The 115,343-nt window shown below is 47.2% G+C and carries 113 protein-coding genes, 1 tRNA gene, 1 other RNA gene, 1 pseudogene and 2 other annotated features; of the genes and pseudogenes, 19 read left to right on the top strand and 97 right to left on the bottom strand.

Annotated features, from left to right (window positions below; genetic code table 11):
- Window positions 1–48: 48 nt before the first annotated feature.
- From eno to gap, 4 genes are all read right to left on the bottom strand, one after another.
- Window positions 49–1,371 (bottom strand): phosphopyruvate hydratase, encoded by a 1,323-nt coding sequence (eno, locus tag ABC765_RS01835; RefSeq protein WP_033934339.1) that lies wholly within the window; start codon window positions 1,369–1,371, stop codon window positions 49–51.
- Between the two features lie 88 nt (window positions 1,372–1,459).
- The gene (gene tpiA, locus ABC765_RS01830) at window positions 1,460–2,209 is read right to left on the bottom strand and encodes a triose-phosphate isomerase (RefSeq protein ID WP_033934338.1); all 750 of its coding nucleotides are present in this window, start codon (window positions 2,207–2,209) and stop codon (window positions 1,460–1,462) included.
- A 94-nt stretch (window positions 2,210–2,303) separates the two neighbouring features.
- Window positions 2,304–3,512 (bottom strand): phosphoglycerate kinase, encoded by a 1,209-nt coding sequence (locus ABC765_RS01825; RefSeq protein ID WP_074504550.1) that lies wholly within the window; start codon window positions 3,510–3,512, stop codon window positions 2,304–2,306.
- Window positions 3,513–3,596: 84 nt separating this feature from the next.
- Window positions 3,597–4,610, bottom strand: a complete 1,014-nt coding sequence (gap, locus tag ABC765_RS01820; protein ID WP_347980586.1) for a type I glyceraldehyde-3-phosphate dehydrogenase — start codon at window positions 4,608–4,610, stop codon at window positions 3,597–3,599.
- Between the two features lie 307 nt (window positions 4,611–4,917).
- Here gap and ABC765_RS01815 point away from each other — a divergent pair.
- A tRNA-Arg gene (locus ABC765_RS01815) sits at window positions 4,918–4,989 on the top strand.
- Between the two features lie 133 nt (window positions 4,990–5,122).
- On the opposite strand, the gene ABC765_RS01810 is transcribed toward ABC765_RS01815, so the two are convergent.
- The gene (locus ABC765_RS01810; RefSeq protein ID WP_006500395.1) at window positions 5,123–5,254 is read right to left on the bottom strand and encodes a hypothetical protein; all 132 of its coding nucleotides are present in this window, start codon (window positions 5,252–5,254) and stop codon (window positions 5,123–5,125) included.
- A 401-nt stretch (window positions 5,255–5,655) separates the two neighbouring features.
- Here ABC765_RS01810 and ABC765_RS01805 point away from each other — a divergent pair, with 401 nt between their 5' ends.
- From ABC765_RS01805 to ABC765_RS01785, 5 genes are all read left to right on the top strand, one after another.
- Complete coding sequence (locus ABC765_RS01805; RefSeq protein WP_006500397.1) at window positions 5,656–5,781, top strand: hypothetical protein; 126 nt, start codon at window positions 5,656–5,658, stop codon at window positions 5,779–5,781.
- A gap of 175 nt (window positions 5,782–5,956) precedes the next feature.
- Window positions 5,957–6,541, top strand: coding sequence for an ATP-dependent Clp endopeptidase proteolytic subunit ClpP (gene clpP / locus ABC765_RS01800; protein ID WP_347980585.1), 585 nt, complete (start codon window positions 5,957–5,959; stop codon window positions 6,539–6,541).
- A 68-nt stretch (window positions 6,542–6,609) separates the two neighbouring features.
- Window positions 6,610–6,783 (top strand): hypothetical protein, encoded by a 174-nt coding sequence (locus ABC765_RS01795; RefSeq protein ID WP_303094221.1) that lies wholly within the window; start codon window positions 6,610–6,612, stop codon window positions 6,781–6,783.
- Entirely contained in the window at window positions 6,773–7,129 is a 357-nt protein-coding gene (tnpB, locus tag ABC765_RS01790) for an IS66 family insertion sequence element accessory protein TnpB (RefSeq protein WP_013437559.1), read from the top strand. Before ABC765_RS01795 ends, tnpB (ABC765_RS01790) begins: the two co-directional genes overlap by 11 nt.
- 73 nt (window positions 7,130–7,202) lie before the next feature.
- Window positions 7,203–8,738: an IS66 family transposase gene (locus ABC765_RS01785; protein WP_347952914.1), complete on the top strand. Its 1,536-nt coding sequence runs from the start codon at window positions 7,203–7,205 to the stop codon at window positions 8,736–8,738.
- Window positions 8,739–8,944: 206 nt separating this feature from the next.
- Here ABC765_RS01785 and whiA read toward each other — a convergent pair whose 3' ends face one another.
- The 5 genes from whiA to ABC765_RS01760 form a co-directional block, all read right to left on the bottom strand.
- Window positions 8,945–9,883, bottom strand: a complete 939-nt coding sequence (gene whiA / locus ABC765_RS01780) for a DNA-binding protein WhiA (RefSeq protein ID WP_347952742.1) — start codon at window positions 9,881–9,883, stop codon at window positions 8,945–8,947.
- Window positions 9,884–9,901: 18 nt separating this feature from the next.
- On the bottom strand, window positions 9,902–10,891 hold the full coding sequence (gene yvcK, locus ABC765_RS01775; RefSeq protein WP_006500400.1) for a uridine diphosphate-N-acetylglucosamine-binding protein YvcK: 990 nt from the start codon (window positions 10,889–10,891) through the stop codon (window positions 9,902–9,904).
- Window positions 10,892–10,903: 12 nt separating this feature from the next.
- Window positions 10,904–11,773, bottom strand: a complete 870-nt coding sequence (gene rapZ / locus ABC765_RS01770) for an RNase adapter RapZ (protein ID WP_347963299.1) — start codon at window positions 11,771–11,773, stop codon at window positions 10,904–10,906.
- Between the two features lie 139 nt (window positions 11,774–11,912).
- Window positions 11,913–12,665: a type I 3-dehydroquinate dehydratase gene (gene aroD, locus ABC765_RS01765; RefSeq protein ID WP_347980584.1), complete on the bottom strand. Its 753-nt coding sequence runs from the start codon at window positions 12,663–12,665 to the stop codon at window positions 11,913–11,915.
- The gene (locus ABC765_RS01760; protein WP_347980583.1) at window positions 12,666–13,571 is read right to left on the bottom strand and encodes a shikimate dehydrogenase; all 906 of its coding nucleotides are present in this window, start codon (window positions 13,569–13,571) and stop codon (window positions 12,666–12,668) included. It lies immediately after the preceding gene.
- A 254-nt stretch (window positions 13,572–13,825) separates the two neighbouring features.
- On the opposite strand from ABC765_RS01760, the gene ABC765_RS01755 reads away from it, so the two are divergent.
- The 3 genes from ABC765_RS01755 to ABC765_RS01745 all read left to right on the top strand — a co-directional run bounded on the left by ABC765_RS01755 (window position 13,826) and on the right by ABC765_RS01745 (window position 15,959).
- Entirely contained in the window at window positions 13,826–13,999 is a 174-nt protein-coding gene (locus ABC765_RS01755; protein WP_347963296.1) for a hypothetical protein, read from the top strand.
- Window positions 13,989–14,345 (top strand): IS66 family insertion sequence element accessory protein TnpB, encoded by a 357-nt coding sequence (gene tnpB / locus ABC765_RS01750; protein ID WP_347963295.1) that lies wholly within the window; start codon window positions 13,989–13,991, stop codon window positions 14,343–14,345. Before ABC765_RS01755 ends, tnpB (ABC765_RS01750) begins: the two co-directional genes overlap by 11 nt.
- Before the next feature lie 72 nt (window positions 14,346–14,417).
- A complete protein-coding gene (locus tag ABC765_RS01745; protein WP_347963294.1) occupies window positions 14,418–15,959 on the top strand; it encodes an IS66 family transposase in 1,542 nt (513 codons plus the stop codon).
- A 91-nt stretch (window positions 15,960–16,050) separates the two neighbouring features.
- Here the strand turns inward: ABC765_RS01745 and uvrA are convergent, their stop codons facing one another.
- The 8 genes from uvrA to ABC765_RS01705 form a co-directional block, all read right to left on the bottom strand.
- The gene (gene uvrA / locus ABC765_RS01740) at window positions 16,051–18,891 is read right to left on the bottom strand and encodes an excinuclease ABC subunit UvrA (RefSeq protein ID WP_347980582.1); all 2,841 of its coding nucleotides are present in this window, start codon (window positions 18,889–18,891) and stop codon (window positions 16,051–16,053) included.
- A gap of 18 nt (window positions 18,892–18,909) precedes the next feature.
- The gene (gene uvrB / locus ABC765_RS01735) at window positions 18,910–20,949 is read right to left on the bottom strand and encodes an excinuclease ABC subunit UvrB (RefSeq protein ID WP_347952737.1); all 2,040 of its coding nucleotides are present in this window, start codon (window positions 20,947–20,949) and stop codon (window positions 18,910–18,912) included.
- Between the two features lie 217 nt (window positions 20,950–21,166).
- Window positions 21,167–22,702: an IS66 family transposase gene (locus ABC765_RS01730; RefSeq protein WP_347952914.1), complete on the bottom strand. Its 1,536-nt coding sequence runs from the start codon at window positions 22,700–22,702 to the stop codon at window positions 21,167–21,169.
- Window positions 22,703–22,775: 73 nt separating this feature from the next.
- Window positions 22,776–23,132 carry an IS66 family insertion sequence element accessory protein TnpB gene (tnpB, locus tag ABC765_RS01725; protein ID WP_013437559.1) on the bottom strand — a complete coding sequence of 119 codons (357 nt, stop codon included), beginning with the start codon at window positions 23,130–23,132 and terminating at the stop codon, window positions 22,776–22,778.
- On the bottom strand, window positions 23,122–23,295 hold the full coding sequence (locus ABC765_RS01720) for a hypothetical protein (protein WP_303094221.1): 174 nt from the start codon (window positions 23,293–23,295) through the stop codon (window positions 23,122–23,124). Before ABC765_RS01720 ends, tnpB (ABC765_RS01725) begins: the two co-directional genes overlap by 11 nt.
- 149 nt (window positions 23,296–23,444) lie before the next feature.
- Window positions 23,445–24,140, bottom strand: a complete 696-nt coding sequence (locus ABC765_RS01715) for an HAD family hydrolase (RefSeq protein WP_347952736.1) — start codon at window positions 24,138–24,140, stop codon at window positions 23,445–23,447.
- A gap of 50 nt (window positions 24,141–24,190) precedes the next feature.
- The gene (locus tag ABC765_RS01710) at window positions 24,191–24,394 is read right to left on the bottom strand and encodes a hypothetical protein (protein ID WP_034541293.1); all 204 of its coding nucleotides are present in this window, start codon (window positions 24,392–24,394) and stop codon (window positions 24,191–24,193) included.
- A 213-nt stretch (window positions 24,395–24,607) separates the two neighbouring features.
- Window positions 24,608–25,864, bottom strand: coding sequence for a transposase (locus tag ABC765_RS01705; RefSeq protein ID WP_347963292.1), 1,257 nt, complete (start codon window positions 25,862–25,864; stop codon window positions 24,608–24,610).
- Between the two features lie 37 nt (window positions 25,865–25,901).
- Here ABC765_RS01705 and tnpA point away from each other — a divergent pair.
- From tnpA to ABC765_RS01690, 3 genes and pseudogenes are all read left to right on the top strand, one after another.
- A pseudogene (gene tnpA, locus ABC765_RS01700) lies at window positions 25,902–26,372 on the top strand (IS200/IS605 family transposase).
- Between the two features lie 155 nt (window positions 26,373–26,527).
- Window positions 26,528–27,319 carry a hypothetical protein gene (locus ABC765_RS01695; RefSeq protein WP_347952735.1) on the top strand — a complete coding sequence of 264 codons (792 nt, stop codon included), beginning with the start codon at window positions 26,528–26,530 and terminating at the stop codon, window positions 27,317–27,319.
- Between the two features lie 14 nt (window positions 27,320–27,333).
- Complete coding sequence (locus ABC765_RS01690; RefSeq protein ID WP_347952734.1) at window positions 27,334–28,107, top strand: hypothetical protein; 774 nt, start codon at window positions 27,334–27,336, stop codon at window positions 28,105–28,107.
- 35 nt (window positions 28,108–28,142) lie between these two features.
- Here ABC765_RS01690 and ABC765_RS01685 read toward each other — a convergent pair whose 3' ends face one another.
- From ABC765_RS01685 to ABC765_RS01675, 3 genes are all read right to left on the bottom strand, one after another.
- Window positions 28,143–28,781 carry an HD domain-containing protein gene (locus ABC765_RS01685; protein ID WP_347952733.1) on the bottom strand — a complete coding sequence of 213 codons (639 nt, stop codon included), beginning with the start codon at window positions 28,779–28,781 and terminating at the stop codon, window positions 28,143–28,145.
- A 75-nt stretch (window positions 28,782–28,856) separates the two neighbouring features.
- Window positions 28,857–30,581 carry a phospho-sugar mutase gene (locus tag ABC765_RS01680; RefSeq protein WP_347952732.1) on the bottom strand — a complete coding sequence of 575 codons (1,725 nt, stop codon included), beginning with the start codon at window positions 30,579–30,581 and terminating at the stop codon, window positions 28,857–28,859.
- A 57-nt stretch (window positions 30,582–30,638) separates the two neighbouring features.
- Window positions 30,639–31,439 carry an HAD family hydrolase gene (locus ABC765_RS01675; RefSeq protein ID WP_347952731.1) on the bottom strand — a complete coding sequence of 267 codons (801 nt, stop codon included), beginning with the start codon at window positions 31,437–31,439 and terminating at the stop codon, window positions 30,639–30,641.
- 177 nt (window positions 31,440–31,616) lie between these two features.
- On the opposite strand from ABC765_RS01675, the gene ABC765_RS01670 reads away from it, so the two are divergent.
- A complete protein-coding gene (locus ABC765_RS01670; protein ID WP_347952730.1) occupies window positions 31,617–32,558 on the top strand; it encodes an L-lactate dehydrogenase in 942 nt (313 codons plus the stop codon).
- Window positions 32,559–32,598: 40 nt separating this feature from the next.
- Here the strand turns inward: ABC765_RS01670 and trxB are convergent, their stop codons facing one another.
- From trxB to ABC765_RS01610, 12 genes are all read right to left on the bottom strand, one after another.
- The gene (trxB, locus tag ABC765_RS01665) at window positions 32,599–33,534 is read right to left on the bottom strand and encodes a thioredoxin-disulfide reductase (RefSeq protein WP_347963291.1); all 936 of its coding nucleotides are present in this window, start codon (window positions 33,532–33,534) and stop codon (window positions 32,599–32,601) included.
- Window positions 33,535–33,663: 129 nt separating this feature from the next.
- Window positions 33,664–34,569, bottom strand: coding sequence for a UTP--glucose-1-phosphate uridylyltransferase GalU (gene galU, locus ABC765_RS01660; protein WP_006500415.1), 906 nt, complete (start codon window positions 34,567–34,569; stop codon window positions 33,664–33,666).
- Between the two features lie 73 nt (window positions 34,570–34,642).
- On the bottom strand, window positions 34,643–35,659 hold the full coding sequence (locus ABC765_RS01655) for an NAD(P)H-dependent glycerol-3-phosphate dehydrogenase (RefSeq protein ID WP_033934327.1): 1,017 nt from the start codon (window positions 35,657–35,659) through the stop codon (window positions 34,643–34,645).
- A complete protein-coding gene (lgt, locus tag ABC765_RS01650) occupies window positions 35,660–36,487 on the bottom strand; it encodes a prolipoprotein diacylglyceryl transferase (protein WP_347963290.1) in 828 nt (275 codons plus the stop codon).
- Complete coding sequence (gene hprK / locus ABC765_RS01645) at window positions 36,480–37,454, bottom strand: HPr(Ser) kinase/phosphatase (protein ID WP_347952727.1); 975 nt, start codon at window positions 37,452–37,454, stop codon at window positions 36,480–36,482. The genes lgt and hprK overlap by 8 nt, the downstream gene beginning before the upstream one ends.
- Window positions 37,455–37,474: 20 nt before the next feature.
- Window positions 37,475–37,831, bottom strand: coding sequence for a phage holin family protein (locus tag ABC765_RS01640; RefSeq protein WP_347963289.1), 357 nt, complete (start codon window positions 37,829–37,831; stop codon window positions 37,475–37,477).
- Window positions 37,831–38,163: a PspC domain-containing protein gene (locus ABC765_RS01635; protein WP_347963288.1), complete on the bottom strand. Its 333-nt coding sequence runs from the start codon at window positions 38,161–38,163 to the stop codon at window positions 37,831–37,833. Before ABC765_RS01635 ends, ABC765_RS01640 begins: the two co-directional genes overlap by 1 nt.
- A gap of 59 nt (window positions 38,164–38,222) precedes the next feature.
- Window positions 38,223–39,339 (bottom strand): peptide chain release factor 2 gene (gene prfB / locus ABC765_RS01630; protein ID WP_270627997.1). Its coding sequence is split into 2 segments (ribosomal slippage): window positions 38,223–39,278 and window positions 39,280–39,339, totalling 1,116 coding nucleotides; the frame shifts between segments, so codons are not numbered across the junction.
- Window positions 39,340–39,416: 77 nt separating this feature from the next.
- Window positions 39,417–41,783, bottom strand: a complete 2,367-nt coding sequence (gene secA / locus ABC765_RS01625) for a preprotein translocase subunit SecA (protein WP_347963287.1) — start codon at window positions 41,781–41,783, stop codon at window positions 39,417–39,419.
- A 210-nt stretch (window positions 41,784–41,993) separates the two neighbouring features.
- A complete protein-coding gene (gene hpf, locus ABC765_RS01620; RefSeq protein ID WP_006500424.1) occupies window positions 41,994–42,536 on the bottom strand; it encodes a ribosome hibernation-promoting factor, HPF/YfiA family in 543 nt (180 codons plus the stop codon).
- A 359-nt stretch (window positions 42,537–42,895) separates the two neighbouring features.
- Window positions 42,896–43,576, bottom strand: a complete 681-nt coding sequence (locus tag ABC765_RS01615) for a phosphoribosyltransferase family protein (protein ID WP_347980581.1) — start codon at window positions 43,574–43,576, stop codon at window positions 42,896–42,898.
- A complete protein-coding gene (locus ABC765_RS01610) occupies window positions 43,542–44,891 on the bottom strand; it encodes a helicase-related protein (protein WP_347980580.1) in 1,350 nt (449 codons plus the stop codon). The genes ABC765_RS01615 and ABC765_RS01610 overlap by 35 nt, the downstream gene beginning before the upstream one ends.
- A 71-nt stretch (window positions 44,892–44,962) precedes the next feature.
- Between ABC765_RS01610 and ABC765_RS01605 the strand changes: the two genes are divergently transcribed.
- Entirely contained in the window at window positions 44,963–45,604 is a 642-nt protein-coding gene (locus tag ABC765_RS01605) for a YigZ family protein (RefSeq protein ID WP_347980579.1), read from the top strand.
- Window positions 45,605–45,670: 66 nt separating this feature from the next.
- Here ABC765_RS01605 and ABC765_RS01600 read toward each other — a convergent pair whose 3' ends face one another.
- The 8 genes from ABC765_RS01600 to ABC765_RS01565 form a co-directional block, all read right to left on the bottom strand.
- On the bottom strand, window positions 45,671–47,065 hold the full coding sequence (locus tag ABC765_RS01600) for an MFS transporter (protein WP_347980578.1): 1,395 nt from the start codon (window positions 47,063–47,065) through the stop codon (window positions 45,671–45,673).
- A complete protein-coding gene (locus ABC765_RS01595; RefSeq protein ID WP_347980577.1) occupies window positions 47,034–47,477 on the bottom strand; it encodes a MarR family transcriptional regulator in 444 nt (147 codons plus the stop codon). The genes ABC765_RS01600 and ABC765_RS01595 overlap by 32 nt, the downstream gene beginning before the upstream one ends.
- Window positions 47,478–47,604: 127 nt before the next feature.
- Window positions 47,605–47,877: a hypothetical protein gene (locus ABC765_RS01590; RefSeq protein WP_180305017.1), complete on the bottom strand. Its 273-nt coding sequence runs from the start codon at window positions 47,875–47,877 to the stop codon at window positions 47,605–47,607.
- Between the two features lie 23 nt (window positions 47,878–47,900).
- The gene (locus ABC765_RS01585) at window positions 47,901–49,739 is read right to left on the bottom strand and encodes an APC family permease (protein ID WP_039945966.1); all 1,839 of its coding nucleotides are present in this window, start codon (window positions 49,737–49,739) and stop codon (window positions 47,901–47,903) included.
- A 116-nt stretch (window positions 49,740–49,855) separates the two neighbouring features.
- Entirely contained in the window at window positions 49,856–51,457 is a 1,602-nt protein-coding gene (locus tag ABC765_RS01580; RefSeq protein WP_347980576.1) for an APC family permease, read from the bottom strand.
- Window positions 51,458–51,594: 137 nt separating this feature from the next.
- Entirely contained in the window at window positions 51,595–53,217 is a 1,623-nt protein-coding gene (gene groL, locus ABC765_RS01575) for a chaperonin GroEL (protein ID WP_048345414.1), read from the bottom strand.
- Window positions 53,218–53,266: 49 nt separating this feature from the next.
- The gene (groES, locus tag ABC765_RS01570; RefSeq protein WP_034541305.1) at window positions 53,267–53,551 is read right to left on the bottom strand and encodes a co-chaperone GroES; all 285 of its coding nucleotides are present in this window, start codon (window positions 53,549–53,551) and stop codon (window positions 53,267–53,269) included.
- A gap of 233 nt (window positions 53,552–53,784) precedes the next feature.
- Window positions 53,785–54,432: a redox-sensing transcriptional repressor Rex gene (locus tag ABC765_RS01565; RefSeq protein WP_033934316.1), complete on the bottom strand. Its 648-nt coding sequence runs from the start codon at window positions 54,430–54,432 to the stop codon at window positions 53,785–53,787.
- A 338-nt stretch (window positions 54,433–54,770) separates the two neighbouring features.
- Here ABC765_RS01565 and ABC765_RS01560 point away from each other — a divergent pair, with 338 nt between their 5' ends.
- Window positions 54,771–56,699 (top strand): ABC-F family ATP-binding cassette domain-containing protein, encoded by a 1,929-nt coding sequence (locus ABC765_RS01560; RefSeq protein ID WP_347980575.1) that lies wholly within the window; start codon window positions 54,771–54,773, stop codon window positions 56,697–56,699.
- A gap of 63 nt (window positions 56,700–56,762) precedes the next feature.
- On the opposite strand, the gene ABC765_RS01555 is transcribed toward ABC765_RS01560, so the two are convergent.
- The 38 genes from ABC765_RS01555 to tadA form a co-directional block, all read right to left on the bottom strand.
- On the bottom strand, window positions 56,763–57,725 hold the full coding sequence (locus ABC765_RS01555) for a ketopantoate reductase family protein (protein WP_034541345.1): 963 nt from the start codon (window positions 57,723–57,725) through the stop codon (window positions 56,763–56,765).
- 124 nt (window positions 57,726–57,849) lie between these two features.
- Window positions 57,850–58,146, bottom strand: coding sequence for a CHY zinc finger protein (locus ABC765_RS01550; RefSeq protein ID WP_347980574.1), 297 nt, complete (start codon window positions 58,144–58,146; stop codon window positions 57,850–57,852).
- Window positions 58,146–59,132: a biotin--[acetyl-CoA-carboxylase] ligase gene (locus tag ABC765_RS01545; protein ID WP_347980573.1), complete on the bottom strand. Its 987-nt coding sequence runs from the start codon at window positions 59,130–59,132 to the stop codon at window positions 58,146–58,148. The genes ABC765_RS01550 and ABC765_RS01545 overlap by 1 nt, the downstream gene beginning before the upstream one ends.
- A 15-nt stretch (window positions 59,133–59,147) precedes the next feature.
- Entirely contained in the window at window positions 59,148–59,699 is a 552-nt protein-coding gene (locus ABC765_RS01540) for a biotin transporter BioY (protein WP_347980572.1), read from the bottom strand.
- 108 nt (window positions 59,700–59,807) lie between these two features.
- Window positions 59,808–60,995, bottom strand: a complete 1,188-nt coding sequence (locus ABC765_RS01535; protein ID WP_347980571.1) for a pyridoxal phosphate-dependent aminotransferase — start codon at window positions 60,993–60,995, stop codon at window positions 59,808–59,810.
- A gap of 41 nt (window positions 60,996–61,036) precedes the next feature.
- Window positions 61,037–64,480 (bottom strand): pyruvate carboxylase, encoded by a 3,444-nt coding sequence (locus tag ABC765_RS01530; protein ID WP_347980570.1) that lies wholly within the window; start codon window positions 64,478–64,480, stop codon window positions 61,037–61,039.
- 212 nt (window positions 64,481–64,692) lie between these two features.
- Window positions 64,693–65,457: an enoyl-ACP reductase FabI gene (gene fabI, locus ABC765_RS01525; RefSeq protein ID WP_347980569.1), complete on the bottom strand. Its 765-nt coding sequence runs from the start codon at window positions 65,455–65,457 to the stop codon at window positions 64,693–64,695.
- A gap of 12 nt (window positions 65,458–65,469) precedes the next feature.
- Entirely contained in the window at window positions 65,470–66,243 is a 774-nt protein-coding gene (gene accA / locus ABC765_RS01520; protein WP_347980568.1) for a carboxyltransferase subunit alpha, read from the bottom strand.
- Window positions 66,236–67,087, bottom strand: a complete 852-nt coding sequence (locus ABC765_RS01515; protein ID WP_347980567.1) for an acetyl-CoA carboxylase carboxyltransferase subunit beta — start codon at window positions 67,085–67,087, stop codon at window positions 66,236–66,238. Before ABC765_RS01515 ends, accA begins: the two co-directional genes overlap by 8 nt.
- The gene (gene accC / locus ABC765_RS01510) at window positions 67,084–68,454 is read right to left on the bottom strand and encodes an acetyl-CoA carboxylase biotin carboxylase subunit (protein ID WP_006500447.1); all 1,371 of its coding nucleotides are present in this window, start codon (window positions 68,452–68,454) and stop codon (window positions 67,084–67,086) included. The genes ABC765_RS01515 and accC overlap by 4 nt, the downstream gene beginning before the upstream one ends.
- A gap of 9 nt (window positions 68,455–68,463) precedes the next feature.
- Entirely contained in the window at window positions 68,464–68,898 is a 435-nt protein-coding gene (fabZ, locus tag ABC765_RS01505) for a 3-hydroxyacyl-ACP dehydratase FabZ (RefSeq protein WP_006500448.1), read from the bottom strand.
- Between the two features lie 3 nt (window positions 68,899–68,901).
- The gene (locus tag ABC765_RS01500; protein ID WP_347980566.1) at window positions 68,902–69,324 is read right to left on the bottom strand and encodes a biotin/lipoyl-containing protein; all 423 of its coding nucleotides are present in this window, start codon (window positions 69,322–69,324) and stop codon (window positions 68,902–68,904) included.
- A 7-nt stretch (window positions 69,325–69,331) separates the two neighbouring features.
- Window positions 69,332–70,564 (bottom strand): beta-ketoacyl-ACP synthase II, encoded by a 1,233-nt coding sequence (fabF, locus tag ABC765_RS01495; RefSeq protein ID WP_347963269.1) that lies wholly within the window; start codon window positions 70,562–70,564, stop codon window positions 69,332–69,334.
- A gap of 9 nt (window positions 70,565–70,573) precedes the next feature.
- Complete coding sequence (gene fabG, locus ABC765_RS01490; protein ID WP_347980565.1) at window positions 70,574–71,305, bottom strand: 3-oxoacyl-[acyl-carrier-protein] reductase; 732 nt, start codon at window positions 71,303–71,305, stop codon at window positions 70,574–70,576.
- The gene (locus tag ABC765_RS01485; protein WP_347980564.1) at window positions 71,296–72,228 is read right to left on the bottom strand and encodes an ACP S-malonyltransferase; all 933 of its coding nucleotides are present in this window, start codon (window positions 72,226–72,228) and stop codon (window positions 71,296–71,298) included. The genes fabG and ABC765_RS01485 overlap by 10 nt, the downstream gene beginning before the upstream one ends.
- A 1-nt stretch (window position 72,229) precedes the next feature.
- Window positions 72,230–72,478, bottom strand: a complete 249-nt coding sequence (locus ABC765_RS01480) for an acyl carrier protein (RefSeq protein WP_034541312.1) — start codon at window positions 72,476–72,478, stop codon at window positions 72,230–72,232.
- Window positions 72,479–72,512: 34 nt separating this feature from the next.
- On the bottom strand, window positions 72,513–73,487 hold the full coding sequence (locus ABC765_RS01475) for a beta-ketoacyl-ACP synthase III (RefSeq protein ID WP_048345404.1): 975 nt from the start codon (window positions 73,485–73,487) through the stop codon (window positions 72,513–72,515).
- 16 nt (window positions 73,488–73,503) lie between these two features.
- Window positions 73,504–73,944 carry a MarR family winged helix-turn-helix transcriptional regulator gene (locus ABC765_RS01470; protein WP_006500455.1) on the bottom strand — a complete coding sequence of 147 codons (441 nt, stop codon included), beginning with the start codon at window positions 73,942–73,944 and terminating at the stop codon, window positions 73,504–73,506.
- 71 nt (window positions 73,945–74,015) lie between these two features.
- Entirely contained in the window at window positions 74,016–74,462 is a 447-nt protein-coding gene (fabZ, locus tag ABC765_RS01465) for a 3-hydroxyacyl-ACP dehydratase FabZ (protein ID WP_033934303.1), read from the bottom strand.
- Between the two features lie 306 nt (window positions 74,463–74,768).
- Entirely contained in the window at window positions 74,769–75,818 is a 1,050-nt protein-coding gene (tsaD, locus tag ABC765_RS01460) for a tRNA (adenosine(37)-N6)-threonylcarbamoyltransferase complex transferase subunit TsaD (RefSeq protein ID WP_347980563.1), read from the bottom strand.
- 6 nt (window positions 75,819–75,824) lie between these two features.
- On the bottom strand, window positions 75,825–76,385 hold the full coding sequence (gene rimI / locus ABC765_RS01455) for a ribosomal protein S18-alanine N-acetyltransferase (RefSeq protein WP_347952701.1): 561 nt from the start codon (window positions 76,383–76,385) through the stop codon (window positions 75,825–75,827).
- Complete coding sequence (gene tsaB / locus ABC765_RS01450) at window positions 76,369–77,094, bottom strand: tRNA (adenosine(37)-N6)-threonylcarbamoyltransferase complex dimerization subunit type 1 TsaB (RefSeq protein WP_347980562.1); 726 nt, start codon at window positions 77,092–77,094, stop codon at window positions 76,369–76,371. Before tsaB ends, rimI begins: the two co-directional genes overlap by 17 nt.
- Before the next feature lie 115 nt (window positions 77,095–77,209).
- On the bottom strand, window positions 77,210–78,208 hold the full coding sequence (galE, locus tag ABC765_RS01445) for a UDP-glucose 4-epimerase GalE (RefSeq protein WP_033934300.1): 999 nt from the start codon (window positions 78,206–78,208) through the stop codon (window positions 77,210–77,212).
- A 108-nt stretch (window positions 78,209–78,316) separates the two neighbouring features.
- Window positions 78,317–79,276, bottom strand: a complete 960-nt coding sequence (locus ABC765_RS01440; protein ID WP_347980561.1) for a Ppx/GppA family phosphatase — start codon at window positions 79,274–79,276, stop codon at window positions 78,317–78,319.
- A complete protein-coding gene (locus tag ABC765_RS01435; RefSeq protein WP_347980912.1) occupies window positions 79,269–81,518 on the bottom strand; it encodes an RNA degradosome polyphosphate kinase in 2,250 nt (749 codons plus the stop codon). The genes ABC765_RS01440 and ABC765_RS01435 overlap by 8 nt, the downstream gene beginning before the upstream one ends.
- A gap of 4 nt (window positions 81,519–81,522) precedes the next feature.
- Complete coding sequence (locus ABC765_RS01430; protein ID WP_347980560.1) at window positions 81,523–83,022, bottom strand: exopolyphosphatase; 1,500 nt, start codon at window positions 83,020–83,022, stop codon at window positions 81,523–81,525.
- Between the two features lie 213 nt (window positions 83,023–83,235).
- Entirely contained in the window at window positions 83,236–83,997 is a 762-nt protein-coding gene (locus ABC765_RS01425; protein WP_347980559.1) for an acyl-ACP thioesterase domain-containing protein, read from the bottom strand.
- A 14-nt stretch (window positions 83,998–84,011) separates the two neighbouring features.
- Entirely contained in the window at window positions 84,012–84,878 is an 867-nt protein-coding gene (gene rsmI / locus ABC765_RS01420) for a 16S rRNA (cytidine(1402)-2'-O)-methyltransferase (RefSeq protein ID WP_347980558.1), read from the bottom strand.
- 11 nt (window positions 84,879–84,889) lie between these two features.
- The gene (locus tag ABC765_RS01415) at window positions 84,890–85,240 is read right to left on the bottom strand and encodes a DNA replication initiation control protein YabA (protein WP_006500467.1); all 351 of its coding nucleotides are present in this window, start codon (window positions 85,238–85,240) and stop codon (window positions 84,890–84,892) included.
- Between the two features lie 18 nt (window positions 85,241–85,258).
- Window positions 85,259–86,275, bottom strand: a complete 1,017-nt coding sequence (gene holB / locus ABC765_RS01410) for a DNA polymerase III subunit delta' (RefSeq protein WP_347980557.1) — start codon at window positions 86,273–86,275, stop codon at window positions 85,259–85,261.
- A gap of 32 nt (window positions 86,276–86,307) precedes the next feature.
- Complete coding sequence (locus tag ABC765_RS01405) at window positions 86,308–86,628, bottom strand: cyclic-di-AMP receptor (RefSeq protein ID WP_006500469.1); 321 nt, start codon at window positions 86,626–86,628, stop codon at window positions 86,308–86,310.
- Between the two features lie 29 nt (window positions 86,629–86,657).
- Complete coding sequence (gene tmk / locus ABC765_RS01400; RefSeq protein ID WP_347952694.1) at window positions 86,658–87,299, bottom strand: dTMP kinase; 642 nt, start codon at window positions 87,297–87,299, stop codon at window positions 86,658–86,660.
- Window positions 87,300–87,312: 13 nt separating this feature from the next.
- Complete coding sequence (locus ABC765_RS01395; protein WP_039946025.1) at window positions 87,313–87,564, bottom strand: YaaL family protein; 252 nt, start codon at window positions 87,562–87,564, stop codon at window positions 87,313–87,315.
- Window positions 87,565–87,573: 9 nt separating this feature from the next.
- Window positions 87,574–88,173 carry a recombination mediator RecR gene (gene recR / locus ABC765_RS01390; protein ID WP_347952693.1) on the bottom strand — a complete coding sequence of 200 codons (600 nt, stop codon included), beginning with the start codon at window positions 88,171–88,173 and terminating at the stop codon, window positions 87,574–87,576.
- Window positions 88,174–88,185: 12 nt separating this feature from the next.
- Window positions 88,186–88,494, bottom strand: coding sequence for a YbaB/EbfC family nucleoid-associated protein (locus ABC765_RS01385; RefSeq protein ID WP_006500473.1), 309 nt, complete (start codon window positions 88,492–88,494; stop codon window positions 88,186–88,188).
- Between the two features lie 32 nt (window positions 88,495–88,526).
- The gene (gene dnaX, locus ABC765_RS01380) at window positions 88,527–90,263 is read right to left on the bottom strand and encodes a DNA polymerase III subunit gamma/tau (protein WP_347980556.1); all 1,737 of its coding nucleotides are present in this window, start codon (window positions 90,261–90,263) and stop codon (window positions 88,527–88,529) included.
- A gap of 131 nt (window positions 90,264–90,394) precedes the next feature.
- An RNA gene (gene ffs, locus ABC765_RS01375) (signal recognition particle sRNA small type) lies at window positions 90,395–90,491 on the bottom strand.
- Window positions 90,492–90,538: 47 nt separating this feature from the next.
- Complete coding sequence (gene tadA, locus ABC765_RS01370; RefSeq protein WP_347952691.1) at window positions 90,539–91,027, bottom strand: tRNA adenosine(34) deaminase TadA; 489 nt, start codon at window positions 91,025–91,027, stop codon at window positions 90,539–90,541.
- Window positions 91,028–91,293: 266 nt separating this feature from the next.
- Between tadA and nrdH the strand changes: the two genes are divergently transcribed.
- The 3 genes from nrdH to nrdF all read left to right on the top strand — a co-directional run bounded on the left by nrdH (window position 91,294) and on the right by nrdF (window position 94,836).
- Entirely contained in the window at window positions 91,294–91,515 is a 222-nt protein-coding gene (gene nrdH / locus ABC765_RS01365; protein ID WP_006500476.1) for a glutaredoxin-like protein NrdH, read from the top strand.
- Window positions 91,516–91,603: 88 nt separating this feature from the next.
- Window positions 91,604–93,775, top strand: a complete 2,172-nt coding sequence (nrdE, locus tag ABC765_RS01360) for a class 1b ribonucleoside-diphosphate reductase subunit alpha (protein WP_347980555.1) — start codon at window positions 91,604–91,606, stop codon at window positions 93,773–93,775.
- A gap of 41 nt (window positions 93,776–93,816) precedes the next feature.
- Entirely contained in the window at window positions 93,817–94,836 is a 1,020-nt protein-coding gene (gene nrdF / locus ABC765_RS01355; RefSeq protein ID WP_074504492.1) for a class 1b ribonucleoside-diphosphate reductase subunit beta, read from the top strand.
- Window positions 94,837–94,903: 67 nt separating this feature from the next.
- On the opposite strand, the gene brnQ is transcribed toward nrdF, so the two are convergent.
- From brnQ to rplJ, 5 genes are all read right to left on the bottom strand, one after another.
- Window positions 94,904–96,274 carry a branched-chain amino acid transport system II carrier protein gene (gene brnQ / locus ABC765_RS01350; RefSeq protein ID WP_347980554.1) on the bottom strand — a complete coding sequence of 457 codons (1,371 nt, stop codon included), beginning with the start codon at window positions 96,272–96,274 and terminating at the stop codon, window positions 94,904–94,906.
- A gap of 109 nt (window positions 96,275–96,383) precedes the next feature.
- Window positions 96,384–96,617 (bottom strand) — a binding site (T-box leader).
- A 171-nt stretch (window positions 96,618–96,788) separates the two neighbouring features.
- The gene (gene adhE / locus ABC765_RS01345; RefSeq protein WP_347980553.1) at window positions 96,789–99,428 is read right to left on the bottom strand and encodes a bifunctional acetaldehyde-CoA/alcohol dehydrogenase; all 2,640 of its coding nucleotides are present in this window, start codon (window positions 99,426–99,428) and stop codon (window positions 96,789–96,791) included.
- A 415-nt stretch (window positions 99,429–99,843) separates the two neighbouring features.
- Complete coding sequence (locus ABC765_RS01340; protein ID WP_347952686.1) at window positions 99,844–100,755, bottom strand: phosphatase PAP2 family protein; 912 nt, start codon at window positions 100,753–100,755, stop codon at window positions 99,844–99,846.
- Window positions 100,756–100,933: 178 nt separating this feature from the next.
- Window positions 100,934–101,299 carry a 50S ribosomal protein L7/L12 gene (rplL, locus tag ABC765_RS01335; protein WP_006500483.1) on the bottom strand — a complete coding sequence of 122 codons (366 nt, stop codon included), beginning with the start codon at window positions 101,297–101,299 and terminating at the stop codon, window positions 100,934–100,936.
- Window positions 101,300–101,373: 74 nt separating this feature from the next.
- Window positions 101,374–101,880 (bottom strand): 50S ribosomal protein L10, encoded by a 507-nt coding sequence (gene rplJ / locus ABC765_RS01330; protein ID WP_006500484.1) that lies wholly within the window; start codon window positions 101,878–101,880, stop codon window positions 101,374–101,376.
- Between the two features lie 28 nt (window positions 101,881–101,908).
- Window positions 101,909–102,028, bottom strand: a sequence feature (ribosomal protein L10 leader region).
- A 320-nt stretch (window positions 102,029–102,348) separates the two neighbouring features.
- Between rplJ and ABC765_RS01325 the strand changes: the two genes are divergently transcribed.
- Window positions 102,349–103,680, top strand: coding sequence for an amino acid permease (locus ABC765_RS01325; RefSeq protein ID WP_347980552.1), 1,332 nt, complete (start codon window positions 102,349–102,351; stop codon window positions 103,678–103,680).
- A gap of 660 nt (window positions 103,681–104,340) precedes the next feature.
- On the opposite strand, the gene rplA is transcribed toward ABC765_RS01325, so the two are convergent.
- From rplA to gltX, 13 genes are all read right to left on the bottom strand, one after another.
- Window positions 104,341–105,033 carry a 50S ribosomal protein L1 gene (gene rplA, locus ABC765_RS01320; RefSeq protein WP_006500486.1) on the bottom strand — a complete coding sequence of 231 codons (693 nt, stop codon included), beginning with the start codon at window positions 105,031–105,033 and terminating at the stop codon, window positions 104,341–104,343.
- A 94-nt stretch (window positions 105,034–105,127) separates the two neighbouring features.
- On the bottom strand, window positions 105,128–105,553 hold the full coding sequence (gene rplK, locus ABC765_RS01315; protein ID WP_033934284.1) for a 50S ribosomal protein L11: 426 nt from the start codon (window positions 105,551–105,553) through the stop codon (window positions 105,128–105,130).
- Between the two features lie 144 nt (window positions 105,554–105,697).
- On the bottom strand, window positions 105,698–106,249 hold the full coding sequence (gene nusG, locus ABC765_RS01310; RefSeq protein WP_033934283.1) for a transcription termination/antitermination protein NusG: 552 nt from the start codon (window positions 106,247–106,249) through the stop codon (window positions 105,698–105,700).
- A gap of 114 nt (window positions 106,250–106,363) precedes the next feature.
- Window positions 106,364–106,543: a preprotein translocase subunit SecE gene (secE, locus tag ABC765_RS01305; RefSeq protein ID WP_169461337.1), complete on the bottom strand. Its 180-nt coding sequence runs from the start codon at window positions 106,541–106,543 to the stop codon at window positions 106,364–106,366.
- 12 nt (window positions 106,544–106,555) lie between these two features.
- Window positions 106,556–106,705 (bottom strand): 50S ribosomal protein L33, encoded by a 150-nt coding sequence (gene rpmG / locus ABC765_RS01300; protein WP_074504486.1) that lies wholly within the window; start codon window positions 106,703–106,705, stop codon window positions 106,556–106,558.
- A gap of 60 nt (window positions 106,706–106,765) precedes the next feature.
- Entirely contained in the window at window positions 106,766–107,347 is a 582-nt protein-coding gene (locus ABC765_RS01295; protein WP_347952684.1) for a sigma-70 family RNA polymerase sigma factor, read from the bottom strand.
- A gap of 227 nt (window positions 107,348–107,574) precedes the next feature.
- Window positions 107,575–108,813 carry an MFS transporter gene (locus tag ABC765_RS01290; protein WP_347980551.1) on the bottom strand — a complete coding sequence of 413 codons (1,239 nt, stop codon included), beginning with the start codon at window positions 108,811–108,813 and terminating at the stop codon, window positions 107,575–107,577.
- Window positions 108,814–108,816: 3 nt separating this feature from the next.
- Window positions 108,817–110,112, bottom strand: coding sequence for an ectonucleotide pyrophosphatase/phosphodiesterase (locus ABC765_RS01285; RefSeq protein WP_347980550.1), 1,296 nt, complete (start codon window positions 110,110–110,112; stop codon window positions 108,817–108,819).
- Between the two features lie 66 nt (window positions 110,113–110,178).
- On the bottom strand, window positions 110,179–110,925 hold the full coding sequence (gene rlmB, locus ABC765_RS01280; RefSeq protein WP_006500494.1) for a 23S rRNA (guanosine(2251)-2'-O)-methyltransferase RlmB: 747 nt from the start codon (window positions 110,923–110,925) through the stop codon (window positions 110,179–110,181).
- Complete coding sequence (locus tag ABC765_RS01275) at window positions 110,915–111,328, bottom strand: Mini-ribonuclease 3 (RefSeq protein WP_347963257.1); 414 nt, start codon at window positions 111,326–111,328, stop codon at window positions 110,915–110,917. The genes rlmB and ABC765_RS01275 overlap by 11 nt, the downstream gene beginning before the upstream one ends.
- A gap of 1 nt (window position 111,329) precedes the next feature.
- A complete protein-coding gene (cysS, locus tag ABC765_RS01270; RefSeq protein WP_347952680.1) occupies window positions 111,330–112,742 on the bottom strand; it encodes a cysteine--tRNA ligase in 1,413 nt (470 codons plus the stop codon).
- A gap of 315 nt (window positions 112,743–113,057) precedes the next feature.
- Window positions 113,058–113,666 carry a phosphatase PAP2 family protein gene (locus ABC765_RS01265; protein ID WP_347980549.1) on the bottom strand — a complete coding sequence of 203 codons (609 nt, stop codon included), beginning with the start codon at window positions 113,664–113,666 and terminating at the stop codon, window positions 113,058–113,060.
- Window positions 113,667–113,810: 144 nt separating this feature from the next.
- Window positions 113,811–115,310 carry a glutamate--tRNA ligase gene (gene gltX / locus ABC765_RS01260; RefSeq protein WP_347952678.1) on the bottom strand — a complete coding sequence of 500 codons (1,500 nt, stop codon included), beginning with the start codon at window positions 115,308–115,310 and terminating at the stop codon, window positions 113,811–113,813.
- Between the last annotated feature and the right edge of the window lie 33 nt (window positions 115,311–115,343).

Raw genomic sequence — 115,343 nt, 5'->3', positions numbered from 1 at the left:
AAAGCGTTTGGAAAAATCCAAACGCTTTTAAAATCGTTAATTTAGATATTAACGGTTTTCGATGTCTTGACGAGCTTGTTCGCTCAGGTTGTAGAAGGAGTGAATCCCCTTGTATTGAGCAACATCGCCCAGGTTGTCTTCGATCCGCATCAGTTGGTTGTACTTAGCAAGACGGTCAGTCCGGCTCATGGAACCAGTCTTGATTTGGCCGGCGTTAGTAGCAACAACCAGGTCAGCAATCGTCGTGTCTTCGGTTTCACCAGAACGGTGGGAAACGATTGCCGTGTAGCCAGCTTCCTTAGCCATTTCGATCGCTTCAACCGTTTCCGTCAAGGTACCGATTTGGTTCAACTTGATCAGGATTGAGTTGGCAGCACCCATCTTGATACCCTTGCGCAGGTAGTCAGTGTTCGTAACGAAGAAGTCGTCACCAACCAGTTGAACCTTCTTACCCAGCTTGTTGGTAATCGTTACCCAGTCATCCCAGTTGTTTTCGTCGATTGGGTCTTCTACGGATACGATTGGGTACTTTTCAATGATGCCCGTCAAGTATTCGATCCATTCTTCAGTAGTGTATTCTTCACCAGTGGACCAACGCAGCTTGTACTTCTTGTCTTCGTCGTTCCAAAGTTCAGAAGCAGCAACGTCGCAGGCAATAGCAATGTCCTTGCCTGGCTTGTAGCCAGCGTCTTCAATTGCCTTGATCAGGTATTGGAATGGTTCTTCGTTGTTGGCAAAGTCAGGAGCAAAACCACCTTCGTCACCAACTGAGGTAACCTTACCAGCAGCTTCCAGTTCCTTCTTCAGGGCGTGGAAAGTTTCGGCACCCCAACGAATTGCTTCACGAACAGTTGGTGCACCAACTGGCATGATCATGAATTCTTGGAAGTCAACCTTGTTGTCGGAGTGGGCACCACCATTGATGACGTTCATCATTGGCGTTGGCAGCAGATGAGCATTGAAACCGCCAAGGTAGTTGTACAGTGGCACTTGCAGCTCATCAGCAGCAGCCCGTGCAGCAGCCAAGGAAACGGCCAGGATAGCATTAGCACCCAGCTTGCCCTTGTTAGGCGTACCGTCAAGCTTGATCATAGCCTTGTCGATGGCAACTTGGTCCGTAACTTCCATGCCAACGATTTCCTTGGCGATTACGTTGTTAACGTTGGCAACGGCCTTCAAAACACCCTTGCCGCCGAAACGGTTCTTGTCGCCATCGCGAAGTTCAACTGCTTCGTGTTCACCAGTAGAAGCACCAGATGGCACGATGCCGCGGCCAACGCCACCGGCTTCAGTGTAGACTTCTGCTTCAACAGTTGGGTTACCACGTGAGTCCAAGACTTCACGAGCATAAATATCAGTAATGAGTGACATTGATGAATCTCTCCTCTGTCATTTTAAAATTGGAAAGTTCTTCCGCTTTCCATTGTATTATTCAGAACAATTTAAAACAAGCTTTATCTTAAGAGTTTACAAGCTTTAAGAAACGATCAGGATCCAGGCTGGCACCGCCAACCAAAACGCCATCGATATCATCATAGGCCATCAAGGCTTTGATATTGGTTTCATTGACGCTGCCACCATAAAGAATTCGGACAGCGTTGCCAATGTCTTCACCATACATATCGCGAATCGTCTGGCGAATCAGATAACAGCCCTCAGCAGCTTGTTCAGGATCAGCACTTTGGCCAGTACCGATTGCCCAGCTTGGCTCAAAAGCCATCGTAACCTTGGTAACGTCAGCCGGTGACAGTCCCTTTAGATCTGCCAGAATGCGGCTGACTACCCAACGAACCTTTTTACCGGCAATTCGTCGTCCCATCGTATCATCACAGCAGACGATCGGACACAAGCCATTGCGCAAGGCAACCTGGACTTTTTGATTGATCAGCTCATCAGTTTCATTAAATAAACGACGCCGTTCAGAATGTCCCAGAATGACATGATGAATGCCAGCCAGAGACAATGAGCGCGGACTGGTTTCGCCGGTGTACGCACCTGCAATCCGGCAATAGCAGTTTTCAGCAGCGATTTTTAACGGCGTATCTTTCGCGGCTTGTACCATCGACGTTAATGAAAGCGTCGGTGCAGCCAGGACGATTTCTCGTTCACTGGGATCCGGCAATTCATTTTTAATATAGTTGACAAACTCAACTGATTCAGAAACCGTTTTGTTCATCTTCCAATTGCCAGCGATGATTGGTACTCGCATGCAAAAGCCCCCTTTTTTAATTTTTTCCGCCGCTTTAATTTTAGCAAAAAAAGCGACTGAATCGCTACTATGCTAATCAATCGCTTATCTAGCTTTACTTTTCAGAAATCGCTGCGATCCCTGGCAGTTCTTTACCTTCCAAGTAAGTCAATGAGGCACCGCCACCAGTTGAGATGTGGCTCAAACGGTCAGCAATCCCCAATTGCTTGGCTGCAGCCGTGGAGTCCCCACCACCAACAATCGTCGTAGCATCAGTCAACGTACCCAGGAACTTGCCGATTTCCAGCGTACCCTTGGCAAAGTTGCTCATTTCAAAGACACCCATTGGGCCGTTCCATACAACCGTCTTGGCATCAGCCAAAACGCTCTTGTACAGTTCAATCGTCTTAGGACCAATGTCCAATGCCATCCAGCCATCGTCAATGTCACCTTCAACTACCTTAGTGTTGGCGTCATTCTTAAAGGCATCAGCAACCACATTGTCAATTGGCAGAACCAGCTTGTCGCCGGCCTTGTCCATAATTTGCTTGGCAACATCGATCTTGTCTTTTTCAACCAGTGAGTTACCAGTCTTAATGCCCTTGGCAGCGTAGAACGTGTAAGCCATCCCACCACCGATGATGATCTTGTCGGCTTTGTCCAGCAGGTGGTCGATAACGCCAATCTTGTCAGATACCTTGGCACCACCCAAGATGGCAACAAAAGGACGAACTGGGTTGTCAACAGCGTCACCCAAGAACTTGATTTCCTTTTCCATCAAGAAGCCAACGCCTGACTTGCCAGCGCCGATTGCTTGGGCAATACCAACGTTGGAAGCATGAGCACGGTGAGCAGTACCAAAGGCATCGTTTACAAAAACATCGCCCAATGATGCCCAGTACTTGCCCAATTCAGGGTCGTTGCCTGATTCACGCTTAACGTATTCACCGTCTTTAACGTCTTCGTAACGCGTGTTTTGAACCAGCAGTACGTCACCATTGTTCATTTGGCTGATGGCGTCTTCCAGCTGCTTGCCTTCCGTTACCGGAACAAAAGTAACCGGCTTGTTCAGCAGGTTGGAGAGACGTTCAGCAACTGGACGCAGCGACAGACCTGGCTTGTCTTCTTCTTTCTTGATCCGACCCAGGTGAGAGAACAGGATTGCTCGACCGCCATGATCGATAACGTAGTTGATCGTTGGCAGAGCAGCCACGATTCGATTGTCGTCACCAACGACACCATCCTTGATTGGCACATTGAAGTCAACGCGCATCAAAACTTTTTTGCCTTCCAATGGAAGATCTTCAACAGTCATTTTAGCCATAATTGACCAATTCCTCCTTAATCTGCAAAGAAGGCGGGCGGAGTTTCCTCCTCCCGCCTTTCAATTGATACTATTCAGTTCGCTTTACAGGGTAGCGAAGTGAAGCAGCGTACGGATCATGTTGCAAGTGAAGCCGTATTCGTTGTCGTACCAAGCAACCGTCTTAACCAGTTGTGCGCCATCTTCGCCTTCCATGATTTCAGTTTGGGATGGGTCAAAGACGGAACCAAAAGTAGAGCCGATAATGTCGGAAGATACGATTGGGTCTTCAGTGTAACCAAAGGCTTCGTTGCCTTCAGTTGCCTTCTTCATAGCGTTGTTTACGTCGTCAACCGTAACCTTCTTGTCCAGAATGGAAACAAGTTCAGTCAGGGAGCCATCAACAACACCAACACGTTGTGCGTGACCGGACAGCTTACCGTTCAGTTCTGGAATAACCAGGCCGATAGCCTTGGCAGCACCAGAAGAGTGAGGAATCGTGTTCGTGCTTGCAGTACGGTTGTTACGCATCTTCTTGCCACGAGGACCATCCAGGATGGCTTGCGTAGAAGTAAATGCGTGGATCGTAGTCATGGTACCAACCTTAACGCCGAATTCCTTGTTCAGGAAGTAAGCCATTGGAGCCAGGCAGCTGGTCGTGCAAGAACCAGCAGAAACGATCTTGTCGTCAGCCTTCAGCGTGTCCAGGTTAACGCCTGGAACAACAGTTGGGATGTTACCAGCAGGTGCAGAAATCAGCACACGCTTTGCGCCAGCGTCCAGGTGTGCTTGTGACTTTTCTGCAGAAGTGTAGAAACCAGTACATTCCAGAACGAAGTCAACACCATCGTTCTTAACCCAAGGAATGTTCCGTGCATCGCGTTCAGCGTATACAGGGTATTCCTTACCGTCTACAACGATGCCCTTGTCAGTAGAAGAAACTTCGCCAGGGAACTTGCCGTGAGTAGAGTCGTACTTCAGCAGGTAAGCCAGCATTGAAGGAGTAGTCAAGTCGTTGATTGCTACCACTTCGATGTCCTTGGAGCCCAGTTCGTGGATCCGACGGAATGCCAAACGACCAATACGGCCAAAGCCATTAATACCAATTTTTACAGTCATACTGCAATTTCCTCCTTTAGGAAAATAATTCAATGTTCCTGTTTAGTTTAACATATATTTTTATCCAAAATTGACATTTTTAAGGAAAAAATTCGGAATTTTGGCTGTTAGCTAAACAATCGCACTAACCTACGTTTTTTATAATACTCAAAACCGACTAACTTGTCCATGGAAATGTGTTCAGTTTTAGAGAAACCAGCTTCATCCAATTTTTTTGTAAAAATATTCATTTTTTGCTTGCATTTTATCATCACTGGGGATATTATAATAAACGTTCGTGTTAATTCAGCGAGCTTAAAATCATTTCGCGCCCTTAGTGTAATGGATCGCACGTGAGATTCCGGTTCTCGAGATCCGGGTTCGACTCCCGGGGGGCGCACTTAAATATAAAAAAGCACTGGTCAGACTGATCAGTGCTTTTTTATTGCCACGAAGTCAAAAACACATCACGACATAATTAAAAAGACCTCATCCATAATCCTGGACGAGGTCTTTTTAAACGGAAAAGCAAATTACTTTTCTTCAGCTGGCTTTTGCTTAGCCCACTTGCGAATCGCTTCGATTTTCTTTTCCTTCTTAGCCCGCGTGTAACGGTCTGCGACTGGGCGACGGCCTTGTACGCCGTATGGATGTGCTTTACGCATTGCAATATGCCTCCTTTATATCTAACGTAAATAATCAACATTCCAATTATAAAGGTCAGGTTATTAAAAATCAACAACTATTATTGCAACCAACTGATCAGCAATAAATTTAAAAAAATTTTTGGACGGTCGATTTGAATCTTGGACATCTTGCTCACTTTTGATCTTTTTCAACACAAAGGCTATTCAGCATCAATTTTGGAAACGGTAGCACTATTTTCACAATTAAAAATTGATAAACGTTTTCCATTGATTTGACCTATACCAATTTGCCTATAAAAACATCAAATCGCCTTAAACAGGCACTTGTCAATAATACCAATTTGGTGTATAGTCTTAGACATCACAGAGGTTAACAATTAATTCATTCACAATTTCAACTAAACGGGGAGATGAGACTTATGTTTAAAAAGAACATGCACGAATTAAACGAACTCAAGAAAATGATCGAAAACGATGATCGCGCAATGCTGGATGCCGAAATCGCCAACCAAGAACTGAGCATGATCTCAGCCGATCTGAAATAACTATACCTATATTATCAACCAGTATTAAGGCACTGCCGCTAACGATATCAGCATCGTTAGCAGCAGTGCCTTTTTTTCTGACAAAACATTTGACCTTTTCTGACCTATCGAGTATAGTATTCACATAAGTTAGCAATCGATGCTGACTACTGCTAATTAAGAGGGAGGCCAAAGCATGAACCTAGTTCCAACGGTCATTGAACAGTCATCGCGTGGCGAACGCGCCTATGACATCTACTCACGTCTGTTGAAGGATCGCATCATTATGCTGTCCGGTCCAATTGAAGACGACATGGCAAACTCAATCGTTGCGCAGCTGTTATTCTTGGACGCGCAAGATTCTACCAAAGATATTTACCTTTACATTAACTCACCTGGTGGCGTCGTAACCTCAGGGATGGCCATCTATGATACGATGAACTTCATCAAGGCTGATGTCCAGACGATCGTAATCGGCATGGCCGCATCAATGGCCAGCGTGCTGGTATCATCCGGTGCTAAAGGCAAGCGTTTCGGTTTGCCACATTCAACGGTTATGATTCACCAGCCTTCTGGTGGCGCACAAGGTCAGCAAACTGAAATTCAGATTGCGGCCGAAGAAATCTTAAAGACGCGTAAGATGATCAATGGTATTCTGGCTGAAAATTCTGGCCAGCCAATTGAACAAATCGAACGTGATACGGAACGCGACCACTACTTAACGGCCCAAGAAGCCGTTGATTATGGTCTGCTTGACGGAATCATGGTAAGCACACTATAACCAACCGCATATGATTAAATCCCAAGTTCTCCTATACTTGAAGACATATTCAAGGAGGAGGACTTTTTATGAAGCAAGATTTTGTCGAAGTTGATATACCACGAACAAAGAAGCCGGTTACTAAGCGCTCACGCTTGACTGCGACCGTTTCACTGCACCAAGTAAAAATTAATGTCTACCAAGAAGCAGATCCCGCTCTGGTTAGTGAGATCATTAAAGCAGTAGCCGCTTATGCTGGTTAACTGGAGTGCCCCTCAGCACGTCTACATAGTTTGTGGCAAGACCGATCTGCGGAAGGGGATTGATGGTTTGGCCATGGTGATCGCAGAGAATTATGGCTTGGAATTAGATAATGATTCGTTATTCCTATTTTGTGGCAATCGTAATGACCGCTTCAAAGGCTTGTACTGGGACGGCGAAGGATTCATCCTGCTTTATAAACGCTTTGAAAATGGTGGACTGCGATGGCCGCGACATCGAGAAGACGCAGTGGCATTAACCAAGAGTCAGATTAAGGCATTGTTAGAAGGCATCTCGCCACTGCCTCAGAAACGAATCAGGCCGGCTATTAAGGGACCAGGGTATTAACAAGTTCCTCTTTTATTTGCCTCCATTATCTGATAACCTAATGGTCATCAGATAATAAAGGAGGTGATTGGTAATGGCTGAGAAGATCACTTTAGAAGAAGCCTTGCGTGAAAACAAAGAACTAAAGGCTAAGATTGCGGAACTGACCGAGATGGTAAACTATCTGCAAAAGCAACTTTTTGGAAAAAAAACTGAAAAATTAAGTGCTGGCCAGTTGGATCTGTTTGATGACAACGAACAGGAAACCGTGCCAACGAATGATTCAACAGTAGAAAAGTTGACCACTACCGTTACCAGTCACCAGAGAAAATGCAAATCAAAGGAATCACGTAAACAATTGCTTGATTGCCTAGAACAAGTTGAAGAACTTCATCAGCTAAGCGAGCAAGAACTGACTTGTGATCAATGCGGTCAAATGATGACGGTTATCGGCAAACATGAACAATATCGTGAAGTTAAACTGATTCCTGCCCACTTGTGCTGCAAAATCGTATGTACTGAAACGGCTAGATGCGAACACTGTCAAGATCCGGAAACCGACAATGATGTACTCGTTCAGGCAAAGACGCCACAGCCCTTGTTTCCACACAGTTACCTTTCAAGCTCGGTAATCGCCGAAGTACTTTTTGAAAAGTTTGGTCTGGCAGTACCGTTTACCCGCCAGACGCAGTATTGGGAGCGCCTCGGACTTCCCATCACCAGCAAACATATGGCTCGTGGGGTAATTGAAGCTGGCGAAAGGTTTGGGCAAAAGATTTATGAACGTCTGCGTCAAGAAATCAAGGCAGCACCTGTGGTGCAGCTTGATGAGACGCCATTTCAAGTTCTGGATCTTGATCAATCACATGGCTACTTCTGGTCAGCCTGTTCTACGGCAGAATTCAGTCCACATCAAGTATCGTATTTCCACTATGCCCCTTCACGATCAGGAAAGGTTATTACAGAAATCTTAGGTGATGACTTTTCTGGCGGTATTATGTGTGATGGGTTTAGTGGATATTCTGATAATCGCTTACCAGAAGCGTATTGGGGGACCTGTCTGGTTCATATCAATCGCCAATTTAAGCGACTGCTTGATCCAAAGATTACCCGCTTTCAAGGGCAAAGTATTGCGAGTGACGCCGTGCGGATCCTTGCCAAAGTATTTCACATCGAAAAACGGTTGAAATATTCATCAGCAAGTGAGAAGGCAGCCCAAAGGCGTCAGCATTTAAAAGCGATGATTGATGATTTCTATCAGCTGATTGAAGAAGCCTTGACGAAATCGCCACTCAAACCGCTACGCAATGCAATCAAAAATGCCCTCAAATTGAAGAAGCGGGTTTACCAGATGTTCAGGCATGGAGAGCTGCCATTGCATAATAATCACAATGAGCAACTGATTCGTCCCACCACGCTGGTCAGAAAGAACAGTCTGTTTGCGAAGTCCACGGCTGGGGCCAAAGCCAATGCGATCTGGTATAGCATCGTGCAAACCGCAAAACTAAATCATTTGGATGTCTTTAAATATTTAGAGACCCTGCTTAGCGCCTTTACAAAACGCGAAACGCCAGAAATAGAGGCTTATTTGCCATGGGCTCGTGAAATTCAAGAAAGCTGCAAAGCCTAATTGATAAATGAACAGCGGTCGACCACGCAGAAATGCGCCGGTCGACCGCTGCTTTTTTGTTCTTTAATTTTTGAAATTGGTCACCGCTTAGTAGGCAACACGGTTCAATATGGTGTGCTTACGAATCATGGAGAACAGCGCCAAACTGAAGTAATCGTTTGACCTAAATAGCTAAAAAACCACGACTGCTATCCAGTCGTGGTTTTTTAATTGCTCTTTGCCTGCCGCAGCTCATCGGCATAAGCATTTAGCTTGCGCAGCCGATGATTGACTCCTGATTTTGAGATCGGGCCGCCTGGCACCAAAACGCCCAGCTCTTTTAAGCTGACCTCTTGATGTGCAAGCCGGGTTTCAGCAATTGCCCGCAGTTTTTCTGGCAAGCTGTCCAAACCGACCATTGAATCGATCAAACGAATATTTTCGATCTGACGATTAGAGGCATTGGCTACCTTATCCATATTGGCATTTTCACAGTTAACCAAGCGATTGACGGAATTACGCATATCACGAACGATTCGGATATTTTCAAACTTGAGCATGCCGTTAGTGGCACCGATCAGCTGAAGAAACTCCGCAATTTTTTCCGCTTCCTTTAAGTAGACGATATAGCCGCTGCGACGCGCCGTGGTTCTGGCATTTAGGCGGTAGCGATTGATCATCTGGGCAATCATCTCATTATGTTCTTCATATAATGAATAGATTTCCAGGTGATAGCGCGAGGTTTCCGGATTATTGACCGAGCCACCCGCTAAAAAAGCCCCGCGCAGGTATGAACGAATCATTAAATCATCCTTAAGCAGCGCCATTGGGACCTTTTCTTTGATCTGAAAGCCTTCTAAAATTCCCAAATCACTGAGAATCTCTTGCGCATGGTAGCGAAGCCTTACAACGTATTGATTGTTCTTTTTCAGCTTCATTTTTCGCCGGACGACGATCTCACTTTCGACTTGATAAAACTGCTTTAAAAGCGAATAGATTCTTCTGGCAATGGCGGGACTTTCTGTTTGGACGTTAAGAATCATGTTGCGGTTAGCAATTCCCAAAGATCCATTCATCCGAATCAGCGCCATCAGTTCGGCCTTGGCATTATCCAAGTGCACCTGCAGCCCCGTCAGCTCTTTTTTTACCTCGCTGGCATATGACATGCGCGATCCTCCTCTTAGTTAATAATGTACGCCATGCAGACGATTCAGCAGTTCAGCCACCACCTTGTCGCGATCATGAAAGGCGCCGTTATCCCTTAAGCGCAGGAAGTTACTGGAGATTACCCGACATCCCATATCCCGCAATCCTTGAAAATCATGCTTGACCGGCTGGGAAATCTCATTCCATTCCTTGAAATCAATGTAGTCTTTAGGTACCGGTTGGATATTTACCAAAACGGTATCTATAAAGTTCTGTTTTAAATGCGAATTAAGCACGCGTACATGATCGGCATCAGAGAAATTGTCGGTTTCACCCTTTTGAGTCATGATGTTGCAGATGTAGACGACTTCTGCTTTGGTTTCACAAACAGCCTTGCCGACGTTTTCAATCATCAGGTTAGGCAAGATACTGGTAAACAGACTCCCAGGTCCCAAGACGATCTGATCGGCATCCATAATGGCATCAATGACCTGCTTAACGGCCGCTGCTTGATGATGGTCATTGTTATTGGACGGTGTAATCCAGACACGCTGAATCCGTTTATGAGCGGCCGTAATCTCTGACTCGCCGCTTAGAGTCGAGCCATCTGTAAATTCAGCGTTTAAGGTTAATGGCTCATCGGTAACGGGATAGATATGTCCTCTGATCTTCATCAGTGATGACAATTCCTGGACCGCCGCAAAAATATCGCCGCCTTTCATCTCAGCCAACGCCGAAATGATCAGGTTGCCGATTGCATGGCCAGCTAAAAACTGATCGGTACTGTTAAAACGATACTGAAAAATCTCTAGTTCCAGTTCAGAAAGCTCCGATAAGGCAACCAATGCATTACGGATATCACCAGGTGGCACCACGTTGACGTAATTGCGCAGGATTCCTGAGGAGCCGCCATCATCAGCTACCGTCACGATTGCCGTCACATCAACGTCTTTATCTCTAAGACCATGCAGAATCTCAGGAAGTCCCGTCCCACCACCAATCATTACGATTTTAGGTTTATGGATCATTCAAATACCTCCTTATTTTGCCTTATCAACATCGCGATGATGCAGATTGACCGTATAGCCGCCTTTGCGCAGATCTTGATTTAACAGGTTGGCAATCGTCACTGAACGATGCTGCCCACCCGTACAGCCAATCGCAATCGTCAAGCTGCTTTTTCCTTCTTGAATATAGCCTGGCAAAGCAACCTTCAGCAAAGCTTTTAAATGTGAGTAGAAATCTTTAGCCAGCTGACTCTGCATGACGTAATCCTGCACTGGCTGATCATTGCCGGTTAGATGCTTAAGCTCAGGCAAGTAGAACGGATTGGGCAGAAAGCGGGCATCCATAACGATATCAGCATCCAATGGCAAGCCGTACTTAAAGCCAAATGACATCACTTCAACAAAAAAGCTGCTGGTCTGACCATCGCCAAAGTAATCATCAATTCTTACACGCAGATTACGCGGCGTCAGTTCAGTCGTATCAATTACAACATCGGCCTGACTCTTTAAATCACTCAATAATGTCCGTTCTTTTTGGATTCCTTCTAAGACGCCACCTTGCCGTGATAATGGATGTGAGCGGCGTGTCTCTTTATAGCGCGAAACCAGCTCAACATCGCTGGCATCCAAAAATAAAATCTCAACTTGCAGATCAGTACGACTCTTTAAGCGCTGAATGCAGGGCAGAATCTGATCGTAAAATTCCTGTGAGCGCGAATCCATTACCATCGCCATTTTGTCAAATTCAGCAGCGTTTTGGATCACGTCGGCAAATTTTTCCGCCAGATTCGGCAGCATGTTATCAATTACAAAGTAGCCAAGATCCTCAAAGCTTTGAACGGCAACCGTCTTACCGGCACCGCTCATCCCAGTAATGATCACGACTTGCAGTGGTTTTGCCACGAAGCTGTCACCTCTATTCAAAATACGGTTTCCATTGTATCATACCCGGGCGTGTCTTTTAATTTTGAAGTCTTTTCCACCTAATAAAAGGCACCCTTGAAGCGACCAATAGCTTCCAGAATGCCTAAGTTTCACTTGGTTAAAGTCTTAGATTTGCTAAGGCCTGCCTTAAATCAGCAATGCTCAGCTGACCAGGTGCTGAAGCCGTACCAACCGTGCCAAACGTCAATGCTGATCCAAAAACCGCACCAGCAATCCGCGTTACCTTGCCCAGATCTCCCATTGCCATGGTAATCAAAGGCAGGTCCAGTTTTTCATGGGCCTGGTGAGTAGCCGACAGCAGCGTCAAAACATCAGCCGGATTTTGAGGCATCACGGCAATTTTGGCAACATCAGCTCCCAGATCAGCCATTTTATGAAGTCGATAGTAGATTTCACAGGCGGTTGGCGTCTGCTTAAAGTCATGACTGCTCATGATTACCTTGATGTCATGAACATGGGCCAATTCAACGATTCGCATAACGGTTTCTTTTTGATGAAACAATTCAACATCGATGGCCGTCGTCAGCTCATTTTCAACCACCAAACGCAAAATCTGAAAATATGTCTCCTCATCAATGGCTAGATTACCGCCTTCTTTGGCCGTGCGAAACGTAGTCAAAAGCGGTGTCTCACCCAGCGCTTGTTTAAGGTCAAGCGCAGCTGTTTTGAGTTTGGCCGAATCCAAAACGTCAGCCAAAAAATCAATCCGCCACTCAACGACATCCGGCTGGGCGGCCAAAACCGTTCGTGCCTGCTCAATCATCGCTGTTTGATCGGCTGCTACGATTGGAACGGCGATTTTAGGGCTTCCATCGCCTAAGACGACGTTATTCAGCTTTACTTTTTTCATCTAGTCTTCCTCTTTAAAAAGCAGATTGCGAATGTATTCAACCGGCATATCCTGGCCAGTCCAAAGCTTAAAGGCCGCTGCTCCCTGCTCCAGCATCATTCCCAGCCCATTAAAGACGTGATCGACGCCAGCCTGCTTGGCAACCTGCATTAACTTGGTTTCACGCGGCGCATAGACCGTATCATAAACGATCATGTCTTGGTGAAACCATGTTGGATCCGCAACCAAAGTCATGTCTTCCAGCGGCTTCATCCCTACGCCGGTTGCATCCACATAGATATCACAGCTGGCCAGTTCTTTTTTAAAGTCGGCCTGGTCTTCAAGATGATGCAGCGTGGCATGCGCACCCGTTTTTTCGTTGATGATCTTAACATTGCGGACGGCATTTGCCCATTTGTCGTCATCAATGTTGAATAAGGCGATTTCTTTAACTCCCTCAATAGCTGCCTGCATGGCAATCGGTGTTCCGGCCCCGCCAGCACCAGTCAGCACCATCTTTTGACCGGCAATATCCAGTCCTTCATCCTTTAACGACTGCATAAAGCCGATTCCATCCGTCGTGTACCCTGTCAAGACACCATGATCATTGACAATGGTATTAACGGCTTGGCAGAGTTCAGCTGACTCATCCAAGCGATCAAGGTAAGGGATTACTTTTTGTTTATTGGGCATTGAGATGTTTGAGCCGCGCATATCCAGCGTTCTGATGGCATCAATGGCTTTAGGCAGCTTTTGATTGTCGATTTCAAAACAGAGGTAGGCATAATTAAGCCCCAGCTTGGCAAAAGCATTATTGTGCATGGTTGGTGACATCGAATGACGAATCGGGTCCGCCATCAAGCCAATCAAAATCGTATGACCATTCAGTGAGATGTTTTTTCCGGTATGAATGTTATTCAGATCCATCTGCAAGACCTCCATTTTAACTTCTTTTTAACGAAATTATAATGTTTTAATCTTAATATAATGGCATTGCAATTTCAATCATAAACATAGAAAAAGCTTAGCGCACCTTTATGCAGCTAAGCTTAATCCCACTTTATATTAAAGTTCATTTATTTTCCTGCTGAGCCTTTCTGTAAGCACACCATAACAACACGTATTCCAACCGCCGCGCGGACCTTCTATACTTGAGGAAACTCATATAGGAGGTCTTTTTGATGGCTCAAAATGAAATCGTTGAAGTCAGCGCCACTTCAAACGACCGCAAGACTAACCGGCGCGTGCTGGTAGCCTCACTTTCGATTCAGAAGGTGCGGCTTAACATCTACCAAGACGCTGATCCTGCGATGATCGAAAATCTGATTAAACTCCTCATTGATCATGCTAGTTAATTGGACCCAGCCGAAGCATGTTTTTATCGTCTGCGGCAAAACCGATCTGCGCAAAGGTATTGATGGCTTAGCGGCAGTGGTCGCCGAAAACTATGATCTGGATCTGTTTGATGATTCCCTATTCCTTTTCTGCGGTACGCGGAATGATCGGTTTAAGGGACTCTATTGGGACGGTGAAGGATTCATCTTGCTTTATAAACGTTTTGAAAATGGTGGTCTGCGCTGGCCACGGCATCGCAATGATGCCGTCCAGTTAAGCCGCCGTCAAATCAAGCTGCTTTTGGAAGGTATCTCTCCGTTGCCTGTTAAGCGGGTCAAACCCGTATCAAATGGGCATTTATATTGATTTTAGTCTGTTAATTTTCTAACATTTCTGATATGCTTAATAGCATTCAGAAGCGTTAGGAGGTGACGAACTATGGCTCAAGCACAACAGCCCAAGAATCTTGAAGAAGCCTTGCAGGTCATTCAGCAATTGTCTGAAGTGATTCAGCAACAAAACGAGCTGATCAATCAGTTGAAGGTAGCCCTTCAGCTTCAACAGCATCGCCAATTCGCAAAAAAAAATGAGTCTTTAAACCCAGATCAGCTCTCTTTATTTGAAGAGAAGCAGGTTGAAGCAACTGATAGCGAAGAACCTTCAGATGCGGCGGTAGAAAAGCGAGAATCCAGTCGTCACCCTAAGCCAAAGAAAAGCAACAGCCGGAAAGAAAATCTGGATAGTCTGCCACAGGAGAACTGTGAATACGACCTGGATGATAAAACTTGTCCTGACTGTCATCAAGAAATGAAGCAGATTGGCCGCCGATTGGCAAGTCGCGAAGCGGTATACGTTCCAGCACATACCGTTTGTAGGAACGTTTATGCGAAGACATACAAGTGTCAGCATTGTCATCCCAACGGTGGCGATAAGCTGGTTACGGCCAAGACGCCGAGTCCGCTGTTTAATCACAGCTATATCTCAAGCAGCATCCTGGCAACGATTGCGGCTAACAAATTTGATTTGGCTGTGCCGTTTAATCGTCAGGAACGCATGTGGCAAGCAGCTAATCTTGAATTGGATTCCAAGCAAATGGCAAATGCGGTGATTAAAGGTGCCAGGCGGTTTTTAAAACCATTGAGCGACGTTCTTGTCAGCCAATTGCGACAAGAGAAAGTTGTTCATATGGATGAGACTCCTTTTCAAGTGCTCGACAGCGGGAAAAGCAAGTCCTTTTTCTGGGCTTTGCGAACACCGAAGGAGTTCGCAAAACATCAGATAGCCTACTTTCACTATGCGCCGACTCGTTCAGGAAAAGTCATCAGTGACGTACTGACTCCTGACTATACGGGAGCGGTTATGTGTGACGGCTATCGTGGCTACGGCCAAGAGCAGCTGCCCAAAGCAACGTTTGGCAGCTGTCTCATACATATTCGCCGACCATTTATTGAATTGGTCAAAGGCCTCACGTTAAAGAATAATGCCCAGGCAACGCAAGCCGTAAAGCTGCTTAGCCGAGTGTTTCATAAGGAAAATAACTTGAGGTATAAAACGCCGGCTGAGAAAAAAGCGCAGCGACGAAAACTGGTCAAGCCACTGTTGGATGCCTTCTATCGCTTTATTGAAGGGATTGCTTATCCGATGCATAAGCTGAAAGACGCAGTCAAAAACGCCTTGAAACTTAAGGATCGTGTATATCAGATCTTTGAGATTGGCGAGCTGCCGTTAAGCAATAACTCGGTTGAGCAGAGCATCCGACCGTCGACCATCATTCGCAAAAACAGCCTGTTTGCGAAATCTACAGCCGGTGCGGAAGCCAATGCGATCTTCTATACGATCGTTCAGACGGCCAAACTAAATAATCTGGATATCTTCAAATATCTGAAATTGATCTTTGAAGCCTACACGCGCTCTCAGAACCTGGATCTGAAGGCTTATTTGCCATGGAATCCAACCGTTCAGCAGATTTGCGGCAAATAAAATCACTAGGATAATGAAATGGGGCATCTCGCCAAGCAGCGAGATGCCTCATTTTTTCGTGTATTTTTCAACCCGTACCATTGTGGTGTGCTTACGCCTTTCTTTGCCGATCTCGTTCAAGCATTGGCTTCAAGTACTGCCCTGTGTAGCTTTCAGGTACTGCGGCAATCGTTTCTGGCGTTCCGGCTGCTACGACAAAGCCGCCAGCCTCGCCACCCTCTGGACCCAGATCAATCAGCCAATCCGCTGACTTCACCACGTCTAGATCATGCTCAATCACCAAAACCGTATTCCCGGCATCAACCAAGCGCTGCAAGACACCCAACAGCCGCTTGATATCAGCCATATGCAGACCAGTTGTCGGCTCATCAAGAATATAGAAGCTCTTGCCATGTGATTGACGGTGCAGCTCACTGGCCAGTTTCATTCGCTGGGCTTCCCCACCAGAAAGCGTTGTTGCCGGCTGCCCCAGCTGTACGTAGCCCAGACCAACATCCTCAATCGTCTGCAGCTTACGCCGAATCTTAGGAATTGCACTGAAAAATTCCAAAGCTTCTGAAACCGTCATTTTCAAAACTTCAGCAATGTTTTTGCCCTTATACTCAACTTCCAGCGTTTCAGAATTATAGCGCGTACCGTGACAGACCTCGCATGGTACATAAACATCCGGCAAAAAGTTCATTTCAATCTTTAAAATCCCATCGCCTCGGCAGGCCTCACAGCGACCACCCTTAACGTTAAAGCTAAAGCGTCCCTTGGTATATCCGCGCAGCTTAGCCTCATTGGTCTGGGCAAACAGATCACGAATATCATCAAAAACGCCGGTATAGGTTGCCGGATTGCTGCGTGGCGTTCTGCCGATTGGCGACTGGTCGATATCGATTACCTTTTCAACGTTTTCCAGACCGCTGATTGACTGATAGCGTCCCGGCTTTGCCGATGCACCATTGAGTTTTTGTGCCAGGATTCGTTTTAAGATCAGATTGACCAGTGTCGACTTGCCAGAGCCAGAAACCCCGGTAACGCATATGAATTCACCCAGCGGAAACTTAACGTCGATGTTTTTAAGATTATTGGCTCGCGCGCCTTTAAGCTCAATAAAATTGCCATTGCCCGTTCGCCGCTTTGCTGGTACCGGAATCTGCTGTTTGCCTGAAAGATACTGACCAGTCAGTGATTTACGTGAGCGCATAATCTGCTTGGGCGTTCCGGCCGCCATGACCTGACCGCCATTTTCGCCCGCACCAGGACCAATGTCAATAATATAGTCGGCAGCCCGCATCGTGTCTTCATCATGCTCAACGACAATCAGTGTATTGCCAAGATCACGCATTTTTTTGAGTGAGGCAATCAAGCGATCGTTATCGCGCTGATGAAGACCAATTGAAGGCTCGTCCAAGACATACATTACTCCAGAAAGGTTCGAGCCGATCTGGGTAGCCAGCCGAATCCGCTGCGCCTCGCCACCAGAAAGCGTCCGTGCGGCTCGACTCAGGGTCAGATATTCAACGCCAACATTGGCCATAAAAGTCAGCCGATCCAGAATTTCTTTTAAGATCGGCTGAGCAATCTTGGCCTTGGCTGGTGAAAGCTCAACCGATTCAAAAAACGGAATTGCCTTGCTGATTGGCAGTTCTGAGACCTCACCAATGTTTTGGCCCATGATCTTAACTGCCAGTGCTTTTTGATTTAAACGATAGCCATGGCAGGCCGGACAAGGCAGCTCAGTCATGTATTTGCGCATCTGTTCGCGCGTAAAGTCAGAATTGGTTTCCCGATAGCGACGCTTAACGTTATTGATCACGCCTTCAAATGGAACGTCAACATCCCGCACGCCGCCAAAGTCATTTTCATAATGGAAATGGAAAGTGGTTTCGCCATTGCCATAAAGCACTTGTTTTTGCTGTTTGGCAGGCAGTTTCTCAAATGGAACATCCATATCAATATCTGCTGAGTCACAAAACTGTTCCAGCATTTTGGGATAATACTGTGAAGAAATGGGATTCCAAGGCAGCATTGCCCCTTCACGCAGCGTTTTTTTCCGATCCGGCACGACCAGCTCCTCATCGACCTCCAATTTGCTGCCCAGCCCCTCGCATTCCGGACAGGCCCCCAGCGGCGCGTTAAACGAAAACAGCCGCGGTTCCAGCTCGCCAACCGTAAAGCCGCAGATTGGACAGGCATACTGTTCAGAAAACAGCAACGGTTCGCCGCCAATCACATCGGCCGTGGCATAGCCGTCACTCAAGCGCAGGGCAGCTTCAAACGAGTCAAACAGGCGTGAACGGATGCCTTGTTTGATAATGATCCGGTCAACCACGACGTTAACGGTGTGCTTCTTATTTTTGTCCAGTGCTGGAACCTCTTCTAGATCATAGGTTTGACCATCAACCTGAACCCGTACGAACCCAGCTTTTTTGATTTTTTCAAAAACGCTTTTTTGAGTTCCTTTCTTGTCACGAACAATCGGCGCCAACACCTGCAGCCGTGTCCGCTCTGGCAGTTCCATGACCCGATCAACCATCTGATCAACGGACTGGCTGGCAATCACGCTGCCATCATTAGGACAGATTGGCGTTCCTACACGAGCCCATAACAGCCGTAAAAAGTCATTGATTTCGGTTACCGTCCCAACCGTTGAGCGCGGATTATGAGAAGTCGTTTTTTGATCGATCGAGATCGCCGGTGACAGTCCATCAATCGAATCAACATCTGGCTTGTCCATCTGCCCTAAGAACTGTCGCGCATAGGCCGACAAGCTCTCCACATAGCGCCGCTGTCCCTCTGCGTACAAGGTATCAAAGGCCAGCGAGCTTTTTCCAGATCCGGAAAGCCCGGTAATTACGACCAGCTTGTTTTTAGGAATCGTCACGTCAATGTTTTTTAGGTTGTGGGCACGTGCGCCATGCACCACGATTTTATCGTTGGCCATTGCCAACCCCCCCTAGCTTCAATGTTTAGCTTGTTTGTTTTTTGGATTCTTGACTGCCGCATTAAGCTCCATGATTGTGTCGCGCAGCGTGGCGGCCTGTTCAAAGTCAAGTCGTTTAGCGGCTGAACGCATCTGCTCAGTCAGCTCAGCCAGCAGATTCTGCTGCTCGTCTTTTGCCAAAGCCTTGAAATCTTTAACCGTAAACTCAGTATCATGCTCGATCTTACCAGCATCCTCAGCCGGCTTAACTGCAGTAATTGCTTCTTGAATCGGCTTGATAATAGTCTTAGGCACGATATGGTGCGCCTGATTATAGGCTTCTTGAATCTCACGCCGCCGTTTCGTCTCATCAATAGCGGCCTGCATCGAGTCAGTAATCGTATCGGCATACATGATGACCTGACCGTTGGCATTACGGGCAGCCCGCCCAATGGTTTGGATCAAGGAGCGTTCATTACGCAAGAAGCCTTCCTTATCCGCATCCAAAATTGCAACCAGCGAAACTTCCGGAATGTCCAGACCTTCTCGCAGCAGGTTGATTCCGACCAATACATCAAATTTGCCCAACCGGAGTTCACGAATGATCTGCGTTCTTTCCAGCGTCTTGATATCACTGTGCAGATATTTGACCTTTAAACCGAGATCTTTTAGATAATCCGTTAAGTCTTCTGACATTTTCTTGGTCAGAGTAGTAATCAAGACCCGCTCATTTTTTGCGATCCGCTGATTGATTTCGCCAACCAGATCATCAATCTGTCCCATAACCGGGCGAACCTCAACTTTAGGATCCAAAAGTCCAGTTGGCCGAATGATCTGCTGAACGACGTGATCAGTCTGTTCCTGCTCATATGGTCCAGGAGTTGCTGACATGTAGATGACCTGATTGACCCGCTCCTCAAACTCGCTCAGCTTAAGCGGCCGGTTGTCCAATGCACTGGGCAGTCGGAATCCATAGTCGATCAGCTGCTGCTTGCGGGCCCGATCGCCATTATACATTCCCCGCACCTGTGGCATGGTCTGGTGTGATTCGTCAACGACCAGCAGAAAATCCTTAGGGAAGAAATCCAAAAGCGTAAACGGCGGCTCGCCTGGCTTGCGGCCGTCCATGTAGCGCGAGTAGTTTTCAATGCCGTTGGTGTAGCCCATCTCACGCATCATTTCGATGTCATAGGTCGTCCGCTGCTGAATTCGCTCGGCTTCCAGCGGTTTGCCTTCCTTGGTGAATTTTGCGACCTGTTCTTTCATTTCAGCCTCGATTTGCGGCAAGGCAGTATCCATAATGTCATCGCTGGTCAAAAAGTGCGTAGCTGGGAAGATCGAGACCTGCTCGCGATCACCGATGATCTCGCCAGTCAAGGCATCAACCTCACGAATTCGGTCAATCTCATCGCCGAAAAACTCGACGCGCAGTGCCCGCTCATCGCGTGAAGCCGGGAAGATCTCAACGACATCGCCATGCACGCGAAACCGGCCCCGCTGAAAATCAATATCATTGCGATCAAACTGAATCTCGACCAGATCTCTTAACAGCTGATTACGCTCAATTTCTTGGCCGACATGCAGCGACAGAACGTGATCACGATATTCGCGCGGATCACCCAAGCCAAAGATACTGGAAACCGAAGCAACGACAATCACGTCATTACGCTCCAAAAGCGCACTGGTTGCCGCGTGCCGCAGCTTGTCGATCTCATCATTGATTGAGGCATCTTTTTCAATATAGGTATCACTGGATGGTACATAGGCTTCAGGCTGATAGTAGTCATAGTATGAAACGAAATACTCAACTGCATTATTAGGGAAAAATTTTTTCATTTCACCATATAACTGACCAGCCAGCGTTTTGTTATGCGACAAAATCAGCGTTGGCTTATTGGCTTTGGCAATAACGTTTGAAATCGTAAACGTCTTGCCTGTTCCCGTGGCTCCCAGCAAAATCTGCGCGTGCTCGCCTTTTTTTAACCCCTGCGTCAGTTGCGCGATGGCTTCGGGCTGATCACCGGTTGGCTGGTAGTCGGAAATCAATTCAAATGGTCGATCTGGCTGACGATAAATCAAAATTTTTCCCCCTTGCAGACGGTTGATGGCTGTTACCTTAATAAAATCGGTACAAGTCTATCACACGAACGTTTATTCGTCTAATGATTTGCACTGTAAGCACACCATATTGAACCGTGTTGCCTACTAAGCGGTGACCAATTTCAAAAATTAAAGAACAAAAAAGCAGCGGTCGACCGGCGCATTTCTGCGTGGTCGACCGCTGTTCATTTATCAATTAGGCTTTGCAGCTTTCTTGAATTTCACGAGCCCATGGCAAATAAGCCTCTATTTCTGGCGTTTCGCGTTTTGTAAAGGCGCTAAGCAGGGTCTCTAAATATTTAAAGACATCCAAATGATTTAGTTTTGCGGTTTGCACGATGCTATACCAGATCGCATTGGCTTTGGCCCCAGCCGTGGACTTCGCAAACAGACTGTTCTTTCTGACCAGCGTGGTGGGACGAATCAGTTGCTCATTGTGATTATTATGCAATGGCAGCTCTCCATGCCTGAACATCTGGTAAACCCGCTTCTTCAATTTGAGGGCATTTTTGATTGCATTGCGTAGCGGTTTGAGTGGCGATTTCGTCAAGGCTTCTTCAATCAGCTGATAGAAATCATCAATCATCGCTTTTAAATGCTGACGCCTTTGGGCTGCCTTCTCACTTGCTGATGAATATTTCAACCGTTTTTCGATGTGAAATACTTTGGCAAGGATCCGCACGGCGTCACTCGCAATACTTTGCCCTTGAAAGCGGGTAATCTTTGGATCAAGCAGTCGCTTAAATTGGCGATTGATATGAACCAGACAGGTCCCCCAATACGCTTCTGGTAAGCGATTATCAGAATATCCACTAAACCCATCACACATAATACCGCCAGAAAAGTCATCACCTAAGATTTCTGTAATAACCTTTCCTGATCGTGAAGGGGCATAGTGGAAATACGATACTTGATGTGGACTGAATTCTGCCGTAGAACAGGCTGACCAGAAGTAGCCATGTGATTGATCAAGATCCAGAACTTGAAATGGCGTCTCATCAAGCTGCACCACAGGTGCTGCCTTGATTTCTTGACGCAGACGTTCATAAATCTTTTGCCCAAACCTTTCGCCAGCTTCAATTACCCCACGAGCCATATGTTTGCTGGTGATGGGAAGTCCGAGGCGCTCCCAATACTGCGTCTGGCGGGTAAACGGTACTGCCAGACCAAACTTTTCAAAAAGTACTTCGGCGATTACCGAGCTTGAAAGGTAACTGTGTGGAAACAAGGGCTGTGGCGTCTTTGCCTGAACGAGTACATCATTGTCGGTTTCCGGATCTTGACAGTGTTCGCATCTAGCCGTTTCAGTACATACGATTTTGCAGCACAAGTGGGCAGGAATCAGTTTAACTTCACGATATTGTTCATGTTTGCCGATAACCGTCATCATTTGACCGCATTGATCACAAGTCAGTTCTTGCTCGCTTAGCTGATGAAGTTCTTCAACTTGTTCTAGGCAATCAAGCAATTGTTTACGTGATTCCTTTGATTTGCATTTTCTCTGGTGACTGGTAACGGTAGTGGTCAACTTTTCTACTGTTGAATCATTCGTTGGCACGGTTTCCTGTTCGTTGTCATCAAACAGATCCAACTGGCCAGCACTTAATTTTTCAGTTTTTTTTCCAAAAAGTTGCTTTTGCAGATAGTTTACCATCTCGGTCAGTTCCGCAATCTTAGCCTTTAGTTCTTTGTTTTCACGCAAGGCTTCTTCTAAAGTGATCTTCTCAGCCATTACCAATCACCTCCTTTATTATCTGATGACCATTAGGTTATCAGATAATGGAGGCAAATAAAAGAGGAACTTGTTAATACCCTGGTCCCTTAATAGCCGGCCTGATTCGTTTCTGAGGCAGTGGCGAGATGCCTTCTAACAATGCCTTAATCTGACTCTTGGTTAATGCCACTGCGTCTTCTCGATGTCGCGGCCATCGCAGTCCACCATTTTCAAAGCGTTTATAAAGCAGGATGAATCCTTCGCCGTCCCAGTACAAGCCTTTGAAGCGGTCATTACGATTGCCACAAAATAGGAATAACGAATCATTATCTAATTCCAAGCCATAATTCTCTGCGATCACCATGGCCAAACCATCAATCCCCTTCCGCAGATCGGTCTTGCCACAAACTATGTAGACGTGCTGAGGGGCACTCCAGTTAACCAGCATAAGCGGCTACTGCTTTAATGATCTCACTAACCAGAGCGGGATCTGCTTCTTGGTAGACATTAATTTTTACTTGGTGCAGTGAAACGGTCGCAGTCAAGCGTGAGCGCTTAGTAACCGGCTTCTTTGTTCGTGGTATATCAACTTCGACAAAATCTTGCTTCATAAAAAGTCCTCCTCCTTGAATATGTCTTCAAGTATAGGAGAACTTGGGATTTAATCATATGCGGTTGGTTATAGTGTGCTTACTTTGCACTGTCATTTTCAGATCATTTCAAAATAAAAAGCTGCCTTTGTTCTGGCAGCTTATCTTGCTTAGTTTGACTGGCGCCCAGCACGTTCTTCCATATCCGGTGCCACCCGTGCGATATAGTCCGGCAACTTCTCTAGAGTCGGCAAAGCCTTGTTATGCTTGTACATCCGCGAGTTGGCCATTGCCTGACGATTGATCCAGACATTATGCCAGGAACGATCCGCAGCTGGCTTAATGTCTTGCCAATAGTCGCTGCCAATGTGAGCATGCGCTTGATGGTCAAAATCAAGCTTTTCAGCAACTCGCTCAAACAAAGCAGCTTGCGGCTGGTAGGACTGTGCCTGTTCAGCCGTTAAAATACCATCCAGCCATTCATCAAGCGCCTGCAGCTGAGCCTGAGCAATATCATTGTCAGTGTTGGCAACTGCATATAGCTTATTGTGGCGCTTGAGCAGCGGCAGCGCTTTTAACGCATCATCAAATGGCGACAGTTCTTTTTTTGCAGCCAGCAGTTCTTCGTAGTGACGAGCAAACCAGCCCCGATCATTAAACTGAACATCCATCAGCATCAAGGTCTGTTTTAAGATCGTCTTGGCATCTTGATAGGCCTGGCCATACTGCAGACGGGCCTGATAAAAACGATAGGCAAAAGCAACCTGTTCTGCATCCAGTTTTGGTTCTTCAGCAAGTGCTTTTAATTTTTCAAAAAATGGCGTTTCGTCCAATAGCGTACCATTGACGGCAAAAGTCAAAATCATTGGCAAAGGGCTCCTTTTTAAATTATTCTTTTATCCAGTATAGCGCACTTTCAATCATCATGACGCTGTTCAACGGCTAATTTACCCATTAGATAAAACTGCAGTCCGGTCGCTGCTAAATAGATCAGCAGCATAGCCGCCATCCAGCCCATATGCTTGCCGGCCAGACAAAAACCGCCGACAAACATGGCAAAATTAGCCAGCCCTGATAATAAGATCTGGCCATCAATCCGACGACGCGTTGGCTTATCCATTTCAATTCCTCCTTGAGGTAGCGTTGTCGTCAACCACCATCGGCTAAAGTCGATGGCTTGTGGGCAAACACCCCGATATTGAGTGTCTGAACCACAATTTGCATAGATACGGACGATTTACTCAAACAGCCGCAGTTGCTTGAGCAGTGATCATCTAATTACCAATGCCTTTTACATTCCCAGGTTGCCATAGGAATGAGCCCAGCTTTTTGACTAGGCTTTTTGTTGTTTCTGGAGTCCTTTTTCTAAAATATTCAGTGCTGCATTGTAATCGCGGATATGATGAACATGGCACCGTGGACATATCCATTCACGATCTGCCAGTGTCAGCTTTTCGGTCCCGTCACTTCCCATTACAAAACCGCAGTCATGACAGGTTTGGGTCGTGTTTTTAGGGCTGACCGTGATAAATTGACGGTCATAGAGGTCGGCTTTGTATGACAACATACCCAAGAAAGACCGCCAGCCAACATCGCTGATGCTCAATGCCAAGGCACGATTTTTTAGCAGATTCTTACTCCTCAATTCTTCGGCTACAACGAGATCTTGGTTCTTGATCAGTGCTGTAGACGTGCGTTGGAGAAAATCATGGCGGCGGTCAAATACCCGTGCATGGATCTTAGCGACTAACAAACGCTGCTTCTGGTAGTTTTTGCTTTCCCGCAAGGAACGCTGCTCTTTTTTAGCCCGGCGCTGGCGACGTGAAAGAGTGCGCTGTGCTTTAGCTAATTTTCCCTTGATTGTTCGATAGTAGCGTGGGTTAGCGACGGTTCGACCATCACTGGCAGTCAGAAAGTTTTCTGTATTTAGGTCAATGCCAATTTGCCGATTAGTACGGCTAAGCTTAGGAACAAACGGTGTATCTGAACCTAATTGCAGCGACAGAAAGAATCGATCGGCAGCATCTTTGGAAATGGTTACCGTACCAATGCGTGTTTCGCCTTGACGATCCAATAGTCGCTGCTGAGCACCTTTGATCCGCAAACGTCCTAGTTTAGGCACCACAATATGTTTGCGATCTTCAAAGCAGACGGTACCGTTGTCTAGCCGGGCCGTCTTTTGTTTTGGATATTGACAGTTGGTCTGGTATCGCCAGGCATAGCTTTTACGATGAAATTTTGGCACACCGGCTTCATGAACCTTGCGAAAAGCGTTCCAAGCCTTGTGATAGTTTTGAATGGCATTAGCCTTAGCAAGACTGTCAATACGCTCATCTTCTAAAAACTGGAAATGATTTGACATCTGCTTAGCGTTTTGACGAAGCTTTAGCTGTTGGATCCGATCTTGAACCGTATCAATCGACAGTTTGATTCGGTTTAATTGCCAGAGTTCTTTACCGATCGCAACCATCTCATTATAGACGAAACGACTGGCATCGCTGTTAACCTTGATTATTTGTTTCTGGTAATCACTCGGATAGATACGAACCTTCAATCCATAATGATATTCTAACTGTGCCATTGACTTCATTTTTTCACCTCCTTTAATTGAATTATATCATCAGCTAATGACTATAACGATTAAGGTGTTCTTAATGACTAAAGAAAAAATTCAAGACGCAGTTTATACTCGTCGATATATCTATAATTTTCATTACCATTTAATCTGGGTAACTAAGTATCGTCACCAGACTTTTTCAACTAAGGAACTGATAGACGAAATGAAAGACATATTGCGAATGGTCGCAAAAGATAACGAAATTGTAATCGAAAAGCTGGAAGTCATGCCGGATCATGTTCATGTGCTGATCAGTTTTCCACCTAGCAAGGCGCCAACCAGCACTATCGCTCAAAGGACATTTATTTTTCTCAAACGGCATCCAGAAATTTGATAATCTGAATATTGGGGTGGTCATTTATGGTCTCCCAGCTACTATATGAGTACGCTTGGCAATATGAGTAAAGATGTAGTGGAAAACTATATCAACAATCAAAAATACAATGCACTCCAAAAGAAAAAGTGTCCAAATGGACGTTGAGTGAGCCTATCCATCCCATGACTAAAGTCACGGGATTTTCGGCTAGGCATAATTAAATTATAGGTGATTGACGCGCAAATTGCATTTATTTGTCAAACCGCTAAAAACGTGAAAGAATTAGTTATCTTACCAGTCTATCGGAAAGGATGTTTGGCATGTTTGTTACGCCAGCTATGTGTGAAGGACTAGAACGTGAATATCTTACCTATCGCTTCAATCAGCATACCAATTATCTGACGGGATTTTTTCGCTCACCGCTTTTAGAACCGGGGCGGACCGAATTTGTTTTTCGCCCCACTAAAGCAACGATTACTGCCTATGATCGTGCACGGCTAGAATTGAATGAACGTTCCCGATTGGCACAGCAAAAAGCCGGCATTCCCGAAAATCTTCAGCAGCTGGCATTTTCCCAAAGCTTTAGCCAGGATTTCAATGAAAACGACTATCGCTACTCAACGGTTCAGGCCACGCGCTGGATGGAGGAGCTGACTGGCCAGCCGATTCATATCTGGCGAGTCAGTGCCCAGCTGCTGGATCATGTAGGCACGACTTCATTGGATCATACCCTGCTGTGCTTTTTTGGCACCGATCCAATGCATCATGACTACCAGATGTTTACTGCTGGTTTTGCACCACTGTATCACTTAGCGCATTCAATGGAGGCGGCTTTCAATTTTTCCGCCAACGATCTTTTTTCAACCAACTATCATCAGTTTGATCAATGGGTCTTTACTCTGTTCCATACCTTGGCGCTGGAAATGACCGAACAGCCCGATCAAGGCGAGGCCGCTGCCAGTGATACCTTGTTTTTACAGCCGGATCGTCATTTTGAACGGTGGACGCTTCAAGACGACTTTCCGACCCGTGCCGACTATTGGAATCTGCACGGCCGAGTTATCATGGCAATGTCGCTGGATGCTGATCTAGCCGGCGAAGAGCCAGATTAGAAAGGATGGCGCGTATGATTCCAGATGAATTGTTTGAACAGCTGCTGCAGGAATTCTCCAGCGATCCAGTTCATGATTACATTTTAAAGACTTTTTCATCTTCACCGCTCAAACCAGGCGAGACTGAATTTTTTTACTCACCCCTGGGACTTGATACCTTCACTGCTTTTGACGAACAGCGCAGTCGCATTGCGGCTCAAAGGATTCATCATTCGATCCCTTCATTTACCGAAGAATTCATGACCGATCCTAAAAGATTCGCTGGCTCAACCAGATTTGCCAATCAATTGCTGACCAGCTATGCCAATTCGACGCGTGATCGGTCTGATCAAACCGTCGTTCAGACAAAAGCAGTCGTGGCCGCGCTGCTTGACGTTATTGGCACTCAGCAGCCCTGGCAGACGCTGCAGCTTTATTATGGTCAATCGCATGACGAGCAGGACTATTTTCTGCTGCAGACGGGAATCGTTCCATTGATTGCCCTGGCTCGCGATCTGGCGCATGATCATGAAATTATGAACCAAGACGCTGATCTGGCTCACATCAATGACGTCCAGAACTTTGCCGCTGCCTTAAACGATATCGCATTTGCATTGGCTCATCGCTGGTTTAGCGAGATTGTTTTATCATCGCCAGTTATGACAAGCTTGCAGGCAGCCTGGCCCTATCTGCTGATTCCAGCTCAAAAAGGTCTTTTTAATGCGTTGTTATCCGCAGATTCGTTCAGCTCTTTGACAGCCAGCCAGCGACACGTCCAATTGCTGGTCCCATTCAGATTAATCCACTAAAAAAGATTCTGCCTGCCCAGCAGAATCTTTTTTGGTCAGCGCTGAATTATCTGCGTGGTAATCACGGCCAATTGGGTTTGGCTTTGTGTCCCGGCATTGTCTTTTAAAAGCTCTGGCAGAATCTTTTTTAAGAAGTACTTTACGCTGGCCATCTCACGAAACTCCATGATCGACTCCAGACTAGAGCGATAGATATCCATGTAGACCGGCTCAGGATTGCCCTTTTGAATCTCGCCAAACGATTCATACATCAGGTCAATCTTATCGGCTACCGACAGAATCCGCCCTTCCAAGCTGTCATCCTTGCCTTCACTGAACCGACGACGATAAGCCTGGCGAAACTCTGGCGGAATCTCGGTTTCGATAAAGTTTTCCGTCAAAGAGTCGTCAACCTTGGCCAGCATCTCGCGCAGCTCAGGCGTGGCATACTTCACTGGCGTTTTGATATCGCCGATAAAACGTTCCGTATAATCATGGTTCAAGGCCTTTTCATAAAGCGAGCGCCAATCGACCTCATTGCCGGATTGTTCTTCAATATCGCCCAGCATCTGTGCTGCCTGCGTAACCTTAAATGAATGCGCCGCTACGTTATGCTGCTCAAACTTAAAGTATCCCGGCGCACGATTGATCATCTCAAGATCGCTTAAACTTTTTAAATACTCGTGCATTCCCATCCGATCACCTGCTTTCATATTGATAGTTAATCGAAAAAACGGCTTGTGGTTTCCCGCAAGTCGTTTTCAGCTTAGCTAGGCTTCAGCAAATTCTTGCAGTGCCTTTTCAAAGTCAGCAAGTTTCTGCTTGGCGCCTGCCAGCGTATCAGCACTCGTACCAATGTAGTACTTGAGTTTTGGTTCCGTACCAGAAGGACGAATGGCAATCCAGGTACCATCAGCCAAAACGTAGCGCAATACATTTGATTCAGGAATTCCCAGCTCTTCAACCGTGCCGTCAGCCAGCGTCTTGGTATTGTTGGAGAAGTCTTCGGTTACCGCAACTTTTTGACCAGCAAAATGCGTTGGCGCTTCTTCACGGAACTTCTTCATCAGACTCTTGATCTTGGCTGGACCTTCAACACCGGCATAGGTATTGGCAATCGTCTTTTCTTGGAAGTAGCCGTACTTTTGGAACAATTCCTGCAGACCATCGTACAGCGTCATGTTGCGGCTCCGGTAGTAGGCAGCCACTTCTGCCAGCAGCGTCAGCGTTTGGATGGCATCCTTGTCACGAACGAATGGCTTGATCAGGTAACCGAAACTTTCTTCAAAGCCAAACATAAACGTGTGGTTGTGCTTGGTTTCGTATTGGTGAATCTGATCGGCAATCCACTTAAAGCCGGTTAAAACGTTAATCATCTTAACGCCATAATCAGCAGCAATCTTAGTGGCAAATTCAGTCGAAACGATTGACTTAACGGCAGCGGCATTGGCTGGCAGCGTTCCAGCCTGCTTGTGCGCTTCCAAAATGTAGTGCAGCATGATCGAAGCAATCTGATTACCAGTCAAGAGCAGATATTCGCCATCTGGCTGCCGAATTGCGCATCCCAAACGGTCGGCATCCGGATCAGTGGCAATCAGAATGTCGGCGTTGACCTGCTTGCCCAGTTTTTCAGAACGAACGAATGCTTCTGGAAATTCTGGGTTAGGATGTTCCAGGCCAGGGAAGTCCCCGTTTGGCTGACCTTCAAACGGCTCAACCTCATAGTTGGTAAAGCCGGCTTGACGCAAGGCCCGTTCGCCAAGCATCCGTCCCGTACCGCACAACGGCGTAAAGACAAACTTCATTTCCTTGCCGTACTTTTTAGCCAGCTCATGGTTGATCGTGACCGTTTTGGCATTTTCCAGATAGGCAGCGTCAACATCTTCGCCCATGATGGTTTCCAGACCACTGTTGAGCATTGCTTGTTCATCTGCCAGCTTGATGTCGAAAATATCATCAATCTTGCGGATGTAGCTGGTCATTAAATCAGATTCCTTAGGTGGCATCTGACCGCCATCTTCGCCATAGATCTTGTAACCATTATATTCCTTAGGGTTGTGGCTGGCCGTAATCATAATGCCGGCATAAGTATGCTGATAACGAACGGCAAATGACAGCTCTGGGGTCGGCCGCAGATTGTCATAGATGTAGACCTTGATATTGTGGGCTCCCAAGACACGAGCAGCATCATGGGCAAACAAGCGTGAATTATGCCGGGAATCATAGCTGATGGCAACCCCGCGCTGCTTGATTTCATCACCCAGCGTATCCATGAATTGAGCCAGGCCTTCTGTAGCTTGACGAACCGTGTAGACGTTCATCCGATTGATACCAGGGCCCATCAATCCCCGCATGCCGGCCGTACCGAACGAAAGCGGACCATAAAAGGCATCCTCGATTTCTTTTTCGTCCTTCATTGCTGCCAATTGACGCTTCAAGCTTGGTTCCAGGTCTTTGCGATCAAGCCAAGTCTGGTAGGTATCTTTCCAACTCACAATGACATCTCCTTAAATTATAATCACCTGTATCACAGTAACTTAAGTATACCGCACTTAGAACTTGTTTGGTGCAATTCGTTCAATAATTTGGGCTATACCATCCTCTTCATTGCTTAAAGCAATTATTTCAGCGCTTTCTTTGACACTTTGACTGGCATTTGCCATAGCAACTGGATGAGCAACGCTTTTGAGCATGGGCAGGTCATTTTCATCATCACCAAATGCGACCAGCTGATCATAGTCCGCCAGTTCATGCTCAATCAGATAGCGAGCAGCGCACCCTTTATCGACAGCTGCGGCGTTGATCGTTAAATAACCATCGCCGGCCTCATGAATCGCGATTTCATTTGAATGGTTCGCGATAAGCCGTTTTTTGACCTCTTTTAGCCGTTTTGAATCTTCAATAATCATCAAAATCTGCAGCGCGTTTTTTAGCGGCCGCTGATCGGCATCAAAAACTGGCTGAATGCCCGTATAAAAAATCTCGGTTTCAATCTGCTGATCAAGCTTAGAAACATGCCAGCTTTCGGCATCCATCCAGGTAAAGTTCAGCTCGGGAAATTCAGCTTTAACCAAGTTCTGCAGCTTTTGTGCCATTTGATCCGGAATCGCGTGCTGCTCTAAAACCCTAAATTCATGAACAGCCGGCTGAAAAACAACCGCGCCATTTAAAGCCGTCTGTGGTCCAGTCAGCTGCAGCTGGTTGATCAGGTCAAGCATTTGAATCGGCATCCGCGCTGAAGCCAGCATTAATGGCAGCTGGCTTTTAACAACCGTAAGAATCGTTCTTGGACTCAGCTTTCCCTGTTCATTAAGCAGGGTATGATCCAAGTCGCTGATTAGATAATATCCCAAGGCAACCCATCCTTTCGTATCAATCGTTTCATCTGTTTTTCTAATCTTAGCATGGTCAAATCAATAAATCTTTGCTATTTTCAGCAAAATTTTCATAGACATTTATAAAAAATAGCGTTAATATTAGAAAAACATTAAAAAATAAGTTTTGATTCTAATTTAAAGGGAGATGTCCGTATGAGTCGAAAAGTTGCTGTTATCGGAATGGGAAACGTTGGTGCCGCAGTTGCTCACTATATTGTGGCCTGTGGTTTTGTTGACGACCTGGTACTGATTGACAAAAACGAAGCTAAAGTCAAAGCCGACGCATTGGACTTCTACGACGCAATGCCAAACCTGAAGAACCACACTAACATCTTCGTTAATGACTATTCGCAATTGGAAGATGCTGACGTTGTGGTTTCAGCACTTGGCAATATCAAGCTGCAGGACAACAAAGACGATGACCGCTTTGCCGAACTGCCATTTACGCGCGTTCAAGTCCGTGAAGTCGCTCAAAAGATTAAAGAATCTGGCTTCCATGGCAAGATGGTCGTAATTACCAATCCAGTTGACGTGATCACCTCAATTTATCAAGAAGTTACCGGTCTGCCAAAGAATCATGTCATTGGTACAGGAACGCTGCTTGACTCGGCACGGATGAAGCGGGCCGTTGCTCAGCGCCTGCATCTGGATCCTCGTTCCGTGACCGGCTACAACCTGGGTGAACACGGGAACTCTCAATTTACTGCCTGGTCAACGGTGCGCGTATTAGATCAGCCAATTACTGAACTGGCTAAGGACCGCGGCTTGGATCTGGACAGTCTGGATCATGAGGCACGAGTTGGCGGCTTTACCGTTTTCCGCGGCAAGAAGTACACCAACTATGGGGTTGCAACGGCTGCCGTTCGTCTGGTCAACACGATTCTTTCCGACGCCCACACCGAACTGCCAGTATCCAACTATCGTGAGGAATATGGAACCTATCTTTCCTACCCTGCCGTAGTTGGCCGCGATGGCATTTTGGAACAGGTTCAACTGGATCTGACTGACGAAGAGCTGGAAAAACTGCAGACGTCTGCCAACTACATCAAGCAAAAGTACGCTGAAAGTCAAGAAGCTGCCAAGGAAGGCAAATAAAAGAAAAAGGATGGGGCTAAATCCCATCCTTTTTTTTATTTTAATGATTCATTAAGTATTGATAGATCTGCTGACCGGCAATTGCGCCATCGCCCACCGCAGTTGCAATTTGCCGCAGCGGCGTTTCACGAACGTCACCAATAGCAAAAACGCCTGGCAGACTGGTTGCCATCAGATCATTGGTCTTAACATAGCCCTGCTCGTTTAAGATGCCCAAGTCCTTAAATGGAGCAGTCATCGGCACGCTGCCAACATAGATAAAGACCCCATCGGCTTGCATTTCTGCATCCTTGCCAGTCTTGGAGTCATGCGTCTTAACGCCCACGACCTTATTGTCATCGCCAAGCACTTCGGTAACCTGAGTATTGAAGATGAATTCCATCTTGTCGTTTTGCTTAGCCTGTTCTTGAATCAGCGGCTGAGCTCGCAGCTGGTCACGCCGAACTACTACCGTTACCTTTTTTGCCAGCTGAGTCAGATATATCCCCTCTTCAACTGCCGAGTCGCCACCGCCAACGACGACCACGTGCTTGTTCTTAAAAAAGGCGCCATCGCATACCGCGCAGTAGGATACGCCGCGACCGCCATATTCTTCTTCACCAGGAACCCCCATATGCCGCTGCTGCGTTCCCGTTGCAATTACCAATACCTTAGCAGTAAAGACGTCGCCCATGTCGGTCGTCAGCTGCTTCAAATCACCAGCAAGCTCAACTTTTTCAACCGTACCATAAGCATATTGGGCACCAAACTGCGTCGCCCCTTGATACATATCCTGTGCCAGTTCAGGTCCCTGTACCGTCTTAAAGCCTGGGTAGTTTTCAATTGCGGCCGTGTTATTCAGATTACCGCCATAAATCCCCCGATCCAGCATCAAAACGGATAAGTTGGCTCTTGAGGCATATAGAGCCGCGGTCATCCCGGCAGGACCGGCGCCAACCACGATTACGTCATAATTGGTTTGTTTTTCTTCTGCCATGTTGTTCCTCCGTATAAATAATGATTAATGATATCTTACTTGGTTTAGGATTATTTGTCTATCGTTTTGCTTACTTTTTGTTAGTTAGCAAAAAACGGGATGCTTTTTATCAGCATCCCGTCTTTTTAATTACTTCTTGGCCTTGTCTTCAGCAGACATCTTAGCCCCAAGCTCTTTAATGTATTCGCGCAGCTCGTCTTTAACTTCTGGGTGGTTCAGACCATATTCAATGTTGGTCTCGATCCAGCCAAACTTGTTGCCGACATCGTAGCGATCGCCCTTGTATTCATGGGCAAATACCCGCTGCGTCTTGTTCAGCGTGTTGATGGCATCCGTCAATTGGATCTCGTTGCCCTTGCCTGGCTTGGTCTTAGCCAAAACGTCAAAAATTTCTGGCGTAAAGACGTAACGGCCAATGATTGCCAGATCACTTGGCGCGTCTTTTGGATCTGGCTTTTCCACAAAGCTCGTGACGTTGAAAAGCCCTGGCTTAACTTCCTTGCTTGGGTTGATCACACCATACTTAGAGGTATCTTCATGAGGCACGCGCATTACGGCCAGAGTTGAGGCACCAGTTTCGTGATAGCTGTCGATCAGCTCTTTGGTCAATGGCGTGCCGTTGTTGTTGATGTTGTTCAAATCATCGCCAAGCATCACGACGAATGGTTCGTCACCAATAAAGTCGCGTGCTGTCAAAACAGCATCCCCCAAGCCACGTGGGTGAGATTGACGAATAAAGTAAATGTTGATGTCAGTGGTTTCTTGAACCAGCTTCAGCATCTCATCCTTGTGCTTGTCGCGCAGATTGTCTTCCAGCTCTGGGTTGGAGTCAAAGTGATCTTCAATCGAGCGCTTGTTCTTGCCATCAACGACAACAATATCTTGAATGCCTGACTTGCGGGCTTCTTCAACAATAAATTGAATCGTTGGCTTATCAACGATTGGCAGCATTTCCTTAGCTAAGGCCTTGGTAGCTGGTAAAAACCGCGTCCCCAGGCCAGCTGCAGGAATAATTGCTTTACGAACTTGTTTCATTATCAAAAAATCCTTTCAGCTTCATAGCAGAATAGTTACACGCTTACATTTTACCATACTTATGGCAAATTATTTATTCCATTTCTGAAGTAGCCTTCCGACTCATCAGATTGGTAATAGCCGTTTCAATGTCTTCACCTTCATAAAGCACCCGGTAAAGCGCCTCAGTAATCGGCATCTTGACATTGCGTTTTTGAGCCAGCTCATAGGCAGCCTTGGCCGTGTAGATTCCCTCAATCACCATTCCCATGTTGCTGATGACATCTTCCAATTGGCGACCCTGACCCAGTTGATAGCCAGCTCGCCAGTTGCGTGAGTTCTTGCTGGTTGCCGTAACCACTAAGTCGCCGACACCAGAAAGGCCGATAAACGTAAATGGATTAGCGCCAAATGCCACGCCCAGCCGCCGAATCTCAGCCAAGCCACGCGTAATCAGGGCAGCCCGTGCGTTGTCCTTGTAGCCCAGTCCCTGCAGCGCGCCGGCACCGATTGCAATAATATTCTTTAAGGCTCCACCAAATTCGGCACCAATTACGTCATCGTTGGTGTAGACCCGGAAAAAGTTGTTGGAGAACAGTTTTTGGACACGCTCGGCAGCCGTCAGATTGGCACAGGCAGCCGTAACTGCCGTCATATCCTGGATGGCAACGTCTTCTGCATGGCTTGGACCTGAAAGGACGACAATGTCTTGCCGATGATCCTCATCAATTTCTTCAGCCAGCATTTGAGAAGGCCGCTTGTAGGTTTCTTGTTCCAGCCCTTTAGTGGCATGGATCAAAAGCGGCTTTTGATCCAGCTTAACCAGAATCTTGTTTAGATTGCCGGCAACCTCACGCAGTCCCTTGGTTGGAATTACCATCAGGATGTATTCAGCATCCCGAACGGCTTCTTCCATATCATCGGTTGCCTTTAGATCAGGCGAGTACTTAAAGTCTTTCATGTATTGAGGGTTGATGTGCCAGCGGTTCATCGTGACTACCTGTTCTGAGTCGCGTGACCAAAGCATGACCTCTTCATTATTGCCGACTAAAAGATTGGCCAGCACACTGCCCCAAGATCCAGCACCTAAAACAGCAATTTTGTTACTCATTTATTTTTCTCCTTTCAACGATGCGGCATACCATGGTAATTGTTTTGAATGGCGCCGCGCTATCCAAACCGTTAATGCGCCGATAAAAAGGACTGCCGATAAGACCTGCGAGATTCGCAAAGGTCCCAGCATCAAGCTGTCCGTGCGCATTCCTTCAATAAAGAATCTGCCAAATGCATACCACATAACGTAGGTCAAAAAGATTTCGCCCTGCTTGAACAGATGCGGACGATGACGCAGACTTACCAATAGCAAAAAGCCTGCCAGATCCCATAGCGATTCATATAAAAACGTTGGCACGCGATAATGCCCGCCAATATACATCTGATTGATGATAAAGGCTGGCAGATGCTGAGCTTTTAATGCCGCTAGAGTCGTAACCTTCCCAAATGCCTCTTGATTGAAAAAGTTTCCCCAGCGTCCCATTGCCTGTGCCATGATAACGGTTGGTGCAATGATATCCAGCATCGTCCAGGCTGATACTTGCTTGGCACGACAAAAGAAATACAGCGTCAAAAAGCCACCCAAGATCGCACCATAGATGGCAATGCCTCCATCCCAGATGGCAATAATCTCGCCTGGAAACCTAGAATAATACGGCCATTGAAATGCAACATAGTAGATGCGGGCACAGATCACAGCAATTGGCAGCGCCCACAAAAGATAGTCGTAAAAATATTCTTCATCGATTCCCTTACGATTGCCTTCCCGAATTGAAAGCCACAGCGCAAGAACGACACCGGTTGCAATAATGATACCATACCAGTGAATCTTAATTGCCCCCAACTGAAAGGCAATTGGATCCAAGCTTAAGAGCGTATTAATCATGCTCATTTTCCTGCTTTTGTTCCTTTGCCTGCGTATCGTGGGCCGAATTTTGCTGAATCAAGCGATTTAAATTGTCATCAAAGGTCTTGGTAGCGTCGTATCCCATCGTTTCAGCCCGGTAGTTCATTGCTGCCGATTCGATAATGATGGCCAGATTCCGCCCTGTCTTAACCGGAATTGAGACTTTAGGAATGATGACGCCTTGAATCGTCTGCGTATCACCGCGGTCGCCCAATCGATCAAACTGGGCATCCGGCGTCCAAGTTTCCAGGTGAACGATAAAATTGATGATGTCGCTTTCCATAATGGCTCCGGCACCATACAGATTCATCACGTCAATGATCCCGATCCCGCGAATTTCCATTAAGTGATCAAGAATAGCCGGTGCTGAACCAACCAGCGTCTGTTCGTCTCTGGCATAGACTTCAACTCGATCATCGGCAACCAGACGATGACCACGCCGCACCAGCTCCAAGGCCGTTTCTGATTTGCCGACCCCGGAATCACCGGTAATCAAGACCCCGATCCCGTTAATATCAACCAAGACCCCATGCAGCGACTGACGCTTGGCCAAGCATCCCACCAGATAGGAGGTCATGTTGCTTAGAATCCGTGATGACGTCAAATGCGTGCCTAAAATCGGAATATGGGCCGCTTCGGCAGCTTTTGACAGTTCAATTGGAATCGGCAGGTCCGTTGAGATTACGAAACATGGCGTCTGTGGCATACACATTTTTGTCATGTATTCAGTCCGATGCGCCTGCGTCATATCCTTGGCAAATGAGGTTTCCGTAATTCCCAGCAGCTGAATGCGCTCAGCTGGATAGTGGGTAAAGTAGCCGGCAAACTCCAATGCAGGCCGGCAGATATCGCTGGTGACGATTGGACGCTGCAGATAGTCTTCACCCTGCAGCACTTTGAGTCGGACGTTTTTGACTAACTCTTCAACAGTTACGCTTTCTGGCATTTTTATTCACTTCCCGATAATTAACTTTCTACAAAGTGGTTGGCAATAATCGTATTGCATACTGACATAATCAAAGCAATCAGCATGGCCGACCCCAGCGATGAAAAGTAGAAGACGCTCTTGCCAACAACGCTTGAGGTCAAAAGCAGCATAAAGCCATTGATCACAATACTAAAAAGCCCCAGCGTCAAAACGTTGATTGGCAAAGAAATCAGCAGCAGAAATGGCTTTATCAGTGCATTCAAGACCGCTAAAACCAAGCTGGCCAACAATGCCACGCCAACGCTGGAAACGTAAAACATGCCGGTCTGGGCAAAGAGTCCGGCCAAGGCAATAAACAAAACGGCATCAATCAAAACGCTCTTGAAAAAGCCCATTAATCTTTCCTTCCTGATTTAACGTCATGTTCTTCAACATCATGCAGTACTCGCCGCGGCTCCTGCTTTTGTTCAGGAGTCTTGGCCCGATTCAGCCAATCAAAGAAATTGAAAGGTTGTGGATCTGCCGGCATGATAACTGCCATCAGCAGATAGATCAAAACTCCGGGAACGATTGAGGTCAGAACCGTCAAAACCGCATAGCCGATTCGCAGCCATTTTGGATTGATCTTAAAATACTGGCCCAAGCCGCCAAAAACGCCGGCAAGATAGCGATCGCTTGCCGAACGAGTCAGCCGCCGCTTTTGTTTGTAACGCTGTTCTCTGGTCAAGATTTTTCCTTCCTTTCTTTATCTATCTTACTTTGTTTTCGCTTTCACCACAATCTGCTTTAATGCGGATTCTTTTTGCTTAATCTCCACTGCAGGTAGGCATTGATAAATGGATCCAGGTTGCCATCCATTACCCCCTGCACGTCATGAGTCTCATAGCCGCTGCGGTTGTCTTTGACCATCGTGTACGGCTGAAAGACATAGGAGCGAATCTGAGATCCCCAGCCAATATCCAGCTGAACGCCCTCAATCTCAGCGCGCTGCTTAGCCTGCTTTTCTTCTTCTAATTCATAAAGCTTGGACTTCAGCATGCTCATAGCCGTCTGCCGGTTTTGCAGCTGCGAGCGCTCAGCCTGCGAGGCCACCACGATCCCGGTCGGCAGGTGAGTAATCCGGACGGCTGACTCGGTCTTGTTGATGTGCTGACCACCGGCACCCGATGAACGGAAGGTATCGACGCGCAGATCGGATGGGTCAATATCGATCTGTACGCTGTCGTCCAGTTCCGGCATAACGTCAACACTGGCAAATGAGGTGTGCCGACGCTTGGCCGCATCAAACGGCGAGATTCTTACCAGCCGATGCACGCCTTTTTCACTGCGCAGCATTCCATAGGCATTGCGCCCCTTAATCAGCAGACTGACGCTTTTAATCCCGGCTTCTTCGCCAGCTTCATAGTTGGCCGTCTCTACGACAAAGCCGTGCCGCTCCGCCCAGCGTACATACATTCTAAGCAGCATTGCACCCCAGTCTTGGGCCTCGGTACCACCAGCGCCGGGATGAATTTCTAAGATTGCGTTCTTGTCATCATACGGTCCATCCAGCAGCTGCGTCAGACGATACTCCTGCAGCTCTTTTTGCGTTGCCGCATAATCAAGCTCAAACTCTGACTGCAGCTCATCATCGGCATCTTCGCTCAGCAGCTCAATCGTCGTCTGCAGATTTTCCAGCTGTTCTTTTAAATGAACGTAGGTGTCGCGTTTGGCCTTTAAATCATTATTCTCGTTGATAACTTTTTGAGCGGTTTCGTTGTCGTTCCAAAAATTCGGATCCGTCATCCGGTGCTCGTTTTCGGCGATGCGCTCGTTTAGGGCATCCAGGTCAAAGAGACCTCCCGAAGCGTGCAACCTCAGCCTGCATTGCTTCTAAATTTTTCTTGGCTTCACTTAGTTCCAAAGTGATTCATCCTTTCAATAAGCAAAAATACGACAGCGGTACCGTGCCTGGCGCCCTGCTGCCGTACCTGTTTGGTTTTATCGTTCAACGTTGTGTCTGATTTCCGACTTCATGAAAAGACGCGTTGTTTCATATTCAATATCGGCAATCATCTGTTCAAACATATGGTAGCCAGCCGTTTGGTACTCGACCAGCGGATTAAGCTGACCATAGCCCCGCAGCCCGACCGACTGACGGAACTGATCCATCACGTCAATATGATCGGTCCAGTGAGAGTCCACGACCCGCAAAATAACGACCTTTTCAAATTCAAGCATCTGCGCTGGATCATAAAGCTGACGCTGCTTGTCTTTGTAAACGCCATTGGCCAGGCTCATCAAGTACTTGACGATCTCTGATTGCGACTTGCCCTGCAGATCCTTGACGCTGATCTGATCCGGCTTTACCAGCGTTTCAACGGCAAAGTCGACGATTTCCTGCAGCTTCCAGTCTTTTTGATCGCCAAGCGTATGCTGATCAACCTCACGCTGAATCGTCCGCTCAACCATCGGCATCAAGACCCACTTCAAGGATTTTTCCTCAGTAATGACCTGCTGACGCTCCTTATAAATGATCTCACGCTGCTCTCGCATAACGTCATCATATTGCAAAACGTTCTTTCGTGAGTCGTAGTTGTTACCTTCAACCCGCTTTTGAGCTGATTCAACCTGCCGCGTCAAGAAACGACTCTTGATCACGGCATCTTCGTCTTCAACCTTCATCCGTTCCAAGAAGGCCTTGATGCGATCGCCACCAAAGCGACGCATCAGATCGTCTTCCAGTGACAGATAGAACTGAGAGATTCCCGGATCACCCTGACGTCCCGAGCGTCCCCGCAGCTGGTTGTCGATTCGGCGGCTTTCATGACGCTCAGTCCCGATAACCGCCAACCCGCCCAGTTCACGTACGCCTGGTCCCAGCTTGATGTCGGTTCCTCGACCGGCCATGTTGGTAGCGATGGTAACTGCGCCAACCTGACCGGCATTTTTAATAATATCGGCTTCCTTGGCGTGATTTTTAGCGTTTAAGACCACATGCGGAATGTTTTCTTTGTCCAGCATTGCTGACAGATATTCCGAAGTTTCCACCGCAACCGTCCCGACCAAGACTGGCTGGCCTTTTTCATGCAGCGCCTTGATTCGTTTGACGACAGCCCTAAACTTGCTTTCCAACGTTGGATAGAGCAGGTCCGGCTCATCAATCCGTGCAACGGGACGGTTGGTTGGGATCGAGATGGTTTCCATGTTGTAGATCTCACGGAACTCTTCCTGCTCGGTCTTGGCCGTCCCCGTCATCCCGGCAAGCTTTTTATACATCCGGAACAGGTTTTGGTAGGTGATGTTGGCCATCGTCTTGTTTTCTTCTTGAATCGGCACGTGCTCTTTGGCTTCAATGGCTTGATGCAGACCGTCTGAAAAGCGCCGTCCCTGCATGATCCGTCCAGTAAACGAGTCAACGATCAAGACCTCTTTATCCTTAGAGACCACGTAATCCTTGTCGCGCAGCATGATGTAGTTGGCCCGCAAAGCTTGATCAAGGTGGTGCGTCAAAGCCGTGTTCTCTGGGTTGTAGAGGTTATCCAGATTAAAGTACTTATCAGCTTTCTTGATCCCTTCATCAGTCAGTGAAACCGTCTTGGATTCCAGATCAATCTTGTAGTCAACGTCTTTTTTCAGCTTTTTGACGAAACGGTCGGTCTGCTGATAAAGCTTCGATGTCCCCGTACCTGGTCCGGAAATAATCAATGGCGTCCGCGCCTCGTCGATCAAGATTGAGTCAACCTCATCGACAATGGCAAAGTTCAAGCCGCGCTGCACTTGATCTTCTTTATAGACGGCCATGTTGTCACGCAGATAGTCGAAACCAATCTCACTGTTGGTTGAATACATGATATCGCACTGGTAGGCTTTGCGCTTTTCATCAGGGTCCATCTCAGAGTTGTTGACGCCAACTGAGCAACCCAGCCAGTTGTACAGCTGCCCCATTTCCGTTGCATCACGCTTGGAAAGATATTCATTAACGGTGATGACGTGTACCCCTTCGCCAGAGATTGCGTTGAGGTAGACCGGCATCGTAGCCGTCAGGGTTTTACCTTCACCAGTCTTCATTTCTGCAATATTGCCTTCGTGAAGAACGATTCCCCCCATAATCTGGACGTGAAAAGGGTACAGTCCCAAAACTCGTTTGGCAGCCTCACGAGCAACCGCAAAGGCTTCTGGCAGCATGTCGTCAAGTGATTCGCCTTTTTGATAGCGTTCCCGGAATTCCGGCGTCTTGGCCTGCAGCTGTTCATCCGTCAGCTTGCTCATTTGATCGGCGTAGCTTTCCACCCGATTGGCAATCTTATCAATCCGGCGCAGTTCTCGTCGATCGCTTTCAATCCACTTTTTCAGTACGTTCGCCATTAAGCGTCATTTCCTCCATTACAATGATTCTAAAAGGCTAAATCATCAAGTGCAATCTAACCCATTATCATTTTATTTTCATATTTCCCATTTTAACATGGAACAAGCGACATGAACATGAAACTGTTCAACCAGGCCCCATCAATGAAAATCTCGGACCAAATAAAAAAGGAACGGCTAAAAATGCCATTCCTTTCCGCTGTTTACGGACTAGTTGATTTCAATCAGACCGTAGCGACCATCCTTACGACGGTATACAACGCTGGTGCCATTGGTTTCAGCGTCTTCAAAGACAAAGAAGTCATGTCCCAGCATGTCCATTTGTAAGACAGCTTCTTCTGGGTCCATTGGCTTCAAGGAGATTTGCTTGGTCCGTACGATCTTTAAATCGTCACTGACTGGTTCGTCTTCAACATCAGGTACAAAGTCCATGTTCTTGTAGCCCTTTTCACGGGACTTGCGGTTAACCTTGGTCTTGTACTTACGGATTTGACGTTCCAGCTTGTCGGTAACCAAGTCAATGCTGCCGTACATGTCGCTGGAAGTTTCTTCCGCCCGCAGCGTTAAGTATGGGAGCGGAATCGTTACTTCAACTTTGAAGGTCTTGTTAGGGTAGACCTTCAGATTAACGTGCGCATTTGCCTCAACGTTATCTTCGAAGAACTTTTCCAGTTTGCTGATCCGCTTGATGACATAGTCGCGAATCGATTCGGTAACTTCGACGTTTTCACCACGAATATTGAATTTTAGCATTGCACTTCTCTGTTATCCAAATGCTGACGCTTAACGCGATTCACTCGCGTCCACTGCGTTTACCACTGACGAGTGATTCTGCCTGTCAATGACTCCTAAGACGACTGCTCTTGCCTCAAGCAGCTGTCTACGGCGATAGCCTCTGCCGCAGCTATTTCAAAATGGCTTGGTTGCTTGCGCCATTTATCTGCTATTACGCAATGTTCGCCAGATTTGCCAACAGATATTCATCTCCTTCCAGTCCAAGCAAAAAGCTTGTTCTGATTGATATCAGAAGGACCACTCTTCTCATATCCTATTTCTATTATAGATGAATTTGCTCTAATAGACAAATTCAATTTGTAATCGTTTACAGAATCTTAACTGGCCAGCGTCGCGCTGATAACGGTCTGACAGCCGGCCTGTCGGCACAGTACGGCCGCATGATACAGCGTGCGACCAGTGGTATACACGTCATCAACCAGCAAAACCCGCTGATGAGCAATTTTCTGCGGATTCATTAATTCAAAAATCTGTGGTGTTTTTAGACGTTCTTCCCGTGTTTTGGCTGATTGTGTTTGCTTATTATCCGCAATCGTTTTTAAGGCCTCAGTATAAGGCAGTGTCAGCAGTGCCGTCGTCTGATTAAAGCCGCGCGTTTTCCAGGTATGCGGCGAGATTGGAATCGGCACTAAGACATCATATGCAAACTCCTGCAGAAAATGATTAAACGTCTCTTGAAAAACAAAGCGCAGGCCATAGTCGCCTTGAAACTTAAATTTTTTCATAAATTCCCGCATAAGATCGTTATAGACATACAGACTGTGATTATTCAGCAGCCAGCCATATTGACTTTGCCATTGCCGGCATTCCCAACAGATCGATTCTTTCGGCGCCAGCATTCGTCCGCAACCAGGACAGGGATGCGCGTTTGATCGCAACAAGAGACGACTGCGGCACTGTAAACAGATGTGCGGCTCAGGCAGCTTTCCGGGCAGCAGCAGCTGTTTTAAAGTCGGCCGGCTCTCAATCGTCGCGCCGCAAAGAAGGCATTTTAGCAAGCAGCCGCGCCCCCCTTTGATTCATATAGGCAATCTGGCGCAATGCTTCACGGACGCGTCGACTCATTGCACCCACGAAAAAACAGACGGTGCCGGTAGGGCGTTCTTTGGCACGACCAGCTCGGCCAGCCATCTGAACCAGTGCCGATGCGGAAAACACTTCATCATCAGCGCCTAGAATCATCACATCGATTCCTGGAAACGTAACGCCCCGCTCCAAAATCGAGGTAGTCACCAAAAAAAGATATTTTTGCTCACGCATCGCTTGAACCTTTTCTTGACGCAGCGGATCACTGGCATGAACGGTCGCAAATTTACTCGTTGTCAAGTCGTTTTGCAGGGCCGTTTTAATTATCGGCAGATCCTTGACATGCGGCACAAAGAGCAAAAAATGCTGATGAGCTTTAATCTCATGCAAAAGCATCTGTTTGACTCTGATCGGCAGATGACCCGCCTGCAGCTGACGACGCCAGTTGATAACCAGACTGACCTTAGGCATTGGCAGCAGATGTCCATGATAGCGTAAAGGCAGATAGCTGACCGCCAATCGTCCCCTGCTGACCGCATTTAACAATTCTCGTCCAGGCGTGGCCGTTAAAAAGATCATGCCTCCATTTGGCTTGACGGCATTATGCGCTGCCAAAAAAAGCCGTGGATTGGCAGCAAACGGAAATGCATCGACCTCATCAATGATCAAGTTGTCAAATGCATGATAAAAGCGCAGCAGCTGATGGGTGGTACAAACAGTCAGCTGCCGGTAGCAATAGGCTTCTTTGGCGTGGCCGTATAACAGTGCGATCTTACAGTTTTGAAAAGCCTTGTTCAAACGGGGATAAATCTCCAGACAAACGTCAACTCGCGGCGAGGCCCAGGCAATCCGCTCACCTGCCTGCAGACGATCAGCCAGACCCTTAAACATCATTTCCGTCTTACCGGCCCCCGTTACCGCCCATATCAAACGCTTTTCGTGCTGCCGCATGCTCGCCGTTACCGTTTCAGCAACTTCAGACTGCAGCGGCGACAGTTTTCCCTGCCAAATCAACTGCGGATATGGTGCACTAAATTGATTTGGCTCGGCAACATGGTAAAATTTACTCAATGTATCAACTCGTCCCAGATTCAAACAAACTGGACAATAATACTCATGCTTTGGCAATGCGGCATCTGTCAACCTGCTTTTGGCACCACATCGCTGACAGACAGCCGCGTTTTTTACAATCTTGATCGTTGGTAAGATCTCAATTTTAGCTGATGGCTTACTTGGCATGTCAACGATTGGCACCAGGACCCGCCGGCCAAAATAGTCTTCAATCATTTTAAAGCCTCCTTAAGATACCATATGCCAAATTGCATGGATTCAAATCAAATCAACAAAGAGGAATTTTTATGACCGCGCCATTTTTAACCATTGCCCAAGATACGACCAATGAGATTATCATCAAAAAATCTCGTTTTATCTGCAGCCTGTTTCGCGTTGAATCAGAAGAACAGGCCCAAGCAGCAATTACCAAGATCAATAAGCTGCATCGCAAGGCAACTCACAACTGCTTTGCCTACCTGATCGGCGACCATGATCAGATTCAGCGAGAAAGCGATAATGGCGAGCCAAGCGGAACTGCCGGCGTGCCAATGCTGGAGGCGCTCAAGGCAAATCAGCTGCATAACGTCTTGGCAGTAGTAACGCGCTACTTTGGCGGCATTAAGCTGGGAGCTGGCGGCTTGATCCGGGCTTACAGCAATTCAGTCTCTCAGGCAATCGAGCAGGCCGGTTTGGTTGAGCGCGTTGAGCAGGCAATTTTAAAGATTGATGTCGCCTATTCACTGCATGACTCGCTGCTTTATTATTTGAAACAGGCAAACCTGGAAATTGCCGAAGAAGAATACGGCGCCAGCGTAATCGTCAGTGTCTATGTTGACGAATCCCAGCTTGAGGAACGACTGAATCAGCTGACTGAGCGTTTTAACGACCAATTGACGATCAAAAAAGGGCCAACTCGGATTCATGAACTGCCCTATCAAAAACAATAATTGCAAAACAGCCCTGCCAGCATGGAATTCTCCACTGACAAGGCTGTTTTGGTTTGGCTGGCTGGCTTAGTCTGCTTTAGGAACTGATTCAAAGTAGCTCAGCCATACGATCAGGCCAAAAATCAGCAGCATAATAAACGCATGCTGGGTTCCAATTGCCGTGGCGTTGGCCGTTCCAATCCGCAGGTGATTCTGACTCTGAGCCACCACCGTTGCCGACAGCGAAGTTCCCATTGCACCAGCAAACTGCTGCAGCGTATTCATAATGGCATTGCCCTGCGTCCGCTCATCAAATGGCAGCGCGTTCAAGGCACTGGTCATGACACATCCCATGCAGAGCCCCATGCCGCCCATATAAAAAATATAGATCAGCATAATGAACGTGTTATCCAAATGGCGACTAAAGACCGCAAACAGCGTCAATGAAAATACACAGCTGGCAAAACCAGCCAGAATCGGCTTGCGCGGTCCATACTTATCCAGCATGCGGCCGCCAAACGGGCCAAAAAACGCACCGACGAATCCGGCTGGCAAGACCAGCATTCCAGCCAGCAGCGCTGAATTGCCATTGACCAGCTGAATATAGTTAGGCAATAAAAAGGCAAAGCCCAGTGAGATGATCTGCGTCAGGAAAAAGCCCAGCACATGACCAGAAAAGGTATGATTCTTAAATAGCTTTAGATTCAAGATTGGCGTCGTAATCCTAAGGGAACGTGCAATCAAGATCATCATGCCAAGCAGGCCAAACAATAGCGAGCCGCCAACCTGCCAGCTGAACAGCTTACCACTGCTAAGGTTGCTGAAGCCAAAAACCAAGCCAGTAAACATCATGGCAATGCCAGCAAAACTGATCCCGTCAATTTTTTGGCGCTGAATCGCTGATTTTTGCTGAATGCCCCAGATTCCCAGTCCTAATGAGACCAGCAGCAACGGCAGCAAAAAGTAAAAGACCCAGCGCCAACCCAGGCTGCTGACGACAACCCCGCCAAAAGTTGGCCCGATTGCCGGCGCGATCCCGGTAATCATATTGGCCAGTCCCATCATAAAGCCAATCCTGCTTTGCGGTACCTGCTCCAATATGATATTAAACATCAATGGCAAGGCAATCCCGGTCCCAATCCCTTGAATTGCCCGCCCCATCAGCAGAAAAGCAAAATTTCCCGCTAAGGCATCAATCAAGGCACCAATGATAAACAAAAGGTTGGCGCATAAAAACAGGCTTTTGGTTGTAAAAGACTGCTTCAAGACTGCCGACAGCGGTACGATGATTGCCACGATCAAAAGATAGATTGAGGTCATCCATTGAACCGTATTCGTTGCAATATCAAACTCGCGCATTAAAGTGGGAAAGGTTATGTTCATCGCCGTTTCCACGATCACGCCGCTAAACGACATCAATCCCGTTGCCAAGATCGCCGCGTAGACCTGCTTATTGATTTTTTCCGTTTGTTTCACCAACATCACTCTTTTCCTGCAGATATGCCAAAATTTGTTCAAATGTTGCCAGTTCTTGAGGCAAGAACCGTTTTTCCAAGCGCTGCTGACGCATTTTTAGATATTGTTGGGCCGTTTTAGCCAGTTTCTTGGCTGGTGGCGTCAAGGCAACGATTTTACTGCGGCGATCCTGATTGGCCGTCTTTCTGACAATCAGTCCCGCTTTTTCCATTCGCTGCAGCATTTTAGTCGTCGTTGAACGCTTAATATTAAATTCTACTTCGATTGCATGCTGCGTACTTTGCCACTGCGGCTGATTAGCCAGGAAGTCAATCGTAGAAAGCTGCTGTCCCGTTAAATCATATTCAGCAGCAAATTGGTCAAACTGCCAAGCCAGATGATTGGCAGTCTGATGCAATTGTTTTTCTAAATAGTGCATATGCCTCTCCTTTTGTTAGCCAACTAACATTTTCATACTAGAATCTGATTGGCCAAATGTCAAAATAAAATCATAAACTCAATGCTAAAAAAACTGGCATTGATGCTTCAATGCCAGTTCTTTCAAATTAACCCAGCAGCTGCTGCACTGCTTCTAACACAATTAAAATTGCGACCAGGACTAAGATCAGTTTCATGGAAGCAATGGTTTTTACATCGTGCTGCTTGATCTTTGGCCAGTTGAACCCCAGATAGGCACCAACCAGTAACAGACAGCCTAAAAAGCCGCCCAGATCGGAGACAAAATGCTGATGACGAATCGAAAAACTCGAAATCAGAAAAATACCGATTGCTCCCATCGCTGCCCATAGCCATTGCCGATTTTTAAAAAATTTTTCCATTGGCTTAAAACCATCCCGCTCATCTATTCATGCAGGTGATAGTTGTAACTTGAGACCACGATGTTTTCGCGTGAATTTAAAGCAGCCCGCAGTCTGACGCTGGTCTGGTTATGCAGTGCCATCTGCCAAGGCTTGTTTGGAATAAACTGCGGTACCAGAACCGTTGTTGAATAGTTCTTGGCCGCAGCCCTTTTAGCAACGACATCGACAAAACGCAGCGTCGGTTTAGCAATCGAACGGTATGAGGAATGAATATCAACAAACCGCACGTCAGGATATTCTGCCTTAAACTCGTTAGCCGTCTTGTGTTCCTTGCCGGGGTTCTCATCAAACGAAACGTGCATGGCAATTACGTAATCGCCAATCGACCGGGCGTAGTTGATGGCGCCTTTGGTAACCCGCGTAACGTTACCGATCAGCACAATCACCGTCGAGCCATCATAGTCATGCAGCTGAACTTTGGTTTTTTCCGCAATTCGCAGCTGCATGCCAACTTTAATATAGTGGTTATGAATCTTGTAGAACATAAACAGCAAAGCCGGCATGATGATCAGGTATGGCCAAACATTGCCGAAGTGCTGCCAGAACAAGAAGACCACCAGACATGCCGAGATCAGTGCCCCAACCAGATTGATCGTCGACTTGCCCAGCCAGTGTCCTTGTCGGTGTCGGAACCAGTGAATGATCATCCCAGACTGCGAAAGCGTAAACGGAACGAAAACGCCAACTGCATACAAAGGAATCAGCATATTAGTCTTACCATGGAAGATCAAGATCATTACGATCGCACCAATGGCTAAGGCAATGATTCCATTAGAGTACCCTAAGCGATCCCCGCGATCCATAAAGGCATGTGGCAGGTACTTGTCTTTAGCCATATTAAAAGCCAGGATCGGAAAGGCTGAAAAACCGGTATTGGCAGCTACGGCCAGAATCATCGCCGTAGAAAGCTGCAGCAGATAAAATCCAATCCCGTGGCCATTAAAGATTACGGAACCAATCTGCGAAAGCACGGTAGCATGGGAATTTGGCACGATACCGAAGTAGTAGCTGAAGAACGTAATCCCACCAAAGAAGGCTGCCAGAATCAGACTCATAATTGCTAAAGTATTAGCAGCATTCTTCTTTTTGGGCTCATTAAAGTTAGGTACGGCATTACTAATAGCTTCAACCCCGGTCAATGAGGAAGAACCGGCTGAAAAAGCCCGAATAAACAGGACCGCCGACATCCCGGCAACCGGCGTTCCAAACGAGGCCGTTGCATGATAGGTCAGATGACCAGTCGCAATATTGAAAAAGCCCCAGATGATCATCGCGGTAATCATGATAATAAAGAAGTATACCGGAACCGTTAAGAAATTGGCACTGTCGCTCAATCCCCGCAGATTCAGAATCATAATCGAGAGGACGATAATCACCGAGATCGGTACCGAATACTTATAAAGCTGCGGAACCGCAGAAACAATCGCTTCCGTACCAGAAGTCGTCGAAACCGCAACCGTCAGCATATAGTCAACCAGCAGCGACCCGCCGGCAACCAAGCCACCCGTCCGGCCCCAGTTTTCAGTGGCTACGACATAGGCACCGCCACCACTGGGATAGGCATTGATAATCTGCCGATAGGAAAGCGTAATTGCTACCAGCAGAATCAAAACCAGCGCTGCAATCGGCAATGAGTACCAGATTGCCGCCGCCGACAGCGTTACCAAAACGGTTGTAATCTGTTCAGTACCATAAGCAACGGATGATAAAGCATCCGACGATAACAAGGCCAAAGCTTTAAACTTTGTTAAATGGGCCTGGCCTTCATCCAGCGTCTTCAAGGGCTTGCCAATGAGGACGCGTTTTAAATACCGCCACATATTCTTTTTCTCCTTCACTCTATTAAAATATAAAGTCAACAGTTATTCTACACCACGTAAATGGTTAATACCACCCAGGGCAGATTGATCACGCAACAGTTTTAGAAAATTGTTTTTTACTGATCAACATGAGCATTGACGCGCCGTCCCAATACAAGATCTTCACCTTCAACGCTGCTGTTGATGCCCCACCAGTAAAATACCAGCGAGCACAAAATGATCACGACAAAATCAAACGGATACTGAATCCAGTTCTGACCGCCAAAGCCAGCGCTGCCCAGATAAGACATCACCGAGATAAACAGCAGGTAGCCCAGCAGCCAGCCACAGCCCTTCAGCTGGATCTTCCATGAAGCGTGATGATAGCGAATCTCATAATAAGCATAGATTGGCAGACCCAAACAGATCACAAAAATTACCTCAATCGTCGTTGGCCACATTGCCCAATAGATCGCCAGGCTGGTCAAGACAAACGACAAAGGCGCCATCCATTTTAAAGAACGGGGCTTAAACGGCCGCTTAAGATCGGGTGCAATTCTTCTAAGGGCAACCGCAGCTACCGGTCCAGTCAGATAGGCAATCAAAGTCGAGGCCGAAATGACGCTGGCAAGCGCGCTCCAATTACGGAAAATGCAGACCAAAACCGCTGCCAGAATCAGATTAACGATCATAGCAAAGCGAGGTACCATATAGCGGCGCTGAAGTCGTCCCAGCCAGGCTGGCAAATGATCACCGCGTGCCATTGCCGCCAGCGTTCTGGAAGCATTGGTAACAAAAGCAACCCCGGTGCCAAATGGCGAGACGAACGCATCAATATACAACAGAATCGTCAGCCAATTGATTCCCATTAAGATTGCCAGATCCGCAAATGGCGAGGCAAAATCAATACCATGCCAGCCGTGCGCCGTTAACAGCGATGGCTTAACTGCTCCTACAAAGGTAATCTGCAGCAGAACATATAATACTGCCGTAATCGTCAATGAGATTACGACGCCACGGTAAATGTTTTTTTGTGGATCCTTCATTTCACCACCCAGATTGACAACCGTCTGGAAGGCATCATAAGAAAAAATAATTCCGGCTACCGTAGTCGCTTCAAAAATCGAACGGCTGCCATAAGGCATAAACTCATGGATGCTTTGGCCGAAATTACTAGTGTGAAAACCACTCAGCATTAACACGATGATCGTCAAGGTTGGCATCAGCAGCTTAAAAATCGAGATCAAACCAGTAAAATGCGTCAAGATCTTAACTGACCAGAAATTGATCAGCGTAAAAACGATCATAAACGCAAAGACCACCAGCAGTCCTTGATTGGTAATGCTGCCTTGACTGACAAATCTGAGCGTCCAATTAGCCCAGCTCCATGGCCATGAGCTCATATATTGTACTGAAGCCACCGCTTCGATGGGGATCAGTGTAATCAAGGAGACCCAGTTGGCCCAAGCCGCTATGAAACCTAAAAGCGGGCCATGACTGTACTGAGCGTAGCGACTCATCCCGCCGCTTTCAGGAAACATCGCACCCAGTTCAACGTAATTAAAAGCAATCACCATGATGATGATCGCCCCTAAAATCCAAGAGATGACTGCTGCTGGCCCGGCAATCCTAGCCGCCTCGCCAGCACCAAACAGCCATCCGGATCCGATCAATGAATTCAGAGCCAGTAAAATGACTGATGTTAAAGACATTTTCTGACTAGGCATTTTTGATGACATAAAAATACTCCACTAAATAAAATAGCGTCCATTGGTTTGAATGGACATACCTAACAGAATACCACTAAGCAGTCACTAAACGCAAAAAAGCGCCTCAATAATGTTGAGACGCTTTTTATTCATTGTTTGGCAATGGATTACATCATACCGGCGCCGCCTTGAGGAGCAGCTGGCTGATCATTCTTTGGTTCTGGCTTATCAGCAACAACGGCTTCAGTAGTCAAAAGCATTGCTGATACCGAAGCAGCGTTTTGCAGTGCCGAGCGCGTAACCTTGGTAGGGTCAACGATGCCGGCCGCAACCATGTCTTCATACTTGTCAATGGCAGCGTTGTAGCCGATGCCTGGCTTTTCGCTCTTCAAACGGTTAACGATGATTGAGCCTTCAACACCAGCGTTTTCAGCGATTTGACGAACTGGGGCCTCCAATGCCTTCTTAACGATGTTGACACCCGTTGCTTCATCGTCGCTTTCGGTTTCAACGTTTTCCAAGGCAGGAATTACGTTGATCAAAGCAGTACCACCACCAGGTACGAAGCCTTCTTGAACGGCAGCCCGCGTAGCGTTTAAAGCATCTTCAACGCGGTACTTCTTTTCCTTGAGTTCCGTTTCAGTAGCAGCACCGACCTTGATTACGGCAACCCCGCCAGACAGCTTGGCCAGACGTTCCTGCAGCTTTTCTTTGTCGAATTCAGAAGTCGTGTTGGCAATTGCCTGCTTGATCTGTTCAACTCGTTCAGCAATTGCATCCTTAGCACCGTTGCCGTCAACGATCGTCGTGTTGTCCTTGGTTACGGTAACCTTGTTGGCAGAACCAAGTTGAGCAATCGTAGCATCCTTTAAGCTCATGCCCAGGTCATCAGAGATTACGGTACCACCAGTCAAAATGGCGATATCCTGCAATTGAGCCTTACGACGATCGCCAAAGCCTGGCGCCTTAACCGCGCAAACGTTGAACGTCCCGCGAATCTTGTTCAATACCAAGGTTGGCAGAGCTTCACCGGTAATGTCGTCAGCAATGATCAAAAGCGAGCGGCCTTCTTGAACAACAGCCTGCAGCAATGGCAGAATGTCTTGAATGTTGCCAATCTTCTTGTCAGTGATCAGAATGTATGGATTGTCCAGATCAGATTCCATCTTGTCCGTGTCGGTTACCATGTATTGAGACATGTAGCCGCGGTCAAAGCTCATCCCTTCAACCACGTCAACCGTCGTGTCAACGCCACGGCTGTCTTCAATCGTGATTACGCCATCGTGGCCAACCTTTTCCATGGCATCGGCAATCAGTTCACCGACTTCAGGGTTGGCAGCAGAGATGGAGGCAATTTGCGCAATGTCATCCTTGCTTTGCACTTCATGACTCATCTTGTGCAGTTCTTCAACGGCAGCCTTGGTAGCCTTGTCGATACCGCGACGAATGCCAACTGGGTTAGCACCGGCAGCAACGTTCTTCATCCCAGCGTTAACGATGGCTTGCGTCAAAACGGTTGCCGTCGTCGTACCGTCACCGGCGTTGTCGTTGGTCTTGGAAGCAACTTCAGAAACAAGCTTGGCGCCCATGTTTTCAAAGTGGTCTTCCAATTCAATGTTCTTGGCGATCGTAACCCCATCGTTAGTAATCGTAGGCGCGCCATAGCTTTGTTCCAAAACAACATTGCGACCCTTAGGACCGATCGTCGTCTTAACCGTGTTGGCCAGCTTGTCTACCCCACGCAGCATTGCCTTGCGTGCATCTTCAGAAAACTTAATTTCTTTTGCCATTTTAGATTTTCACCTCATTAATATTGATCGAATGCGAAAACAAGTCTATTTAGTCAACGATGGCAACCAGGTCTTTTTCACGAACGACCAGGTACTTTTCACCATTGTATTCGACTTCATTGCCTGCGTACTTGTCAAACAGGACGCGGTCGCCTTCCTTAACGGCTGGAGCAACTTTTTGACCATTGTCCAGGTAACGGCCTTCGCCGACTGCTACAACCGTACCCGTCGTTGGCTTATCCTTGGCATTGTTAGCCAGGACAATTCCGCCAACCGTCTTTTCTTCAGCTTGTTCCGCTTTAAGAACAACGCGATCTCCTAATGGTTTTAACACGTTAATCCCTCCATCAATCATCATTAATAATTCAGATATTCTTTTTAGCACTCTTATCACCCAAGTGCTAATTACATGATCTACTATATCATGATCTTGCTAAAATGCAACAATTATTTTGACCAATTTTGACTATTATTTTATAGAAATCGCTTTAGTTGCCATTCTAACGGCATTTTGACTTTTTGACTTTTTATCAAAAAACGCATGACGATTGCTCGCCATGCGTTGAGTTATTTTTGACTGTCTTTAGTATTGTTATTTTCAATAAAGTAGATCAGAGTCTGCAGTTCATTGGTCAGGTCAATATTTTGTACCTGAACGTCTTTTGGCACTGACAGACGAACCGGCGTAAAGTTCAAGATACCATGAACTCCGGCTTCGACCAGCTCATCAGTAACAGCCTGCGACTTTTCGCCAGGCACCGTTAAAATAACGACATCAATCTGCTGTTCTTGCAGCTGCTTTTTCATCTCGCCAACCGGGTAGACAGGAATCCCACTCTTAACGGTATTTGCTAAGGCTGGTTTAGGATCAAAAGCCGCGCTGATTCGCAGATTGGTGCTTTGGTGGAAATTGTAGTTCATCAAGGCGCTGCCCAGACTGCCGACCCCAACCAAAGCCACACTGGTCAGCTTATCTTGATTCAAGATACCCTTGAAAAAGTTCAAAAGCTTTTCCACATCATAGCCATAGCCGCGCTTGCCCAATTCGCCAAAATAGGAAAAGTCGCGTCGAATCGTTGCCGAATCAACTTTAACCGCCTCTGATAATTCAGTCGATGAGACGCGCCGTTTATTGGCATTAAGCAAAACGTTCAGATACCGATAGTAGACCGGCAACCGCTTAGCCGTGGCACGGGGAATTTTACGCGTTGCCATTAATAGATTCCTCCAATTCAGATTCTAGTTTGTGAAAATTATTCCTTAATCATTTTAACAACTCCGCTAAAGTTTGTGAACTATTTTCCAAGAAAAGAATCGATTTTTATTTAAACATGTTCTCTATTATGCTACAGGCTTCACTGCATGTCCATTAATGATTTGTGAAATCCATGTCATCAGCTGATCATGGATGTTTTGACAATGACAAGTGATTTTTTGCGACATTAATTCAAAATTTAACATTACTAATCAGTCCTGTTCTCCAGCTCGCGACCTGGTCTGATCTTGTGCTACAATCTTAACTGACTATCTACTTTAAAAAATGAGGTTGAATTATGCTGCTATTGCAAACCAATAATGTTGAACGTCGCTTTGGCAGCGATGTTTTGTTTCATAATATGAATATGCAGATTCAAGAACATGGCCGAACTGCATTGGTCGGACGCAACGGTGCGGGCAAAACGACCTTCTTGAAAATCATTGCCGGTTTAACTGAACCTGACGAAGGCACGGTTACTCACGCCCGCGACCTGACGATTGGCTACCTGGCTCAGAATCAAGGACTTGACAGCCAAAACTCAATCTGGACCGAATTAGACAGCGTCTTTGCTCCTTTACACGAAATGGAAAGACAGCTGCATGAACTGGAGAATCAACTGGGGACACTGACGCCTAAAGCTACGGACTACCAAGACGTTTTAGCAAGCTATGACCGTTTATCCGAGCAGTTCAAAAAACAGGGCGGCTATGAATATGCGTCTCGCATGCGAGGAGTACTGCACGGTTTTGGTTTTGATGAAGCAATGTATGATACTTCAGTCAATGCGCTTTCTGGCGGTCAAAAAACCAAGCTGGCCCTGGCAAAGATTCTGCTGCAGTCACCCAACCTTTTGATCCTAGACGAACCAACCAATCATTTGGACATGGGCGTCTTAAGCTGGCTGGAAGACTATCTTAAAAGCTATCAGGGCGCACTTTTGATTGTCTCTCACGACCGCTACTTCTTAGATCGCGTAGTCACCGACGTTTACGATCTTGACAATCATACGCTGATCCACTATACCGGCAACTATACGCAGTTCGTAACCCATAAGCGTGAACGGCTGCAGGCTGAATGGAAGCATTATGAGCAGCAGCAAAAAGAAATTGCCAAGCTGGAGGATTTTGTCAATCGCAACATCGTAAGAGCTTCAACTACCAAACGTGCCCAGGCTCGCCGCAAGCAGCTGGAAAAAATGGATCGCTTGGAGCGGCCGACTACCGATGATTCCTCGATTCATTTTCAATTCCACAGTGACCACGCTTCGGGCAACGAGGTCTTGGATGTCGATGAACTCAATATCGGCTATCAAGATCAAAAGCTGGCTGGCCCATTGTCGTTTAAGGTTCGCAAAGGTCAGCGCGTCGGTATTATCGGTCCAAACGGAATTGGCAAATCAACGCTTTTAAAGACGCTTTTGAAAAAGATTCCTAAACTTAGCGGGACGATCAAATTCGGCGCTAATCTGGAAATCGGCTACTACGACCAGGAACAGCAGCAGTTGCATCCTGAAAAGACCGTTTTAGAAGAAGTCTGGGACGACCATCCTGAAGTTTCCGAAAAAGACATTCGCTCGCTTCTGGGCAGTTTTCTATTTGTTGGCGATGACGTCTACAAACCGGTCAGCGCGCTTTCAGGTGGGGAAAAGGCACGTCTGGAGCTGACCAAGCTTTCATTTATGCCAATCAACTTTTTGATCCTGGATGAGCCAACCAACCACTTGGACATTGACAGCCGCGAAGTCTTGGAAACAGCCATTAACGAATTTGATGGGACGGTTCTGTTTATCTCGCACGACCGCTACTTCTTAAACCAGGTCGCTACCGATATCCTATATATGACGGCTCATAACATGACGCATTATGAAGGAAACTACGACGACTATCTGACCCAACAGGCAAAACTGGAGCAGCAGACACAGCCAGCAGCCAAAGTCAAACAGTCAACCGGTCAGCTTTCCTATCAGCAAAGCAAAGAAACTCAGCGTGCCCGACGCAAGCTGCAGCGGCAGGTCGATCAATTAGAAAATCAGATGGGGGAACTGGAGACCAAGCAGGCCGCGATCGAAGCTGAGATGGCCAAGCCTGAAATCGCCGTCGACATCGCTCAGCTGACCGATCTGCAAAAAAAGCTGGATGCCTTAAAAGCCCAAAGCGAAGACGTTGAGCTGCAATGGACTGAAGCCGCCGAAGCCCTGGAGATATTTGATCAAGAAAATCAATAAGCATATACGCTGCCGATCAACATAAATAAAGACCGCTGGACCAGATTTGATCCAGCGGTCTTTTTATTGACGGAACTTACGCGTATTTTCCGCCAAATGAACCAAGCCGCGCAGAAAGTCATGCGTCGTGGCTTCATAGTCGTACTTTTTGCCTAATTCGTAAATGTAGCCATTGATGTAGTCGACTTCGGTATTTCGACCATTATGCATATCCTGATACATTGAAGGATAGTGCAGTGGATTGCCGACGCGGCTGACGTATTCAACCGTCTTCCATTCGGTCTCACGATCATTGAGCAGCTTGATGCCAGCTCGTTCAGTCACGTCATAGGCTTCATTAATCAATTGTTTGCTCAGCCGTTCAGCACCAGGATAATCGATAAACTGACCCATCTGAATCTCAAACAGCGTACAGATCGTATTGACAACCGAGTTAAAGACAACCTTGGTCATCAAAGTTCCCAAGAAGTTGGTCGTCAAAGTCGGATTCAGATTGGCAGCCTTAAAGTCGGCAATGATCTCATGCGTGCGCTCATCCGGCTTTTCCGTTTCGTTGGCAACATTGATTGATCCAGCACCTGGCTTGCCAATAAAATCAACGTCGCCAGCCTTGTTTAGCACAGTCCCGATCAGACAGGTTCCGGCTAAAACATGCTCTTTGGGAAAATACTTGTTTAGTTTTTCAACGTGACCCATCCCATTCATGCCTGAAAAAACGTACTGCTTTTCTGGCTTAAAGAAATGGGCCGAGCGCTCTAAGAGGTCCTGCAGCGTCATCTGCTTGGCAAAAACGATAAAAACGTCTGGCTCGCCTTGATACTCTTCTGGTGAATAAATATTGACCGGAACCAGATGCCGATTTTCATGGTCACGGGAAACATAGACCCCACCTTGTTTTTTGATGGTTTCAACTTCGGGTGCCCAGTTGTCGACAAAATCAACCTGCGCACCCGCATTTTCCTGCAGCAGCACCCCAAAGCGCAATCCCATCGCACCTGCACCTAAAACCGTATATCGCAGCGTCATCTCAATCACTGATCCTTTCCTAAAACTTAATTAAAACATGTCATTGGGCCTGATTTATTTCACTTCTTAATCAACGCCTTATATTCTAATCTTATTTTAATTAAAAATCAATGAGAAAAACCTGTTATTTAAAATAGATCCGACAGTGACGATGGCAGCCAGGATTAAAATCATGCCCACAGCGCGGACAGCTTCCCTGCTGATATTGTGCAAACTGCATCAAGCAGCCACAGACACCGCATAAGACTGGCCAGTTGTCTCGCTCACAGGCCATGAAATGATGGTTTTCTAAAGCATCATGACATCGATAGCAGGCATAGTATTTTTGGCAACGACTGCATTTCAAGGCCGCAACGTCAACTGCCAAGTGATAGTGCCGACAGCGGCCAGCCTGATCTAAATCTAAACCGTGAATTTCCATTATGACGTCATCCCTGGCAGATCAACCTTGGTCACCTCGCCGCTGATAAACGACTTTTTCGTGCCATCTGCCAACTCCAATACCAGGCCGCCTTGATCGTCAATGTCGACGGCTTTGCCAACTGCTTCATCATTGCCGATTTTTAAGACGACTGGCCGATTCAAGACCAACGAATGAGCCCGATACTCTGGCAGGAATTTTCCTGAATCGTATTCACTATAAACGTTCATGATTGCAACCAAAAGCCTGGCAGCCAGCTGATTTCGATCAATGATCTGCCTAGGGGCAATGCTGCCGGCTTTTTGAGCCACTGCCGCCGGAAAATCGACGGTCGATAGATTAATCCCGATTCCTACAATTAATGCTGCCGACGATGCCGATTCCAGTTCCAGCGTTGCCTCAGTCAGAATACCGCAGACTTTGTGACCGTTCATATAGATATCATTAACCCACTTATATGAAAAATCACGATCAGGAAAGGTTTGCTTCAGTACTCGACCAACTGCAACGGCGACTCCGGTTGTTAAAAGGCCAATTTTAGGCAGCGCGCTCATTGGATTATGCGGCAAAACCAAGCTAAAATACAAGCCTGTCTTTTGCGGCGAATAGAACTGGCGGCCGCGTCTGCCATAGCCGGCCGTCTGCTGATCAGCTAAAAACGCGACTGGCTGGCTGGGCTGATGACTGCTGAGATACTGCTTAGCCCAGTTTTGCGTTGAATCAATGCTTGATGCCGTATGAATCTCGCCATTAAATTCATCGCGAGTCTGCATCTTGATTACCGCTGCATCCAAATGATCCGTTCCTAAATATCGATAGCCAAGCGCTCGCTGACTCTCAATCTGGTGTCCTTGCCTGCGCAGGGCAGCGACGCCTTTCCAGATGCTTTCGCGACTGATCTTTAAGCGCTCCGCCAGCTGACTGCCTGAAATCCATTGCTGCTCATTAAGCAAGAAAATTTTAAGCAGCTCATCTTTAGTCCCCATTGCGATTCCTCTTTTCTAGCCAAGATTCAATACTGGTACACGCCGCAGCTGACGAGCAACGGCTACTGCCACGCCGGCTTTGATCAGGTCGCCAGGAATAAATGCCAGATTGGACATCAATGCCGCCGTCAGCTTGATGTGCGACTGCCAGCTGAGCCAAACAGATCCCGTAACATCAATAAACAGCACGCCGGCCAGCACGATCATCAAAAATTCCTGCCACCAATTCCAATGACTGCCAAAACGCTGCCGCAGACTGCTGATCAAAAGCGGTGCAAACAGCCAGGCCAAAAGGTAGCCTCCAGTTGGACCGGCAAAAACGGCAATTCCCCCGCTGCCGCCAGTCAAGAAAGGAAAGCCAACCGCAACTAACAGCAGAAGCAGAGCCACTGAGGTCGTTCCTTCTTTCGGCCCCAGAATCTCACCGGCCATCATGACCCCCATATTCTGCAGTACGATTGGGACCGGAATAAACCCTAGCGGAATACCTGGGATCATGCCTAAAACGATTAAGATTGCCGTCATCAAGGCGGTCTGCGTTAAATGAACAATATTTTGACGTTTCATTTTATTCCTTCTTTCAACTTGTAACCCTTATCTTAAATTTAGGGTTACAAGAATTTTAAAATAAGAGCCCAGCTCAAATTAGAACTGAGCTCATTGGTTATTGATCGATTATTTTTGGTGGTCTGCCATAAAGGCTTGAATTCGTTGAACCGCTTCTTTTAAGACATCCATGCTGGTTGCATAGCTGATCCGTACATGATCATCCATTCCAAAGGCCGCGCCCGGAACGACTGCCACGTGAGCCTCATCGAGCAGCGCGTTGACAAACTCATCAGTCGAGGCAAAACCGGTCAGCTTAACGGCTTCGCTGACGTCAGGGAAGGCATAGAAAGCTCCGGCCGGCTTTACATCCAGCTTAAAGCCTGGAATCTCGTTTAATAACGGATAAAGCGTGTTGATGCGTTCCTCATAGGTAGCGCGCATTTCTTCAACACAGGCCTGATCACCGGTAACAGCTGCCAAAGCGGCATATTGACTGACGGCTGCCATGTTGCCGGCTGCATGACTCAAGAACGTCTTCAGACCCTTGACTACCTGTTCGTCAGCAATGGCATAGCCAACGCGCCAGCCGGTCATCGAGTAGGTCTTAGACATCCCATTAACCAGAATCGTCTGCTTACGGATCGCTGGTGACAGGTCCAGCAGCGAGACAAACTTGGTCCCGTTATAGACCAGCTTGCCATAGATATCGTCAGCAATCACGATAATATCATGCTCAACGGCCCAGTCGCCAATCGCCTGCAATTGTTCGCGCGTGTAGACGGCACCAGATGGATTGTTAGGCGTGTTTAAGATCATGGCCTTCGTCTTAGGCGTTCGCGCGGCTTCTAATTCTTCAGGAACAACGGTCAGGCGACCAGCTGCCGGTTTTACAAAGACTGGCTTGGCACCGGCCAGCTTAACCTGTTCGCCATAGGTTACCCAGTATGGCAAAGGAATCAAGACCTCGTCGCCTTCATCAAACAGTGCTTGTCCCAGGGCGTACAGCGTCATTTTAGCACCATTCATTACTACCACGTTATCCGCCGTGAAGTCTGTGCCATGATCGGCGTTTTCTTTATCGGCGATTGCTTTTCTTAACGGCTCAATGCCGGCTGCCGCGGTGTAAAAATCAACCTTGCCAGACTCAATTGCCTTAATCGCAGCCTGTCCGATGTGCTTAGGCGTATTGAAATCTGGCTGACCGATTGAAAGGTTCAAGACGTCAATGCCTTGCGCCTTCATTGCCTTGGCCTTGCCAGACAAAGCCAGCGTTGCTGAGGGTTGAATGTTGCTTACGCGTTCTGAAATTTCCACTGTTTTAACCTCGCTTTATAAATTAATACTGTCAAGCTGTATTAGCTTAAAGGACTCATTTGAATCAGCAGGTCTTGGCTTTCCATCGTCGAGCCGGCCTTGGCATAGACTTTATCAATCTTACCGTCAAACGAGGCCTTGATCGTTGTTTCCATCTTCATGGCCTCGGTTACGACCAGCGTCTGGCCCTTCTTGACTTCTTGACCGTTTTCGACCATCACGTCAACGACCGTCCCATTAAGCGGCATCCCAATCTGACCTGGATCGTGCGGATCGGCTTTTGGCACGCTGACCTTGGCCGTGGCCGCATGTGTCTGATCCTTGACCGTCAAGACCAGCTGCTGACCGTTTTCGGAGAACAGTAAGTGGCGGTTGCCGTCAACGTCCATGTCAGAAACCGTATTGAGCTCAAGAATCTCCGTACGACCCGGCCGCAGATTGACGTAGATCTTTTCGCCTGGGCGCATTCCTTGATAGAACGTATTCGTGTCCAGGACGCCGATCTTGCCATATTGACGATTGCGCTTGACATAATCAAGATAAACGTCTGGGTACAGTACATAGCTGATGACTTCTTCAGCGGTTGGCTGGCGCTTCAGCTGCTCAGCCAGTTCCTTGGTCATCTGATCAAAGTCAACTGGCTGTGCCAGACTGCCGGGACGAACCGTAATCGCTGGGTGATCCTTTAAGACGACTTTTTGCAGCTGCTTTGGAAAACCGCCATATGGCTGACCAAGATCACCTGCAAAGAAGTTGACTACGGATTCTGGGAAGTCGAGCGTTTCGCCGCGTTCGATAATGTTTTCGGCATTCAGGCCGTTTTGGATCATAAAGATGGCCAGATCGCCGACTACCTTAGAACTTGGCGTAACCTTAACGATATCGCCAAGCAGGGCATTAACTTCACGATACTTGGCCTTAACCTCATCAAAGTCGTCCAGTCCCAGCGACTTAGCCTGCTGCTGCAGGTTGGAGTATTGGCCACCAGGCATCTCCGTTTGATAAATGTCGGTCTGTGGTGACGTAATGCCGTTCATGAAGTCTTGGTAGAGCGGCTTGACCTGTGCCCAGTAGTCATTGATCTTTTCAACCGTTTCAATATCCAGTTCTGGCTGCCGTTCATTACCAGCTAAAGCATAGTAGAAACTGCTCATGCTTGGCTGACTCGTCGTTCCCGAAAGCGCGCTGGAAGCTACGTCAACCACGTCAACGCCGGCTCTGGTAGCCTGAACGTAGGTTGCAACCCCATTGCCAGTCGTGTCATGCGTATGCAGGTGAACCGGTACGTCATACTTGCTCTTCAGTTCGCCAATCAGTTCATAGGCGGCCTGTGGCTTGAGCAGTCCAGCCATATCTTTGATGCCGATGATCTGGGCCCCGGCATCAACCAGCTGACCAGCCAGCGTCTTGTAGTAGTCCAGCGTGTATTTATGCTCGTCTGGGCTGAGCAGGTCGCCCGTATAGCACATCGTCCCTTCAGCAATCTTGCCAGTCTGCCGAACGTATTCAATGCTCTTTTGCATTTGTTCGATCCAGTTCAGGCTGTCAAAGATTCGAAAGACGTCAACGCCATCTTCAGCACTCTTGTCGATGAATTTCTTTAAGACGTTGTCAGGATAGTTCTTGTAGCCAACGGCGTTCGATCCCCGCAACAGCATCTGCAGCATGGTATGCGGCATCTTTTCACGCAGAATCTTCAGCCGCTGCCATGGATCCTCGCCTAAGAAGCGGTAAGCCACGTCAAAGGTTGCCCCGCCCCATACTTCAGCTGAGAAGACGTTTGGCATGGCGTGATCGTAAAGGTCGGCAATCGGCAGCATGTCTTTGGTCCGCATCCGTGTGGCAAACAAACTCTGGTGCGCGTCCCGCATCGTCGTATCAGTGATCAGAACCCGCTTTTGGGCGCTGACCCACTTCATTGCCGCCTCAGCTCCGTCACGATCCAGAATATCCTTGGCATTGACGATTGGCAGTCCATTATGACGCTCAAGGTTGATCTTTGGCGCCTTTAATTCGGCAGCATGAACCTGTTCGCGCGCCTTGACGCCATTAAAGCCGTTAACGGTAACGTCACCAACATAGGTCAGCAGCTGCTTGGCTGCATCCGGTTTTTCATGTTTGAAATCGAACAGCTCTGGCGTCTGATCAATAAACGTCGTATGCGCCTGACCAGCCTCAAAGACTGGATGATGCAAGACGTTGAGCATGAACGGAATGTTGGTCTTAATGCCGCGAATCTGGAACTCATGCAGCACTCGAATCATACGCCGGACTGCTGACTTAAAAGTTCGACCATGAACGCAGGCCTTAACCAGCAGCGAATCAAAGTATGGCGTGATTACAGCCCCGGCATAGGCATTGCCCCCATCAAGCCGTACGCCCATCCCACCAGGTGAACGATAGGTTTCGATGCGGCCAGTATCCGGCATAAAGTTGTTTTCTGGGTCTTCAGTCGTTACCCGGCATTGAATCCCGTAGCCGTTGTACTTCAGCTGATCCTGGGCCGGCAGCTCAAGATCCTGATACAGATCGGCACCATCGGCAATCAGAATCTGCGACTGGACGATGTCGACATCGGTAATCAATTCCGTAACGGTATGCTCAACTTGAATCCGCGGGTTGACCTCAATAAAGTAAAAGTCCTCATCCGTGACCAGGAATTCAACCGTACCGGCATTTTGATAGTGCACGCTTTCCATCAGCTTAACGGCTGCCTGGCAGATTGCCTGGCGTCGTTCTTCGCTTAGGGCCAGACTAGGCGCAAACTCGATCACTTTTTGATTCCGTCGCTGAACCGAGCAGTCACGCTCAAACAGGTGCATAACGTGCCCATGCTGGTCAGCCAGAATCTGCACTTCAATATGCTTAGGGTTCTTCAGATACTTTTCAACGTAAAGCTCATCATCGCCAAATGACTGCTTGGCCTCGCTGCGGGCACGATCGTAGGCGCCATCGAGCTCATCATCATCGTGAACGATTCGCATCCCGCGACCGCCGCCGCCCATGGCTGCCTTGATCATGATCGGATAGCCATGCGTATGCGCGAATTCACGAACCTCATCAATTGACTGGACCGGCTCATCCGTACCTGGAATCGTCTTTAAGCCTGCCTTGACCGCAACTTCCTTAGCCGCAACCTTGTCGCCAAACAGCTGCAGCTGACGAACGGTTGGCCCGATAAAGATAATGCCGTTATCCGCACATTTTTGCGCAAACTCTTCATTTTCAGCTAAAAAACCGTAGCCAGGATGGACCGCATCGGCACCAGTCTGCTTAGCGACTCGAATAATGTCATCCATATCCAGGTAGGCCTCAATTGGCTTTTTACCTGCGCCAATCTGATAGGCCTCATCCGCCCGGAAACGATGGACGCCGTATTCATCTTCTTTGGCATAAACAGCAACCGTCTTCAAGCCCAGCTCATGACAGGCACGAATGATCCGAACTGCTATTTCGCCACGATTGGCAATTAAAACTTTCTTCACGAAATACACCACCTTGATCAATCGTCAACAGTAACGAACTTTCTCCCTACCTCAAGGCAAAATTATATCATAAATTTTTAGGTTGATTGACTAAAAAATGAGAAATCGCTAAGATCAGCCAATAAAAGCCGAACCATTTTTTAATTTTTTAAATAACTTTCCTGTTTTTAGCAAAAATTAAAAGGATTCAGAACTCTGAATCCTTTTGCACGTTAGATTAAATGAACGCCTTTATCAACATAAATAACGTCGCCGGCAATTCCTTTTGACAGGTCACTCATCAAGAAGGCGCAGGTCCCGCCGATTTCTTCTAAGGTAACGGACTGCCCATCAGTCGTCCGCTCCTGTGACATCTTCAAAAGATCGCTGTGGTTGTCAATTCCCGTAACCGCCAGAGTCTTCATCGCCCCAGCCGAGATGGCATTTACCCGCACGCCCAGCGAGCCCATGTCGCGCGCCAAATAGCGAACGCTGGCTTCTAAGGCTGCCTTGGCGATTCCCATGACGTTGTAGTTAGGAATTGCGCGCTCTGAGCCAAAATAGGTCAAAGTAGCAATGCTGGCAGGATCGTTGAGCAGGTCAAGCTCATGAGCTGCCTTGGCAACGGCAATCAAAGAATACGCCGAAACGTTTTGCGCCAGCGCATACCCCTCACGACTGACGTTTAGAATCGAGCCGCTCAATTCTTCTTTTTTAGCATAGGCAATGGCATGGACCAGTCCATCCACTTTGCCGAATCGCTGCTTAATTGCCGTAAAAGCCTTCTGGATGCTGTCGTCGTTGGCAACGTCGCATTCGACCAAACGTTTTTCATCCCCAACCAAACGACTGACGCTTTTTTTCATCCGTTCGTTTTGATAGGTGTAGATCACGGTTGCCCCCTGCTTTTCCATCGCCTGAGCACATCCCCACGCAATCGAGCGCTTGTTGGCTACGCCCATGACGACGATTTGCTTATTGCTTAAAATTCCTTCCATTGTTTTCCCTCACTAAAACTTTCTAAAACGTTGCTGGCGACGCTGAAGCAGTTCAGCTGGCGTTAGTTTCTGCAGTACTGCCAGCTCACGAGTCAAAACCGCATCAAGATTGGCAATGACGGCTTGATGATCGGCTGGCTCGGCAATGATCCCCTCAATGACGCCCTGCTTTTTCAAGGCTTGCGGCGTCAACTGCATGATCTCAGCTGCCTCAGCCGCGCGTGAGCTGTCTTTCCACAAGATCGAGGCAAATCCTTCTGGCGAAAGGATTGAATAAGTACTGTTTTCAAGCATCCAGACCTCATCGCCACAAGCCAGCGCCAACGCACCGCCACTGCCGCCTTCGCCAAAGACCACCGTGATGATTGGAATCGCCAGCTTGCTGATCTCCAGTAGATTCTGAGCAATTGCCGATCCCTGACCATTTTCTTCTGCTGACTGACCAGGGTAGGCCCCCGGCGTATTGACAAAGCAAAAGACCGGTCGACCAAACTTTTGCGCCTGCTTGATCAAGCGCAGCGACTTGCGATAGCCACCCGGTTCCGGACAGCCAAAATGACAGTCCATGCGTTCTTCAATACTTTGACCGCGATCAGTCGTGATCACCGTCACTGCCTGACCGTGAAAGTCTGCAATGCCGCCTTTAATCGCCGGATCATCAGTTCCATTGCGATCACCGTGCAATTCAATAAAATCAGAAAATAATTGCGTTAAAATTTCTGCACTGGTGATCTTTTCTTCACTGCGCGCGGCCTTAACGATTTCAACCGCCGTTTTTTCAGACATGCATGGCACCTCCCAGCTTAAGCAGGCGTTCCAGCATTGCCTTTTCATCCGTGCGTTTGACGATTGCATCTACAAAACCGTGTTTCAGCAGATTTTCAGCAGCCTGCAGGTCATTAGGAATCTTTTGATGCATCGTCTGCTCAATTACCCGTCGGCCGGCAAAGCCTACCAATGCGTGCGGCTCAGCCAGAGTAATATCGCCTTGCATGGCAAAACTGGCCGTAACTCCACCCGTCGTTGGTCCGGTTAAGACGACTGCATAAAGCAGCCCAGCCTGATCATGTGTGGCAACCGCATTGCTGATCTTAGCCATCTGCATCAAAGAGTGAATTCCTTCCTGCATTCGGGCCCCGCCAGATGCCGTAACCATGATGACCGGCAGTCGATGCTGCGTTGCATGTTCAAACAGCCGCGTAATCTTTTCGCCAGCAACCGTTCCTAAAGACCCCATGATAAAGCCTGGATCCATGATGCCTAAAGCTGCCTGCTGGTCGCCAATCCTAGCCACACCGGTCAAAACGGCATCGTTGAGCTGAGTCTTGTTCTGAGCAGTCTTCAGCTTATCTTGATAACCTGGAAAAGCCAGTGGATCCTTGGTCTGCAGATCCATGTCCAGCTCGTCAAACTCATCTGTCAGCCAGGCCAAGCGCTGCCGAGCTCCAATGCGAAAGCCGTAATGACACTGTGGACACTCAGCGTAGCAGTCCAGCTGGCGGCTCATAATCGTCAGTCCACACTGCGGACATTTGCGCAGCAGATCATCTGGAACCTTGGCATCTGCTTTTTGATCCGCCTTAACATGGCGTTCGCTTAGCGTGTTTTTCTTCTGCACATAAAGCTTCACTGCTGAGTCTCTCCTTTCCAACGAGGCATAAAGTCCTGCTCAAGATAATTGGTCGTCATCGTTCCGCGCAAAAATTCGGGATCGTTGAGAATTGCCAGATGAAAATTCTGGTTGGTCGTAATTCCCGTAATCACCATCTCGCCTAACAGCCGCTTTAATTTCTCAATAGCTTCATTACGGTCATGACCAAGTGCAATCACCTTGGCAATCATTGAGTCGTAATAAGGCGTTACCTTGGCCTGTGGATAAAGCGCGGTATCAATCCGCATGCCCAGATTGCCAACCGGCAGATATAGGTAGTTGATTGTCCCCGTTGAAGGCATGAAGTTTTTTTGTGGATTCTCGGCATTGATGCGGCATTCAATGGCCGTACCATGCAGCTTGATGTCGGACTGTTTAAAAGGCAGTTTGGCGCCGGCTGCAACCATTACCTGGGCCTTGACCAAATCAATGCCGGTTACCATTTCCGTAACGGTGTGCTCAACTTGAATCCGCGTGTTCATCTCCATAAAGTAAAAATGATGCGCTTGATCCATCAAAAACTCCAGCGTCCCAGTATTGCGGTAGTCAATCGCCTGAACTGCCTTAAGTGCCAGTTTTCCTAGATATTGCCGCTCATCTTCACTGATCAGGGAGCATGGACTTTCTTCGATTACCTTCTGCTTATTGCGCTGCAAAGAGCAGTCACGTTCCGGGAACCAGACGGCATGGCCAAAATCGTCACAAAAGACCTGAACCTCAATATGCTTGACGTTTTCTAAAATCTTTTCCAGATACATGCGATCATCATTAAACGACAGCCGCGCTTCGCTTTGAGCCTCATCAAACGCCTGCTGCATCTGATCCTGATTCTCAATGCGTCGAATTCCCTTACCGCCGCCGCCTGCCGCTGCTTTTAGCAAAACCGGATAACCGATTGCTGCGGCAGCCTGCTTGGCGCTTTCAACATTGCTAAGATAGCCATCACTGCCAGGAATTACCGGGATACCGCTTTTTTTCATCTGCTCTCTGGCATGTTCCTTATTGCCCATCAGATCGATCGTCAATGCTTTCGGTCCGATAAAGACAATCCCACAGGCTTCACACATCTCAGCAAAAGCTGCATTTTCCGAAAGAAAGCCAAAGCCAGGATGAATTGCCTGAGCGCCCGTACCGATTGCAGCTGCCAAGATATTCTGCATATTCAGGTACGAGTCTTGTGGCCGCGATCCGCCTACGCAAACGGCCTCGTCGGCTAACTGGACATGCAGACTGTCGCGATCCGCGGTTGAATAGATGGCCACCGATTTGATACCCAGTTCCCGCAGCGAGCGGATGATTCGTACTGCGATCTCGCCACGATTGGCTACTAATACTTTCGAAAACATGCTTTTCACCTAGCCAATCAAAAAGGTAAGCTCTGCGGTGCAGGCCTTTTTTCCATCAACCGTCGCTACGCCCTTGCCCAGTCCGACCTGACCGCGAACTTTTTCAAGCTCGACTTCAAGTCTTAACGTATCGCCGGGACGAACGACCTTGCGAAACTCAGCCGACTTGATGCCGCCAAAATAAGCCGTCTTGCCTGCAAACTCAGGCTCTGACAAAAGTGCTACGGCTCCCGTCTGCGCCAATGATTCAACGATCAGTGCACCTGGCAGCACCGGATTTTGCGGAAAATGACCGTTGAAGACTTCTTCATTGATGGTAACATTGCGAATTGCCGTGGCTTTTTGGCCTGGTTCCAACTCGATTACGCGATCGATCAAGAGCATCGGATAGCGATGGGGAATGATCTTTTGAATCGCGTTTGAATCCAAAATCGTTTCAGTCATTGACTAACCCTCCGTAACTTCAAACAAAGGCTGATCAACCTCTACCAGCTCGCCATTTTTAACCTTGACTGCGCTGATGATGCCGTTTTGATCACTTTTAACCTCTGTCATCATCTTCATTGCCTCAATAATGCAGACGACATCGCCTTTGTGAACTTGGCTGCCAACCTTGACGTAGGCTGGCTGCTCTGGCTTGGCCTGCAGATAGACCGTCCCAACCAACGGCGCCTTGATCTGCTGAGTGCTTGCAGCAGCCACGGGACGTACCGGCTCGGCATGGGATGGCTGCGGGCTTGGATCAGTCTTGGCAGTTGCCTGCTGATTCTTGCTCAGATAAAGATGGAACGAGCCATCATCAATCTTAAGCTCTCTGGTATCTGAGGCCTCAAACGCCTTCATTAAATGCTGAACGTCTTTTAATTCCAATTAAAAATCACTTCCATTTTCGAAAAGCCAATACGGCATTATGTCCACCAAAGCCAAATGAGTTGCTCAGGGCATATTCTGCATCAGGCTGATTTTGATTGGTTTGATCAACCAGATTGACCTGACAGGCCGGATCTTGATTCTCGCAGCCAACGTTGGGCGGCAGCACGCCTTTTTGCAACGCAGCAACGGTAACGACCGCCTCAATTGCTCCGGCTGCCCCAAGCAGGTGCCCGGTCATGCCCTTGATTGAGCTGACCAGTACTTGGCTGTCCTTGCCAAAGACCTGATTGACAGCCAGTGCCTCGCCAGCATCATTAGCATGGGTTGCCGTACCATGAGCATTGATGTAGTCGACTTTTTCTGGAGCAATTCCCGCCTCGTCAATTGCCTGCTGCATGGCTCTTGATGCACCACGGCCTTCTGGATCAGGGGAAGTAATGTGATAGGCATCGCCCGTTGCGCCATAGCCAACGATCTCGCCTAAGATCTGAGCGTCTCGCTTTTGCGCATGCTCAAGGCTCTCCAAAACCATTGCCGCGCCACCTTCGCCTAAGACAAAGCCATTGCGATCCTTATCAAATGGCCGGGAAGCCTTCAAAGGATCCGTCGTCGTGCTGAGTGCGGTCAAAGCAGCAAAACCGGCAATCCCGATTTCATTGACTGAAGCTTCTGAGCCACCGGCAATCATGACCTGCGCGCGGCCTTCCTTGATCTGACGATAGGCTTCACCGATCGAGTTGGTTCCCGTTGCACAGGCTGTTACGATTGAAGTACAGATATTTTGCGCATTGAAGCGAATCGCAATATTGCCCGCGGCCATATTAGCGATCGCCATTGGCACAAACATTGGCGAAACTCGCTTGGGACCTTTGTCGTGCATTTTGATTACCTGCTCTTGAATCGTGGTCAAACCGCCGATTCCCGAGCCATAGATAACGCCCAGATCCTCAGGTGCCGTATTTTCTTCATTGATGCCAGCCATCGCAACTGCTTCAGCCGCTGTCTGAATGGCATACTGTGAATAAAGATCCATCCGGCGAGCCGCTTTTTTACCAACTGCCTCGCTGGGATCAAAATCATCAATCTGACCAGCTACCGTAATTCCGGTTGGCGCAGCGTCAAACTTGGTGATTGGCTTGATGCCGATCTTTCCAGCTAAAGTGTGCTCAACAAACTCATCAAAGCCATTGCCGTTTGGGGAAACAGCCCCCATCCCTGTAATTACAACTCTTGTCATAAGCTTCTCCTAAATCGTCATCCCGCCATCAACCACGATCGTCTGACCGGTTACGTAATCATTCTGGGCTAAAAACAAAGCCGTCTGCGCAATTTCTGCCGGTTCGCCAAAGCGTTTCAAAGGCAGGCTTTCTAAAATCTGGTCCTGTGCTTTTTGTGGCATGGCTGCCGTCATATCGCTGGCAATCATCCCTGGTGCGATAGCGTTGCAGCGAATTCCCCGCAGTGCGCCTTCTCTGGCTACCGTCTTAGTCAGGCCAATGATTCCCGCCTTGCTGGCAGCATAGTTGGCCTGGCCGGCGTTACCATGCAGACCAACGACGCTGGCCAGATTGATGATGACCCCTGCCCGCTGCTTATACATCTTTTTAAGCAGCGCCTGAATCATTAAAAACGGCCCTTTCAAGTTGACCTGCAGAACTTCATCAAAATCTGCCGTCTTCATGCCAATCAGCAGACGGTCTCGCGTAATGCCGGCATTATTGATCAATACGTCAATTCCGCCAAACTTTTCCCACGCGGTCTTGGTCAATTTCTTAACAACCTGTTCATCACTGACGTCACCTGGCAAAAAGCAATATTCAGCACCAAGCTCATCCAGCTGCTGCTTTAATGAGGCTGGCAGTTCATGACGGGCATTCAAGATTACGCGGCTGCCCACCTTGGCAAATGCCAGTGCCGTTGCCGCGCCGATTCCTCTTGAGCTGCCGGTAATCAATACCGTTTTATTGGTTAGCTCCATTGGGCATGCTCCTTTACAAAGTTTTCATAATCCAGCCGCGTTTCGATATGTTCCCGCGTCAAACCAGCGTCAACCTGCTTGGCAAATTTGCTGAGCGTCTTGCCGGGACCAATTTCCAGCGTTCCCTCAATCTTTTGATGATCAATCAGATACTGCAGATCTTGGCCAAAATGAGTTGGTGCCGCCAGTTGACGCTCCAGAATAGCCGCTGTTTCTTCAGCTTGAAACGGAGCCACGATCGTATTGCTGATCACGGGAACCTTTGGCTGGCTAAATTCAACGTCGCGCAGGCGGGCTTTCATCTGTTGGCGAGCACCGTCAAACAGCGGCGTATGAAAAGCACCGCTGACATTCAGCTTAATCACTCGTTTGGCTGCCTGATTTGCGTTTAACCGTTCCACCGCTTCTTTAATCCCTGTTTGAGTACCGCCAATCACCAGTTGTCGTGGCGAATTGTAATTGGCAACCCAGACATCTGGCAACTGCGCACAGATTTTTTCAACCTGTTCGACATCCGAATCAATGACCGCCGCCAGCGTACTGGCAACTTTATCTGCAGCTGTCTGCATATATTGACCACGATCCTTAAGCAGAGCAAATCCAGCATCAATCGCCAAGGATTCAGCCGCCATCAAAGCCGGATATTCCCCCAGCGACAAGCCGACCATGCCAGCTGCCGGCAATTTGGGCAGGTCACGCTGCAGCATCCGCCAGATTCCCAGGCTAAAAGCTGCCAGTGCCGGCTGAACGTATCTGGTTTGATTCAGCTCGCCATTTTCGCTCTTCAAAAGCTTGACGATATCAAGTTCAGCTGCCTCACTGGCCTGCTCCAGCGTTTTTGAAAACGTCTCATCAGCCAGCAGGTCACAGCCCATTCCCGGTTTTTGTGCTCCTTGCCCGCTAAACAGAATCCCTAGCCGCATCTTAGTCTTCCTTGGCTGCCAGCTGCTTGGCTACCAGTTCAACGACATCGTTAATCGTTTCGGCACCATCTTCAACATCCAGTTCAATGTCAAACTTGTCTTCCAGTTCGTTCATGATTTCAAAAACGTCCAGGCTGTCTGCTTCCAGATCTTCTTTGATTTTGGCATCTGGCACGATCTTGGCTTCATCGATATCCAGTTCTTCAGCTGCGATTTCTTTTACCGTTGCAAAAATTTCTTCTTTAGTCATTTGTTTATCCTCATTTCTTTTCAGTTGTTCAAAATCAGTATCTTAAAATAATCGTTCCCGTCGTCAGACCGCCGCCAAACCCGCTCAAGGCTAAAATATCGCCTCGTTTGATCATTCCTTTTTCAACGCATTCGTCTAAAAGAATTGGTTCGCTGGCAGCAGAAGTATTGCCATATTCAGCAATGTTGATGGGAAACTTTTCTAAAGGCTGCTTGAGGCGCTTGGCTACCTGCTTGATAATGCGGGCATTGGCCTGATGCAGCAAAAAAACATCAATCTGATCCAGCGTCAGCTTATTTTGAGCACTGGCCTGCAAAATTGATTCAGGTACCTCATGCGTGGCAAAACGGTAGACCGCGCGTCCATTCATCTTAAATGGCGTCAGTTCAGTCAGCGGTTTAGGAAAGGTATTTCCCGAACTCGTCATGCCGGCACTCAGCTCATTGCTCAGCTCGCCAAAGGTCTTTAGCTGCAGTCCTAATAGGGTTGGTGCTTTAACCGGCACTTTTTCTAATAAGACGCCCCCAGCACCATCACCGAATAAAACGGCAGTCGTTCGATCATGCCAGTCAATCAGCTTGCTTAAGACCTCACTGCCAATTACCATGGCCTTTTTTACCATTCCCGTACTCATCATCTGACTGGCAACTGCCAAGCCATAGACAAATCCCGAACAGGCCGCCGAAACGTCAAAGGCAACTGCATTTTTCGCCTGCAGCCGGCCTTGAACGATTGCGGCTGTTGAAGGCGTATAGGCATCTGGCGACATGGTAGCTACTAAAATCAGATCAAGCTCCTCAGCCTGCCAGCCGCTTTTTTCTAAGAGCAGCTGACCGGTTTTAGACGCCAGATCAGCCGTGTTCTCATGCTTGCTGATATGCCGCCGCTTGATTCCGGTTCTTGATTGAATCCAATCGTCAGAGGTATCCATAATCCGACTCAAGTCATCATTATCAATGACCTGATCAGGAACCCAGCTGGCCGTCTGTACGATTTTTAAGTCTTCCAAAGGCTTTCTCATCCTCTCAGGCATGTTCATCCAGAAAATCTTCCAAGTTGCGCAACGCCTTGCGAACGACTTTCAGTTCCTCATCGTTCATATCTTTTAAAAAGCCCTTAACCATCATATTGTGAAAGGCACGGTGCGCACGAAACAGTACGCGGCCCTTATGAGTCAAGCCAAGCCGAATCACGCGCCGATCCTCTTCATCACGATAGCGTTCTACATAGCCCTTTTTCACCAGCCGATCAGCCGTTGCCGTCATCGTGCCTGGTGAGACATGGAGCTTTTGTGCAACCTGCGAAACAGTCTGGTGATTGTACATGGTGATTGCATCGATTGCGTGCATCTCTTTGATCGTCAAATCACGAAACATGCTTTTACGCAGCTCGTGTTCTTCAACCCATAAGATCCCGTTATAGACCCGCACCAATGCCTGGTTAATTTCTTGGTAGTCGTCATTCATAATGTATTTTCTCCTTTGCTTAACAGCTCAAATAGTTTGATTATCAAAATACATTATAGACTAAACCGCGGCTAAATCTTAGCTTGGCGATCCGCCACTACAAAGACCAATTCAGCGCTGCAGACCTTTTTGTCCAAGACCTTGGCTACTGCCTTGACAATCCCCATTTGCCGCCGCTTTTTAATCATTTCGATCTCAAGCTTTACGACATCGCCCGGCCGCACCATCTGGCGAAACTTAGCATTGTGAATTGCTCCCAGATATGCCGTTTTCTTGAAAAACTCTGGTGATTTCAGAATCAGAATCGATGCTGCCTGGGCCAGTGTTTCAATTATCAAGACTCCCGGCATAACCGGGTTGCCAGGAAAGTGACCTTGAAAAAATGATTCATTGATCGTAACGTTTTTTGTCGCGGTAATGCTCTTTCCAGGTTCCATGGCATCGACATAATCGATATAGCAGATCGGATAGCGATTGGGAATCAGATCCATGATTTCTTGTGCCGTCATCAGTGCCAATTTTGTCACCTGCCTTCAAAAAAGTATTTCGAGTATCAAAGTATTCGATAATCGAATTATATGTCATTCAAATTTTTAGTCAACCTTCATCCGCCCTATGAAAGCGGTTATCAAAAACACTAAAATATCTTTTGATGTCTCAAAATACCATTATTGAGTACAAGTATGATGCCCGTTAATAAATATGAATTATCAGTCATATCTTGTGGAAAAGTTTTATAAAAATATTTTGATTATCAAAATTTATTACCAAAAAAGAGCTTATGTTTTGTAACAAAAACATAAGCTCTTTTAATGCTGTCTAGTTTATTTTGCTGCCAGATCCGGGTTGGCATTGCTTCTTGCAAACGAAAGCCCAGGAACTGCATTAAGATCCCAACCAGCGCGATCACCATGCAGATAGTTTACCCAACCGGCTGCCCCAATCATAGCCGCGTTGTCGCCACATAGTTTCAATGGCGCCATCAAAAGCTCTACTTCTGGATGCTGCTCTTTTAAATCGCGCTCCAAACGTTTGCGCAGTCCGTGGTTAGCTGCTACGCCCCCAGCCAAGATCAGCTGTTTGACATGGTAGTCGCTCAAAGCCCGCATCGTCTTTTCTGCCAATACGTCGACTACGCTTTGTTGAAAGCTGGCCGCCAGATCATATTTATCCAGCTTTTGACCACGCTGATTGGCATTGTGTACAGTGTTGATAAAGGCGCTTTTAAGACCACTGAAGCTGAAGTCATAGTTGTCCTCTTTTTCCATCGCCCGCGGGAAATGGAACGTATCGGATCCTTTGGCTGCCCACTCATCAATCGTCTTACCAGCTGGATAGTTGACGCCTAATACTCGGCCAATCTTGTCATAGGCTTCTCCGGCCGCATCATCACGCGTTTCGCCAATAATCTCGTATTCATGTTCACTAGCCATGTAAACCAGTTCCGTGTGGCCGCCCGAAACCAAAAGTGCCAGCTGCGGATAGGCAAACTGGTTTTCAAAACGAGCCGCGTATAGATGGCCAGCCATATGATTAACCGGCACCAATGGCAGTTGATGAGCCCAGGCAACCATTTTGGCGGCCGTCACGCCTACCAGCAGCGAACCAACCAGACCAGGACCATACGTAACCGCGACCGCACTTAAGTCGTCATAGTCAACGGCTGCCTCGTTCAGTGCCTTATCAATGCATTTGGTAATCTGCTCAATATGATGACGGCTGGCCACCTCAGGCACGACCCCGCCAAAACGCTGATGACTCAAAATCTGGGTTGCTACGATATTGCTCAGGATCTTTTGCCCATCTTCAATGACCGCCACACTGGTCTCATCACAACTGCTTTCAAACGCCAAAATCAAATTTCTTTTTGCCACTTTATTCTATCCTTTCACTTCTTCAAGCTGGGCAACCATGTCCAACGCGTCTTCATGATTGTCCAGGTAATAATGCCGCTTGAGCTCGCCATCCATAAAACCCATCCGTCGATAGAGCCGCTGTGCCTGATAGTTGGAGACTCTGACTTCCAGACTCATCGTGCGCATTGCTTGTGCCAGAGCAATCTGTCTAGTCGTCTGCAGCAGGTAGGTTCCCAGTCCCTGTCTTTGAAAAGCCGGATGCACGCCAAAGTTGGTGATATGAGCATCAGCACGATTCCAGTCAAATGAACAGCCGATAAAGCCCAGGACGTCCCCATTGGCATTTTTCAGCACCAGATACAGCCGATCACTTTTCTTCAGATCCGCTGCAAATGCCGCTCGATTCCACGGTGCCACGCCATAGATCAGTTCCTCAATATGCACCATGGCAGTAATATCAGCTTCTTTGGCCTGGCTGATCGTACCAGATTGATGATTAAGTCTGATCGAACGGCTGGCAAACGTCATTGGCATCCGGTCAGTTCCGCCAACCTGTTCCAGCCAGTTCTTAAACTTCTCGAACATAATCCTGCTGCGGAGCGTCGGGGTGCTGGTGGTGCCAAACCGCCTCGGCCTCGGTAATTCTTAAGTATTGCGGCACAAATGCATCAATGTCTTTAACCGGTGCTGCCTTTTCACCCAGCAAGGCCAGCTGATAGGTTGACGGAATGCTGAATGCAGTCGGTAGAAACTTCAGCTGCTCAGGCACGTTTTTCAGCTGCTTTTGCAAACGGTCAGTCAGCTCGCCTGCCATTAAGACCGGTTTTTCAAGTTTTGCCAACTGATCCAGCAAGGCCTGAATTGACAGGTGCTGATCAGGCAGTACGCTGACCAGCTGATCATCTTGCCACTGATAGACCCCCGCAAAAACGTTGCCGCGTCGTGCATCAAAAAATGGCACGATCAAGGCGTCAGTTGCTGAAGGCAGGTTAGCCGCCACCGTCTTTAAGCTGGAGACGCCTGTCAATTCGATGTCCAAAGTATCTGCAAGCACCTTGGCAGTAGTTACTGCAATGCGGATGCCGGTATATGATCCCGGACCCTGGGCAACTACGACCCGATCCAAGTCTTGGGGCTGCCATTGAACTTTTTGAAACAGATCATCAATTACCGGTAAAAGAAAAATGCTGTGATTGCGGACCATATTAAGCGTCGTGGTGGCTAGAAGCTGGTCGTCTTCTACCAATGCCACGCTCATTGGGTGATTAGAGGTATCGATTGCAAGTATTTTCATTAGTTTCTCGTTCCTTTCGTACTTAGCAATTTTATCACACAACTGAAAAATGAGTACGGCAAGCTTTTTAGCTCTTACCGTACCCATTCTTAATTAAGCGATTAATATTTGATTTTTAATTATTGCGGTCGTCGTAGCCCTTTGGATGCGTGGAGTGCCACTTCCAAGCCGTTGCAATGATATCGTGCACGTCATCAAATTTCGGCTTCCAGCCCAAGACTTCACGTGCCTTTTCACTGGCAGCAACCAATGAGTCTGGATCCCCAGGACGACGAGGCGCCATCTTGGCTGGAATCTCCTTACCCGTAACCTCACGAGCCGCTTCCAGCATCTGCTTGTTGGAAAAACCAGTTGAAGAACCCAGGTTGAACTGGTTGGACTGATTGTTCTTCTTCAGGTACTGCAAAGCCAGAATGTGAGCATCAGCCAAATCCATAACATGAACATAGTCACGCACGTTGGTACCATCCGGCGTATCGTAGTCATCGCCAAAGATGCTGAGTTCTTTGCGCTTGCCTTGAGCAACTTGCATGATGATTGGAACCAAGTGCGTTTCGGGACCATGATCCTCACCAATCGTACCGTCTGGAGCTGCTCCAGCCACGTTGAAGTAGCGCAGAGCCACGAACTTGATGCCATAAGCCTTGTCAGCCCATGCCATCATTTGTTCCATCATCAGCTTGGACAGACCATATGGATTGATTGGCTTTTGCGGATCAGTTTCCTTGATTGGCATGTGCTCAGGCGTACCATAAGTAGCGGCCGTTGAGCTGAAGACAATGTATTTAACGCCAAAGTCGCGCATGGCTTCCAAAAGCGTAACCATCCCACTCGTATTGTTGTCAAAGTACTTCAAAGGCTCACTCATTGATTCGGGAACGATTGAGAAGGCCGCAAAGTGAACTACGGCTTCAATCTCTTCATTGACAAAGATCCGGTCCAAAAAGGCACGGTCGCGAATGTCGCCATAGTAGAACTTGGCCTTTGGATTAATGGCCTTTTTGTGTCCCGTTGAAAGGTTGTCTGCAACGACAACGTCATAACCATGTTCAATTAAATCTTTAACCATGTGTGAGCCAATGTATCCGGCCCCACCTGCAACTAAAATAGCCAAAGTGTTTTCCTCCCTTAACTTGACAGGTTTACCTCATCGTTTCTCTCTTGGTAAAATTATAACATAAAATTTTAGTAAAAACCTTATCTAAATCATTCTTTAAAAATTTTAATCAGACAGCGGCTGCACGATACTGCTCATAATCTCGTGATCCAAGAACTTAAACATTAAGCCTTCCCGCAGCCCATTATTGCTAAAAGTCAGCTGCTTGACGTCCAATTGCCGCAGAATCGCCATTAATGGCAGCAGACCGCCAATAATTACGTCAGCCCGCTCAGAAGCAATCCCATGAACATCAGCCCGCTGCTTTTTATCCATTGCAAGCAGCGAGTGCATGATTCGATTGGCATCAGCCGTTGACATCTTAAGACCATGAACTGGCTGACGTCCTTTGCCCTGAGCCTCCAGCTGCCAGCGATAGATCTTAGCTAAGGCCCGATTGCTGCCGCCCAGGGCCACGACTTCTTGGTGTCGGGCCCGCTGCAGCCAGTGCTGAGGTCCTAGTGCGTGATCAACTCTGACGATGGCATCAAACAGATCTGCTGCTTTAATGCGATCCTCCAAGTGATACTCTTGCGACAGCAGAACTGCGCCAATCGGCAGACTGATGATTTCTTCAGCCTGTCCGTCATCGACATAGATCAATTCCATGCTGGCACCGCCAGTATCAATAATCAACCCGTTTTCAATCGGCAAGGTTCTGGTAACGCCAACATAGTCCAGATAAGCTTCCCGCTCACCAGAGATCACCTTAAAGCTAAAACCAGTCTCTGCCTTGACCCGTTTTAGGAATTCGGTCTGGTTGGCCGCCTGACGAACGGCAGCTGTGGCAACCGCAATCACCCGAACGTTTTCCAGCGTCATACAGAGCTGCTTAAAATGCTGCAGTGCTTTTATCGTCCGATCCATTGGCGCCGGCTTGAGCATTTTTTCTGGCCCCATGTTTTCTGAAAGACGAACATATTCTTTTTCATAGCTTACCAAATTATAATTGCCAGACTCGTCAATCTCGGTAATTCGCAGCCGAACTGAATTTGAGCCCAGATCAATAACCGCCAGATTAATCATGCGCATTGTCCTCTTTTTCATCATTCAAATGCAGCTTGGATACATGACGCGTCATTGGCTGAAAGGCACTGGCTGCCTGATGCTGTTCCGTTTCCTTTTTATCAGCTCGGTTAGCCGCCTGCGCTTGATCAATAAAGTATTCTTGACAGCTAAACGGCTGTGCCTTACCGCGGTCAATTCGCTCATACTTGTTGCCGTGCAGAATCCGTGTCTTGACATTGTCTTGCCACATCTTGTCAAAAATATCGATTGCCCGCGCCTTGGTATCACTCTCTAAGACTGGGAACAGTTCTTCAACCCGCCGATTCAGATTGCGCGTCATCATATCGGCACTGGCCAGATAGATCTCTTCATGGCCGTTGCCTTTGAAGTAATAGATTCGTGAATGTTCCAAAAAACGGCCCACGATTGAATGGACCTCAATATTTTCATGCAGCTGGGGCAGATCATTGCGCAGACAAGTAATTCCGCGAATCAGCAGCTGAATCTTAACGCCAGCCGCGGCCGCTTCATAAAGCCGCGCGATGATCTGTTTGTCAGACAGCGAGTTCATCTTCATGCGAATCAAAGCTGGACTGCCGGCCTTGGCAAGCTTGATCTGCTCATCAATCTTGCCATCGATAAACTCACGAATGCCATCTGGTGAGACTCGCAGCTTATGGAAGTAGCGTGGCCGCGCAAATCCTGAAAGCATGTTGAACAGATTGGTCATATCCTCGCCCAGCTCGTAGTCGCACGTAAACAGTCCCATATCAGTGTAAAAGTGAGCCGTAACGTCATTATAGTTACCAGTCCCCAGATGCATGTAGCGCCGGATGCCGTCCTCGTCGCGTCGAATGACCAATGCCAGCTTACAGTGCGTCTTTAAGCCAACCAGACCATAGATAACGTGACAGCCCATTCGTTCTAGACGCCGCGCCCAGCGAACGTTGTTTTGTTCGTCAAACCGCGCCTTGACTTCAACCAAAACCGTAACCTGCTTGCCTTGCTGAGCAGCCATTCCTAGATACTTGATGATCGGCGAATTGCCAGAGACTCGATACAAGGTCATCTTAATTGCCAGGACCTGATCATCAGTAGCCGCTTGATGAATGAAGTTGACGACCGATTGAAAATCATCATAAGGATGCTGAACCAGATGATCTTTGGCGCGAATTGCCTCAAAGATATTATGATCCATATCAAAGCGCGGATCGAGATGTGCCTTGAACGGCTGGTAGCGCAGCTCATCATGCCCCTTGACCATCCCTGAAAGCTTCTTTAAAAACGTCAGATCGACTGGTCCATTGACACGGTAGACCGCTGTTTCGTTTACATGCAGGTTCTTGATCAGATGATTTTCCAGCCATGGATCAATATCACGCTCAACCTCTAGACGCATGACATGACCATGTTCACGCTCCCGCAGCTGATGCTGAACGGCCCGCAATAGATCAGACGTGTCTTCTTCAGCAACGTCCAGATCCATGTCCCGCATGACCCGATAGGTACCAGAAGAAATAATGCGGTAGCCCGGAAAAAGCACCGAAAGAAATTCCTTGATCAATTCATCCAATAAGACAAACTGGTTTTCGCCTGGCAGCTTGACCAGACGCTTATAGATCTCAGGAACGCGGACCGTTGCAAATTTCTCTTCGTTTTCGGTATTCTCATCATGAGGTTCTTGGGAGCGGCCTTGAATCTCTTGATCGCCTTCCAGAATTTCGTGCTCTTTAACGTGCAGGCTTTCTGGATCGCGTTCCAGCTTGATTGCAATATTGAGCGAATTATTGGAGATAAAAGGAAATGGCCGCGACGTATCATCAGCCATTGGCGTCAGCACCGGCATCAATTCCTCATTGAAGTAGCGACGAACGTATTCATATTGTTCCGCATCCAAGCTTCTGACATGCAGAATCTGAATATTTTGCGATGCCAGTTCTGGCAGCAGCTGATCATTATAAATCTGATAGCGCTGCTCAACCATGCCATGTTCTTTTTCATTAACCGCGTCCAGCTGTTCTTTAGGCGTCATGCCGGAAGCATCGGTTGTCGTGACGTTGGCGGCCGAAAGCTTATGCAGCGAGGCAACTCGCACCATAAAGAACTCGTCCACGTTGCTTTGCGTAATCCCCAAGAAATTAGCTCGTTCCAGCAGCGGATTTTCTGGGGCCAGCGCTTCTTCTAAAACCCGACCATTAAAGTCAATCCAAGAAAGCTCACGGTTGACGTAGTTTTGCGGCTGATAGAAATCTTTATACATCATTTCATTCCCCTTCCTTGGCAATCAATTCCGGCTTTAGACCATAGACGTCGGTAAACAGCTGATTCTTTCGCTGAAAGGCCCACTTTTCCAAGACCAGATCGTCATTGGCATGAGCCGTGATCAGCAAGCGTTCATCCTGCAGGCGCAGCTCAATTCGTGAAATCTTCTGCAGACGCGAGTCATCAAGCGAGTCCGCTACCCTAAGAATTGCCGCCAATTTGGCAACCGGCATCTGAATATCATCATCCATATGCCGATAGTGAGCCTGTGCAACGTCAGGGCTCTCAGAACTGTGATAGCGCGCTACTTCAGCAATCGTACGGTTATCATCAGCCGAAAGACCGATCAGCGGATTAGCTTCTAAGATGTATTGCGAATGCCGATAGTGCCCTTGTGGATTGATAAAGTTGCCGATATCTTCAATCTTGCAGGCAATCTCTAAGAGCAGGCGATCATGCCGATCAAGTCGGTGAATCGGCTGCAGGGCATCAAACAGCTGCAGGGCAACTCTGGTAACAAACGTTGAATGCGCCGTATCAGCTCCATAGCGTTGCGCCATGTTGGCTGCAGAGGTGCGAATCATATTATCGACCAGCGAGCGATCTCCCAGCTGCATAATCGTCAGACCATCCAAAATGCGCAGACTGGTGGCATAGATCCGCTGTGCATCCAACAGATGAATGGTGCGCGAAATCACCAGGTAGTTGGGCAATACCCAGTTGACGCTTTGCTCATCAACGTTGTAATGATTGATAATGAACTGATTAGACGAGCTGACGATCCGCTGGTAGCGTTTTTCAAAATCGTCACGCGGCACCTTGCCCAGCATCTCATCAGGCTTAACGTAGCTTTGGGCCATCGTTCCTACGTTATGAATCAACAGATTGGAATTTTTGACATGGCGCAGTTCTGGTACCAGGTATTCCAGCTTGCTTGAAATATAGTCCAGGATAATCTCGCTTGGCGTCGTTGTAGTCTGGCGCAGCGTTTGGGCCAGGTGATTGACGCGCGCCTCACCCAAATCGATGTCCCACGACGTCTGAAACTTGCCATGGCGGAAATAGGAAAGCCGCGTCGTGTTCAGACCAATCGTCAAAATATACAGCGCCTTTTTACTGAGTTCGTTGAAGCGCGGCATCTGGGCCATTACGGCTGCCAAGGCACTGGCCATCAGCTGATTGTTGCTGAGCCATTCAATGTTCAAATCGGTCCTGACTTTTAATTGATCAGCAATATAGCGAGCCTCGACCATGTTTAAATCTTCTAAAGAGCCATAAAAGGCAAATTTTTCAACTTGATATTCACGCAGAATTCGTTGAAAACCTTGAAGATTATCAACAATAGCCTGCATGTTTTGTGCATAGTTGGCAACGTTATGACTGCCAACGATCAAGGCCCCTGATTGGACCTCGGTAATGATTTTAAGGGTTGGGAGCTCTACAATCCGAAGCGTCAAGCGATCCGGCTCTAGGAAAATAATCCCAAATAACGAATTTTTCAAATTAACACTCCTCACATGATTTTATTCAATGAATGCCCTTTTTATCTGTTATATATAAAGAATACCACCAATTTCAGCCTGTTTGGGCCTTAAAACTTTTTTGCAGTGTAAATAATACAAATAATACGAAAAGCCAAAAACATATCGTGTCAAAGCCGCTCATCGTAATAAAAATCGCGTCTGTCAGCTTGGCAGACGCGATTTTACGTAATTTTATTCATACCAGATCATTGTTGAGGCCGCCGCCAGCTGACCATCAACAACGATTCGATGATCAGTGGTCAACTCTCCATTTTCATTGCGATAGGGACTGCTGATCTCACTGGTGACGGTCTGACCATAGCGCACTTCTTTTTCATAGCGCATCGTCATATGTTTTAGCTGATGGTGCGTTAAAAATTCGGTCCCCAGTGGATCCTGCATCCAGTCAAAATAGCGAGCATTATTGACGTGACGGTTTGAATCAATATCAAAGAATCGAACATGATAGTCATTTTTAAATCTAACGTCTTTGAGTTCGCGAGCCTTAGCCAATCTAGGTAGCCGCTTCTTTTCCGGACCATGATAAGGCTCAATAACTGCTTGCGGAATCGACATTAAATGCCGCGTCTGCAGGTTCATATAAACGAACAGCCCGGTCAAGCGCACATACTCAACTTGACGATCAGCTGACTGAATCCAAAATTCGCGCAGGGCAAAGAAACGATTATTGGCAATCGCCCGCGTACCCAAGATTACCTCTTCGCCATTAATCGGCTGTTGTGCGGCAAAGGATCCTTCATAGCTGGTAATCACCCAGCCGCCGCCATAGCTTTGAACGGCTGCCGTATCCAGGCCCAGCGAATTGCCGTGTTCTTCTGATACCTGCACGGCCATACTGATCAGCATGCTTAAGCTGGGATGACCGGTTGCATCGCATTCGTAGTAACTTAAATGATGCTTGGTTTCATATGCCAAAGGGGCTTTCAATGCCATTGTCTCACCTCATCTTAAAGCTCATGATACTGCCGATACAAATCCTGGCGCTTGATTTGATTGCGCTTGGCAACCAGCTTGATGGCTGCATTGGTTGAAAGGCCATGCTGAATCTCTTGGTCGATCTGCTCTTTTAGGCTGAGGTTGGCCGCATCATCAACTGGCTGGTCGGGATGATCATTGCCGGCCACCAGAATCACAAACTCTCCACGAATCTGATGCTCATCTGCCCACTGAATCAATTCCTCCAGCGACCCGCGACAAAACTCCTCATAGCGCTTAGTCAGTTCCCTTGCCAAGACTGCTCTGCGATCCAGCCCAAAGACCTCAGCCATTGAACTTAGCGTTTTTGCCAGTCGGTGCGGTGCCTCATAAAAGATCATCGTTTCCTGGTGTTGATTTAACGGCGTCAATTCTACAATCTGCTGCTGATGCTTGCGGCTTAAGAAACCGTAAAAATAAAATGGCTGCGGATTAAGGCCAGAGGCAATCAAGGCCGTAATCCCCGCATTGGCGCCAGGCAGTGCAACGACCTGCAGACCGGCTTCAACCGCTGCTGCAACCAGTTCTCGACCTGGATCAGAGATTGATGGCATGCCGGCATCACTGCATTGTGCAATCGACTTGCCCTGTTTTAAGAACTCAATCAGCTGCGGAATCCGCTGTTCGGTATTATGCTCATGAAAACTGATCTGTTTGGTATCAATTTCAAAATGATTCAAAAGCATCTGCGTATGCCGCGTGTCCTCTGAAGCAATCAAATCAACTGCCGCCAGCGTCTTGACGGCCCGAAACGTCATATCGTCAAGATTGCCGATTGGCGTTGGCACCAAATAGAGTCGTCCCGTTTCATTATCAGTAAAGCTGCGAATCTGTTGCATAAATACCACCCTTACTTTTGCGGCTGATCGTGACGCCCATAGATTGCATCCAGACAAAACGCGCATGAATCGTCTTCATCAAGTCGCTTGCCATAGTATTCATTGCAGACATGAAAGCCTTCTTGATACAACTTTTGCAGGTTGCGTCTTGAGTCGGTCAAGCCGTCCTTGGTTGCCTGCTGATGCTTTTGTTTGAGCATTTGATGCAGATGCTCGTTTTCAATCGACAGCTCGGCATTTTCTTCTAGAACCGCCGTCATCATTGACTGCAGTTCTTCCATGCTGTCGACCAGATCCTTGGTTTGCTTGGTAACTCTGGTGAATCGTTCATAAATCTTGCTTTTGTCTACTCGCTCACTCATTTGTGTCTTTCCCCATTTCTATCGCTGCAAGACATTGATAATGCGCAGTGAAAGCTGCTCGGCCGTATTTTGAAATGAAATGTTCTGATCCATTAAGTGCCTGGTTTCAAGCGTCAGTTCGCTGACTTTCAGTAATTGGTCCAATCGATAGTGCTGCGCGATTTCTTTGACCATCGTCAATTGATCATTGAAATGCAGATCATCAATTTCGTCAGCACCATTGGCCACCATCAGCGTATCGCGCCAGATCAAAGCCATCAAATCCAGGATCAATGCTTGTTTTTCACGATCGCCAGGTACTTTCAAAAGCGTTGTCTGAACCGTGACAAAGGCTATCAGATCAGCCCGGCCACATTCCTTGTACCACTGGACGACAGCTTGAACCGCTTGACTGAGCCAGTCATCTTCCATCCATTCTTTAATCTGCGCCGTTGAATCGGTTAACCCTAACGCAATCGACTGCAGGCCAACGGGAATCTCAGCTTGATCCAGCATCTCCTGCAGAATCTTTTTAGGCAGCGGCTGCAGCTCAATAATCTGGGTACGCGAACGAATCGTTGGCAAAACTGCACTTTTATTGGTCGTCAAAAGCAGAATATAGATGCCAGGCAATGGCTCTTCAATAAATTTTAACAGACTATTGGCGGCACTTGTCGTCATTTTTTCGGCATCTTCAATGATGAACAGTTTTTGACTGCCTTCTACGCCACTCTTGGTAAATTCTGCCTTTAAGCGCCGAATCGTATCGACCTTGATCTGCCGACCCTCTGGAGCTGCAGTAACCACGTCGGGATGGTTGCCAGAAAGAATTCGCTGACACTCGCTGCAGGTTCCATCCGGCTCACCAGCTTGTGGCTGTTCACAAAAAAGGCGCAGGGCCAGCCACTGCGCCAATGCTTTTTTCCCTGATCCAGACGGGCCTGCAAACAAATAGGCATGTGCCAGTTCACCTTGAACCATGGTTTTTTTTAGACGCTGACTGATTGCTGGCTGCAGCCGTTCAGCTTGCCATTTTGATTGCGTGGCATTTGCCATTTTGGATCACCTCGTCTTGACCGTTTTGCAAATTAAAACTGTAAAAATTTTTCGACTGGCAGGATAAAGACCGTTGCTCCCCCAATCTGAACGTTAATCGGAATGGCCGATGAACCATTGTCGATCTGGGCTGCCGGGGTCATGTACTGTTCACGCGACTTGGCATTATGCTTGATGATTTCCAATACTTCATCAACCCGATCATCTTCTACGACTACCATATAAGTGGTGTTGCCTTCTCTTAAGAAGCCGCCCGTCGATGACAGCTTGGTCGCACCGATATTGTTGTCGATAAAAGCATCCCGCAGCTTGCCGGCATCTTTTGGTTGAACGATTGCCATAATCATTTTCATAATAAGCCCTCCTTAAAAAGTCGCATTAATTAAAACAGTTGCTCAAAGCGCTGATGAATTGCCAAACGAGTTGCTGAAATCACCTGCGTCAGCGGCTGACTGGCGTCAATCGTAACGATGCGATCAGGGTTTTGGCGCGCCAGCTTCTGATAGGCACTTCTGACCTTGCGATGAAAAGACAGTGTCTCTTCATCCAGGCGGTTGACCTGATCAGCACGATTCTGCGCGATTCGCTTAAGGCCCAGTTCGGAATCAATATCCAGATAAATCGTCAGTTCCGGCATCAAGCCATCAATTGCAAACTGATTGATCTGCCAGATGTTATCCTCGCCCAGGCCACGACCAGCGCCTTGGTAGGCAATTGAGCTGTCAACGTAGCGATCACAGAGAATTACCTTGCCGCTTTTTAGCGCTGGCATGATATCGGCAACCAGGTGCTGGCGCCGTGCTGCGGCAAACAGCAGTGCTTCCGTGCGCGGATCCATGTCGATATTGCGAGCGTCAAACAAGACATCCCGGATCTGCTCAGCGATATGGTTGCCGCCTGGCTCTCTGGTATACAAAACGCCATCCGATCCCAGCTGTTTTTGCAGGTCAGCCGTAATCTGGCGCATAACGCTGGTTTTACCTGCTCCATCTGGCCCTTCAAATGAAATAAATTTACCGTCCATTGTCGTTCCTCAACTACTGCTTGATTACGCTGTCGTTTAAATAGCCGTGCAGATGATTGCGGCGCGCTTTGGTATAAAGGTACAGATATTTTTGCTCCTGCAGCTTGGTTCGACTGTAGAGCTCATTGTCAACCTGCCCTTCATAGACAGCGTGCTCGGTTTCTTTGGCATGATCCCAACTATCCTTGACATTGTAGATCAGTTCCAACAGTTTTTGATTACCCAGCTCTTCAACGGCATGGGGATTGCGATGCTTAAAAAACATGATCTTCACCTACATTTCCGTCCTGCCTTGAACTGCTCTGAACAAGGTTACCTCATCAGTATAGTCGATATTGGCGCCAGCTGACAGTCCATGGGCCAAGCGGGTGACTCTGATGCCCGCCGGCTTGATCAGCTTGGCCAGATATTGTGCCGTGGTCTCGCCATCCAATGAGGCATTGGTTGCCACAATGATTTCTTTGACCTCGGTATTTTTCTGCAGGCGCTTAAGCAAAGCCGGGATGTTGATGTCCATTGGCCCCGTTCCTTCGCTTGGTGAGATGGAGCCGTGCAAGACATGATAGAGGCCATGGTATTCGTGCATCCGCTCCATTGCCATAATGTCTTGTGAATGCTCAACCACCAGAATCGTTGAACGATCACGCGACTTATCGCGGCAGATTGGACAAGGATCGTCTTCGGTAATAAAGCCACAGATGCTGCAGTAGTGCAGATCTTTTTTTACGCTTAAGAGCGAATTGGCAAAATCCTCAACGTCTTTTTGGTCCATCCCCAGTGTATAAAAAGCAAGGCGAGTCGCGGTTTTTTCGCCAATTCCCGGCAGCTTCATATAGCTGTCGATCAGTTTGGCAATTGGCTCAGGATACTGCATCGCCAAGCCTCCTTAAATGTTTAAGCCCTTAGTGTACTTGCCGAATTTTTGCTGCGTGGCGGCATCGACTTTTTCCAGACCATCATTAACGGCTGCCAAAACCAGATCGGCCAGCATGTCAACGTCATCAGGATCAACGGCTTGCGGATCAATCTGCAGGTCAGTCAGCTTTTTGTCGCCGGTAAAAGTGGCCTTGACCATTTCATCAGGCGAGACGCCAATAAATTCTTCCTTGGCCAGATTCTGCTGTTCTTCCATCATCTTTTGCTGCATCTTCTTAGCCTGCTTCATCATTTGTTGCATGTTCATTCCGCGCATCATAGTTATTATCCATCCTTTGCTTATGTTATTGCTTAATTATCTTCTATCTTTACCAAATCGCCAAACATTTGCTTGGCCTTATCAACCAGTGGATCGGTTTTAACCGGCGTGGCTGGCGCTGACTGAGCTGTTGAATCTTTTTTAGCAGTACCGGCCTTGCCATTATTTAAATAGCCATGCTCTACCAAATAGTTATGGCGAATCTTTGGCCACTGATCCATCGGCACGAATGCCACGCGCATCTCATTGCCAGACAGACGCTGCAGGCCAGCTTCCATATCTGCTGCTAGACTGCCGCTATTGGCACGCTGCAGCAAAAAACTGCTGTCAAATGAAACCACGACGCCTTGCGGACTGGCCGCTACCGGTTGGGAGGTATTGATCAGAGCTCGCTGCGGCGTATCCAGCATGTTAAGCAGATCACCCCAGATTTCCTGCAGCCCGCGCAGATTCTGCTTAGTGGCGTGTTCCAGAATTGGGTAGACGCGATCCAGCTTGACCGTCATCTTAGGCTGAATTTTATTGCCAGTATTGCTGCCTGCTCGTCGGACAATACGGGATGCCGAGCCGCTGCCGGTTTGTCTTAAGCCGGCAATTGCTGCCTGCAGCTGCTGAATCTCTTGCTGCAGCTGACCAATCGTCTGATTAAGCCGGGGATCCGACGCACTCGTTTTATTATCTTGCGGCTTGATTTGACTAAGCTTGACCGTCAAGACTTCCAAATAGACGTCAGGGTGCGTCGTAAAGCGCATCTCTTCTTGAATCTCATTTAACTCGTCGATCATTTGGTACAGCTCATCGGCACTGGCAGCCTGACTCAACTGCTGAAAATCGGCTTCCTTAAGTCCAGAGCCCGCAACGTTGACCAGCTGTGGCGATTCTTGATAAAGCAGCACGTCGCGAATAAATGAGATCAAGTCCTCGATGAAGCGCTGACCGTCCTTACCCTGATCCAGAATCTCTTTCATTGTATGCAGGGCCGCGGCACTTTGATGACTGGTCGTCTCATCAAAGTATTTTTTCAGCAGCTGCTTGGTGACGCTGCCGGTAACCAAAAGCGCGTCGTCCAGTTTGACTTGGTTATCGCTAAACGACAAGACCTGATCCAAAATACTCAGTGCGTCACGCATGCCACCCTCAGCAGCATTGGCAATTACCCAGAGCGCGTCATTTTCATATTCAACGTGCTTTTGATCCAGGATATACTGCATGCGCTCAAAAGCATCCTGAGCTGAGATCCGTCGAAAATCGAACCGCTGTACCCGACTGATGATAGTCAGCGGAATTTTATGCGGCTCGGTGGTTGCCAGGATAAAAATCACATTGGCTGGCGGTTCTTCCAGGGTTTTCAAAAGGGCATTGAACGCCCCGGTTGAAAGCATGTGCACTTCATCAATGATATAAACCTTGTAGTCGGCTTGAGTTGGCGCATACTTGGCCTTGTCGCGGATATCGCGTATTTCTTCGACCCCGTTGTTGGAAGCAGCATCAATTTCAATCACGTCGCCAAGCTGTCCATTAGTAATCGCCCGGCAGATCTCGCATTCATTGCAAGGTTCGCCGTCTTGCTGATGATGACAGTTAATGGCTTTAGCGAAGATTTTTGCCGCTGAGGTCTTGCCAGTTCCCCTTGGCCCGGCAAACAAATAAGCATGACTGATCTGCTTGGTTATGATCGCGTTTTTTAAAGTCTGCGTAACCACCTGCTGACCAACGATCTCGTCAAATCGCTGTGGCCGCCAAACTCGGTAAAGCGCCTGATAGCTCATCTTGACTGCTTCCTTTCTGGTAAAAATCCGTATTATCGTTATTATACTAGTAAAATCGTCGCAATTCGATTGAAAAAATATTTTGTACATAAAAAAAGCCGTGCGAAACGATCCACACAGCGGTTAATCTTCATAAAAAAACATGGGGCACAAGCTGTAGCGAACTTAGTGCTGCTTCCTTCCGGACCTGACACGATTCGTAGGCACAACCTTGCCCCATGACCTTACGGCAAATAATATCTTACACTATTTTAAAACTAAATGCCAGTCTTCTGTTAATTCTTTTGCTGAGCTGCTTTTTTAGCGGCTTTGCGTGCTTTGCGAACCCGTTTAAAAAATTGTTTGAGCAGCTGCTGACATTCTTTTTCTTTGACTCCTGATCTAATCTCAACTTGATGATTGAATCTTGAATCGCTCAGCAGGTGGTACAGGCTGTCGACCGTGCCGGCTTTAGGATTTTTGGCACCATAATATAAAGTACGAATTCGTGAGTTCATAATGGCACCGCTGCACATCATACACGGCTCCAGCGTTACGTACAGATCACATTCTTCCAGTCGCCAGCTTCCCAGATACTCGCAGGCTTCCATAATGGCCAGCAGTTCGGCATGATAGGCTGCATTTTGAAATCTCTCCCGCATGTTATGACCAGCACCGATCACCTTGCCATGATAGACAACGATGGCCCCAATCGGTACCTCATCCATTAATTCAGCCTGTCTTGCTTCTGCCAACGCCATTTCCATATAATCTTCCGGTTGCAAAATTTTTCTCCCTTATCAATTATTATTAATCAGTGTATAATGGTTTTTGTGATTTTTCTACCGTGTGAGTTATGAAGCAATCTTCATTGAAAATAAAAAATTTGCCGCAGCCGTCAGCACCTCAATCCCTTATCGCCTAGCCACTACATGTTGTATTGACGTTTTGCAAGCGCACATTATGTAGTATGTCAATGCTTGTAATTTCTCCATAACCCGCTATACTATAAAACATTAATTCAACGAAAAGTTAAAGGGGATTGAGATTTATGATTACTGTTTTCTCTAAAAACAACTGTATTCAATGCAAGATGACCAAAATGTTTCTAACGCAGCACCACGTTGACTTTGTTGAACACAATATTGACGAGCATCCAGAATATGTTGATCAACTGAAAGCTGACGGTTTTAAGGCAACGCCAGTAATCAAGCTGCCTGACGGTCAATCCTTTACCGGCTTCCGTCCTGACATGCTGAAGCAATTGGCTTAATTGTCAATTATACCGCGTTATTCCCGGGGATCGTTCAATCATTTTGCACGATGCCCGCTTTTTATTGCACTGGAAAAAGGAGTTATCCATGGCACTATCAGATATCGACCTCACCAAAGTAAAATACTACGACCTCAATAATGAACTCAACATTCCTAAAGACGGTCAAATCCAGCTTGATAAGGATCACGAAGCCTTAGCTGATTTTATCAAAGAAAACGTTTTGCCCAACACCAAACGCTTTGCTTCATTAAAGGAACGCTATGACTGGCTGGAAGAAAACGATTATATCGAAACCGGCTTTATGCACAAGTACCGCTTTGAATTCATCGAAAAGCTCTACGACTTTTTAAAGGCCCAGGATTTTCATTTTCATTCATTTATGGCGGCCTACAAGTTTTACGCTCAGTATGCCCTGCGAACCAACGACAAGGAATACTACCTGGAAAACTACATTGATCGCGTTGCCATGAACGCCTTGTTTTTGGCTGACGGCAATGAGGAACTGGCCATGCAGCTGGCCGATGAATTGATTCACCAGCGCTATCAGCCAGCTACGCCAACCTTTTTAAATGCTGGTCGCAAACGGCGCGGCGAATTCGTATCCTGTTTTGAGATTCAGGCAACCGATGATATGAACTCAATCGGACGGACGATCAATTCCGCCCTGCAGCTTTCCAAGATCGGCGGTGGCGTTGGCATCAACCTTTCCAACCTCCGTGAAGCGGGCGCACCAATCAAAAAGATCAAAGGTGCCGCCAGCGGGGTCGTCCCAGTCATGAAGCTTTTGGAGGACTCTTTTTCCTACTCAAATCAGCTGGGTCAGCGGCAAGGCGCTGGCGTAGTCTATCTAAGCGTCTTTCATCCTGATATCGTAGCCTTCTTGTCTGCCAAGAAAGAAAATGCTGATGAAAAGATTCGAATCAAGACGCTTTCGCTTGGGATTACCGTTCCCGATAAATTTTACGAACTGGTTGAAGCCAATCAAGAGATGTACTTGTTCAGTCCTTATGACGTTGAGCGCATCTATGGCGTGCCATTCTCGTACGTCGACATCACCAATGAATATGAGAATATGGTCGCTAACGATGCCATTACCAAATATAAGGTCAACGCTCGCGACTTGGAAGATGAGATCTCCAAGCTGCAGCAGGAGTCCGGCTACCCATACATCGTCAATCTGGATACCGTCAACCGTGCCAATCCAATCGACGGCAAGATCGTAATGAGCAACCTTTGTTCAGAAATTGCTCAGGTTCAGCGGCCGTCAATCGTTAACGATGATCAGACGTTTGCCAAGCTGGGGACCGACGTTTCTTGCAATCTTGGCTCCACCAATATCGCCAACATGATGGAAACGCCAGACTTTGGCCGCTCAGTTAGCGCCATGGTACGGGGACTGACCCATATCAGCGACATTGAGCACCTTGACGTCGTTCCGTCAATCGAGCACGGCAACGACATGGCTCACGCGATCGGTCTCGGTGCCATGGGACTGCACGGCTACCTGGCCAAGCACCATATTCAATACGGCTCGCCAGTCGCCCTGGAATTTACCAGTGTCTACTTTATGCTGCTCAACTATTGGACGATCAAAGCCTCCAACGACATTGCCCGTGAACGTCATGAAACGTTTGCCGAGTTTGAAAAGAGCACTTATGCAGATGGCTCCTACTTCGATAAATACGTCAGTCAAGACTGGGGTCCTAAGTCGGCAACGGTCAAGCAGCTGTTTGAAGGCATCTTTATTCCTGGCATTAAGGACTGGCAGGAACTCAAAGCGGCCGTGCAAAAAGATGGTCTCTACAACGCCTATCGCTTAGCCGTTGCCCCGAATGGATCGACGTCGTACATTGGCGACTCGACTTCCAGCCTGCACCCAATCATCAATCGAATTGAGGAACGGCAAGAAAAAATGATTGGCAAGATCTACTACCCGGCACCATACCTCAGCAACGATACCATGCCATACTACAAGTCGGCTTATGATACCGACATGCGCAGCGTGATCGATACCTATGCGGCTGCTCAGGAACATATTGATCAATCACTGGCAATGACGCTGTTTATGCGTTCCACGATTCCAGCCGGGATGTACGAATGGAAAAATAATCGGACTGATAAGATGACAACGCGTGACTTAAACATCCTGCGCCATTATGCTTATCAAAAAGGCATTAAATCCATCTACTACATTCGGACGTTTACCGATGATCAAGATGAGATCGGCGCCAACCAATGCGAAAGCTGCGTTATCTAACTTATTGGAATCATTAAAGACTAAAGGAGCCCCGTTTAATAATGAAGATTGAGAATTTTGTACCGCTTAAAAACTACCAGGCGATCAATTGGAATGAAGTCTCTGATATGATCGACAAGGCTACCTGGGAAAAACTAACCGAACAGTTCTGGTTGGATACTCGGATCCCGGTTTCCAACGACATGGATGATTGGCGAGAGCTTGATACTGATCATCAGTGGGTCGTCGGTCACGTCTTTGGTGGCTTGACGCTTTTGGATACGCTGCAGTCGGAAGCTGGTTTGACGGCACTGAAGGAAAACGTTAAGACCCAGCACGAAACGGCCGTACTTAACAATATTCAATTTATGGAATCAGTCCACGCCAAGTCTTATTCCACGATTTTTTCCACGCTGAACACCCCTGAAGAAATCAGCGAGATCTTTGACTGGTCTGATACTGAAGAATATCTGCAAAACAAGGCGACGCGGATCGGTAATCTTTACTTAGATCCAAGCGTCAGTCCTTTAAAGAAAAAAGTTGCCAACGTCTTTTTGGAAACGTTCCTGTTCTACTCCGGCTTCTACACGCCACTGTACTACCTGGGTCACAATAAGCTTAACAACGTGGCAGAAATCATCAAGCTGATCCTGCGTGATGAGTCCGTTCACGGCACCTACATCGGCTATAAGTTCCAAGTCGGCATGAAGGACCTGACCGAAAAACAGCAGCAGGATATGAAAGACTGGATGTACAATTTCTTATACGAACTTTATGATAACGAAGAAAAATACACTCACCTGCTGTACGACCAAGTTGGCTGGACCGATGAAGTCTTGACGTTCATTCGCTACAACGCCAATAAAGCCTTGATGAATCTGGGACAGGATCCGCTGTTCCCAGATACGGCCAGTGATGTCAACCCTGTCGTAATGAACGGTATTTCAACGACAACCTCCAACCACGACTTCTTCAGTCAGGTCGGCAACGGCTACCGACTCGGTGAGGTTGAGGCCATGCATGACAGCGACTACCATGTTGCTGATCCTAACGCCGGCAAAGACATCAACGAAAAAGACTAGTATAAAAAACGTGCGTAATGCAGCAGCTGCATTCGCACGTTTTTATTTGATGGATATTTCAGTGATCCTAGTCCTCACTGATTGCCGGTGAAGCCAGCCGTTCCTTAGCAAAGTGAATGATCAAGCCCAATGCCAGGCCAGCAATGCCAAATGAAAGCCAGCCGAAGCCAAGACTGAAGAATGGGAAGAATTTAGCTGCAAAGCTGATCATTGCCTGAACGGCAGCCGTATTATGCAGAATGGCCGGTGTTGCATTCATCATGTCAAAGAAAGCCGGAATCAGCGTAAAGCCAGTCGTGATGCGGTAAACCAGCGGATCATTTTTAAAGAGCGGCGACATGATCCCCATGATGATCAGCGTAATTGCCAATGGGTACAAGAACATCAAGATTGGCGTTGACCAGGCAATAATCTGATCCAAGCCCAGATTGGCAACTAAGAATGAGAGACCGCAGTTGAAGCGCAGGAATGCCTTGTAGGAAATCTTAGGGAAACGCCGGTGAAAATCTTGTGAAAAGGCAACTACCAGCCCCATTGCACTGGTCATGCAGGTCGTTGTTGCCAAAACTGCCAAGATTGCATCGCCTGCCGTGCCCAAGTAGTAGTTGGCAATCTGTTCCAAAGTCGTCCCGCCGTTATCAGCCATCTTAAAGTGAGCCAGACTGGTAGCACCAAGCCAGATCAAGGCAATGTAGATCAGAGCAATGCCAAAGATACCTAAAGCTCCTCCCTTAGCCGTTGCCCAGGAGATGTCGCGCTGACGCTTGATCCCTAATCCCTTGATCGCCGTAATAACCGTAATTCCAAATGCTAAAGCAGCCAGACAGTCCATCGTGTTGTAGCCTTGCAAAAAGCCGTTGGTAAATGAAGCATGCCGATAAGCAGCCGTGATGGCAGCTGAACCAGCATGTCCCATGGGGCTGATAAATGCCATAAAGAAAATGATAAACATCAAGCCTAAAAACAGCGGATTGAGCATTTTACCGATCGTATCAGTAATTCGTCCTTCACGTGTAGAGAAGTAGTACGTCAGGCCAAAGAAAGCTGCTGAATAGATCAAGATTCCCCAGGTGTTGGCACTGGCCGAAAGATGCGGTGCAATGCCAATCGCATATGAAACGGTTGCCGTCCGTGGCGTGGCAAACAAAGGTCCCAGCGTTGCATGAACCAAAATTAGAAAAATAAGTGCATACCAGGCACCATTAGGACGCGCCAGATCATAGATTCCGTTGGAGCGCGTAATACTGATTGCCAGCAGCGCCATCAGCGGCAAGAGCACTCCTGACATCAAAAAGCCGCCAGCCGCGCTTAGCCAATGCGCCCCTGCCATCTGACCCAAATGAACTGGAAAGATCAGATTGCCGGCACCAAAAAGCATCCCAAAAATTAATGATCCAATCAATAAAGCATTGCGGAAAGTCAATTTATTCGTATTCATAAAAATTAATCCCCTTTCAATCAACAAATGAATTTTAAAAAGAGATCTTAGCTAAGATTTCGTGATCAACGGAAAATAAAAGCGTCCTTTTCAAATCAGACCATGATTTGAAAAGGACGCTTTCGCGTGTTACCACCTTTTTTTGCTCAATCGTCGCCAATTAAGCCTCAACGCGTACGTGTTCATACGCTGGCGCGATCACGGGCGCACCCGTCCGACACTTCTTACGTCGCATCGGCCACTCACCGGCTACTTTCCAGTTATGGCTCCTGTCCCCGCTCACACTTCATCGGGGTCGCTGATCAGCCAGCCATAACCTTACTCTCCGGATCATCGTGTTTTGTTCCGTTGATTAACTTGTTTAATACTCTAAATCCTTCTTAATGAATTGTCAACCTTTTTCTCATATTTTTTTAATCAAAATCAAAAAAGACGGTCATGGATCCGCGACCGTCTTTTAAAGTTGAGATTTTAAGTTGAGAAGATTAATTGAGAGTGCTTGGAAATCAACAGCCTATTCTTCAGTTTCGACGCCAGTGCCTTCGTAGCAGCGTTCCAACAGTTCCTTAAGCTGGCTGACCAGTGGTTCAACCGGGTTAGCCGTCGTACATTGATCTTCATAAGCCAGAACGGCCAGTTGATCAACGACCTTGTCAAAGTCTTCGCGCTTAACGCCATTAGCTTTCAAGCTCAGCGTTACGCCACACTTATGAGCCAGTTCGATAATCTTTTGTACGTATGCTTCAACCAACTCTTCAGTCGTATCGCCCTTCAAGCCTAAGAAACGAGCAATCGCTGCATAGTCCTTGTCAGCACGGTAGTCTTCGTAATGTGGCCACATTGCCAGCTTGGTTGGCCGCTTAGCATTGAAACGAATTACTTGCGGCAGTGCAATCGCAATTACCAAACCGTGTGGCAGATCAAAGGCCCCACCCATCTTGTGAGCCAGAGAGTGCGTGATCCCCAAGAAAGCATTGGCAAAGGCCAAACCGGCAATCGTAGAGCTGTCATGCATCTTCTTGCGGGCCAGCTTGTCACCCTTGACGGATGCCTCAAGATTTTCCATAACGCCCTTAATGGCTTCCAGCGACCAGCCACGCGTGTAGTCGGTTGCCATTACGGAAACGTATGATTCAGTAGCGTGCGTCAAGACGTCCAGACCTGTCCAGGCCGTCGTGTTGGCTGGCACGGATTCAACGAACTGTGAGTCGACAATTGCGATGTCTGGCGTCAAGGCGTAGTCAGCCAGTGGGTACTTGACATGCGTCTTGGAGTTGGTGATAACCGCAAATGGCGTAACTTCAGAACCGGTACCAGAAGTCGTAGGAATCCCGATAAATTGTGCTTTCTTTGGCCGACCGATCTTGTAGGCCCGCTTACGGATATCAAGGTACTTTTGCCGAACCCCATTCCAAGTCGTGTCTGGGTGCTCATAGAACATCCACATTGCCTTAGCAGCGTCCATTGGTGAACCACCACCCAGTGCAATGATCGTGTCTGGCTGGAAGTCATTCATCCAGGCAACACCCTTGTCAACCGTATCCGTTGATGGGTCAGGTTCGATATCAGAGAAGATCTCATATTGAACCCGGTTGTTGCGCAGCCGCAGCTGATCAATAACCCGCTGAATGTAGCCGCGCTTAATCATTCCTGGACCGGTAACGATAAATGCCTTGTTGATATTTGGAATTTCTTTCAGGTACTTCAGTGAGTTCCGCTGGAAGTAGACCTTTGGCGGAATCTGTACCCATTGTGGATTATCACGACGCATAGCAACCTTCTTAATGTTCAGCAGATCCCAGTCAGAAACGTTGTGTGAGATCGAGTTGCTGCCGTATGAACCCGTCCCCAGCGTAAATGATGGCGTCATGTTGTTGTAGATATTACCGATACCACCAAGACCTGATGGCGAGTTGACGATGATTCGGGAAGCTTTCATCTTCAGTGAGTATTCCTTGATCAATTCATCATCGTTGGTGTGAATGGCTGCCGTGTGACCTTCACCACCGTAGGCCAGCAGTTCACTACAGATCCGGAATGCATCTTCACGACTCTTGGCACGGTACATCGTCAGTACAGGCGAAAGCTTTTCAGCTGACAGTGGATACTTAGGGCCAACCCCATCCAGCTCGGCAATCAGTACTTTGGTATTAGCTGGAACGTTTTTCAGCCCACACATTTCAGCAATATCATTTGCAGAACGACCAGCAATCGGACCACGGACCTGGTGCCGATCAGGATCGATGAAACCATTGGTAAACGTTGGAATCTCGCTTGGCTTCAAGAAGTAGCAGTTCCACTTCTTAAAGGCTTCTTTAACCTGGTCGTAGATTTCGTCGTCAATGACAACCGAGTTTTCAGTAGCACAGATCATCCCGTTGTCAAAGGTCTTTGATAATACGATGTCGTAGATGGAACGATCAATGTTGGCACTCTTTTCGATGTAGGCAGGACCGTTACCAGGACCGACACCCAAGGCAGGATTACCAGAACTGTAGGCTGCCTTAACCAGTCCAGGGCCACCAGTAGCCAGAATCGTAGCGATGCGAGGATTTTGCAGCAGTGCTGTCGTATTTTCACGGCTGCATTGTGGAATCCACTGAATTACGTCTTTTGGTGCCCCAGCGGCTTCAGCAGCGGCTTCCAAGATCTGACCAGTCTTCAGACATGACTTAAAGGCCTGTGGGTGGAATGAGAAGATAATCGTGTTCCGCGTCTTTAAGGCAATAATTGACTTAAAGATAACCGTTGACGTTGGGTTGGTAACTGGCACGACCCCAGCAATTACCCCCAGTGGATCAGCAATCGTAATCATTTGGTTTTCATCATCTTCATCGATAATGCCAACCGTCTTGTCATTACGAATATTGTTCCAGATATATTCACTGGCGTAGATATTCTTAATAGCCTTGTCTTCAGCTACCCCACGACCAGTTTCTTCAGCGGCTGAAACAGCCAGATCCATATGATGTTCTTCAGCGGCCAAAGCAAGGTTTTGACAGATTTTGTCAACCTGTTCTTGGCTAAATGTGCGTAATTGATCAAGAGCTTTTTCACTCTTATCAATCAAGCCGTTAATCAGTTCTTCAGCGATTTGTTCTTTGTCTTTAGGCTTTTCAGTGGCCTTAACAGTGGCTTTGGCTTTAACTGTCATTGCACTAGCTCCTTCTCGATTAATTACTTTTCAACAACTTTGTTATCCTTTGAACAATTATTACTATACTCTTTTTTCTAGATTTGTAAACACTTTTTGTGAAATAAATAACAATACCGATATCATAGAAAGCGATTACAATGTTATAACGTCAACCCTTGTCACAGTAAGAATAAAGCCTAAAAATATTTTTGTGTAGGACCATCATATTGGTTTTAAACGATTTCTCTTCACGTTTTTTGTACGCTGATTCACAACTTTTTTCAGCTATTTTTTATTTTTAATGGTCAAAATAGGGATTATTTGTATGATAATCTTTAAAATCCGTCTCGATTTCTCACAAATTAGCTCACCATTGAGCTATTTAACACATAAATAAAAGCTGTGGTCACCTCGATGATCACAGCCCTGATTTTTAAAAATTTTCAATTAGCTTTTTGCCAAGACCATTCATGATGAAGATAATCAGTGCGGTCAGGAAAAACGAGAACGTAACGTCCGAAAAGAAATGTGCGCCCACGATTACTCGGCTCAGAGCGATCACGACACCATAAACGATGCCGCCAATGAAAAAGCTCTTACGCTTATTGTTGGAAACGAACCATGAAAAAACGATGCATAGCGTTGCCGCCATCGTATGCCCAGATGGAAATGACTTATGCCCATTAACGCCATTGATCGTCAGCCAATTGGTAAATTCATGATTGCCACTCGTGAGTTCATATGGGCGATAGCGTCCCCACAGATCTTTTAAGGTCAGATTAACTTCCAATGCAAACCAAACCGTCAATGACGCCAAAACGGCGATTTTCATATAGCGTGTCAGCTGTTTAGTCGTTTTGTTCTTCAGCCACCATTGTACCAACAGCGTAAATATAACGAAAAACAGCAGCCAGACCATTATAATCGTTGCGCCTGCATAGCCGCCCGTTGCTGAGTCGCTGTTGGCCATTGCTATCGCTGTGCCATTTTTAAGATTGGTCTGTGCCGAATACAGATAGCCTAAGAATTCATTAACATACTGCTTGCTTTGCCAAAGCGACAGTGCAAGCCCGCCAATAAACAACGGTCCTGCCAGTATTTTTTCACAGTCACCCCGCCAGGCATAAGTCATCGCAATCTGTCCACATAAGGCAAAAATAAGATAAACCGGAAACTCGCCAAAAGTCTGGCAAAACGTCCCTACCCAGCTGTGATAATTAATTAAGGTATTGCTGATGGCTAAATCACCAAAATAGGCAATCGTTAATAAAATAATGCAGATAATTGCTGAAATGCCAAACAGCTTCTTTTGATTTTCTTCACTCAAATCAATCCCTCCTGTCAAGTTTTAGGATAGACAGTCAAAGTAAAGAAACGCCCCACTAATCAAGTTAATATTAGGTAAATTTATTTACAAAGGTATTTTTTATATAAATAAAATTATAATCTACTAATAGACATTAGATAATGATAATAAAAAAGACGACCGCACTGCGATCGTCTTTTTTATTATTAAGCTGAGACTACTTAAGGGTAACAGTAGCACCTGCGGCTTCAAGCTTTTCCTTGATGTCGTTGGCTTCGTCTTCCTTAACGTCTTCCTTGACAGCGGATGGTGCGTTGTCAACCAGGTCCTTAGCGTCCTTCAGGCCCAGACCAGTGATGTCCTTAACAGCCTTGATGACCTTAACCTTTGCAGAACCTGCAGAAGTCAGTTCAACAGTGAAGCTGTCCTTAGCAGCAGCTTCGCCACCGGCAGCACCGGCAACAGCAACTGGAGCAGCAGCAGAAACGTCGAATTCTTCTTCGATAGCCTTAACCAGGTCGTTAAGGTCAGAGATTGATGCTTCCTTCAGAGAAGCAATGATAGCATCCTTATCAAAAGCCATGTTTATTTTCCTCCAATATTTCGGTTTATGCGCTTAAGCGCAGATCTTTAAATTTAGCGGGTACGCTGAGAAACTTAGGCAGCTTCTTCTTCGCTCTTCTTGTCGGCAACAGCCTTGACTGCACGGGCAATCTTCCGCATTGGATCTTGCAGAGCACTTGCCAGCATGGACAGCAGGTCTTCGCGACTTGGCAGCGTAGCGTATTCGTTGATCTTGTCGAGGGTTTGAACCTTCTTTTCGATGAAGCCACCCTTGATTTCCAGAGCTTCGTGGTCGTCAGCAAACTTCTTCAGAATCTTTGCTGGGGCAATAGCATCTTCGTCAGAGAAGGCTACGGCCGTTGGACCAACGAACGTGCTCTTCAGATCTTCGTAGTCCGTACCTTCAACGGCACGTTCCAGAATCTTGTTCTTGATAACCATCATCTTGATGCCAGCATCACGCAGCTGCTTACGCAGATCCGTAACTTCGGCAACCGTCAGACCACGGTAGTCAACAACAATGGCCGTTTCAGCATTCGTCAGCATTTCGTTGACGTTCTTAACTGCTTCAGCCTTCTTAGCAATCGTTGCTTCGCTCATGAATTTCACCTCCTGCGATGTATTTTGATCGGATTTAAAAAAATCCCTATGACCGGCAGACATAGAGAAGGAACATTTCATTTCTTCCTCGGCAGGCATTAATTAAGGCTAGAGCCACCTGAGTCTTAGGCAGAGTCATATTTAATCAACTTTGCTAGTATAACAGGATTAGATCAAGATTGCAATAACATTCCTCCAAATTATTTCCAATTATAATTAGTTGCGTTTAATTTTTTCTCATGTTATTGTAAGTTTTGTAAATTTTTCCAGCGTCAAGAGGTGCGTTTAATGATTCAACACTATTTTAAAATCAATCAATCCTCATCCTCAGCTTCAATTTAAAAGCAGTTGAGGAATTTTGACGTACTCAAATCAACGGCAGCACCGAGTATGCTTAACTGCTTTAGAATTTTCTCAGCAGTTGAGCAGCTCGGTTTTTTGTTGGCAAAATGAATGGAGGATCTTTATATGGAAAAACAGCCACAAACAGAGCTGAAACGCTCGTTAGGGTTCGGCTCAGCACTTTCGATCGTAATTGGCACCATCATCGGTTCCGGCATCTTCTTTAAACAAGGCTCGGTCCTGGATAGTGCCGGATCTTCAACCATGGCCATCCTCGCTTGGGTTTTAGGAGGTATCATCACTTTAACGGCTGGCCTGACGATTGCCGAAATCGGTTCGCAGATGCCATATACCGGCGGCCTGTATGTCTATATCGAGAATCTTTACGGTCGCATCTGGGGCTTTTTAGCCGGTTGGATGCAGATTATCGTTTACGGTCCTGCAATTATTGCTTCCGTAGCTGGATTTATGAGTATTTTGATGGCTAATCTTTTTGGTCTCAGCTCCGCTTGGCGAATTCCCCTCGCTGTGATAACGATTCTTGCCATCGGTGCTATGAATATGCTGGAAAACCGTGTTGGAGCAGCATTTTCCGTAATTACTACGATTGCCAAAATGATTCCAATTGCTGCAATTATTATTTTTGGCCTATTTTGGGGACATCAGCACGCTTTTGGCCAGACGCTCAGCCAGGTACATCAATCGGCTGGTAATTTCGGTGTTGCCATCCTAGCAACTTTATTTGGCTATGATGGCTGGATTCTAATCGCCAATTTGGGTGGTGAAATGAAAAATCCACAAAAGCTGCTGCCTAAAGCGATCATTTTAGGAATCAGCGCCGTTTTATTGATCTATACCTTAATTACAATTGGCGTTCTCCGTTTTTTGCCAGTCCAAACAATCCATCGATTAGGGGAGAACACGACTGCCTATCTCGCGGTTAAAGCTTTTGGGACGATTGGCGGCAAGCTTTTGTCCATTGGTATTATCATTTCAATGATGGGAACGATCAACGGTAAGATGCTGACTTTCCCAAGAATCGTCTATGCCATGGCTAAACGGCGCGACATTCCATTTTCCCGGGCCTTGTCTTATCTGACCCCTAAAGGAAAATCACCGGTTGTCGCAACGCTTTTCATTATTCTGTTGGCTACCATTATGATGCTGTTTTTTGATCCTGATCACTTGTCGGATCTATGCGTATTTACCGTCTACTGTTTTTATATTTTAGCTTTCTTTGGCATCTTCATTCTTCGCAAGACCAATGAAGCACCCCGTCCATTCTCCACACCGCTTTATCCCTGGATTCCAATTATTGCAATTGCTGGCGGCATCTTTGTCTTGATCAGCGAAATCATCAATGATCCAGCCGGTGTCATGCTTTTTGCCGGCGTGGTCGTAATCGGGCTGCCCGTATTTTGGATTGTCAAAAAGCTTGATCAATCAGCTAATAATTAATTTTAAACAACTAAAGAAGCGATCGTGTTTTACTCTCACGATCGCTTTTTGATTTCAGTTTCTTTTATCATATTGCTTTCCAATTAATTCATCGATTCGTCATTTTTTTATATCATCTTAATTTTTATGGTGGTTTAAACATAAGATCGCCCCGTTTTAAATGGACATCAATCCTACCTGATCAGCTAAGCGAGAACTAAATATTTTCACAGCCCATTGGTATCAGCTCCATTCTTTTATCCTGTGGTGAAGCTATTTTGTTACTGCTCGAATCATCTTAATCATCAGATACCACCTCGGTCGCTCACCTGAAATGACTAACTATTTTCACAGCCCATTGGTATCAGCTCCATTCTTTTGTCCTGTGGTGAAGCTATTTTGTTACTGCTCGAATCATCTTAATCATCAGATACCACCTCGATCGCTCACCTGAAATGACTAACTATTTTCACAGCCCATTGGTATCAGCTCCATTCTTTTATCCTATGGTGAAGCTATTCTGTTACTGCTCGAATCATCTTAACCATTAGGCATCACCTCATTTGGTTGCTACCTTTGCTACATCTATATTATAGCACATAATGTTAGCGCTTACATGATTTCAGGCAAAAAAAGGTCATCAAAATTAATTGATGACCTTTTCAATTTTGAACCGTCGGCTTAGAAACTAGCCAGGTCAATCGTTACGCTAGGACCAAAAGTCGAAGCTACCGAAACGTGCTTGATGTAAGCACCGCGAACAGCTGCCGGACGAACCTTAACGATCGTTTCTTCAATCGTCTTCAGGTTTTCAACCAGCTTGTCCGTGTCAAAGGATGCCTTACCGAATGGAACAGCAACGTTGCCGTCACGGTCAGTCCGGTAGGTAACCTTGCCGGCCTTGGATTCAGAAACGGCCTTGGCTACGTCCATCGTAACCGTACCCGTCTTAGGGTTTGGCATCAAGCCCTTAGGGCCCAATACCCGACCCAGACGACCAACCAGTGGCATCATGTCTGGCGTTGCGATGGCAACGTCAAAGTCCAGCCAACCGTCTTGAATCTTGTCAACCAGGTCTTGGTCGCCAACGAAGTCTGCACCAGCAGCTTCAGCTTCCTTAGCCTTTTCACCCTTTGCAAACACAACAACGGTTTGGTCTTTACCAGTACCGTTTGGCAGCACTACGGCACCACGCAATTGTTGGTCCGCTTGCTTCGTGTCTACGTTCAAGTTAAATGCAACTTCGAGGGTTGAGTCGAAGTTTGCAAAGTCAATGTCTTTTACTAATTGTACCGCGTCGCTGACAGCGTATTCCTTCTTGGAATCAACCTTCTTCAGGGCGTCTTGGTACTTCTTACCGCGATGTTTAGCCATGTTGATGTTTTCCTCCTTGCAAATGTGGTCTAACGGAGTGTATACCTCCCACTAAGACTGTTCACTTTCATGAATCAGTCCGGTACGAGAAAGCTTAGCCTTCAACGACGAAGCCCATGCTCCGTGCCGTACCTTCGATCATGCGCATCGCTGCTTCAACGTCAGCGGCGTTAAGATCTTGCATCTTAGTTTCGGCGATTTGCTTAACTTGATCCTTGGTTACAGTAGCAACCTTCTTCGTGTTAGGTTCACCGGAACCGTGTTCAACACCAGCAGCCTTCTTCAGCAGTACAGCAGCAGGTGGCGTCTTCGTAATGAATTCGAACGAACGGTCTTCGTATACCGTAATTACAACAGGGATAATCATACCCTTTTGATCAGCAGTCCGTGCGTTGAACTCCTTAGTGAAGCCCATAATGTTAATACCTGCTTGACCAAGTGCAGGACCCACTGGAGGAGCCGGCGTAGCGGCACCTGCAGGGATTTGCAACTTGACAATGTTAGCTACTTTTTTTGCCACGAGACAAAACCTCCTTAGTCCGTGTTGTGGTAATGATGGGGTAGTAAGATTTGCCCCTCCCACTGTATGCGTTAAATAGCATACTCGAGAAGAATACCACTAAATCACTGTTTTTTCAATAGCCAGTTATTAAAAATGTCTTGATTATTCAACTGAATCGATTTGATCAAAACCAACCTCAGCTGAAGTCAGCCGGCCAAACATTTCAATCTCAGCCCGCAGTTTCAGCTTATCATGATCGACTTCGGTTACCTTGCCAACCATGTCAGCAAATGGCCCAGCAATGATCTTAACCGTATCACCGACTTTAACGTCAATATCAGTGCGTGGTGCTTCTTCTGAGTCGTCCATCCGCTTTAAAATGCGATCGACTTCTTCAGGCAGCAGTGGAGTTGGCTTGGAGCCACCACCGTGAGAACCCAAAAAGCCGGTTACACCTGGAGTATTCCGAGCGATGTACCATGCCTGATCAGTCATAACCATTTCGACCAAGACATAGCCAGGGAAAGTTTTTTCTTCAATTTCCTTAGCTTCACCATCTTTAACCTGACGAACCTTTTCTTCAGGTACGACAACCCGAAAAATATAGTCCTGCATTCCCATTGACTGAGCCCGGGATTCCAAATTGCTCTTAACTCGGTTTTCGTAGCCAGAATACGTGTGCAGCACGTACCAGCGCTTTTCAGTTGATTCCACGTTGTTCCTCCATTTTTGTAAAACCAAAAAAGTTCAAAATAAAAAACCCCGCCTAAAGCGAAGTCTCCTTAACCAAACAGCAGTATACCAGATTCTGTGCGATTTGACCAATAATTAGCCAACAATCAGCAGCATGAACTGGTGCAGCAGCCAGTCAATAATCGCAAAAAAGATAATAAAGAAAATCGTCAGCGAAACTACCGTAGTCGTGTCCCGCCGCGTTTCTTTAGCAGTTGGCCAGACTACCTTATGCATTTCAGCATTGACGCTCTTTACGAATTTTGTAAGTTTCATTGAAATCGTCCCTTATTTTGTTTCTCGATGCAAAGTATATTCACCACAGTGCTTGCAGAACTTGCTTAGTTCCAGACGCGATTCACGATCAGGCTTGACCGTTATCGTGTAGTTGCGCGCACCGCATTTGGTACATTCCAGTGCCGCTTTTTTCTGAGTCATCTGATGCCTCCAATTTTACCTGTCTAGCCTATCATGGACCCAGGTATAAAAGCAACTCACTTAAGCCCGCAAAGCCAAAATCAATTTCTTTCGACACCGTGATAAAGCCGATTGAATCGTCCGCCGATGACAGCCGAACTTTTTGCACAGTGCCGGCATGTCCATAAACAGACTGGCTACTAAAACCTCACGTTCAAAATTCGAAAGATCGTAATCTAAAAAGTTTTCAAAAATCAAACGACAATAGATTCGTTCCTCCATTGACTCTTGACTGGCGATTGGCAGCTGATCACTCAGACTCACCAGACAGTCTGCCGGAATTCTCTTTTGGGCACGACACTTGCGATACTGTCCCTTGGCAAAGTTTTCCAAAGAACGATAGAGATAGTGGCCAAACGATGCATTCTTTTGATCATCATAATGCAAAACGACCTGATAAAGCAGCTGATACATATTTGAAAGCCAATCATGCAAAGACAGATCAGCTGGATGATATTTTTGCCATGCATAGCAAAAAAGCCTTTGATAACTAACGAACAGTTTTTGAATTGCCAGTGGATTGCCACTTTTTGCTTCGCGTAAAATTGCTTTTTCAGCGGCTGACGCTAGAAAATCAGCGTCACCGATTCTCGCTTTCGTCATTTTCTTCCTCTCGTTAGCAAATGGATTCGGGTTGCCTTGACTGATCAGTAAACTGATAGAAAAGCAGTGCATCTTTACCTGATGCATTGCTCCGGCGATTTCCGTCTAAGGTCTGCACCCCTGCTTGTTATTTTTAATATACATGATAAGTAAAACGGTTACAAGGAGTAAATATACTTTCATATATTTACATCCATACCGTTTTTACTTATAAATAGAAAGCTAAGCTAATCTGAAGGTGCAGGCAGTCTCAAAAAGATCAAAAGACCCACCGCAAATAAGACAGCCAATGAGGCAGCTCCCTTGGTTGACTCGCCCGTCAGCTGCGTAACGAGTCCAACCAAAACAGGACCAATAATTGCTGAAAACTTCCCCAAAATATTGTAAAAGCCAAAAAACTCGCTGCTGTTTTCTTTAGGAATCAACTTGCCAAAATAAGAACGGCTCAATGCTTGAATCCCACCCTGACTGGTACCAACCAAAACCGCCAGAATCCAAAAATCACGCAGCGTCTTCAAGTGCAGAGCCTGTAGACAAATAAACAAGTAGACGCAGATTCCCAGCAATAAAGCCCGCCGCGTTGAAGTGCGATTGGCCAGCCAGCCGTACCAGATTGAGAACGGAAAGGCAATCAGCTGTACGACCAATAAAACGATCATCAGCATGGTAGTATTGATTCCCATATCAGATCCAATTGAGGTTGCCATCGTAAAAATCGTATCGACGCCGTCAATATAAAAGAAGTATGCAACCAAAAACCAAAACGCGGCTCGATATTGCCGAATATGCCGCATGGTTTTTATCACGCGGGCAAAACTGGCAGCAATCGGTTTTTGTTCTTTTGGCACGCTATAGCGCTGATGAGCATTTTTTAGAAACGGCATGCCAAAAATGATCCACCAAAGGCCAGCCAAGATAAAGCTGAAGCGCGCAATTCCATAATCGTTCAGCCAGCCAAAGCCATGACCCAGCTCAACTGTCAAAAAGATCAAAAAAGCCATGACGCCGCCCAGATACCCCATGCCATACCCAGTTGATGACAGAGCATCGATTTGACGATAATCGGCCACATCGGTCAAAAAGCTGTCATAAAAAAGGTTGCCGCCTGAATAGCCGATTGCTGATAAGACATAAACGATCAGCAGCCATTGCCAGGCATTTGGCGATAAAATCCCCAGAATCATCGTCATAATGATGCCCAAGCCAGCAAACCAGTTCAGCCAGCGTCGTTTGGCATAAGGATAATCCGCCATTGCTCCCAAAAAAGGTGCTAAAAGCGAAACGACCAAAGTTCCCGCGCTGTTGGCATATCCCCATAATGCCGTTGAGAGCGCGGCTGAGACCCCATTTTGGTGAGCAACCGCTTTAAAATATACTGGCAGGACCGCGGTTACGACCAAAATGCCATAGCCTGAATTTGCCCAGTCATAAAAGATCCATTGCCACTGCTGTTTGTTAAATTTCATGTTTCACTTCCTTAAAATTCCTTTGATCGGCTTGCCGGCAGTTGGTCTGGGATAGCTTAAGCCAAGCAGCTCAGCAAACGTCGGCCCTTCATCTACCAAATCGGCGTGCTCAACCCAGGCTCCTTTTTTGATATCCGGTCCATAAAAAACGGCGGTCGTAAAATAGTCTGGCTTATCAGCCCCATAGCCATGCACGCCACGGTAGCGGTCGCTTTTGCCCATCATTGACGGCAAGACCGATTCAACGACTGCCGGACGCTGGGCCTCATCAGTAAAGTACCAACCGGCTTTGGCCTCAACCAAAAACGTACAGCGCGGATCAGCCCCCAGTTTAACCGCCTGAGCACTGTCATAGATCTTTTCAATTCCCTTAATCCCAGCAATTTCTCGTCTGACCTCATCGTGATCGATTCCTGGCCGCACGTAGACGTAAGTTTCGCCATCGCAGGTTTTGGCCATTACCCGCCAATTGTTTTTAAAGGTTTGCTGGTTCTTGATCGGAGTCAGCCATCCTTTTTTAGCAAACAGCGTATTAAGGTGGATCATCTGGCTGACGTCAATCTGATAATGATCGCCAAGACAGACAAAATTGGTTTGTTCAAACGTTCCAGCATCCTTAGTTGCCTGAATCAGCTGACCGACTCTTTGATCCAAGCGCTGCAGTGCCTGTTTGGCTTGATCTGATCTTACGCCATAGCGATGCCGCATACTGTCCATGTCGACCAGATGAATCAAGGTTAGATCCGGCTTTTTGTGTTTTAACGTCCAGGATGCCATTGCCGTCACAAAATCATCCAGCCAGGGCTGCTTGATTCCTTTGCGCAAATGACCGAATTTATGATTCATCTGATACAAAAACCATGGTGAACTGGCTTTTAATGAGACCAATACCTGATTGGTCCAGATTCGATTGGGAAAAATCTCAGCTACGTTCCAGTCGATTCGGCTGCCAGCAGTTACCGGCCATAAAAAGGCTGCTGTCTTCAGTCCCGCAGAATGGGCAACGTCATAAAGCGTTGCAGCCTTGATTTCTTTTCGCTGATACCAATACCAATCTGGCGACTGCCTGGTCGGCTGCAGCTTGGTATTGTTGACGATTCCATGAACTGCCGGATATTGGCCAGTAATGATCGACGTGTGCGATGGATAGGTCAAAGTCGGAAAGATTCCCCGAACCTTTTTAACCCAGGTTCCCTGTTCAATTAAGCGTGCCAGATTCGGTGTCAGCTCGCGCAGCTCGTTTAGATCGCGAAACCCCATTGAATCGAGCGAAATTACTACCAGTCTGCGTCGTTTCATAAAATAATCACCTCAATTTTTCAATAAAAATAAAACCGCAGTGTCAGCCAACACTGCGGCATGATTTTAAAGCGGATGACGCGAATTAAAGCCTTGGTAGATCAAAAGACTGGCTGCGACACTGGCATTCAGACTTTGAACATGGCCAATCATTGGAATCGTCAGCATTTCATCACATGTTTTTTTCAGCAGCGGCGAAATCCCTTTTCCTTCATTGCCAATTACCAAGGCAACTGGGCCCTTAGCATCCCAGCGACGGTAATCGGTCCCCTGCATATCCGTGCCAAACAGCCACAGTCCGCGTTCTTTCAGCTCATTGGCCGTTTGTACCAGATTGGTTACCCGCGCTACAGGAACATGCTCAATTGCTCCGGTTGACGTTTTGGCAACGACTGAGGTCAAACCAACAGAACGCCGCTTAGGAATGATCAGACCATGAACTCCCGCTGCGTCAGCCGTTCTAAGAATTGAACCCAGATTATGCGGATCTGCCAGCTCGTCTAAAATCAAGAAAAACGGTGCCTCGTCATGTTTTTCGGCGTTGGCAAACAGATCGTCAATCGTTGCATACCGGTAAGCCGCAATTGCCAGCGCAACCCCCTGGTGATTTTGATGATTGGTCATTTGGTCCAGCTTGTTCTTAGGGACGTTTGAAATCACCAAATGCCGCTCCTTAGCCAGCTTGACGATCTGACCAATAATATCGGCTTTCAAGTCCTTTTGAATGAAAACCTTGTTGATTTCTTGATCAGATTTCAGCGCCATTACTGCTGGGTGACGGCCAATAATAAATTCTGGTTCATCAGTCTTCATGTTTTGTTCTTCCTGCCTCTACTTGCTTAATGCACCATTGCGCCAATTCATTGATTCGTTCAGACTGCCCTGACAGCTGCAGATAGCCAAATAAGGCTTCAAATCCAGTTGACATGCGATACGTCAGAACCGAGGTGTGCTTGGCATGAGTATAGCTGTTGGCATTGCGGCCACGCTTAAAATAGCTCCATTCGTCCTCAGTCAAGAGATCATCGGCCTTCATCAGCTCAATCAAAGCAGCCTGCGCCTTGGCCGAGACATAGTGGGTGGCTTGATGCTGCAAACGATTGGGCTTGCTCATTCCCAGTGCCAATAGATGTTGACGAATAAATACCTCATAGACGGCATCCCCCAGATAAGCCAGGGCAATACCATTTAATTGCTGATAGTCGGCTTTTTCCATTTTATTCCTTTCTGTAGCGCGTTCCTTGCGGGGTATCTTCTAGAATAATCCCCTGCGCTTTTAACTCATCGCGAATCTGATCGCTTAAGGCAAAGTTCTTAGCAGCCCGTGCCTGATTACGCTTGCTGATCAGATCTTTGATAGCTTGATCATCAATTTCGCAATTAGACGTTTCCAAACGTACGCCAAAGATCCCCAGCAGCGTTTCCAGCTCCTGTTTAAGCGTCTTGAGCGCCTCAGCCTTAACAACCGGCTTTTGGGCATAGACGTTGGCATATTTGACCAGCTCATAGACCGTAGCAATCCCGTTTTGGACGTTAATGTCATCATCCATTGCCGTAATAAACTGCTGCGTAAACGCCGCTACTCGCTGGGCAACTTCATCGTCATTGCCATCTTGAGCATCGCGCTGGCGATAGGTCAGGTTGTCATAGGTGTTGCGGATATGTTCCAGATTGTTTTGTGCATCCTGCAGATTGGCCTCGCTATATTGAATTGGCCGCCGATACTGAGTGGTTGCCATAAAGAAGCGCAGCACCTGCGGATCAACATGCTTGATGATGTCATGCACCGTAATGAAGTTATGCAGTGACTTGCTCATTTTTTCATTGTCCTTGCCAATCGTGACAAAGCCATTGTGCATCCAATAGCGGACGAACTGCTGACCAGTCTCCGCCTCGCTTTGCGCAATCTCATTTTCATGGTGCGGAAACTGCAGATCCTGACCTCCTGCATGAATATCAATCGTTTTGCCTAGGTAGCGCGTTGACATGACTGAGCATTCAATATGCCAGCCAGGCCGTCCCTGCCCCCATGGCGAATCCCAGTTGATCTCACCTGGTTTGGCAGCTTTCCAAAGCGCAAAGTCTAAAGGATCCTCTTTTTGCTGAATCTCTTCAGCTGTAATATGCTCACTGGCGCCAGTTTCCAAATCATTGATCGACTGTCCGGAAAGCGCGCCATAATGCTTAAACTTGCGCGTCCGATAATAAACGTTGCCATCTTTGACATAAGCATAGTCTTTTTCAATCAAGACCTTGATAAAGTCAATGATTTCAGGAATGCTTTCTGTCGCGCGCGGTCGCTTGGTAGCTGGTTCAATATTTAAAGCGGCCGTATCTTCCATAAAGGCCTTGATAAACTTGTCGGCCAGCTGTGGAACCGTAATGCCCTGTTCTGCAGCTGCCTTGATCATTTTGTCGTCAACATCGGTAAAGTTAGAGACGTAATTGACTTGATAGCCTTTGAACTCCAAATAGCGGCGTACGGTATCAAAGGCAATGGCACTGCGCGCGTTGCCGATATGGATATAGTTGTAGACCGTGGGACCACAGACGTACATGTTAACAACTCCAGGGTGCAAAGGCTTAAATTCTTCTTTTTTACGGGTAAGCGTATTATAAATAGTCAACATAACGCTGTAATCCTCCTTTAAAAGTAATTGCAATAACAGTATTTTACCACAATTCACTGCGATTCCTGGTTGGCGCATTAAAAATAAATTGTTAAGTCTTTGTTCATACTTTTTTCATAAAAGGGTGCTAATATTACAGATGTAGTCAAACGAGATAGCTTGGCTGCAATCAATTTAACCGAAACCTATTATTTTTCAATTACTCCTCCCAATAGTAACCGAAAAATACACATTTTTACGAAATCTCCCCCAAGATCTTCGTAATACTCCTCAAGCAGTGGCTCCCCCGGCCGCTGCTTTTTCTTTTGCCTAATGCTAAAACAGCCTGGTCACCAGCTCAGCCAATGGTGCATACAATCTTCTTAACAGCGCCACCCAGCCGGCAGCCATCACCATCGTACTGAAGACATCGCTTGGATAGTGAGCTCTTAAGACCAATCTGGATGCCGCAACCAACATTAGCCAAACCAGGCCTAAGCTTCCTGTCCATGGCGTCGGCCAAAGTGCCCAGATCATCAGCACCAAAACCGTCGTTCCCAAAACATGTCCACTGGGAAAGCTATAGCCATCGTCGCCTGGCAGATGCTGGTCAGGCCGCTTGCGCTTAAAATACAATTTAACGCCAATCCCCAGTGCGTCCAGGCTGCCCAGAGTTGCCAAGGCCCAAAACGCCGTGATTAAATCATCAGTCAGCCATAAAACACCGGCTAAGACAAACGCATAGCCGACCGTGAGCTTAGGCTGACCAATCCAAGCCACACCGCGCCAAAAAGAACTGTTTTGCCGATTAGGTATCTGATCATGCAGTCTTTGATCCAAACGATAAAAAGCCGGCCAGTATTTTAAAGACCAGCTCATAAAGATCAAGGTCGCCAAGGCTGCCAGCATCTGCAGCGCATCGTTTTGTGCGGGAGTGATTCGCATGTCTTCCTCCTTTTGACCTCGCATCATCTTGAATTATCCAAACATTCAAGTCAAACAAAATGGGATCCTGATTCGGTCAAGCCGAATATCGGATCCCATTTTTAGTTTGATTTAACGCCAAATTGGTCGTCAGTCATCAAAATCTTAAAGCTTGCCGTTCTCTACTCGGTCGATCATGTCGTCCAGACGAGCCAGCGTAGTCTTTTGACCAATCAGTTCAATGCTTTCCGGCAGTTGTGGGCCGTGAGTTTCATGCGTGATCGCGATCCGCAGCGGCATCCACAGCTTACGTCCCTTAACCTTGGTATCGTTCTGCACGCCTTTGATGCAGCGCAGAATGGATGTGGCATCCATAAAGTCCAAGGCAGCAATCTTGTCACGGAAATCGCGCAGCACGACGGCAACCGTTTCAGCACTCATTTCTTCTTTGGCTTCGTCAGTCAGGATCTGTGGTTCTTCGACAAATGGCTTAGCATATTGAAGAATTTCTTCACCATAAGAGATTTCCCGCTTGAAGATTTCAACGATCCGCCGCATCCATTCGATCTTGTACGGATCAGCATGTTTTTCAATCAAGCCGGCATTGATCAAAAGCGGCATGGCAACATTAAAGACTTCATCCACGTCGGAATTCTTCATGTATTGGTTATTGATCCAGCGCAGCTTCTTGCGGTCAAAGGCAGCTGGCGACTTGGACAGACGCGTTTCATCATACATCTTGACGAATTCTTTAAGTGAGAAGATCTCGTCTTCGCCAACTGGTGACCAGCCCAGCAGAATAATAAAGTTGTCCATGGCTTCTGGCAGATATCCCAGGTCGCGGTACTGTTCGATAAACTGCAGCACGGATTCATCACGCTTGGAGAGCTTCTTACCCGTTTCGTTGTTGATGATCAGCGCCATGTGACCAAACTTTGGTGCTTCCCAGCCTAAAGCTTCGTAGATCATCATCTGCTTTGGCGTGTTGGAAACATGATCATCCCCACGGAAGACGTGGCTGATCTTCATCAGATGATCATCAACGACTACGGCAAAGTTGTAGGTTGGCATGCCATCACGCTTCATAATGACAAAGTCGCCGCCAACTGAAGCCGAGTCAAATGACAATGGCCCTTTAACGATATCATCCCAAGCATACGTGTGATCCTTTGGCACGCGGAAACGAATAACCGGTTTTAGACCTTTTGCTTCAGCATCTGCTTGCGCCTGCTTGATTTCTTCATCAGTCATGCCAGCATATTCATATTCGTAATGAGGCATCTGGTGAGCCGCTTTTTGCCGTTCCCGTTGTTCAGCCAGCTCATCTTCGGTCATGTAGGACTTGTAGGCCAGGTCCTTGTCCATCAGTTCCTGAACATACTTTTCATAAATGTCCTTGCGTTCTGATTGACGATATGGACCATAGTCGCCACCGATGTCAGGACCTTCATCCCAGTCCAGTCCCATCCACTTCAGATTGTCCAGCTGACTGCGTTCGCCATCCGCGATGTTACGCTTCGTATCAGTATCCTCAATCCGAATGATGAATTTACCATGGTAGTGACGTGCGAACAGGTAGTTGAACAGCGCCGTCCGTGCGTTACCAATGTGCAGGTGTCCAGTCGGGCTAGGCGCATAGCGAACCCGAATTTCGTTTTTTGACAAGTTGTTCCGCCTCTTTCATAAAAATTGAAAATA

Source organism: Limosilactobacillus sp. WILCCON 0051 (genome assembly GCF_039955095.1).
Taxonomy (GTDB): domain Bacteria; phylum Bacillota; class Bacilli; order Lactobacillales; family Lactobacillaceae; genus Limosilactobacillus; species Limosilactobacillus allomucosae.
This window is presented reverse-complemented; position numbering and strand designations above follow the sequence as displayed.

Coding starts and splice junctions, on each gene's coding strand:
- clpP (WP_347980585.1), top strand. CDS start 5,957: ATGAACCTAGTTCCAACGGTCATTGAACAGTCATCGCGTGGCGAACGC.
- cysS (WP_347952680.1), bottom strand. CDS start 112,742: ATGTTGACTATTTATAATACGCTTACCCGTAAAAAAGAAGAATTTAAG.
- ABC765_RS01325 (WP_347980552.1), top strand. CDS start 102,349: ATGGAAAAACAGCCACAAACAGAGCTGAAACGCTCGTTAGGGTTCGGC.
- ABC765_RS01415 (WP_006500467.1), bottom strand. CDS start 85,240: ATGAGTGAGCGAGTAGACAAAAGCAAGATTTATGAACGATTCACCAGA.
- rplA (WP_006500486.1), bottom strand. CDS start 105,033: ATGGCTAAACATCGCGGTAAGAAGTACCAAGACGCCCTGAAGAAGGTT.
- ABC765_RS01385 (WP_006500473.1), bottom strand. CDS start 88,494: ATGATGCGCGGAATGAACATGCAACAAATGATGAAGCAGGCTAAGAAG.
- rplL (WP_006500483.1), bottom strand. CDS start 101,299: ATGGCTTTTGATAAGGATGCTATCATTGCTTCTCTGAAGGAAGCATCA.
- ABC765_RS01580 (WP_347980576.1), bottom strand. CDS start 51,457: ATGTCATCAAAAATGCCTAGTCAGAAAATGTCTTTAACATCAGTCATT.
- gap (WP_347980586.1), bottom strand. CDS start 4,610: ATGACTGTAAAAATTGGTATTAATGGCTTTGGCCGTATTGGTCGTTTG.
- uvrA (WP_347980582.1), bottom strand. CDS start 18,891: ATGGCCAACGATAAAATCGTGGTGCATGGCGCACGTGCCCACAACCTA.
- ABC765_RS01405 (WP_006500469.1), bottom strand. CDS start 86,628: ATGAAAATGATTATGGCAATCGTTCAACCAAAAGATGCCGGCAAGCTG.
- ABC765_RS01565 (WP_033934316.1), bottom strand. CDS start 54,432: ATGGCAACGCGTAAAATTCCCCGTGCCACGGCTAAGCGGTTGCCGGTC.
- accA (WP_347980568.1), bottom strand. CDS start 66,243: ATGTCTGAAAAAACGGCGGTTGAAATCGTTAAGGCCGCGCGCAGTGAA.
- dnaX (WP_347980556.1), bottom strand. CDS start 90,263: ATGAGCTATCAGGCGCTTTACCGAGTTTGGCGGCCACAGCGATTTGAC.
- tmk (WP_347952694.1), bottom strand. CDS start 87,299: ATGGACGGTAAATTTATTTCATTTGAAGGGCCAGATGGAGCAGGTAAA.
- ABC765_RS01685 (WP_347952733.1), bottom strand. CDS start 28,781: ATGGGAATGCACGAGTATTTAAAAAGTTTAAGCGATCTTGAGATGATC.
- ABC765_RS01590 (WP_180305017.1), bottom strand. CDS start 47,877: ATGGAAAAATTTTTTAAAAATCGGCAATGGCTATGGGCAGCGATGGGA.
- hpf (WP_006500424.1), bottom strand. CDS start 42,536: ATGCTAAAATTCAATATTCGTGGTGAAAACGTCGAAGTTACCGAATCG.
- ABC765_RS01730 (WP_347952914.1), bottom strand. CDS start 22,702: ATGGCTGAGAAGATCACTTTAGAAGAAGCCTTGCGTGAAAACAAAGAA.
- ABC765_RS01425 (WP_347980559.1), bottom strand. CDS start 83,997: ATGGCATTGAAAGCCCCTTTGGCATATGAAACCAAGCATCATTTAAGT.
- ABC765_RS01295 (WP_347952684.1), bottom strand. CDS start 107,347: ATGACGAAAGCGAGAATCGGTGACGCTGATTTTCTAGCGTCAGCCGCT.
- hprK (WP_347952727.1), bottom strand. CDS start 37,454: ATGCCAGAAAGCGTAACTGTTGAAGAGTTAGTCAAAAACGTCCGACTC.
- ABC765_RS01560 (WP_347980575.1), top strand. CDS start 54,771: ATGCTGCTATTGCAAACCAATAATGTTGAACGTCGCTTTGGCAGCGAT.
- ABC765_RS01595 (WP_347980577.1), bottom strand. CDS start 47,477: ATGCACTATTTAGAAAAACAATTGCATCAGACTGCCAATCATCTGGCT.
- secE (WP_169461337.1), bottom strand. CDS start 106,543: ATGAAACTTACAAAATTCGTAAAGAGCGTCAATGCTGAAATGCATAAG.
- ABC765_RS01825 (WP_074504550.1), bottom strand. CDS start 3,512: ATGGCTAAAATGACTGTTGAAGATCTTCCATTGGAAGGCAAAAAAGTT.
- ABC765_RS01705 (WP_347963292.1), bottom strand. CDS start 25,864: ATGAAGTCAATGGCACAGTTAGAATATCATTATGGATTGAAGGTTCGT.
- ABC765_RS01275 (WP_347963257.1), bottom strand. CDS start 111,328: ATGGAAAAAGCCGACTATCAGCAATTAAATGGTATTGCCCTGGCTTAT.
- fabZ (WP_006500448.1), bottom strand. CDS start 68,898: ATGACTGAAACGATTTTGGATTCAAACGCGATTCAAAAGATCATTCCC.
- ABC765_RS01485 (WP_347980564.1), bottom strand. CDS start 72,228: ATGCGGCTAGGGATTCTGTTTAGCGGGCAAGGAGCACAAAAACCGGGA.
- galU (WP_006500415.1), bottom strand. CDS start 34,569: ATGAAACAAGTTCGTAAAGCAATTATTCCTGCAGCTGGCCTGGGGACG.
- fabF (WP_347963269.1), bottom strand. CDS start 70,564: ATGACAAGAGTTGTAATTACAGGGATGGGGGCTGTTTCCCCAAACGGC.
- ABC765_RS01785 (WP_347952914.1), top strand. CDS start 7,203: ATGGCTGAGAAGATCACTTTAGAAGAAGCCTTGCGTGAAAACAAAGAA.
- whiA (WP_347952742.1), bottom strand. CDS start 9,883: ATGTCATATGCCAGCGAGGTAAAAAAAGAGCTGACGGGGCTGCAGGTG.
- ABC765_RS01695 (WP_347952735.1), top strand. CDS start 26,528: ATGTTTGTTACGCCAGCTATGTGTGAAGGACTAGAACGTGAATATCTT.
- ABC765_RS01480 (WP_034541312.1), bottom strand. CDS start 72,478: ATGACTAAAGAAGAAATTTTTGCAACGGTAAAAGAAATCGCAGCTGAA.
- ABC765_RS01745 (WP_347963294.1), top strand. CDS start 14,418: ATGGCTCAAGCACAACAGCCCAAGAATCTTGAAGAAGCCTTGCAGGTC.
- ABC765_RS01655 (WP_033934327.1), bottom strand. CDS start 35,659: ATGAGTAACAAAATTGCTGTTTTAGGTGCTGGATCTTGGGGCAGTGTG.
- nrdE (WP_347980555.1), top strand. CDS start 91,604: ATGGCACTATCAGATATCGACCTCACCAAAGTAAAATACTACGACCTC.
- ABC765_RS01755 (WP_347963296.1), top strand. CDS start 13,826: ATGGCTCAAAATGAAATCGTTGAAGTCAGCGCCACTTCAAACGACCGC.
- fabG (WP_347980565.1), bottom strand. CDS start 71,305: ATGGAGCTAACCAATAAAACGGTATTGATTACCGGCAGCTCAAGAGGA.
- tnpB (WP_347963295.1), top strand. CDS start 13,989: ATGCTAGTTAATTGGACCCAGCCGAAGCATGTTTTTATCGTCTGCGGC.
- ABC765_RS01545 (WP_347980573.1), bottom strand. CDS start 59,132: ATGGGGACTAAAGATGAGCTGCTTAAAATTTTCTTGCTTAATGAGCAG.
- ABC765_RS01585 (WP_039945966.1), bottom strand. CDS start 49,739: ATGTGGCGGTATTTAAAACGCGTCCTCATTGGCAAGCCCTTGAAGACG.
- recR (WP_347952693.1), bottom strand. CDS start 88,173: ATGCAGTATCCTGAGCCAATTGCCAAACTGATCGACAGCTATATGAAG.
- accC (WP_006500447.1), bottom strand. CDS start 68,454: ATGTTTTCGAAAGTATTAGTAGCCAATCGTGGCGAGATCGCAGTACGA.
- ABC765_RS01670 (WP_347952730.1), top strand. CDS start 31,617: ATGAGTCGAAAAGTTGCTGTTATCGGAATGGGAAACGTTGGTGCCGCA.
- ABC765_RS01435 (WP_347980912.1), bottom strand. CDS start 81,518: ATGTATAAAGATTTCTATCAGCCGCAAAACTACGTCAACCGTGAGCTT.
- brnQ (WP_347980554.1), bottom strand. CDS start 96,274: ATGAATACGAATAAATTGACTTTCCGCAATGCTTTATTGATTGGATCA.
- ABC765_RS01720 (WP_303094221.1), bottom strand. CDS start 23,295: ATGAAGCAAGATTTTGTCGAAGTTGATATACCACGAACAAAGAAGCCG.
- tnpB (WP_013437559.1), top strand. CDS start 6,773: ATGCTGGTTAACTGGAGTGCCCCTCAGCACGTCTACATAGTTTGTGGC.
- rsmI (WP_347980558.1), bottom strand. CDS start 84,878: ATGCAACAGATTCGCAGCTTTACTGATAATGAAACGGGACGACTCTAT.
- ABC765_RS01760 (WP_347980583.1), bottom strand. CDS start 13,571: ATGGATCTGAATAACATTCATACCGGAAAAAACATCTCACTGAATGGT.
- ABC765_RS01795 (WP_303094221.1), top strand. CDS start 6,610: ATGAAGCAAGATTTTGTCGAAGTTGATATACCACGAACAAAGAAGCCG.
- ABC765_RS01805 (WP_006500397.1), top strand. CDS start 5,656: ATGTTTAAAAAGAACATGCACGAATTAAACGAACTCAAGAAAATGATC.
- trxB (WP_347963291.1), bottom strand. CDS start 33,534: ATGGCAGAAGAAAAACAAACCAATTATGACGTAATCGTGGTTGGCGCC.
- ABC765_RS01290 (WP_347980551.1), bottom strand. CDS start 108,813: ATGAAATTTAACAAACAGCAGTGGCAATGGATCTTTTATGACTGGGCA.
- rplJ (WP_006500484.1), bottom strand. CDS start 101,880: ATGAGCGAAGCAACGATTGCTAAGAAGGCTGAAGCAGTTAAGAACGTC.
- ABC765_RS01710 (WP_034541293.1), bottom strand. CDS start 24,394: ATGGATAAGCCAACGCGTCGTCGGATTGATGGCCAGATCTTATTATCA.
- tsaB (WP_347980562.1), bottom strand. CDS start 77,094: ATGAAAATACTTGCAATCGATACCTCTAATCACCCAATGAGCGTGGCA.
- eno (WP_033934339.1), bottom strand. CDS start 1,371: ATGTCACTCATTACTGATATTTATGCTCGTGAAGTCTTGGACTCACGT.
- ABC765_RS01600 (WP_347980578.1), bottom strand. CDS start 47,065: ATGTTGGTGAAACAAACGGAAAAAATCAATAAGCAGGTCTACGCGGCG.
- ABC765_RS01810 (WP_006500395.1), bottom strand. CDS start 5,254: ATGCGTAAAGCACATCCATACGGCGTACAAGGCCGTCGCCCAGTCGCA.
- ABC765_RS01470 (WP_006500455.1), bottom strand. CDS start 73,944: ATGAATGACGACTACCAAGAAATTAACCAGGCATTGGTGCGGGTCTAT.
- ABC765_RS01605 (WP_347980579.1), top strand. CDS start 44,963: ATGACCGCGCCATTTTTAACCATTGCCCAAGATACGACCAATGAGATT.
- nrdF (WP_074504492.1), top strand. CDS start 93,817: ATGAAGATTGAGAATTTTGTACCGCTTAAAAACTACCAGGCGATCAAT.
- secA (WP_347963287.1), bottom strand. CDS start 41,783: ATGGCGAACGTACTGAAAAAGTGGATTGAAAGCGATCGACGAGAACTG.
- holB (WP_347980557.1), bottom strand. CDS start 86,275: ATGGCAAATGCCACGCAATCAAAATGGCAAGCTGAACGGCTGCAGCCA.
- yvcK (WP_006500400.1), bottom strand. CDS start 10,891: ATGATCCATAAACCTAAAATCGTAATGATTGGTGGTGGGACGGGACTT.
- ABC765_RS01395 (WP_039946025.1), bottom strand. CDS start 87,564: ATGTTTTTTAAGCATCGCAATCCCCATGCCGTTGAAGAGCTGGGTAAT.
- nrdH (WP_006500476.1), top strand. CDS start 91,294: ATGATTACTGTTTTCTCTAAAAACAACTGTATTCAATGCAAGATGACC.
- rimI (WP_347952701.1), bottom strand. CDS start 76,385: ATGTTCGAGAAGTTTAAGAACTGGCTGGAACAGGTTGGCGGAACTGAC.
- ABC765_RS01610 (WP_347980580.1), bottom strand. CDS start 44,891: ATGATTGAAGACTATTTTGGCCGGCGGGTCCTGGTGCCAATCGTTGAC.
- ABC765_RS01715 (WP_347952736.1), bottom strand. CDS start 24,140: ATGATTTTGACTTTTGCCGTCAATGGTACGCTATTGGACGAAACGCCA.
- ABC765_RS01265 (WP_347980549.1), bottom strand. CDS start 113,666: ATGCGAATCACTCCCGCACAAAACGATGCGCTGCAGATGCTGGCAGCC.
- fabI (WP_347980569.1), bottom strand. CDS start 65,457: ATGGAAGGAATTTTAAGCAATAAGCAAATCGTCGTCATGGGCGTAGCC.
- lgt (WP_347963290.1), bottom strand. CDS start 36,487: ATGATTAATACGCTCTTAAGCTTGGATCCAATTGCCTTTCAGTTGGGG.
- ABC765_RS01690 (WP_347952734.1), top strand. CDS start 27,334: ATGATTCCAGATGAATTGTTTGAACAGCTGCTGCAGGAATTCTCCAGC.
- rlmB (WP_006500494.1), bottom strand. CDS start 110,925: ATGAAGACTGATGAACCAGAATTTATTATTGGCCGTCACCCAGCAGTA.
- ABC765_RS01285 (WP_347980550.1), bottom strand. CDS start 110,112: ATGAAACGACGCAGACTGGTAGTAATTTCGCTCGATTCAATGGGGTTT.
- groL (WP_048345414.1), bottom strand. CDS start 53,217: ATGGCAAAAGAAATTAAGTTTTCTGAAGATGCACGCAAGGCAATGCTG.
- adhE (WP_347980553.1), bottom strand. CDS start 99,428: ATGACAGTTAAAGCCAAAGCCACTGTTAAGGCCACTGAAAAGCCTAAA.
- ABC765_RS01555 (WP_034541345.1), bottom strand. CDS start 57,725: ATGACGCTGCGATATACGGTTTTAGGTGCAGGTGCGATGGGATTGCGC.
- rpmG (WP_074504486.1), bottom strand. CDS start 106,705: ATGACTCAGAAAAAAGCGGCACTGGAATGTACCAAATGCGGTGCGCGC.
- ABC765_RS01550 (WP_347980574.1), bottom strand. CDS start 58,146: ATGGAAATTCACGGTTTAGATTTAGATCAGGCTGGCCGCTGTCGGCAC.
- ABC765_RS01440 (WP_347980561.1), bottom strand. CDS start 79,276: ATGATTAATCTGGCGGTTATTGATCTGGGCTCAAATTCAGTTCGGCTG.
- aroD (WP_347980584.1), bottom strand. CDS start 12,665: ATGAAAAAAGTAAAGCTGAATAACGTCGTCTTAGGCGATGGAAGCCCT.
- tpiA (WP_033934338.1), bottom strand. CDS start 2,209: ATGCGAGTACCAATCATCGCTGGCAATTGGAAGATGAACAAAACGGTT.
- tnpB (WP_013437559.1), bottom strand. CDS start 23,132: ATGCTGGTTAACTGGAGTGCCCCTCAGCACGTCTACATAGTTTGTGGC.
- ABC765_RS01540 (WP_347980572.1), bottom strand. CDS start 59,699: ATGAAACGTCAAAATATTGTTCATTTAACGCAGACCGCCTTGATGACG.
- ABC765_RS01640 (WP_347963289.1), bottom strand. CDS start 37,831: ATGGGCTTTTTCAAGAGCGTTTTGATTGATGCCGTTTTGTTTATTGCC.